Source organism: Jiella marina (genome assembly GCF_024359545.1).
Lineage (GTDB): Bacteria > Pseudomonadota > Alphaproteobacteria > Rhizobiales > Rhizobiaceae > Jiella.
Map to the genome: position 1 here is coordinate 56,232 of NZ_JAKQZG010000006.1, position 115,343 is coordinate 171,574.

98 protein-coding genes and 1 pseudogene (2 of these 99 cut by a window edge) are annotated in these 115,343 nt (G+C 64.5%); 38 read left to right on the forward strand and 61 right to left on the reverse strand.

Features of this window, described 5'->3' with window-relative positions; translation table 11 throughout:
• The 4 genes from MF134_RS12155 to guaA form a co-directional block, all read left to right on the forward strand.
• On the forward strand, positions 1–823 hold the 3' portion of the coding sequence (locus tag MF134_RS12155) for an RsmB/NOP family class I SAM-dependent RNA methyltransferase (RefSeq protein WP_255339732.1). 482 nt of this gene lie to the left of the window's left edge; only the last 823 of its 1,305 coding nucleotides appear in the window; its start codon lies beyond the left edge, outside the window; its stop codon occupies positions 821–823.
• Positions 820–1,269 (forward strand): TspO/MBR family protein, encoded by a 450-nt coding sequence (locus MF134_RS12160; RefSeq protein ID WP_255339733.1) that lies wholly within the window; start codon positions 820–822, stop codon positions 1,267–1,269. The genes MF134_RS12155 and MF134_RS12160 overlap by 4 nt, the downstream gene beginning before the upstream one ends.
• Positions 1,270–1,297: 28 nt before the next feature.
• Complete coding sequence (locus MF134_RS12165) at positions 1,298–1,948, forward strand: 5'-methylthioadenosine/S-adenosylhomocysteine nucleosidase (protein ID WP_255339734.1); 651 nt, start codon at positions 1,298–1,300, stop codon at positions 1,946–1,948.
• Between the two features lie 79 nt (positions 1,949–2,027).
• Positions 2,028–3,584, forward strand: coding sequence for a glutamine-hydrolyzing GMP synthase (gene guaA, locus MF134_RS12170; protein ID WP_255339735.1), 1,557 nt, complete (start codon positions 2,028–2,030; stop codon positions 3,582–3,584).
• A 239-nt stretch (positions 3,585–3,823) separates the two neighbouring features.
• Here guaA and MF134_RS12175 read toward each other — a convergent pair whose 3' ends face one another.
• The 15 genes from MF134_RS12175 to MF134_RS12245 form a co-directional block, all read right to left on the reverse strand.
• Entirely contained in the window at positions 3,824–4,249 is a 426-nt protein-coding gene (locus MF134_RS12175; RefSeq protein WP_255339736.1) for a hypothetical protein, read from the reverse strand.
• Positions 4,250–4,619: 370 nt separating this feature from the next.
• Entirely contained in the window at positions 4,620–6,125 is a 1,506-nt protein-coding gene (locus MF134_RS12180) for an alkaline phosphatase D family protein (RefSeq protein WP_255339737.1), read from the reverse strand.
• A gap of 167 nt (positions 6,126–6,292) precedes the next feature.
• Positions 6,293–7,192 (reverse strand): cell wall hydrolase, encoded by a 900-nt coding sequence (locus tag MF134_RS12185; protein WP_255339738.1) that lies wholly within the window; start codon positions 7,190–7,192, stop codon positions 6,293–6,295.
• 211 nt (positions 7,193–7,403) lie between these two features.
• Complete coding sequence (locus tag MF134_RS12190; RefSeq protein WP_255339739.1) at positions 7,404–8,183, reverse strand: succinate dehydrogenase iron-sulfur subunit; 780 nt, start codon at positions 8,181–8,183, stop codon at positions 7,404–7,406.
• 197 nt (positions 8,184–8,380) lie between these two features.
• Positions 8,381–9,484 (reverse strand): App1 family protein, encoded by a 1,104-nt coding sequence (locus MF134_RS12195; protein ID WP_255339740.1) that lies wholly within the window; start codon positions 9,482–9,484, stop codon positions 8,381–8,383.
• A 28-nt stretch (positions 9,485–9,512) separates the two neighbouring features.
• Positions 9,513–10,247 carry a hypothetical protein gene (locus MF134_RS12200; RefSeq protein WP_255339741.1) on the reverse strand — a complete coding sequence of 245 codons (735 nt, stop codon included), beginning with the start codon at positions 10,245–10,247 and terminating at the stop codon, positions 9,513–9,515.
• Between the two features lie 259 nt (positions 10,248–10,506).
• On the reverse strand, positions 10,507–12,450 hold the full coding sequence (locus MF134_RS12205; RefSeq protein WP_255339742.1) for a methyl-accepting chemotaxis protein: 1,944 nt from the start codon (positions 12,448–12,450) through the stop codon (positions 10,507–10,509).
• A 455-nt stretch (positions 12,451–12,905) separates the two neighbouring features.
• Entirely contained in the window at positions 12,906–14,762 is a 1,857-nt protein-coding gene (sdhA, locus tag MF134_RS12210; protein WP_255339743.1) for a succinate dehydrogenase flavoprotein subunit, read from the reverse strand.
• A 3-nt stretch (positions 14,763–14,765) separates the two neighbouring features.
• On the reverse strand, positions 14,766–15,143 hold the full coding sequence (gene sdhD, locus MF134_RS12215; protein ID WP_255339744.1) for a succinate dehydrogenase, hydrophobic membrane anchor protein: 378 nt from the start codon (positions 15,141–15,143) through the stop codon (positions 14,766–14,768).
• A gap of 12 nt (positions 15,144–15,155) precedes the next feature.
• Complete coding sequence (gene sdhC / locus MF134_RS12220) at positions 15,156–15,548, reverse strand: succinate dehydrogenase, cytochrome b556 subunit (protein ID WP_255339745.1); 393 nt, start codon at positions 15,546–15,548, stop codon at positions 15,156–15,158.
• Between the two features lie 237 nt (positions 15,549–15,785).
• On the reverse strand, positions 15,786–16,280 hold the full coding sequence (locus MF134_RS12225) for a GNAT family N-acetyltransferase (RefSeq protein WP_255339746.1): 495 nt from the start codon (positions 16,278–16,280) through the stop codon (positions 15,786–15,788).
• 120 nt (positions 16,281–16,400) lie between these two features.
• Complete coding sequence (locus tag MF134_RS12230) at positions 16,401–20,021, reverse strand: efflux RND transporter permease subunit (protein WP_255339747.1); 3,621 nt, start codon at positions 20,019–20,021, stop codon at positions 16,401–16,403.
• On the reverse strand, positions 20,018–21,244 hold the full coding sequence (locus MF134_RS12235) for an efflux RND transporter periplasmic adaptor subunit (protein WP_255339748.1): 1,227 nt from the start codon (positions 21,242–21,244) through the stop codon (positions 20,018–20,020). The genes MF134_RS12230 and MF134_RS12235 overlap by 4 nt, the downstream gene beginning before the upstream one ends.
• 40 nt (positions 21,245–21,284) lie before the next feature.
• Entirely contained in the window at positions 21,285–21,914 is a 630-nt protein-coding gene (locus MF134_RS12240; RefSeq protein ID WP_255339749.1) for a TetR/AcrR family transcriptional regulator, read from the reverse strand.
• A 312-nt stretch (positions 21,915–22,226) separates the two neighbouring features.
• Positions 22,227–23,171: a ring-cleaving dioxygenase gene (locus tag MF134_RS12245; protein WP_255339750.1), complete on the reverse strand. Its 945-nt coding sequence runs from the start codon at positions 23,169–23,171 to the stop codon at positions 22,227–22,229.
• Between the two features lie 196 nt (positions 23,172–23,367).
• On the opposite strand from MF134_RS12245, the gene MF134_RS12250 reads away from it, so the two are divergent.
• Positions 23,368–24,000 (forward strand): hypothetical protein, encoded by a 633-nt coding sequence (locus MF134_RS12250; RefSeq protein ID WP_255339751.1) that lies wholly within the window; start codon positions 23,368–23,370, stop codon positions 23,998–24,000.
• On the opposite strand, the gene MF134_RS12255 is transcribed toward MF134_RS12250, so the two are convergent.
• Positions 23,997–26,522 (reverse strand): heavy metal translocating P-type ATPase, encoded by a 2,526-nt coding sequence (locus tag MF134_RS12255; RefSeq protein WP_255339752.1) that lies wholly within the window; start codon positions 26,520–26,522, stop codon positions 23,997–23,999. The genes MF134_RS12250 and MF134_RS12255 overlap by 4 nt on opposite strands.
• 235 nt (positions 26,523–26,757) lie before the next feature.
• Between MF134_RS12255 and MF134_RS12260 the strand changes: the two genes are divergently transcribed.
• A complete protein-coding gene (locus MF134_RS12260) occupies positions 26,758–27,024 on the forward strand; it encodes a heavy-metal-associated domain-containing protein (RefSeq protein WP_255339753.1) in 267 nt (88 codons plus the stop codon).
• 121 nt (positions 27,025–27,145) lie between these two features.
• Entirely contained in the window at positions 27,146–27,958 is an 813-nt protein-coding gene (locus tag MF134_RS12265; protein ID WP_255339754.1) for a PhzF family phenazine biosynthesis protein, read from the forward strand.
• 46 nt (positions 27,959–28,004) lie between these two features.
• Here the strand turns inward: MF134_RS12265 and MF134_RS12270 are convergent, their stop codons facing one another.
• The gene (locus MF134_RS12270) at positions 28,005–28,457 is read right to left on the reverse strand and encodes a DNA polymerase III subunit chi (RefSeq protein ID WP_255339755.1); all 453 of its coding nucleotides are present in this window, start codon (positions 28,455–28,457) and stop codon (positions 28,005–28,007) included.
• A gap of 19 nt (positions 28,458–28,476) precedes the next feature.
• Entirely contained in the window at positions 28,477–29,988 is a 1,512-nt protein-coding gene (locus MF134_RS12275) for a leucyl aminopeptidase (RefSeq protein ID WP_255339756.1), read from the reverse strand.
• Positions 29,989–30,300: 312 nt separating this feature from the next.
• Between MF134_RS12275 and MF134_RS12280 the strand changes: the two genes are divergently transcribed.
• The 6 genes from MF134_RS12280 to rsmA all read left to right on the forward strand — a co-directional run bounded on the left by MF134_RS12280 (position 30,301) and on the right by rsmA (position 38,089).
• Positions 30,301–31,494: an LptF/LptG family permease gene (locus MF134_RS12280; protein WP_255339757.1), complete on the forward strand. Its 1,194-nt coding sequence runs from the start codon at positions 30,301–30,303 to the stop codon at positions 31,492–31,494.
• On the forward strand, positions 31,491–32,576 hold the full coding sequence (gene lptG / locus MF134_RS12285) for an LPS export ABC transporter permease LptG (protein WP_255339758.1): 1,086 nt from the start codon (positions 31,491–31,493) through the stop codon (positions 32,574–32,576). The genes MF134_RS12280 and lptG overlap by 4 nt, the downstream gene beginning before the upstream one ends.
• A gap of 147 nt (positions 32,577–32,723) precedes the next feature.
• Positions 32,724–35,054 (forward strand): LPS-assembly protein LptD, encoded by a 2,331-nt coding sequence (locus MF134_RS12290; RefSeq protein ID WP_255339759.1) that lies wholly within the window; start codon positions 32,724–32,726, stop codon positions 35,052–35,054.
• A 211-nt stretch (positions 35,055–35,265) separates the two neighbouring features.
• Complete coding sequence (locus MF134_RS12295; protein ID WP_255339760.1) at positions 35,266–36,213, forward strand: SurA N-terminal domain-containing protein; 948 nt, start codon at positions 35,266–35,268, stop codon at positions 36,211–36,213.
• Positions 36,210–37,262, forward strand: coding sequence for a 4-hydroxythreonine-4-phosphate dehydrogenase PdxA (gene pdxA / locus MF134_RS12300; RefSeq protein ID WP_255339761.1), 1,053 nt, complete (start codon positions 36,210–36,212; stop codon positions 37,260–37,262). Before MF134_RS12295 ends, pdxA begins: the two co-directional genes overlap by 4 nt.
• On the forward strand, positions 37,259–38,089 hold the full coding sequence (rsmA, locus tag MF134_RS12305) for a 16S rRNA (adenine(1518)-N(6)/adenine(1519)-N(6))-dimethyltransferase RsmA (protein ID WP_255339762.1): 831 nt from the start codon (positions 37,259–37,261) through the stop codon (positions 38,087–38,089). Before pdxA ends, rsmA begins: the two co-directional genes overlap by 4 nt.
• Before the next feature lie 20 nt (positions 38,090–38,109).
• Here the strand turns inward: rsmA and gmk are convergent, their stop codons facing one another.
• The 16 genes from gmk to betB form a co-directional block, all read right to left on the reverse strand.
• The gene (gene gmk / locus MF134_RS12310) at positions 38,110–38,775 is read right to left on the reverse strand and encodes a guanylate kinase (RefSeq protein ID WP_255339763.1); all 666 of its coding nucleotides are present in this window, start codon (positions 38,773–38,775) and stop codon (positions 38,110–38,112) included.
• Positions 38,772–39,659 carry a YicC/YloC family endoribonuclease gene (locus MF134_RS12315; protein WP_255339764.1) on the reverse strand — a complete coding sequence of 296 codons (888 nt, stop codon included), beginning with the start codon at positions 39,657–39,659 and terminating at the stop codon, positions 38,772–38,774. Before MF134_RS12315 ends, gmk begins: the two co-directional genes overlap by 4 nt.
• Positions 39,660–39,789: 130 nt before the next feature.
• Positions 39,790–40,926, reverse strand: a complete 1,137-nt coding sequence (gene mltG, locus MF134_RS12320; protein WP_255339765.1) for an endolytic transglycosylase MltG — start codon at positions 40,924–40,926, stop codon at positions 39,790–39,792.
• 103 nt (positions 40,927–41,029) lie between these two features.
• Complete coding sequence (locus MF134_RS12325) at positions 41,030–41,680, reverse strand: glutathione S-transferase family protein (protein ID WP_255339766.1); 651 nt, start codon at positions 41,678–41,680, stop codon at positions 41,030–41,032.
• A 63-nt stretch (positions 41,681–41,743) separates the two neighbouring features.
• Positions 41,744–43,009 carry a beta-ketoacyl-ACP synthase II gene (fabF, locus tag MF134_RS12330; protein WP_255339767.1) on the reverse strand — a complete coding sequence of 422 codons (1,266 nt, stop codon included), beginning with the start codon at positions 43,007–43,009 and terminating at the stop codon, positions 41,744–41,746.
• A gap of 42 nt (positions 43,010–43,051) precedes the next feature.
• The gene (locus MF134_RS12335; RefSeq protein ID WP_026358398.1) at positions 43,052–43,288 is read right to left on the reverse strand and encodes an acyl carrier protein; all 237 of its coding nucleotides are present in this window, start codon (positions 43,286–43,288) and stop codon (positions 43,052–43,054) included.
• 184 nt (positions 43,289–43,472) lie between these two features.
• Positions 43,473–44,210, reverse strand: coding sequence for a 3-oxoacyl-[acyl-carrier-protein] reductase (fabG, locus tag MF134_RS12340; protein ID WP_255339768.1), 738 nt, complete (start codon positions 44,208–44,210; stop codon positions 43,473–43,475).
• Positions 44,211–44,276: 66 nt separating this feature from the next.
• Positions 44,277–45,218, reverse strand: coding sequence for an ACP S-malonyltransferase (fabD, locus tag MF134_RS12345; protein WP_255339769.1), 942 nt, complete (start codon positions 45,216–45,218; stop codon positions 44,277–44,279).
• Between the two features lie 118 nt (positions 45,219–45,336).
• Complete coding sequence (locus MF134_RS12350; RefSeq protein WP_457589985.1) at positions 45,337–46,182, reverse strand: carbohydrate ABC transporter permease; 846 nt, start codon at positions 46,180–46,182, stop codon at positions 45,337–45,339.
• Between the two features lie 127 nt (positions 46,183–46,309).
• A complete protein-coding gene (locus MF134_RS12355) occupies positions 46,310–47,161 on the reverse strand; it encodes a carbohydrate ABC transporter permease (RefSeq protein ID WP_255339937.1) in 852 nt (283 codons plus the stop codon).
• Positions 47,162–47,474: 313 nt separating this feature from the next.
• Positions 47,475–48,794 carry an ABC transporter substrate-binding protein gene (locus tag MF134_RS12360; RefSeq protein ID WP_255339771.1) on the reverse strand — a complete coding sequence of 440 codons (1,320 nt, stop codon included), beginning with the start codon at positions 48,792–48,794 and terminating at the stop codon, positions 47,475–47,477.
• A gap of 154 nt (positions 48,795–48,948) precedes the next feature.
• A complete protein-coding gene (locus MF134_RS12365; RefSeq protein ID WP_255339772.1) occupies positions 48,949–50,013 on the reverse strand; it encodes an ABC transporter ATP-binding protein in 1,065 nt (354 codons plus the stop codon).
• Between the two features lie 273 nt (positions 50,014–50,286).
• Complete coding sequence (locus tag MF134_RS12370) at positions 50,287–50,445, reverse strand: hypothetical protein (protein WP_255339773.1); 159 nt, start codon at positions 50,443–50,445, stop codon at positions 50,287–50,289.
• Between the two features lie 79 nt (positions 50,446–50,524).
• Positions 50,525–51,280: an anti-sigma factor gene (locus tag MF134_RS12375; protein ID WP_255339774.1), complete on the reverse strand. Its 756-nt coding sequence runs from the start codon at positions 51,278–51,280 to the stop codon at positions 50,525–50,527.
• Positions 51,277–51,834 carry a sigma-70 family RNA polymerase sigma factor gene (locus tag MF134_RS12380; RefSeq protein WP_255339775.1) on the reverse strand — a complete coding sequence of 186 codons (558 nt, stop codon included), beginning with the start codon at positions 51,832–51,834 and terminating at the stop codon, positions 51,277–51,279. The genes MF134_RS12375 and MF134_RS12380 overlap by 4 nt, the downstream gene beginning before the upstream one ends.
• A 186-nt stretch (positions 51,835–52,020) precedes the next feature.
• Complete coding sequence (gene betB, locus MF134_RS12385) at positions 52,021–53,484, reverse strand: betaine-aldehyde dehydrogenase (protein WP_255339776.1); 1,464 nt, start codon at positions 53,482–53,484, stop codon at positions 52,021–52,023.
• 166 nt (positions 53,485–53,650) lie between these two features.
• Here betB and MF134_RS12390 point away from each other — a divergent pair, with 166 nt between their 5' ends.
• On the forward strand, positions 53,651–54,034 hold the full coding sequence (locus MF134_RS12390) for a DUF427 domain-containing protein (protein WP_255339777.1): 384 nt from the start codon (positions 53,651–53,653) through the stop codon (positions 54,032–54,034).
• A 196-nt stretch (positions 54,035–54,230) separates the two neighbouring features.
• Here the strand turns inward: MF134_RS12390 and MF134_RS12395 are convergent, their stop codons facing one another.
• Positions 54,231–54,512 (reverse strand): SelT/SelW/SelH family protein, encoded by a 282-nt coding sequence (locus MF134_RS12395; protein WP_255339778.1) that lies wholly within the window; start codon positions 54,510–54,512, stop codon positions 54,231–54,233.
• A 100-nt stretch (positions 54,513–54,612) separates the two neighbouring features.
• Here MF134_RS12395 and MF134_RS12400 point away from each other — a divergent pair, with 100 nt between their 5' ends.
• Entirely contained in the window at positions 54,613–55,419 is an 807-nt protein-coding gene (locus tag MF134_RS12400; RefSeq protein WP_255339779.1) for a potassium channel family protein, read from the forward strand.
• 28 nt (positions 55,420–55,447) lie between these two features.
• Here MF134_RS12400 and MF134_RS12405 read toward each other — a convergent pair whose 3' ends face one another.
• Both MF134_RS12405 and ileS read right to left on the reverse strand, forming a co-directional pair.
• Positions 55,448–56,131, reverse strand: coding sequence for a hypothetical protein (locus MF134_RS12405; protein WP_255339780.1), 684 nt, complete (start codon positions 56,129–56,131; stop codon positions 55,448–55,450).
• Positions 56,132–56,507: 376 nt separating this feature from the next.
• Positions 56,508–59,567: an isoleucine--tRNA ligase gene (ileS, locus tag MF134_RS12410; RefSeq protein ID WP_255339938.1), complete on the reverse strand. Its 3,060-nt coding sequence runs from the start codon at positions 59,565–59,567 to the stop codon at positions 56,508–56,510.
• 342 nt (positions 59,568–59,909) lie between these two features.
• Here ileS and MF134_RS12415 point away from each other — a divergent pair, with 342 nt between their 5' ends.
• Positions 59,910–60,191 carry a hypothetical protein gene (locus MF134_RS12415; protein ID WP_255339781.1) on the forward strand — a complete coding sequence of 94 codons (282 nt, stop codon included), beginning with the start codon at positions 59,910–59,912 and terminating at the stop codon, positions 60,189–60,191.
• Here MF134_RS12415 and MF134_RS12420 read toward each other — a convergent pair.
• Positions 60,160–61,143 carry a bifunctional riboflavin kinase/FAD synthetase gene (locus MF134_RS12420; RefSeq protein ID WP_255339782.1) on the reverse strand — a complete coding sequence of 328 codons (984 nt, stop codon included), beginning with the start codon at positions 61,141–61,143 and terminating at the stop codon, positions 60,160–60,162. The two genes, MF134_RS12415 and MF134_RS12420, sit on opposite strands and share 32 nt — an antisense overlap.
• Positions 61,140–61,997 (reverse strand): TIGR01459 family HAD-type hydrolase, encoded by an 858-nt coding sequence (locus MF134_RS12425; RefSeq protein ID WP_255339783.1) that lies wholly within the window; start codon positions 61,995–61,997, stop codon positions 61,140–61,142. Before MF134_RS12425 ends, MF134_RS12420 begins: the two co-directional genes overlap by 4 nt.
• Positions 61,998–62,351: 354 nt before the next feature.
• Between MF134_RS12425 and groES the strand changes: the two genes are divergently transcribed.
• The 8 genes from groES to MF134_RS12465 all read left to right on the forward strand — a co-directional run bounded on the left by groES (position 62,352) and on the right by MF134_RS12465 (position 71,483).
• Complete coding sequence (gene groES / locus MF134_RS12430) at positions 62,352–62,648, forward strand: co-chaperone GroES (protein WP_255339784.1); 297 nt, start codon at positions 62,352–62,354, stop codon at positions 62,646–62,648.
• A 93-nt stretch (positions 62,649–62,741) separates the two neighbouring features.
• The gene (groL, locus tag MF134_RS12435) at positions 62,742–64,397 is read left to right on the forward strand and encodes a chaperonin GroEL (RefSeq protein WP_255339785.1); all 1,656 of its coding nucleotides are present in this window, start codon (positions 62,742–62,744) and stop codon (positions 64,395–64,397) included.
• A gap of 168 nt (positions 64,398–64,565) precedes the next feature.
• Positions 64,566–65,120, forward strand: coding sequence for a DUF805 domain-containing protein (locus MF134_RS12440; protein ID WP_255339786.1), 555 nt, complete (start codon positions 64,566–64,568; stop codon positions 65,118–65,120).
• Positions 65,121–65,250: 130 nt separating this feature from the next.
• A complete protein-coding gene (locus MF134_RS12445; RefSeq protein WP_255339787.1) occupies positions 65,251–65,439 on the forward strand; it encodes a CsbD family protein in 189 nt (62 codons plus the stop codon).
• 401 nt (positions 65,440–65,840) lie between these two features.
• Entirely contained in the window at positions 65,841–67,856 is a 2,016-nt protein-coding gene (locus MF134_RS12450) for a sensor histidine kinase (protein WP_255339788.1), read from the forward strand.
• 255 nt (positions 67,857–68,111) lie between these two features.
• The gene (locus MF134_RS12455; RefSeq protein WP_255339789.1) at positions 68,112–68,570 is read left to right on the forward strand and encodes a (2Fe-2S)-binding protein; all 459 of its coding nucleotides are present in this window, start codon (positions 68,112–68,114) and stop codon (positions 68,568–68,570) included.
• Between the two features lie 3 nt (positions 68,571–68,573).
• Entirely contained in the window at positions 68,574–70,733 is a 2,160-nt protein-coding gene (locus MF134_RS12460) for a xanthine dehydrogenase family protein molybdopterin-binding subunit (protein WP_255339790.1), read from the forward strand.
• A 48-nt stretch (positions 70,734–70,781) separates the two neighbouring features.
• Positions 70,782–71,483: an Isoquinoline 1-oxidoreductase subunit gene (locus MF134_RS12465; protein WP_255339791.1), complete on the forward strand. Its 702-nt coding sequence runs from the start codon at positions 70,782–70,784 to the stop codon at positions 71,481–71,483.
• A 255-nt stretch (positions 71,484–71,738) separates the two neighbouring features.
• On the opposite strand, the gene MF134_RS12470 is transcribed toward MF134_RS12465, so the two are convergent.
• From MF134_RS12470 to rfbC, 7 genes are all read right to left on the reverse strand, one after another.
• Positions 71,739–73,058 (reverse strand): HlyD family type I secretion periplasmic adaptor subunit, encoded by a 1,320-nt coding sequence (locus MF134_RS12470; protein ID WP_255339792.1) that lies wholly within the window; start codon positions 73,056–73,058, stop codon positions 71,739–71,741.
• Positions 73,059–73,064: 6 nt separating this feature from the next.
• Positions 73,065–74,858, reverse strand: coding sequence for a type I secretion system permease/ATPase (locus MF134_RS12475; protein ID WP_255339793.1), 1,794 nt, complete (start codon positions 74,856–74,858; stop codon positions 73,065–73,067).
• 257 nt (positions 74,859–75,115) lie between these two features.
• Positions 75,116–78,985: a glycosyltransferase gene (locus MF134_RS12480; protein ID WP_255339794.1), complete on the reverse strand. Its 3,870-nt coding sequence runs from the start codon at positions 78,983–78,985 to the stop codon at positions 75,116–75,118.
• 101 nt (positions 78,986–79,086) lie between these two features.
• Entirely contained in the window at positions 79,087–81,312 is a 2,226-nt protein-coding gene (locus tag MF134_RS12485; protein ID WP_255339795.1) for a tetratricopeptide repeat protein, read from the reverse strand.
• Positions 81,313–81,524: 212 nt separating this feature from the next.
• Entirely contained in the window at positions 81,525–82,424 is a 900-nt protein-coding gene (gene rfbD / locus MF134_RS12490) for a dTDP-4-dehydrorhamnose reductase (RefSeq protein WP_255339796.1), read from the reverse strand.
• A gap of 27 nt (positions 82,425–82,451) precedes the next feature.
• The gene (rfbB, locus tag MF134_RS12495) at positions 82,452–83,504 is read right to left on the reverse strand and encodes a dTDP-glucose 4,6-dehydratase (protein WP_255339797.1); all 1,053 of its coding nucleotides are present in this window, start codon (positions 83,502–83,504) and stop codon (positions 82,452–82,454) included.
• A gap of 9 nt (positions 83,505–83,513) precedes the next feature.
• On the reverse strand, positions 83,514–84,083 hold the full coding sequence (gene rfbC, locus MF134_RS12500) for a dTDP-4-dehydrorhamnose 3,5-epimerase (protein WP_255339798.1): 570 nt from the start codon (positions 84,081–84,083) through the stop codon (positions 83,514–83,516).
• Between the two features lie 136 nt (positions 84,084–84,219).
• Between rfbC and rfbA the strand changes: the two genes are divergently transcribed.
• Both rfbA and MF134_RS12510 read left to right on the forward strand, forming a co-directional pair.
• Positions 84,220–85,092 carry a glucose-1-phosphate thymidylyltransferase RfbA gene (rfbA, locus tag MF134_RS12505; RefSeq protein ID WP_255339799.1) on the forward strand — a complete coding sequence of 291 codons (873 nt, stop codon included), beginning with the start codon at positions 84,220–84,222 and terminating at the stop codon, positions 85,090–85,092.
• A gap of 228 nt (positions 85,093–85,320) precedes the next feature.
• Complete coding sequence (locus MF134_RS12510) at positions 85,321–86,232, forward strand: formate/nitrite transporter family protein (protein WP_255339800.1); 912 nt, start codon at positions 85,321–85,323, stop codon at positions 86,230–86,232.
• Between the two features lie 201 nt (positions 86,233–86,433).
• Here MF134_RS12510 and eno read toward each other — a convergent pair whose 3' ends face one another.
• From eno to MF134_RS12525, 3 genes are all read right to left on the reverse strand, one after another.
• The gene (gene eno, locus MF134_RS12515; protein ID WP_255339801.1) at positions 86,434–87,708 is read right to left on the reverse strand and encodes a phosphopyruvate hydratase; all 1,275 of its coding nucleotides are present in this window, start codon (positions 87,706–87,708) and stop codon (positions 86,434–86,436) included.
• A gap of 207 nt (positions 87,709–87,915) precedes the next feature.
• Positions 87,916–88,746, reverse strand: a complete 831-nt coding sequence (kdsA, locus tag MF134_RS12520; protein WP_255339802.1) for a 3-deoxy-8-phosphooctulonate synthase — start codon at positions 88,744–88,746, stop codon at positions 87,916–87,918.
• Positions 88,743–89,591 carry a VOC family protein gene (locus tag MF134_RS12525; RefSeq protein ID WP_255339803.1) on the reverse strand — a complete coding sequence of 283 codons (849 nt, stop codon included), beginning with the start codon at positions 89,589–89,591 and terminating at the stop codon, positions 88,743–88,745. Before MF134_RS12525 ends, kdsA begins: the two co-directional genes overlap by 4 nt.
• 104 nt (positions 89,592–89,695) lie before the next feature.
• On the opposite strand from MF134_RS12525, the gene MF134_RS12530 reads away from it, so the two are divergent.
• On the forward strand, positions 89,696–90,349 hold the full coding sequence (locus MF134_RS12530) for an N-acetylmuramoyl-L-alanine amidase (protein WP_255339804.1): 654 nt from the start codon (positions 89,696–89,698) through the stop codon (positions 90,347–90,349).
• A 69-nt stretch (positions 90,350–90,418) separates the two neighbouring features.
• On the opposite strand, the gene MF134_RS12535 is transcribed toward MF134_RS12530, so the two are convergent.
• The 3 genes and pseudogenes from MF134_RS12535 to tpiA all read right to left on the reverse strand — a co-directional run bounded on the left by MF134_RS12535 (position 90,419) and on the right by tpiA (position 93,844).
• Positions 90,419–92,047, reverse strand: coding sequence for a CTP synthase (locus tag MF134_RS12535; RefSeq protein WP_255339805.1), 1,629 nt, complete (start codon positions 92,045–92,047; stop codon positions 90,419–90,421).
• A 449-nt stretch (positions 92,048–92,496) separates the two neighbouring features.
• A pseudogene (gene secG / locus MF134_RS12540) lies at positions 92,497–93,000 on the reverse strand (preprotein translocase subunit SecG); the annotation flags it as partial.
• Positions 93,001–93,079: 79 nt separating this feature from the next.
• A complete protein-coding gene (gene tpiA, locus MF134_RS12545) occupies positions 93,080–93,844 on the reverse strand; it encodes a triose-phosphate isomerase (RefSeq protein ID WP_255339806.1) in 765 nt (254 codons plus the stop codon).
• A 198-nt stretch (positions 93,845–94,042) separates the two neighbouring features.
• Here tpiA and MF134_RS12550 point away from each other — a divergent pair, with 198 nt between their 5' ends.
• The 7 genes from MF134_RS12550 (at position 94,043) to sbmA (ending at position 101,822) form a co-directional block, all read left to right on the forward strand.
• Positions 94,043–95,932 (forward strand): SurA N-terminal domain-containing protein, encoded by a 1,890-nt coding sequence (locus MF134_RS12550; protein ID WP_255339807.1) that lies wholly within the window; start codon positions 94,043–94,045, stop codon positions 95,930–95,932.
• A complete protein-coding gene (gene trpD, locus MF134_RS12555) occupies positions 95,929–96,960 on the forward strand; it encodes an anthranilate phosphoribosyltransferase (protein WP_255339808.1) in 1,032 nt (343 codons plus the stop codon). The genes MF134_RS12550 and trpD overlap by 4 nt, the downstream gene beginning before the upstream one ends.
• The gene (gene trpC, locus MF134_RS12560) at positions 96,957–97,778 is read left to right on the forward strand and encodes an indole-3-glycerol phosphate synthase TrpC (RefSeq protein WP_255339809.1); all 822 of its coding nucleotides are present in this window, start codon (positions 96,957–96,959) and stop codon (positions 97,776–97,778) included. Before trpD ends, trpC begins: the two co-directional genes overlap by 4 nt.
• Positions 97,775–98,278 (forward strand): cyclic pyranopterin monophosphate synthase MoaC, encoded by a 504-nt coding sequence (moaC, locus tag MF134_RS12565; RefSeq protein WP_255339810.1) that lies wholly within the window; start codon positions 97,775–97,777, stop codon positions 98,276–98,278. The genes trpC and moaC overlap by 4 nt, the downstream gene beginning before the upstream one ends.
• A complete protein-coding gene (locus MF134_RS12570; protein WP_255339811.1) occupies positions 98,275–99,483 on the forward strand; it encodes a molybdopterin molybdotransferase MoeA in 1,209 nt (402 codons plus the stop codon). The genes moaC and MF134_RS12570 overlap by 4 nt, the downstream gene beginning before the upstream one ends.
• A gap of 81 nt (positions 99,484–99,564) precedes the next feature.
• Positions 99,565–100,338, forward strand: a complete 774-nt coding sequence (gene lexA, locus MF134_RS12575; protein ID WP_255339812.1) for a transcriptional repressor LexA — start codon at positions 99,565–99,567, stop codon at positions 100,336–100,338.
• A gap of 227 nt (positions 100,339–100,565) precedes the next feature.
• Positions 100,566–101,822 carry a peptide antibiotic transporter SbmA gene (gene sbmA / locus MF134_RS12580; RefSeq protein ID WP_255339813.1) on the forward strand — a complete coding sequence of 419 codons (1,257 nt, stop codon included), beginning with the start codon at positions 100,566–100,568 and terminating at the stop codon, positions 101,820–101,822.
• A gap of 18 nt (positions 101,823–101,840) precedes the next feature.
• Here the strand turns inward: sbmA and MF134_RS12585 are convergent, their stop codons facing one another.
• Entirely contained in the window at positions 101,841–102,455 is a 615-nt protein-coding gene (locus MF134_RS12585) for an alpha-ketoglutarate-dependent dioxygenase AlkB family protein (RefSeq protein ID WP_255339814.1), read from the reverse strand.
• The gene (locus MF134_RS12590; protein ID WP_255339815.1) at positions 102,452–103,162 is read right to left on the reverse strand and encodes a helix-turn-helix transcriptional regulator; all 711 of its coding nucleotides are present in this window, start codon (positions 103,160–103,162) and stop codon (positions 102,452–102,454) included. Before MF134_RS12590 ends, MF134_RS12585 begins: the two co-directional genes overlap by 4 nt.
• Before the next feature lie 614 nt (positions 103,163–103,776).
• Between MF134_RS12590 and hslU the strand changes: the two genes are divergently transcribed.
• Positions 103,777–105,081 (forward strand): ATP-dependent protease ATPase subunit HslU, encoded by a 1,305-nt coding sequence (hslU, locus tag MF134_RS12595; protein ID WP_255339816.1) that lies wholly within the window; start codon positions 103,777–103,779, stop codon positions 105,079–105,081.
• Positions 105,082–105,129: 48 nt separating this feature from the next.
• Here hslU and nth read toward each other — a convergent pair whose 3' ends face one another.
• Positions 105,130–105,930 (reverse strand): endonuclease III, encoded by an 801-nt coding sequence (gene nth / locus MF134_RS12600; protein ID WP_457589981.1) that lies wholly within the window; start codon positions 105,928–105,930, stop codon positions 105,130–105,132.
• A 25-nt stretch (positions 105,931–105,955) separates the two neighbouring features.
• Between nth and MF134_RS12605 the strand changes: the two genes are divergently transcribed.
• The gene (locus tag MF134_RS12605; RefSeq protein ID WP_255339818.1) at positions 105,956–106,507 is read left to right on the forward strand and encodes a DUF2244 domain-containing protein; all 552 of its coding nucleotides are present in this window, start codon (positions 105,956–105,958) and stop codon (positions 106,505–106,507) included.
• A gap of 87 nt (positions 106,508–106,594) precedes the next feature.
• A complete protein-coding gene (locus MF134_RS12610) occupies positions 106,595–107,509 on the forward strand; it encodes a methylated-DNA--[protein]-cysteine S-methyltransferase (RefSeq protein WP_457589982.1) in 915 nt (304 codons plus the stop codon).
• A 27-nt stretch (positions 107,510–107,536) separates the two neighbouring features.
• Here MF134_RS12610 and MF134_RS12615 read toward each other — a convergent pair whose 3' ends face one another.
• The 5 genes from MF134_RS12615 to MF134_RS12635 all read right to left on the reverse strand — a co-directional run bounded on the left by MF134_RS12615 (position 107,537) and on the right by MF134_RS12635 (position 112,294).
• Positions 107,537–108,499, reverse strand: a complete 963-nt coding sequence (locus tag MF134_RS12615; protein ID WP_255339819.1) for an aldo/keto reductase — start codon at positions 108,497–108,499, stop codon at positions 107,537–107,539.
• A 14-nt stretch (positions 108,500–108,513) separates the two neighbouring features.
• Positions 108,514–109,353, reverse strand: a complete 840-nt coding sequence (locus MF134_RS12620) for an amidohydrolase family protein (protein ID WP_255339820.1) — start codon at positions 109,351–109,353, stop codon at positions 108,514–108,516.
• Between the two features lie 94 nt (positions 109,354–109,447).
• A complete protein-coding gene (locus tag MF134_RS12625; protein WP_255339821.1) occupies positions 109,448–110,443 on the reverse strand; it encodes a sugar-binding protein in 996 nt (331 codons plus the stop codon).
• Positions 110,444–110,492: 49 nt separating this feature from the next.
• Positions 110,493–111,554 carry an ABC transporter permease gene (locus MF134_RS12630; RefSeq protein ID WP_255339822.1) on the reverse strand — a complete coding sequence of 354 codons (1,062 nt, stop codon included), beginning with the start codon at positions 111,552–111,554 and terminating at the stop codon, positions 110,493–110,495.
• Positions 111,551–112,294: an ATP-binding cassette domain-containing protein gene (locus tag MF134_RS12635; protein WP_255339823.1), complete on the reverse strand. Its 744-nt coding sequence runs from the start codon at positions 112,292–112,294 to the stop codon at positions 111,551–111,553. Before MF134_RS12635 ends, MF134_RS12630 begins: the two co-directional genes overlap by 4 nt.
• Positions 112,295–112,867: 573 nt before the next feature.
• Here MF134_RS12635 and pncB point away from each other — a divergent pair.
• Positions 112,868–114,172 carry a nicotinate phosphoribosyltransferase gene (gene pncB / locus MF134_RS12640; protein WP_255339940.1) on the forward strand — a complete coding sequence of 435 codons (1,305 nt, stop codon included), beginning with the start codon at positions 112,868–112,870 and terminating at the stop codon, positions 114,170–114,172.
• Between the two features lie 22 nt (positions 114,173–114,194).
• Here the strand turns inward: pncB and MF134_RS12645 are convergent, their stop codons facing one another.
• Positions 114,195–115,343, reverse strand: the 3' portion of a protein-coding gene (locus MF134_RS12645) for an MFS transporter (RefSeq protein ID WP_255339824.1). 150 nt of this gene lie beyond the right edge of the window; the window shows 1,149 of its 1,299 coding nt (coding positions 151–1,299); its start codon lies beyond the right edge, outside the window; the stop codon is at positions 114,195–114,197.

The window sequence follows — 115,343 nt, forward strand, 5'->3', positions numbered from 1 at the left end:
CTTGAAGGCCGATCGCGACAAGGTCGCGAGGGCGCTTGCGCCGCACAAGGCACAGGCCTGCGGCCTCTCGCCCGTCGGCTTGCGGATCCCACCCATCCAGGGCGAAGGTCGGCATCCCAACGTGCAGGCGGAGACCGGATTTCAAAAGGGCTGGTTCGAGATCCAGGACGAAGGATCCCAACTCGCGGCGCTTCTCGCGGGGGCGCGCGAAGGCGAACAGGTGCTCGATCTGTGCGCCGGCGGCGGCGGCAAGACGCTGGCGCTCGCGGCCGCCATGAACAACACCGGCCAGATCCACGCCACCGACAGCGATCGTCAGCGCCTCGCCCCGATCCATGACCGGCTGAAGCGCGCCGGCGTCCGCAACGTCCAGATCCACGACCCGCGCGAGGACATCGCCAGCCTCCACGGCAAGATGGACCTCGTGCTGGTCGACGCGCCCTGTACGGGGTCGGGCACATGGCGGCGCCGGCCGGACGCGAAATGGCGGCTCTCCGAGACGGCGCTCGAGAAACGCACGGAAGAGCAGGACCGGGTGCTCGACCGCGCCGCGCCCTTCGTCAAACCCGGCGGGCGCGTCGCCTATATCACCTGCTCGCTGTTTGCCGCCGAGAACCAGAAGCGGGTCGAAGCCTTTCTGACCCGGCGTGCCGCCCAGGGCTTCACTGTCGGCAATGCCGAAACGGAATGGCGGGGGCTCTTGCCCGAAACGACTCAACGATGCCGGGTCACGGCATTCGCCGCCGGAAACGTTCTCACCCTGACGCCGCGTCTCTCCGGCACCGACGGCTTCTTCTTCGCCATTCTGGAGCGAGCATCATGAGCCGCACCCTCGCCCTGCCCGGCTTCCTGCTTCTCACCGTCGGCGGTGGCTCGCTGTTCGGCCAGGCCGTCGAGATCGGTGGCTGGTTCGAAGCGCTGGAAAAGCCGTGGTTCAACCCGCCGGCCTGGCTCTTCGGCCCTGTCTGGGGGACGCTCTACGTGCTCATCGGCTTTGCCGGCTATCGCGTCTGGCGAACCGGCAACCGGCCGGCGCAAATCCTCTGGTGGGCGCAGATGGCGCTCAATTTCGCTTGGTCGCCGATCTTCTTCACGGCCCAGGCTCCCGGCTTCGCCCTCGTGGTCATCCTGGCGCTGCTCCTGACGATCCTGGGCTTCATCCTGCGCAGTTGGTCGATCGAGCGTCTCTCGGCGATCCTCTTCCTGCCCTATCTCGCCTGGGTCGCCTATGCCACCCTTCTCAACGGCGCCCTCTGGTGGTTGAACTGAGGCAAAGGCTCACGCCGCTTCGGAGGACATGATGACCCGATCCACCCATGCGCTCGAAACCTTGGGCAGCCAGCGCGTCCTCTTCGTCATGGCGGCAAGCGCCGAATATGGCAAGAAGCTCAAGGCGCGGATCAAGCCGGTGATGACCGGCGTCGGGCCGATCGAGGCGGCCCTCAATACCGGTCTGGCGCTGGCCGAACTGAATTCCGCCGGAACGATGCCCGATCTCGTCGTCTCGCTGGGTTCGGCCGGCTCGCGATCGCTCGAACAGGCAGAAGTCTATCAGGTGTCCTCGGTCTCCTGGCGCGACATCGACGCCTCACCGCTCGGGTTTCAAAAGGGCGTGACACCGTTTCTCGACCATCCCGTGGAAACCCCGCTGCCGACGCCGATCACGGGGGTACCAAGCGCACGGCTTTCCACCGGGTCCGACATCGTCACGGGCCCGCGTTACGATGCCATCGACGCCGACATGGTGGACATGGAGACCTTTGCCGTCCTGCGCGCCTGCCAGCGTTTCGACCTGCCGCTTCTGGGGCTTCGCGGGATTTCGGACGGCGCGGCCGATCTCCACCACTACGACGACTGGGCGACGCTCCTGCACGTCATCGACGAGAAGCTCGCCGATGCCCTCGATCATCTGGAAGAGTCGATTTCCGCGGGGGCTCTCCGCCGCTAGACCCCCGGTTTTCACACCGCTCTTCGGTGCGCTGCAAAAATCGGTTTTCACCGGCGGTGAATTTCACTATTCCTCCGCCATGACAGCGCACCCCGACACCGTTCTGATCGTCGACTTCGGCTCCCAGGTCACCCAGCTCATCGCGAGGCGGGTGCGCGAGGCCGGGGTCTATTCCGAAATCGTGCCCTTCCAGTCGGCCGAAGAAGGCTTTCATCGCCTCAAGCCGAAAGCGGTGATCCTCTCGGGCTCGCCTGCCTCGACCGGCGATATCGGCGCCCCCCGCGCGCCGCAGGCGATCTTCGACGCAGGGATTCCGGTCCTCGGCATCTGCTACGGCCAGATGACCATGTGCGTCCAGCTCGGTGGCCGCGCCGAGCCCTCGACCCACCGGGAATACGGCCGGGCCTTTCTCGAGATCGAGAAGAACTGCGCCCTGTTCGAAGGCATCTGGCCGGAAGGCACGCGCCATCAGGTCTGGATGAGCCATGGCGACCGGGTGATCGACATGCCGCCCGGCTTCGAGATCTTCGCACGCTCGCCGGGGGCGCCCTATGCCGTCTTCGGCGACGAGAGCCGGCGCGTCTACGGCATCATGTTCCATCCGGAAGTCGTGCACACGCCCGATGGCGGCCGGCTTCTGTCGAACTTCGTGCATCATGTCGCCGGGCTGAAGGGCGACTGGACGATGGCCGCCTTCAAGGATCAGGCGGTTGCCGAGATCCGCGAAAAGGTCGGCGACGGCAAGGTGATCTGCGGGCTCTCTGGCGGCGTCGACTCCTCGGTGGCCGCGGTCCTCATCCATGAGGCGATCGGCGACCAGCTCACCTGCATTTTCGTCGACCACGGGCTCTTACGGATGAACGAGGCCGAGGAAGTGGTCTCGATGTTCCGCGACCATTACAACATCCCGCTCGTCCACGTTCAGGCCCAGGATCTCTTCCTCGACGCGCTGGAAGGCGAGAGCGACCCGGAGGTCAAGCGCAAGACCATCGGGCGCCTCTTCATCGAGACCTTCGAAGCCGAGGCCAAGAAGATCGGCGGCGCGGATTTCCTCGCCCAGGGCACGCTTTATCCGGATGTCATCGAATCGGTCTCCTTCACCGGCGGCCCGTCGGTGACGATCAAGTCGCATCATAATGTCGGCGGTCTGCCCGAGCGCATGAACATGAAGCTCGTGGAACCCTTGCGAGAGCTCTTCAAGGACGAGGTGCGCGTTCTCGGCAAGGAACTCGGGCTGCCGGAGCGCTTTGTCGGCCGCCAGCCCTTCCCCGGCCCAGGTCTCGCCATTCGATGCCCGGGCGGCGTGACGCGCGACAAGCTCGACATCCTGCGCCAGGCCGACGCGATCTATCTGGACGAAATCCGCAAGGCCGGGCTCTACGACGCGATCTGGCAGGCTTTCGCCGTGCTGCTTCCCGTGCAGACGGTCGGTGTCATGGGCGACGGGCGGACATACGAATATGTCTGCGCGCTTCGCGCCGTGACCTCCGTCGACGGCATGACGGCGGATTTCTATCCGTTCGACATGGAATTCCTGGGCACCACCGCGACGCGCATCATCAACGAGGTCAAGGGCATCAACCGCGTCGTCTACGACGTGACTTCGAAGCCGCCCGGCACGATCGAGTGGGAATAGTCACCCTGCGCCCGGCGACTTGATGCCGACATCCACGGCGACGCGCCTCGTCGAAACCGGCCGTTCTCAAGAAAAAGCGCCGGGCGTCTGATCTCGACACCCGACGCCGTCCCGTCCCTGTGTTGCGCCGGTCGCCGGTGGCATGGCCGGCGACCGAAACGTCTCACTGCCACTCCTGCTGACCGACCGCGACGCCAAAGATGGCCCTACGACGATCGGTTTCAGCCTAGGTGGCAGGATCAGTCACAAACCGTGACCGGCCCGATCTGGACACAACCACCGCGCCTGCGCCTGCGGCGACGCCGTCCGCGCACCCCACAATAGCCCGGATTGTTCCGGCGGAACCACCGATCACGACACCGCCCACGACCCCGACGCCGACGCCCACGCCGCCTGCGGCGGCGGCGCCGCCCGCCATGCCGGTGGCGATAACCGGTATAGTGCGCGGTCTCGTAACTCTCGTCGTCCTCGCCATCGATCCTGGAGAGCAGATCGTCCGCCAGATCTCCGGACGCGGCCTCGGCATCGTCCGAAAACAGTGGCGCGCCCACGGCGATGGCGCAGGTCGCCGCACCCAGTCCAAGCAGCATGCGTCGCCTGGCTGGATCAGGCTCCGGCTCGTCACTTGGCCGCCGGTCGGCCCACAAGAATTTCAACCAAGACATGGTAGTCTCCCTTAAGGCCGTCCCTTGCTCAGTTTTTGCGGCGTCGGAATCGAGTTCCGCTTGTTAGTGGTGTGCTGCCGCGTCTTGTCCCTGCCATACTCAGCTAGCGGATCAGATCCGCTTGTCGACAGAAGCTGGGCGACAGGGCATGAAATCGCCTCGTCGTTCTTTCATCTGAAAGTTTCCGTAACGGAATAGCAAAACACGAACCGTTGATCGACTTCATCGCGATCTGTCCACCATGGAGAGTGGCGGTGGCATCCATGGCCCGAATAATCACTTCCGTAAGAGGATATCGCGCGCAAACTTCCCAAGGCCCTTTTGCTTGAACCGGACGGAATACGGTCCAGCCAAATGGGAAGGATGCTCCTCAGATGCTCAAGGCTGAGGTACGGCCGCCCTCTTCGAGCTCCCACTCGGCCAGCCATTGACCGCTCTTTCGCTGAACGACCAGATAGTTTCGCTCGCCGACATATTTCATGCGCTGCCCCGGCAAGCCCTTGATGCGGATCTTGCGCCCCTTGAGCGGGCTTTCGCCAACACGGGCCAGCAGCCCTAACACCGCGGGATAAGCGCCATGGGGCGCAGGATGCGAGATGCCGGAGGCCACGAGCTGATGCATCCGCGAGCCATCGAGCAACCGCATCTCTCCCCGGGTCGCCAGATGAATCTCGCCGGACAGCACGGTCAGTTCGCCTGCCCCGGCCTCCTGCCATTCGGCCATCGCGGCGAGGAACCGCCGCCATTCCTCGCGGTGGGTCCGGCTCTGCCACTGGTCGCGCAGATCATCCTCGAATTGCTGCACACCGGGAAAGATGTCCATGGCGAATTCCAGCCAGCTCATCCGTGGCCCGAGCGCTGGCACGCTGGACAGGACGAACAGCCGCTCGCCCCGTGGCGTCTCGCGAATCGCCGCTTCGAAGAGCGACCAGCCGTTTTCGGCCATCACCCGCTCGGGACGCCTTTCGCTGCGCAAATCCGGCGAGATCAGCGAGATGCCGGGATAGCGCACGACCGTGCCCAGATTGCTGCCCGTCTTGTCGGCGACGATGGCGGGCACCTCTCCTGGCGCAGCCCCGAGCTGAAAGATGCAGAACATCTCGCGGGCGGCCTCGAAGATCGCCCGGCCGACCGGACTGTCGAGATGCGTAGCCGGATGGCTTCCCCAACCGTCGATGATGTCGTGATCGTCCCACATCATGATCGAAGGTACGATCGCCGCCAGCCGGGCGAAGGCCGGCCGGGTCACCGTCGTGACATAGCGCTCGAAATAAAAGCGCCGGAGCGCCTCTTTGATCTCCGGTGTCAGCGGCACAGAGCCGCGGTCTTCCATCGGCAGCGTCTCCCAGCGCTCCACTTCGGGATGACAGAGGAGAACGTCGTCAGCATAGAGCTGATCGCCGCCCTGGAGGAGAAGCGAGAATGGCTTGGCGTCGTTCTCGTCTGCGAGACGCGACCACATCACGTCGCGCTCGGCGAGCGGGCGATCGAGGTCGTGCTCCTCCTGACCATTACACGAAACATAGGCAATGCGCGGATCGGCCGCGTCCGGGGCGACAACGCGGTAGCGCCGATCGCCCACCCTGTAGAATGCTTCCCCGCCCGCAGGAAGCTCGAATTCATAAAGGGAGACGACGCGATCGAAGCCGGAGAATATCGTTCGAGGTTCAGCCGTCCGCGTGTCGGTCGAGAGCATTGGCGCCGATGAACCGGCCGCGTGGACGACAACGGCGCGCAGCCGGTTGACGACACCGTCGCCGCCATAGGCGAAGAGGACGGGGCCGGCGTGGATCACCGCGCCGGCATCCGATCTCTCGGCTGACGAACCTTCCCTGTCGCCCTCGCTCATCGCCATGAAATCGCTCTTCGTCCGCATGGAAGGATCGCGTCACACTCGTGCGAACGCATACGACATGCCGGCCGACAGGATCATCAAGCAATCAGGTCCGCCGCGTCCGCTCTGGACCCCGGCATATAGGCACTCGAACGCGACTTGCAGCCTCGCCCGGGCGAAGAACCCAGGCGCGACTGCGCTGCTGCCGCTCAGCTCTCGTTCGCCTTGCCGGTTTCTGCACCGACCGAGCCCCGCAGGCCTGTCTCGACACCGGCCAGATCGGACGTCTCGGCGTTTGCCGGTTCTCTTGCCCCCTCATGCGCGGAGCGAACGCGGCCGCCTTTGGCGCTCGTCTCAGACGCCGGCTTGTCCGCCTTCCTCTCTCCGAAGAGGCCCAGGAAGGGACTGTCGAGCAGCGGTTCTGGCTTCGCGGCAGCGGCTTCAACCGAGTCGCCGGCGCTCGAGGCATAGCTTGCGACGGCATCCGGAGCAGACGATCCCGCCGGTTGATAGGCGGCCTTGCGCATCACCTCGATCGCACCGGCGGCATTCCGTTGCGCAGCCTTGACGTCGGCCTGGCTCGCGAACTTGAAGTCCGGATTGCGGCGCGGCGAGACCTTCTCGTAGAAGGCGTTGCCGCCGGCGATCACCTTGTAATGCATGTTGCGATAGGGAAAATTCAGGCCGGCGGTGTGGAAGAATTTCGCCTCGGCCACCGATGCATGGCGCTCGCCGGAGAGCACACGCTGGGCCGTCTCCATGGCAAGTTCGCGGCCCGCATTCATCTCACGGGTCATGACCCCGGGAGCGAACTGGTTCCGCTGGGCCACCACCGCACAGACATCATCGGGATAGCTCGGCGACTCCACGCGATTCATCACCACCGTGCCAACGGCGAGCATGCCGTCCGGGCTGGAGCGGTTGGATTCGAAATACATGGCCCGCGCCAGGCATTCCTGGGCGGGACCGAAATCCGTCTGGGCCAGCGCGTCGAAGGCATCGTCGGCCCCGGGCGCGCCGATACAGCCGGCCAGCGCCAGCGGCAGGCAGAATGCGGGGAACGCACGGAGAAGCGTTCGGCGGAGGGAGTGAAAGCGAAGCGTCGTCATGACGCCTTCGTGATCTCAGATCGTGACAGCAAATGGGTCGCGGCCGCCGCAATCACGCGATCATTGCACAATTGTAACGACCTGTTGCCGGGGCGCCGCAGATGGCCCGGAGCCGACGGCCCACCTCTGCGTACGAGGACCTGGAGGCGCCCCTCGCCCAGGCACGCCCCCAGTTCTGCCTTGTTATTTTCGCGCAGGATGTCCCAATGGCTCAGACGCGCCGTTCGACCATCATCTTCTTGATCTCGGCAATCGCCTTGGCCGGATTCAGGCCCTTCGGGCAGGCCTGGGTACAGTTCATGATCGTGTGGCAGCGATAGAGCTTGAAGGGGTCCTCCAGCGCATCGAGCCGCTCGCCCGTTGCCTCGTCGCGCGAATCGATCAGCCAGCGATAGGCCTGGAGCAGGACGGCCGGGCCGAGATAGCGCTCCCCGTTCCACCAATAGGACGGGCACGAGGTCTGGCAGCAGAAGCAGAGAATGCACTCGTAGAGACCGTCGAGCTTCTCGCGATCCTGATGGCTCTGGCGCCATTCCTTTTCGGGTTCGGGCGTCTCGGTCTTCAGCCAGGGCTCGATCGAACGGAGCTGTGCGTAGGGCACGGTGAGGTCGGGCACCAGATCCTTGATCACCGGCATGTGGGGCAGCGGATAGACAGCGATCGCGCCCTTCACCTCGTCCATGCCCTTGGTGCAGGCGAGCGTGTTCGAGCCGTCGATATTCATGGCGCAGGAACCGCAAATGCCTTCGCGGCAGGAACGGCGCAGCGTCAGCGTCGCGTCGACCTTGTTCTTGATCCACAAGAGGGCGTCCAGCACCATCGGCCCGCAATCGGACGTATCGACATGATAGGTGTCGATACGCGGGTTTTCGTCATCGTCCGGCGACCAGCGATAGATGCGGAATTCGCGGGTTTCCTTCGCGCCCTCGGGCTTTTTCCAGACCTTGCCTTCGGTGATCCGGGAATTCTTCGGAAGCGCGAGTTCGACCATGATTTTCGTTCCGGTACCTGTTTGGAATCGTTCGCACCATAGTGTTTGCGGTGCAAAACGGAAGCCTTGATCAGCGGCCGGGCCGGCTCAAATCGATTGAAGCATGCCCGGTAAATCGTCGCATCTTCGGAAAATGTCGGCCTTGAGGGGAAGTACGGCCAAGAATCGGCCGGATCGCACCGACGGGCCCACCTTGGTCACGCTCGCGTGGCGATGGCTTCGCGGATCTCGACGAGTCCCTCAGGCTCGATCAGGCCCGAATTGACGGCGTGCACGGCAGCCTTTTCGAGTGTTTCGGCGTGGGTCAGCGGAATCCCCATCCCCTCCAGGTCGGCAAAGCCTTGGGAAGCGTGGTCGGACAGATTGCCGTCGGTGACGTCTCGGATGTGGACGGCGAGAACCCGCCCTTCATGGCGCCTGGCCGCTTCGGCATAAATGGCCGCGTCCCGCTGTCCGGAATCGCCGATCATGATGAAGGAGAGATCGGGATAGGCGTCCATGATGCGCTCGATCATCTCGAGCTTGTGGCCATCATGCCCGCCCGTCAACCATTTGGTCTTGTCGAGGCCGAAATCCTTGAGCAGGAACGGGCCAGCCGGAATTTCGCGGAACATCAGGAATTTCTCGAAGAGATCGTAGAGATTCCAGGGGCTCGACGACACGTAGAAGATCGGGTTGGTTTCCCGTCCCGCCGCGCCCTTCGCCAGCGCGCGGTAGAATTCCGAAACGCCCGGAAATGCGGTCCGGCTCTTGGCGGAATTGGCGACGACCGTCCGCCAGTGTTTCAGGAAATTGGTGGCGCCGGTCTCGACAATCGTGTCGTCGATGTCGGAAATGATCCCGAAGCGAGCCTTGGGCGAGACGACGCGCACGTACAGTTCCGCGCTGAGCGGCTTCACCTCGTGATACGGCGCGGAGAGAAGCTCCATCTCCACCATGAACCATGGGGCGGCATCGGGGTCGGGCGCGATCGGCAGGACGGCGTCGAAATAGCCTTCCTCGTTGGTGACGAGTTCGCCTTCCTGGCCGAGGGCTCGCCATTTGACCACGGCCCCTGCGACCTCGTCGGTCTCGTAGCGCCAAAGGGTCAGCCAGATATTGCGCAAGGTGGATTCGCTGTGGGGCGCCGAGATCACACCCTGATCTTCCAGCACCCGCCCCCGGACCCAGACCCCGTCGGGACCGCTGAGGCCCCGATAGGGCACCAGCATGGGCGTGCCGAGCAGGCCGACACGCCGCTTGAAACGCTGCCGGGTGCGGTCCCAGAAGCGCTCGCCCTTGTGGACCGTGCGCCGGATCACGGCGCGATCCTGAGTGCGAGATGCACCGTCAATTGGCGCCTTGCCCGTCGCCGGAAGAAGCGTCGCCCTCGTCCGGCATGGCACCCGGAGCCTCGCCATCATCCTCGGCACTGTCCGGTGCGACATAGCGGCCGGTCGCACAGGCATCCGAGGTGCTGTTGAGGAAGGTGAAGATCGTCCTTTGATCCGCCGTACCGACCCGGCCATCGTTCAGCATCCGCTCGGCGACCGGCGGCGCCACGGCGGTGGCGATCAGGTAGTCGCGCTGGGGATCGGAAAGGCCCGTCAGCGTCTGCTCCGCAAGACACTGGCAGGCCAGCGGCGACATCGTCTTCATCTGGACGCCGCAGAGACCGGCGATCAGTTCGACCTGATTCTCTTCGGAGACGCGTGGCAGTTCGAATTGATCGCCAACGGCATTGCGCGGGTTTTCGGGACTGCCTTCCGAACTCGCTGCCGCAGGTTCGCTCGTATCATTCGCATCGCCGGTTTCGCTCGAGCCTGCCGTGGCCTCCGCCGGAGCCGAGCCTAGCGGCGCGCCGCTCTCGGTCGCGTCGCTCGCAGCGCCACCGGCCGCGGCCGGACGCTGCGGCGTTTCGGTCTCGGCCGGCGACATCGGCTTCGGCGCGGCATCCGGCGGCAACGGCGATTCGGTGGCGGTTTCCGCGCCGGCGGCCCCATCGTCCGTCTGGGCGGACACCGCGCCCATCCCAAAGGCCAGTGCCGTCGCGGCCAGAAGCGACATACGTAGAACGGTCTGCATCAAAAAAACTCTCCCACGGCTCGATCGGGCGAGCCGTTTCCTCCCCGGTGCCCGAGGATGAGCATGTAGCGCAACTGATCAGCCTTGGCTAATGCCAGCGCTGCGGCGAAACCGACGATCGAACGCAGCACACTCCGTTACATCGGCCATGCCTGCTAACGAAAGCAGAAGCGACCGGTTGCAATCGATAGGTAAAGACCCGGCCGGACTGCGATGGTCCGGCCGGGTCTTTTCATGACTTCGCGTCGCTGGTGCCGCCTCAGAACTCTTCCCAGCTTTCCTCGGCTGGCGCGGCCGCCCTTTGCGCGGCGCCACCGGATCCGGTCGCGCGCATCTGCGGCACGGGCTTGGCGGACGGCCGGGGGGCCGCACCGGAGCGGTTAGCGGGCTTGGGCGCCGGTCGCGCTGCGGGGGCCGCAGTGCCGCCGGCCTTCGCCGTCTTGAACCGCGCCACCACCTGCGCCAGTTCGTCGGTCTCGCTCTGCAGCGTCTGCGCGGCCGCTGTCGATTCCTCCACCATCGCCGCGTTCTGCTGCGTCACCTTGTCCATCTGGTCGGCCGCTCCCGACACCTCGCGAAGGCTCGTCGCCTGTTCGCGTGCACTGTCGGCGATCTTCGCCACCACATCCGCCATGCCGGAGATTTCCGCCACGATCTCGTCGAGCGACCGGCCGGACGCCGTCACCAGTTCCACACCCTTTTCCACTTGGCCCGACGACGCCGTGATCAGGTCCTTGATCTCCTTGGCGGCTTCCGCCGAGCGCTGAGCGAGCGCCCGCACTTCCTGCGCCACGACCGCAAAGCCCTTGCCGGCTTCGCCCGCGCGGGCCGCTTCGACGCCGGCATTGAGGGCGAGCAGGTTGGTTTGGAAGGCAATCTCGTCGATCACCGAGATGATCTGGGTGATCTGCTGCGAGGATGTCTCGATCTCGTTCATCGCGGTGACCGCCTGGGCGACGATCTGACCACCCTTCTCGGCCTTCGTCCGCGCGGTTTCCGCCGACTTGTGGGCAGCGCCCGCCCCTTCTGCGGTCTGATTCACGGCGCTCGTCACCTCGCCGAGCGCCGCCACGGTCTCCTCAAGGCTCGCCGCCTGTTGCTCGGTGCGATGCGCCAGATCGTTCGAGGCGACGGTGATCTCGCCCAGTCCCGTGCGGATCGTGCCGACCGAGCCCACCACATGGCCGATCGCCCCTTCCAGTTCTTCCACCGAGGCGTTGAACTTCGCGCGGATCGGCTCGAATTCCGGCGCGATCTGGCCTGTCATGCGGACGGTCAGATCGCCGGAGGAGAGCCGGTCGAAGCTCTGGTCGACGACACCCATGAAGGCACGCAGGTCTTCGGCCTTGGCATACTCCAGATCGGCCTGGCGCTGCTTGGCCTCTTCCTGGCTAAGCCGCGCGGCGTTCGCCTCACTCTCCAGACGGTCACGCTCGATCGCCTGGACCTTGAAGGTTTCGACCGCATCGGCCATTTCGCCGATCTCGTTCTGGCGGCCGACCTCAGGCACCGTGATCGACTTGTCGCCACTGGCAAGGCGGCGCATCGCGGTCGTCATCTGCCTGATCGGGCGCGAGATGGATCGAGCGACGGGCCAGGCCACTGCCCCCACGGCGATGAAGACAGCGATCAGCCAGCCGATCGTCCCGTAGACTTCACGCATGAAGAGCGCCTCGAGATCGTCGACGTAGACACCCGTGCCGACAACCCAGCCCCATCCGGGAACCAGAGCGGAGTAGCTCAGCTTTTGGATCGGCTGATCATCACCTTTTCGCGGCCAGAGATAAGGGGTAATTCCGCCACCCTGCTGGGCATTCCGGATGAGATGCTGAAACAGCGGCACGCCTTCCGGATCGGTCCTCTCCCACAGGTTCTTGCCGATGAGATCCGGGTTGGGATGAACCAGCATGTTTGCGGAAGTATCGGTGACGAAGAAATAGTCGCCGTTGCCGTATTCCATGGAAGCGATGATCGCTCCCGCCCGGCGTTTTGCCTCCGCCTCGGACAACTCGCCCGAACTGGCTTGTGCGCGAAAGTGCTCGATGACGCTGACCGCACTCTCGATTTCAGCGGCGAGCATCAATTCGCGCTCTTCCGTGATCAGGGAGCGCACCTTTGACAGCTGAATGGCCGTTAGTGAAAGGTAGGCAACCGCCATTAATGCGATGAGGAAGCCGAGCTTCTTCGCAATGGTGATTTTCATCAATAGCATCCAAAAAAGAGAATCTGGACGCCGAAAAAAGCCGACTTCCCTGAAAAAAATGTAAATTGAACTTAGCAACCAATTGCTTAGCCAGCGAGCGCAGGTACGAGGGCATGGGACCGATTGACCATTCCCTGCGGGCGAGACCGGCACAAAGGCGTCAGACCACAAGGACGGTTCGCGTGATCGCATCCGCTCTCGGGACCGCTGCGATTTTTCGTTTCATCCGCCGATGACAAATGGCGCTTCGTCCAGACCGCCATCGACAAGCATTCCGTGAATTCGATATGCGTCCGGCCCCAAGAGCCGGCTTGGCTACCAATCCCGGACACGCCCGAATCAAGCCGGCGATAGGCGTCAGTCTCTCTCATTCATCGACATCGATCCGCGGACAAAAAAAGGGCCGGATGCCGATTCGCGGCACCCGGCCCTTTGAACTTCCTGAAGGGGCTCGCTCAGTACACCCGCTTCTTCGGCTCGATATACTCGATCTGGTTCGACAATGTGTAGGTGTGAACCGGCCGGTCTTCCAGCGTGACGGTCTTGTCCACCGTGTCGCAGAAGGACAGCGTGTGTTTCATCCAGTTCTGGTCGTCACGGTCCGGGTAGTCCTCACGGGCGTGGGCGCCGCGAGATTCCGTGCGGTTCCTCGCCGAATCCATGGTGACCACCGCCTGAGCGATGAGATTGTCGTATTCGAGCGTCTCGATCAGATCGGTGTTCCAGATCAGCGAGCGGTCCGTCACCCGGATGTCGTCCGAGGACTTCCAGACATCGTGGATCTTGTGGTGGCCCTCTTCCAGGATCTCGCCGGTGCGGAAGACCGCGCAGTTCGACTGCATGGTCGCCTGCATGTTGGCGCGAAGCTCCGCCGTCGGGGTCGAGCCGTTGGCATTGCGGAACCGGTCGAGCCGCGCGAGGGCATTGTCGCCGGCGCCTGCCGGCAGATCCGGCTGATCCTCGCCGGCCGATACGGTCTCGGCACAGCGCAACGCCGCCGCACGACCAAAGACGACGAGGTCGATCAGTGAGTTCGAGCCGAGACGATTGGCGCCGTGGACGGAGACGCAGCCCGCCTCGCCCACCGCCATCAGGCCTGGCACCACCGCATCGGGATTGCCGTCCTTCTTGGTCAGTACTTCGCCGTGAAAGTTCGTCGGGATGCCGCCCATGTTGTAATGGACCGTCGGCAGGACCGGGATCGGCTCCTTGGTCACGTCGACGCCGGAGAAGATGCGGGCCGATTCCGAGATGCCGGGCAGGCGCTCGTGCAGAACCGCCGGATCGAGATGGTCGAGATGCAGGAAGATGTGATCCTTGTTCTTGCCGACGCCGCGGCCCTCGCGGATCTCCATGGTCATAGAGCGTGAGACCACGTCGCGCGAGGCAAGGTCCTTTGCCGAAGGGGCGTAGCGCTCCATGAAGCGCTCGCCCTCGGAATTCGTCAGATAACCGCCCTCGCCGCGCGCGCCTTCGGTGATCAGACAGCCCGCGCCGTAGATGCCGGTCGGATGGAACTGCACGAACTCCATGTCCTGGAGCGGCAGGCCGGCGCGCAGGACCATGCCTCCGCCATCGCCGGTGCAGGTATGGGCGGAGGTCGCCGAGAAATAGGCCCGGCCATAGCCACCGGTTGCCAGAATCGTCTTCTTGGCGCGGAAGCGATGGATCGTGCCGTCATCGAGGCAGATCGCGACGACGCCGCGGCAGGCGCCCTCCTCGTCCATGATCAGGTCGATCGCGAAATATTCGATGTAAAACTCGGTCGCGTGGCGAAGCGACTGGCCGTAGAGCGTATGCAGGATCGCGTGGCCCGTGCGGTCGGCCGCGGCGCAGGTGCGCTGGGCGGCAGGCCCCTGGCCGAATTCGGTGGTCATGCCGCCGAAGGGGCGCTGGTAGATCTTGCCGTCCTCGGTGCGCGAGAAGGGCACGCCGAAATGTTCGAGCTCGTAGACCGCCTGCGGGGCGTTGCGGACGAGATATTCGATCGCATCCTGATCGCCCAGCCAGTCCGACCCCTTGACGGTGTCGTACATGTGCCAGCGCCAATCGTCCTTGCCCATATTGCCGAGCGAGGCGGCGACGCCACCCTGGGCGGCGACCGTGTGCGAGCGGGTCGGGAAGACCTTGGTGACGCAGGCCGTCTTCAGTCCGGCCTGGGCCGCCCCCAGCGTGGCGCGGAGGCCCGCTCCACCGGCTCCGACCACCACCACATCGAAAGTGTGGTCGACGAACTGATAGGCCTTGCCGTTCTGCGCGGGAGCGCTCTTGTGAGGCTGTCCTGTTCCATTGGTCTTTGCGTTTTCAGCCATCGCTCAGACTCCAAAGCTCATCTTGACGATCGCGAACAGGCTCGCCGCGGCGACGGCGATCGCGAAGAAGGTGTTGAGGATGAGAAGCGGCAGCTTGGCGCCACCGTGGATGTAGTCCTCGATGATCACTTGCATGCCCAGCTTCATGTGGATGGTCGCCGAGATGACCATGAGCGCCATGATGATGCCCACAAAGGGATTGGCGAAGGCCGCGCGCACACCCTCGTAGCTCTCGTCCATGAGGGTGAGGAGCAGGATGAGGAAGACGGTGATCAGGACCAGATTGGAGATCGCCGTCAGGCGTTGCTGCCAGAAATGCTCGGTGCCTCCGGCGGCCCCCAGGCCGCGAACCCGGCGAAGCGGCGTTCTGAAATCGCTCATGTCGAATACCCCTTAGCCGAAGATCCAGATACCGAGCCAGAGCAGCACGGTCAGCGTGATGGAGCCGATCAGCGTCGCCTGGGCGAGCTTGGTCGATGTCTCGCGGGAGTCGGCATACCCCATGTCCCATGCGAAGTGACGGATGCCGCCCAGCATGTGATGGATCAACGCCCAGCTGTAGCCGAAGAGGATCAGCTGGCCGAGGAAGGAGCCGAAGAACCACGAAGCCGAAGAGAACGCGTCGGGCCCGCTTGAGGCCGCCACCAGCCACCAGACCAGAAGGATCGTGCCGACATAGAGCGCGCCACCGGTGATGCGATGCACGATCGACATCGCCATGGTCGGGCGGAACTTGTAGATCGAAAGATGCGGCGAGAGGGGCCGCGCGGATTTGACGTCGGACATCGAGGCCTTCCTGTCCATGCTTCGGCGGTTCACACACCCCGCTCAGGGTAGTGCGGCGGGCGATTGCGCCAATGGAGGCTTTCTAAAAGGACGATCGCACATGCGAAAGCAAGCCTTTCGACGCAGGTGCGAAGATCGGATGGCCGCTTAATCGATTAGGGCCGTGCGCGAGACCCTGCGCGTCCCGGATCCACTCTCGCAACGCGCCTGGTCGTTGCGTGGAAAGCGCGCGGCGAATCAGCGCGGATTGGGTTCGCGATCAACGAAACGGATGACGTAGCTCGCCCAGTCGGCCGGTTCCGCGACCTTTTCGTACAGCCGGCGTGCCGTCCCGGGATTTCGCGGCGCATGCAGGACGAGCTTCGACCAGCCACGGCCCTCGGCTTCCTCGGCGAGAACGTCGATCATCGCCTTTGCGATGCCTTTGCGGCGATGGCGGTGGTCCACGTAGATGTGGTCGGCGAGCCCCGACCGCATGCCCGTCCACACATCGGGAATGTCGTAGAACAGGACGAAGCCAACGAGTTCGCCATTCAGCCGGGCACCGAGCGATTCGGCGGTACGGTCCTGCAGAAGCTGTTCGGCATAATAGGTATCGGGCGCGGTCGGCGCGCCGCGAAACAGGGACTGGTTATAGGCGGCGATCAGCGGCGCCAGATCGCGCGCATCGCCGAGCCTGAGCCGTCTGATGTCGATATCAGGAGCCGGGGTATCCGGCGCGAGCGGTTGCATGGATGAGGCCTGTTCCGGGTCATTCGGGGCGCTGAGACAGACCCGGCATGATCACCGGAACGGCGGGACGGTCAAGCCGTCGCCGCCATCCTTGCGGTCACATCCATGCGCGCCGCCAGCTCACTCCGCCGCATGCGGGAAGCGCTGAGGCTCCGGCGGCTGCTCGTCGGCGCCGTCACGGCCCGTCTCTCGGCTTTCGTCGGTGATCCGGTAGATCGCCGGCGGCCCGTAGACAAAGCGTCCTGCCGTATCGCCGGCCATTGGCGTCGGATCGATCAGTTCCGACCAGTTCCCGGCATAGGCTGCACCCGCGCCGGCGGGCACCAGCGCGGTTCCGGTGCCCTCGCTCGGCTTGTTCGGCCGCAGGATCCAGCGGAACACCGTGCCGGTGATTCGGCTGAGATCGTCCATGATCGTGTAGATCGAGGGGATCAGCACGAGGGACAGGACGGTCGAGACCAGAAGGCCGCCGATCACCGCGATCGCCATCGGGGCGCGAAACTCACCGCCCTCGCCGGTCGCCATTGCAGCGGGCACCATGCCGGCCGCCATGGCAAGCGTGGTCATGATGATCGGCCGGGCACGCTTGGAGCCCGCATCGATGATCGACTCCATCTGGCTCTTGCCGTGCTTCTCGTTCTCCACGGCGAAGTCGACCAGCATGATCGTGTTCTTGGTCACGATGCCCATGAGCATCAAAATGCCGATGACGACCGGCATGGAGATCGCCGTATTGGTGATCAGGAGCGCGGCCACGACACCGCCCACCGAAAGCGGCAGGGCGGCAAGGATCGTGATCGGCAGGAAGACGCTGCCGAACAAGAGGATCAGCACGATCAGCACCATGGTGATGCCGGCGACCATCGCCGAGGCGAAGCCGGCGAACACCTCGCCCTGAACCTCCGCATCGCCCACCGCCTGAAGGCGCACGCCTTCCGGCATGTTCGTGACGGCGGGAAGCTCCGCGATCCGCTCCGACCCCTGGCCGATCTCGTAGCCGGGGGCCATGTCGGTCCCGACCTTGACCAGCCGCTCGCGATCGTAGCGGTCGATGGTCGACGGACCCCGTCCGAAGCCGATATCCGCCACGGTTTCAAGAGGCACCGCCGCGCCCGAGGCCGTATTGACCTTCAGATTGCGGATCGTCGCCAGATCCTCGCGCGCGGTCTCCTCCAACTGGACGCGGATCGGGATCTGCCGCGTGCCGATGTTGAACTTGGCAAGATTCGCACCGACGTCGCCGATCGTCGCAACCCGCACGGTCTGCGAGATCTGGTCTGCGGTCACGCCGAGATCGGCCGCCACGTCGAAACGCGGCGTGATCCGGATTTCCGGCCGGGCGAAGGAGGCCATGGCCGAAGGGTTGGAGAAGATCGGATCCTGACGCATCTGGGATTCCAGATCGGCCGCGACTTCCGACACCTTGTCTCCGTCCGAACCGAGGATGCCGACCGACAGCTCGCGCTCGCCGCGTTCATTGACGTAGAAGGCCCTGAGATCGGGAATCGCCGCCAGCTTTTCGGCGATGACCGGTTCAAGAATGGCCTGGCTGCGCTCGCGCTCATGCTTGCGCAGAAGGTTGATGGTCATAGCGGCGCGGCGCACTTCCAGCGTTCCCGTCGGGCTCGACCCGCCGATGATGAGCACGCTCTTCACCTCGGGAATCTCCCGGACGGCCTCGGTCGCCCGGTCGGTGATGCGACGCGTCTGCTCGAGGGTCGAACCCGGCGGCAGTTCCAGCGACACGACGACGCGTGAAGCGTCCTCTTTGGGAATGAAGCCCGTCGGCAGGAACTGGATCGAATAGATCGACGCGGCAAACAGCGCGATGCCGACGCCAAGCGTCACCCAGCGCATGCCGAAGGGAAAGCGGATGAGCCGCCGTTTGCCGTCCGCATGCTTGCGCCAGAAGGGCGTCGGGATCCAGAAGACGTGGAGCGTCCCGCGCAGGAACGCCGTATAGGCGCGGTTCACCGGGCCGACATGACCCTCCTTCGGGTGCGGCATTCCCATATAGGCGAGGAAGGCAGCCAGCCCGAAGAGACCCGCGGCGAGAAGCGCGGCATAGCGCTGCGCCTCGTCGAGCGTCATCGACGGCAAGTCGGCAGCCACGGGCGCCAGTGCCTGGCTCACGGCCGACTCCCGCCCCATGCCGGGAAGCATCGCCAGCGTGTAGAGCGCCGCCGCGCCGATCGCCCAGAGCGGGATGAACCACAGAAGCTTGCGGAGCATCAGGCGGAAGAAGCCCGGACCTTCATGGCGATGCGGCTTGAAGAAATAGGCCGCAAGCATCGGCGTGATGAGACGGGCGACGAGCAGCGAGAAGAACACCGCGATCGCGACCGTCAGGCCGAACTGCTTGAAGTACTGCCCGGCGATACCGCCCATGAACGAGACCGGCGCGAAGACGGCAATGATGGTCGCGGTGATGGCGATGACCGCGAGGCCGATCTCGTCGGCGGCTTCCATCGAAGCCTGATAGGGCGGCTTGCCCATCGCCATGTGCCGTTCGATGTTCTCGATCTCGACGATCGCGTCATCGACCAGAATGCCGGTGACCAGCGTGATGGCGAGCAGGCTGACGAGGTTGAGCGAGAAGCCGATCAACTCCATCAGGCCGAAGGTCGGGATCGCGGCCAATGGCAGCGTGATGGCAGCCACCATCGTGGCACGCCAGTCGCGCAGGAAGAACAGCACCACGATAACCGCCAGGAACGCGCCTTCCATCAGCGTTTCCATGGCGGATTCGTAGTTGCCATAGGTGTAGGTGACGGAATCGTCGATCTTGGCGAAGGAGACGTCGGGATAGTCCCGATCGAGTTCTGCGATCTTCTCGGCCGTGACGTCGGCGACGGTCGTGTCGCTCGCCCCCTTGGACCGGTAGATCGAGAACGCCACCACCGGTTCGCCGTCGAGCCTTGCGAAGGAACGCGGCTCCTCCCAGGAATCCACGACCTCGCCCAGATCAGACAATTGCACCTCGCGGCCGCCGGGCAGCGCGATGCGCGTCGAGGCGAGCCCCTGCACGGTATCAGCGGAAGCGAGTGTGCGGATCGCCTGTTCCTGGCCGCCGAACTCACCCCGGCCGCCGGACAGGTCGACATTGGTCGAGCGCAGCTGCGCGTTGATGGTCGATGCCGTCACGCCGAGCGCCGCGAGCCGGTCCGGATCGATCCGGACCTGGATCTCGCGTTCGACGCCGCCCATGCGCTCGACCCGGCCGACGCCCTTCAGGCCCTGGAGCGCGCGGATCACCGTGTCGTCCACGAACCAGGAGAGCTGTTCCGGCGTCATGCCGGGCGAGGAGGCCGCATAGGTGACGATCGACTGGTTCTCGACCTCGATGCGCTGGATGATCGGCTCGTCGATCGAGCGCGGCAGGTCACCGCGGATCTTGGCGATCTCGTCCTTGACGTCGTTGAGCGCCCGGTCGGTGTCGACCTCCAGGCGGAATTCGGCCGCCGAGGTGGATTTGCCGTCGGTGATCGTCGAGGTGACATGCTTGATGCCGGAGATGCCGGCCATGGCATCCTCGACGCGCTTCGTCACCTGCGTCTCGAGTTCCGACGGCGCCGCACCCGACTGCGTGACGGTGACGGCGATGACCGGCACGTCGATATTGGGAAACCGCGTGATCGGCAGGTTGAAGAAGCTGTAGACGCCCATCCCGATCAGGACGACGAACAGCAGGATCGGCGGAACCGGATTGCGGATCGCCCAGGCGGAGAAATTCCAGTTCATCCCTGCCTCTCGTCTTCCGACATCTCAACGGGGGTCACGGCGTCGCCATCGCGAACGAAGGCACCGGCCACGGCGACCACGTCCTCGCCGGCCGCCACGCCATCGCGGATTTCGACCGAAGCGGCCGTGGTGAGACCAAGGCTCACCTGCCGGCGCTCGACCTTGCCCTCCTTGACCACCTGCACCACCGCATCGTCGCCCTCGAAGACGACGGCCGTGCGCGGCACGATCACACCCTCGCTCTCGGCGACGTCGATGATGCCGCGCGCAAAGGCGCCGACGCGCAGCCCTTCAGCCTCTTTCGGCAGCGCCACCCGCACCGTGCCGAGCCGCGTGGCCTGATCGACCATGGGGGAGATCAGCCGCACGGTTCCCTCGACGGGCTTTGACCGACCGGCAACGTCGACCGCGACCATCTGGCCCTTCCGGAGCCGTCCGAGCATGGTTTCGCTCACCTCGGCCTCGAGTTCGATCAGACCGTCCCGGGCGATCTCGAACAGGCTGCCGGAACCCGCCGACACGATGGCGCCCAGCCGGGCATTGCGCGACAGGACAAGGCCGCCTTGCGGCGCCTTGATCTCGGTCTTGGTCTTGCGGAGCAGCCATTGATCCCGTTCGGCCATGCGCGCCGACTTGTCGGCCTGCGCGACGGCGAGCCCCTGGCGCGCGGAATTCAGCCGGGCCCGGGCGCTGGACGCAGCCGCAACCCGCTGGTCGAGCACGTCCTGGCCGATGATCCCCTTCTGGGCCAGCGGACGGGAGCGCTCCAACGCCGCCTCGGCCTGGGTCGCATTCGCTTCGGCATCGGCGATCTGGCTTTCGGCCTGTGCGATCGCGGCGTCGGCGCGCGCGATCTGGGCCGCGTTCAGTTCGAGGTTCGAATCGACCATGTCGCCATCGAGGCGGGCGAGAACTTCGCCGGCTTCCACCGTGTCGCCCTCATCGGCCAAGAGCTCGATGATCCGCAAACCCTCGACATCGGCGCCGATGGAAATCGTCTCGCGCGGCGTCAGATTGCCGGTCACGTTCACCTTCTCGACGATCTGACCCTGTCGGGCAGGCACGACGGAAATGCTCGGCGGCCGCGGCGAGGTGGACGTGGCCGCGACGGCCTCTCCCTCTTCCTGCGCCACCGCAAGAGCAGGCAGGCACAGGGCAGCGCTCGCAGCCACGGCGAGGCCAAGAAGAAAATTCGAAAAGGGTCTGCGATACGAATAGGGCATCGTCGTCGTCTTTCGGACCTTGAGGTCGCGTCCGCGCCGTTCAGGCATCGGCGCCGGGAGAAAGCAGGCTCTCCGCCACCTTGCGAAGATAAGGTTCAAGGGAATCGACATCGGTTTCGGGCTCGAGCTGGAGCCGCAGGACCAGCCCGTCGCCCATGGCGAAGAGCATGGTCATGACCGCGTCGATATCGATGTCGCGGGCGATCTCGCCGCGCTCTTGAGCATTCAGAAGGGCCGCCCGAAACGCCGCTTGGACAACACGCTCGATTTCGTCGAAGCGTCGACCGACGGCCGTGTTGCGAATGCTTTCCGACCAGATCTCCGCCATGAGTCCACCCGTGGCGGGATCGCGGGTGTGGCGGAGATAATCCATCCCGACAGCGACGAAACGGTCGATGATGTGGCCCTCCTCGAACACGGCCTGCATGCAGGAGGCCGCGTGATATCGCTCCTCCTCGGCGATCGCCTCGATGATCGATTCCTTGGAGGGGAAGTAGCGATAGAGCGCGCCGGGGCTCATCTGTGCCTCGCCGCAGATCTGATGCATCGAGGCGCTGTGGAAGCCCCACCGCGCAAAACAGGTTCGCGCAGCGCTCAAGACATGCTGCCGTCGCAGTTCCTGCGCGGAGAGCGGGGCGTGAGGGTCGGTCAGGGCGGCAGTGCCGGGCATGCGCGATTCTCGGAAACCTGCGGGATGAGATGGCCCGGCCGGAAACCCGGCGCGAGAGCGAACGATCGTTCGCACATTTAGACAGCCAACACCAGAACGTCCAGCGTTCGTTGTGCAACGCAGCGAAAGAATCGGCTCACATTCGCGCGACGAGCTTAAAGTTACGTTTCGCGAGGTTGGGCCGCTGGCTCGTTATCCCCGCCGCCCCATCCGGCGGAGCAACGTGGCGCCGGCCGTGAATACCCCGGTCGAAATGACCGTTCGGGGTCAGGAGTCGGCGCGATAATGCGCCAACAGCCACGCTGGCGCCGGTCACAGCGGCGGCAGGGTCTCCTCGATGCGCGCGCGGATCGGCTCATAGCGATCGGGTAGCATGAGGCCGCTTCCCAGCGCCTCTGGCGCTTCGTCGACCGCAAAGCCCGGCTCGTCGGTGGCGATTTCGAACAGGACATGCCCCGGCTCGCGAAAATACACCGAGCGGAAGTACTTTCTGTCCCTCTGCTCCGTAACCTCGAGATTGAACCGTGCGGTGAGTTTTTCGGCCATCTCGGCCTGAGCGGCGTCGTCCGACGCCCGAAAGGCGATGTGGTGGACGCTACCACGGCCGGGGCGCGGCTTCAGGAAGCCGCCCACGGCGTGAAGATCGACCACCCCGCCAAGCGCAGCCTCCGGGGCCGAAAAACGCTGACGCATGCCCTCCTCGCCGATTTTCCGGAACCCGAAGATGTCGGTGAGGATCTCTGCCGTCGGCCCGGCTTCCTCCAGGAGCAGGCTGACGCCGAAGAGGCCGATGATCGCATGGTCTGCCGGCACCTCGCCGCGACTGGCATTTGCTTCGGCATCGCTGCCCGGCCCGTCACCGGTTTCTCCGGCCACAAGCCCCAGCCGCATGCCGTCGGGATCCTTGAATGGCAGGACGCTCTGGCCGAAACGCTTGTCGATGGCCGAATGCTCGACGCCCTTCTCGATGAAGCGATGAGTCCAGTAGCCGAGGGACGCCGCAGGTATCTGGAGCAGGATCTCCTCGGTCTCGCCAACGCCCACCCTCCCCTCAGCCGCATGCTCCCAGGGGAAGAACGTCACGATCGATCCGGGCCGCCCGGTTTCGTCGCCGAAATAGAGGTGATAGGCGCTCGGATCGTCGAAATTGACCGTCTTCTTGACGAGGCGCAGCCCGAGCACGCGGGAATAGAAGTCCAGATTGCGGGCCGCCGGACCGGCAATCGCGGTGACATGGTGAAGACCGGCACTCATCATGACTTGCTCCCCTGCTCTCGCGCGACGGCTCGCGGATTTTTGGCCGCCTAAGAATAACGCATGTCGCGTCAATCTCCCAATTCTCTCGTCCCGACCGACCTTGCTGCATTGGCGGGGCACCGGCCGCTGGGTGGTGTCAGTGGTCGACGGTGTCCTTTCGACCATTTTAGCTCCGTCAGACGGAAGAGATTGCAGCATGTTCGAATGGATTTCCGAAAACAGTCAGATCCTCAATACCGCCGCGAATTTCCTGATGCTCGCCATCTGGGCGGTCTATCTGCAGCTTCTGTGGTCGAGCTTCCGGCGCGAGCGCCGGCCGCGCCTCCTGATCACCCGCGGCATCCGATCCGACATGGATGCCCGCTGCCTGGTCACGAATATGAGCCGAGACACGGTCTTCATCCGTAGCATCATCGTGCGCCTCGAGACCGCCCAGGGCGAATTGCGCTTTCCCGTCACCGAACTGGAAGACATCCAGTCGTCCGGTGGGGCGAAGGATATCAAGCAGCAGACCCGTCAAGGCCCTCTGGAATCGGGGGCGATGCGCGATATCGGCAGCTTTTCGGCCATCATCACCCACGTCCTCGACTACAAGGGCCCTGACGACCCGCCCGGCCCTCACAACAACTGGGACGGGCTGAAATGCTTCACGATCTACATCATCGGCGTCTACGGCCCGGACGACGTCAGTATCGGCGCCAAACGGACCTATGATGTGGTGCACGAAGAAGACGGCCGACAACTCAGCCCGCGGACGATCGATGCCGAGCAGATCCGCTCCCGTCGCGAGCGCAAGCAAATCGAAGGCATGCTGGAGGAAGACCTTTAGGCATTCGCCAGATTGCCGGCAGCCGCAGGCCCTCTGGTGGACGGGGCACCATGCCCCGCCTCCACCATCGCCGCCTTGACGAAGCGCAGCCTGAGCGCGTTCGACAGCACGAACACCGAGGATAGTGCCATGGCGCCAGCCGCCAGCATGGGCGACAGAAGCATCCCGTAGGCCGGATAGAGGATGCCCGCAGCGACCGGAATCAGCGCAACGTTGTAGCCGAAGGCCCAGAACAGGTTTTCCCGGATATTGGCCATGGTCTTGCGGCTGACCTGAAAGGCATTGACGACGCCGGTCAGGTCGCCCGACATCAGGACCACGTCGGCGCTTTCGATCGCGACATCCGTACCCGTGCCGACCGCGATGCCCGTATCGGCCGCGGCCAGCGCCGGCGCATCGTTGATGCCGTCGCCCACGAAGGCGAGTTTCCTGCCCCCTGCCCGCAGGCTTTCGATTGCGGCGACCTTGCCCTCGGGCATGACCTCGGCGACGACATGGTCGATGCCGAGTCGGGCGGCCACGGCTTCGGCGGTCGCCTTGGCGTCGCCCGAGATCATGGCGACCTCGAAACCTTGGGCATGCAACGCATCAATGACCGTCCGCGTCGAGGCCTTTTCAGGGTCGGACACGGCGATCACCGCCGCCGCCTTGCCGTTGACCGCGGCAAAGAGCGGCGTCTTGCCCTGCTGGCCGAGTTCCCGGCCTGTGGCGGCAAGGTCGCCGAGTTCGATACCTTCACGCTGCAGCAGCCGATCCGCACCGACGAGAACCTGCCGGCCACCGACGGTGGCGCGTACGCCCAATCCGGTCAGCGACTCGAAGCTCTCGGCCTTCGACGCGACCACGCCCGCCTCTTCGGCGCCCGACACGATGGCTTGGGCGATCGGGTGCTCGGAGCGCCCTTCCACCGCCGCCACGAGACCCAGCACGTCGCTCCGATCGAAGCCCGGCGCCAAGGTCAGGTCGGTCAGTTTCGGCCGCCCTTCGGTCAGGGTGCCGGTCTTGTCGAAGGCGACGATGTCGACATCCTGCAGCGCCTGCAACGCATCGCCCTTGCGGAACAAGACGCCCAGCTCCGCCGCGCGGCCCGTGCCGACCATGATCGAGGTGGGCGTCGCCAGCCCCATGGCGCAGGGACAGGCGATGATCAGGACCGCGACGGCGGCGACCAGCGCATGGGTGAGGCTCGGCTCCGGCCCGAAGACCATCCAGACAGCGAAAGTCAGCGCGGCGACGGCCATCACCGCCGGCACGAAGTAGAGCGTCACCGTATTGACGAGGTTCTGGATCGGCAGCTTGGCGCCCTGGGCCTCCTCGACCATGCGGATGATCTGCGAGAGCACGGTATCTGCGCCGACCTTTTCGGCCCGAAAGGCAAAGGCGCCGGTGGAGTTCACCGTCCCACCCACGACCTTCGCCCCCTCGCCCTTCTCCACGGGCAGCGGTTCGCCGGTGATCATCGATTCATCGACGAAGCTGTGGCCCTGGCTGACAACGCCATCGACGGCGATCTTCTCGCCCGGGCGCACATGGACGACATCGCCGACGACGATGTCCTCGATCGCGATCTCTTCGGTCCGGCCGTTCCGCTCCACATGGGCGGTCTTGGCGCGCAGGCCGGCGAGCTTGCGGATCGCCGCCCCGGTGCGACCCTTGGCCCGGGCTTCCATCATGCGACCGAGCAGGATCAAGACGACGATGACGGCGGCCGCCTCGTAATAGACGTTCCGGGCCGATTCCGGCAGGAGCCCAGGAAGGAAAGTGACGACGACCGAGTAGAGATAGGCCGCCGAAGTTCCGAGCGCGACCAGCGAATTCATGTCGGGCGCGCCATGGAACAGCGCGGGATAGCCCTTGAGGTAGAAGCGCCGGCCGGGCCCCACGAGAACCAGCGTCGTCAACACGAATTGTGCGATGAGCAAGGGCTGTTCGCCCAGCGCCTGCATGGTCCACATGTGGAAGGGCGGGAACAGATGGCCGCCCATCTCGACGATGAAGACCGGCGCCGCCAGCAGGGCCGCGATCAGGAGATCGCGCTTCAGCGACGCTTCTTCGTCGGCGCGCCGCTCGTCCTGGGCGACGGACGCCGCCTGATCGTTTGTGCGGGGCTTTGCCGGATAGCCGAGCCTGGTGGAGGCCTCCGCGATCGCGGACGGCGAGGCCGCCCCTTCCAGATAGCGCACGCTTGCGGTCTCGGCGGCGAGATTGACGTCGGCGTCGATCACGCCCGGTACGGCCTTCAGCGCCCGTTCGACACGGCCGACGCAGGAGGCGCAGCTCATACCCTCCACATCGAGGGTCAGCTCGGCCGTTCGGGCCGGGTAGCCGGCCTTGTCCAGGGCCGCCGTCATGGCGGCCATGTCGGCCGGTTCCGAATAGCTGACCCGCGCCGTCTCGTTGGCCAGATTGACGTCGGCTTCCGCGACGCCTTCGAGGCCTTTCAAGGTCCTTTCGACACGTCCCACGCAGGACGCACACGACATGCCGTCCACATGCAGGGTCAGGGTCCGGCTCGCGCTCATCGCATTGCCCTCCAACTGGAATACTTAACTCGGGCCAGAGATGGACCTTCCAGTCACCGGAAGGTCAAGAGGTCGGAAATCCTTTTCCGGTGCCGCAGGCGGTGGTGGCGACGATCACCCAAAACACGCCGCACAAATGCCTTGACCTTCCAGCGGCTGGAAGGACCATCTGATGGTCAAGAGGGCGGAATCTGTTCCGCGTCCCCACCGCATCTATCAAGAATGGAGACCGATCATGTGCCGATGCCAACCCGTCCAGCAGCAGCAATCCAACGCCCAGGGGGCCATGGCTGACGGCGTCAGCTTCCGCGTCCCCGACATGTCCTGCGGCCATTGCGAAAAGGCGATCCGCTCGTCGCTGGGAGACAGACTGCCTGGCGCTTCAGTCGATATCGATTTCGTCGCCAAGCGTGTGACCGTTGCCGTCGGCGACAACGAATCGGCGACAGCCGAAGATGCCATCCGCGAGGCCGGCTATTCGCCGGAGCCGATGGCGACCTGAGGCGAAGCCTAGCCCGGAAGACATCAGGATCGGCAATGACCGGATCAGCAAAATTCGTTGGTCGAACCCGGCCGATCTGGTTTGATGGAGAAAATTTCCGATCAAACCCGAGTGGGGCTGCATGACCAAGCTTCCGATCTACCAGGTCGACGCCTTCACCGACCGTCTCTTCACCGGCAATCCAGCGGCCGTGATGCCGCTGGAGGCATGGCTGTCGGACGAGACACTGCAGGCGATCGCGGCAGAGAACAATCTGTCGGAGACTGCCTATTTCGTGCCGGCCGGCGAGGCACGTTGGGAACTGAGATGGTTCACGCCGACCATGGAAGTTCCGCTGTGCGGCCATGCAACGCTCGCCACCGCCTTCGTGCTGGCGGAAGTTCTCGGCGAACCCGCCGAGACGTTGACCTTCGCAACCCGCATGGTGGGCGACCTCACCGTCACGCGGCAAGACGACAGCTGGTTTGCCATGCGGTTTCCGGTTCGCGAGAGGACGGAAACGATCGCCGTCGAGCCCGTCGCTGCAGCCCTCGGCAAGCGACCGGACGCGGTCGTCGAGTTCGCGACACCGGGCGACACATCCTGGCTCGCCGTCTTCTCCGACGAAGCGGATGTGCGGGGGATCGAGCCGGATTCTCGCGCGATCGCGGCCCTGCCGCCCCTCAACATCATCGCGACAGCGCCGGGCTTTGCCGTCGACTTCGTGTCTCGCATGTTCGCGCCAAAGGCCGGCATCGACGAAGACCCGGTAACGGGCTCGGCCCATTGCTCGCTCGTCCCCTATTGGGCGGAGCGGCTGGGCAAGAGCGAGTTTGTTGCGAAACAGGTCTCTGCACGCGGCGGCGATCTGCGCTGCACGTTGGATGGGGAGACTGTGGTCGTCGCGGGCCAGGCAGTGCTTTATATGACGGGTGAGATTGCCGTCCCGAAGTGATTAAGGCTGAAGCCGATGAGATCACGGATGCACTGCGGAGGGGCTCTCAAGCCTTTTTCACCCACCGCCGATCGTCGGTCTGCTGCCAGTAGGTCACGTCGTGGCCAGCCGATTTCTCTACCTTCCAGCGCTCGCGCGCCGTCTGAAGTTGATCGGCGTCGTGACCATCGAAGAGATACACCGCCCTGACATAGCCATCGAGGGATTCCGGCACCGCACCGTCCACCAAAAAGCGAACATGCGGCTCGTTTGCCCGCTGGGCCGCTTCCACCGTCAGGAGGATCGGCTGCAGCGCGCCGGAACTTTCCTGATCGCTGCCGTGGGGCAGAAACGAGTCCTCGCGATAGGTCCATAGATGATTGTCGAGCGCGTCGCGGCGCTCGTCGCTCGCGCACTGGACGACGACACGCCATCCTCGCGCGAGCGATTTTTCCAGAAGGTCCGGGAGCGCCTGTTCCAGCCGGCTTTCGGTCAGATGGTAGAACAGGACCTCCGTCATCGCGGCCCTCCCGCCGTCATCACTTCGACTGATAGTGGTCCGAAACCAGACGATCGAGCAAGCGCACGCCGAAGCCCGAGGCCCAGGACTGATTGTACTCGTTCGCGGGCGAGCCCATCGCCGTTCCCGCAACGTCGAGATGCGCCCAGGGCAGATCGTTGACGAAGCGCTGCAGGAACTGCGCGGCGGTGATCGAACCGGCCGCGCGGCCGCCGCCGATATTCTTGATATCGGCGAACTTGCCCTCGATCATCTTGTCGTATTCGGGCCCCAACGGCAGGCGCCAGACCTTCTCACCCGTCACCTTGCCGGAATCGGCGAGCCGCGTGGCGAGATCGTCATTGTTGGAGAAGAGCCCGGCGTGGTGATTGCCGAGGGCCACGATGATCGCGCCGGTGAGAGTCGCCAGATTGACCATGAATTGTGGCTTGAACCGGTCCTGGCAGTACCAGAGCGCGTCGGCCAGCACGAGGCGGCCTTCGGCGTCGGTGTTCAACACCTCGATCGTCGTGCCGGACATGGCGGTGACGATGTCGCCGGGGCGCTGGGCATTGCCGTCAACGGCGTTTTCGACGAGGCCGACGATGCCGATGGCGTTCACCTTGGCCGAGCGCTTGGCGAGCGCATACATCAGACCGGTGACGGCGGCAGCCCCGCCCATGTCGCCCTTCATCTCGTCCATGGAGCCGGCCGGCTTGATCGAGATGCCGCCGGTGTCGAAGACGACGCCCTTCCCGACGAAGGCGACGGGCTGGTCGTTATCCTCCGCGCCGTTCCAGCGCATGATCGCCAGACGCGGCGGCCGCGGCGAGCCCTGGGCGACACCCAGGAGCGCATTCATCTTCAGCGCCTTCAATTCCGGCTCGCCGAGGATCTCGACATCGACGCCGACCTTGGAGAGTTCCTTGATGCGGTCGGCGAACTCGACCGGGCCCAGCGTGTTCGCCGGCTCGTTGACGAGATCGCGGGCGAGCATCGTGCCGGCCGCGATCGCCTCTTCGTCGGCATAGACGGCCTTGGCCGCATCGACATCGGCCGTCGCGAAGGTCAGCGTCGCCGGCTCGTCGGCACTCTTGTCCTCCTCGTCCTCGTCCTTCTTGCCCTTCTTCGTCTTGTAGAGGTCGAAATCATAGGCGCGAAGCGTGGCGCCGCTTGCCATCCGGGCGACATCGGCAGCGGAAACTCCGGCCCCGTCCGCCATTTCGCAGCGAATGGTGACCGCAGTCGCACCCTTGGTCTTGGCGAGAACCGTACCGCCGAGCTTCAGCCAGTCCTCCTCGCTCGCCGGCTCCTTGGCATGGGTCCCGACGACGAGCAGGCGCTCGGCCTCGATACCCGAAGGCGCGATCAGATCGAGGGTCGACAGGCTCTTGCCCTTGAACTTGGCGATCTCGGCGGCCTTCGCCACCATGTCGCGCAAGGCCTCCGGCAGCTTCGACGAGACGGCGCTCCCCTCGCCGGCCAGGATCACCATCACGCCGGTTGCAGCACTGTCGAGGGGGGCGAATTCGATCTTCGGAAGCTTTGCCATGATATCTCCTGAGGGGTCTGAGCCGGCAGCGTTGCGCGCGACCCGAAACTGCCGCAAATTTGATCGCCCACGCGCAGTTTGCAAGAGTGCGTTCGCCGAACGCCTCCTTCATCCCTTCTTAACCACGCTGCTTCGCCCTTCTTTAGCCAAGCTGCGGCATAGTTTCTCCCGGCGATGCGAGGGGGCGCCCAGATGCCTCGACAGAGGTAGGCGGCAGCATCGCCTCGACACGGCGACTGCGGGCGGATATGCGGTCGGTCCGCCAGACAACAATCCGGAGAGCCGCTTCTTGCGAACCGAGCGCCGACCATCATGACGCTTCTCGAACGCTATGTCTTCCGGCGCGCGCTTTCCTATTCCCTGGGCACCCTGGCGTCCTTGGTGCTGATCGTCTGGATCGTGCAGGCCCTGTCGCGGATCGACATCGTGAAGTCGACCGCATCGGCCGCGGGCAACGTCTTCTGGATCGCGCTGATGCTTCTGCCCGATCTGGCCGCAGGTGTCGTGCCCTTCGCCATTCTGATTGGCGCCGTTCAGGCCCTGAACGGTCTCAATGCCGATTCCGAGCGCGCCGTGATGGCCGCCTCGGGAGCGTCACCGGGTCTGGTAGCCCGGCCGATCGTGATTCTCGGTCTTCTCGGCGGCATCTTCGTTCTTCTCGTGGCCCATGTCGTCGGTCCGATGTCGGCGCGCGGCTTTCAGAACGGCATTCGCGCGATCAATGCCGACACGATCACGCTGTTCCTGCAGCCGGGCCGCTTCGAGCGCGTGCAGGACGGGCTGCAGCTTTCGATCGGCGAGGCGCGCGGATCCTCGATCGAAAGCCTGTTCATCGCCGACACCCGCGACCCGAAGGCCGAACTCATCTATTTCGCCCGCGAAGCGCGCATCAGCGAAGAGAACGGCCGTTCGCTCCTGCTTCTCGGGGACGGGCAGCTTCATCGGCGCAATCTGAGCGACAACGCCGTCTCGGTGATCGAATTCCAGTCCTACGCCTTCGACCTCGCCGATCTCAGGCCGGCCTCCGGCGGTGACTGGACCCGCTCTTCGGAACGCTCGACCTCCGAACTGATCTCCCCCGATCCGGCGGACAGCCTCTATCGGGACGATCCGTCCTCGTTCACCGAGGAATTGACGGAGCGGATGACGAACTGGCTCTATGTCATCGCCTTCGCGCTATGGGCCGTCGTGGTGGCAGCGCATCCACGAACGAACCGGGAAGCGAGCAGCGCGGCCATGACGCTGGGACTGATCGGCGGACTCGGCCTGAAGGCTGCCGGTTTTGTCGCCATTTCCCAGATCGAATCCAGTGCGATCTGGGTCTTCATTTCCTTCCTCCTGCCGCTGAGCGCGATCGTCCTCGACAGCTATCTCATCTGGTCGAATGCCGATATCACGCACTGGGCGGTGTATCGCTGGTTCGTGGACGGGATCGAGGACGTGACGGTCCGGGTGAAGCGGCTCTTCGTCCCCAGGCGCGCGGCAGCCGGAGGGGCCGGGCAATGATGAAGAACTGGACCCTCAACCGCTATTTCTTTCGCCTCTATCTGGTCAGCTTCCTCTCGACGCTCCTGGCGATCTCGGCACTGATCTATCTGATCGACATGATCGAGCTGAGCCGCCGCGGCCGGGTGGCCGAGCTTGGCTTCGAAAGCGCCGCACTGTTTTCGGCCCTGAGGGTCCCCGCTTTCATCGAGCAGGCCTTCCCCTTCATCGTGCTGTTCGCCTCGATCTTCACGCTGCTCAACCTCAACCGGAAGCTGGAACTGGTCGTCGCCCGGGCGGCAGGTGTTTCGATCTGGCAGATCCTGTTGCCGTTCATCGCCGGCTCCGCCCTTCTCGGTCTCGTGGCGACCTTCGTCTACAATCCGCTCGCCGCCTACGCGAAGGCGCAGGCGGACCTGATCGAAACCGATGTCTTCGGTGGTTCGTCCTCGAATTCGAGGGGAGAGACCATCTGGCTCAGACAGAACAGCGGCGATGTCCGCTCGATCATCGGCGGCGCCTCGGCTGCCATGGGCGGGACCGAGTTGCGCGGCGTCAGCGCCTTCGTCTTCGACGAAAAAGGCTTCATCGCGTTTCGCATCGACGCCAATCGCGCCGTGCTCGACGATCGCCAATGGCGGCTGTTTTCGCCGCGTGTCACGCGGATCGGATATCCGCCCTCCTATCCGCAGGAGTACCGGCTGCCGACGACGCTTCGTCCGGAGTATATCGAACAGCGCGTCACCGATCCGGAGACGATCTCGATCTGGTCGCTCGGCGCGAAAATCGAGGTGGCCGCGAGCCTCGGCCTCAATTCGATGGCCTTCGCCATGCAATACCACTCGCTGCTCGCGCGTCCGGCCCTTTTCATCGCCATGACGCTGGTCGCTGCGACAGTTGCGACACGGTTCTCAAGAACCGGACAATCCGGACGCACGATCGCGGGTGGCGTGCTGGCGGGTTTCATGCTGTACGTGGTAACGTTCCTCGCCAGGGCGCTGGGCAGCAACGACATCGTGCCGCCCGTCCTGGCAGCGTGGTTTCCGGTCGTGGGCGCGGGATTGTTGGGGGTAACGATCCTGCTCCACCAGGAGGATGGGTGAACGATGATAGCGAGGGGGACTTGCGCATGGCTTTCGCGCGCTTGCGGCACTTTGCCGACATCCGTCCCGATTCTGGCCGGATCGGCGTTGTTTCTGGCTTTTACGCCCGGTCTTGCTCAAGCACAGTCGTCGCTTCCTGACAGGGTCGTGGCGTCCCAGCAGGACGCGCAGCTGTTCCTGGAAGCGGACACCGTCACCTATGACACCGGGGGCGGCGTGGTCACGGCTGCCGGTGGCGTGCAGATCGACTATGGCGCCTACAAGCTCGTTGCACAGCAGGTCATCTACAACCAGAGAACGCGGCGTCTCATCGCTGTCGGCGATGTAGAACTGCAACAACCGGACGGGAATCGCGTCTACGCCGATCAGGTCGACATCACTGACGACTTCCGGGACGGCTTCGTCCAGGCACTGCGGATCGAGACGCCCGACAACACACGCTTCGCTGCCGCCCAGGCGACTCGCGAGAACGGCGACACCGTGGTGCTGGAACAGGGCGTCTACACCGCCTGCGAACCCTGCCGCGAGAATCCCGAGCGCGCACCGCTGTGGCAGGTCAAGGCGCGCAAGATCGTCTGGAACCAGAACGAGAAGTTGGTCCGCTATTACGGCGCCCGTTTCGAACTCTTCGGCGCGCCGATCGCCTACCTTCCCTATTTCCAGGCGCCAGACCCAACGGTGAAGCGGAAATCCGGCTTCCTGACGCCGGAATTCAAACAGTCGGACGATCTCGGCTACGGGCTCCGGATCCCGTATTTCATCGCGCTGTCCGACAGCAACGACGTCACGCTCGCCGGCACCTACTACACCCAGCAGGGCTTTCTGGCCGAGGCGGAATATCGCCAGGCCTTCGAGAACGGCATCTTCACCCTGAAGACGGCGGGCATCGTCCAGCAGGATCCGGGCGAGTTCGCCGGCGACAACGTCTACGACAACGGCGTCCTGGAGCGGATCTCGCCCGACTTTGCCAATAAAGAGCGCGGCATGATCGGCTCGACCGGCAAGTTCGCCCTGTCGCCGGACTGGACCTTCGGCTGGGACCTGCTCCTGCAGAGCGACGAGAACTTCTCCTCGACCTACGGTATCGAGGGCTACTCCGACACGATCCACACCTCGGAAGTCTACCTGACCGGACTCAGCAACCAGAGCTTCTTCGATCTTCGGGCCGAGAAGTTCGACTATCAGTCGACCAACCCCGAACTGACGGATCAGCAGCCCTACCTCCTGCCCTCCTTCGACTATGAGCGGATCGAGCAGGAGTCGGCCCTTGGCGGCGAAGTGAAGCTCGATTTGAACGTCGCCTCGCTCTACCGGGACGACGATGCAGTCTCGCGCCTCTGCGCCACCGCCTTCCGAGGCGGCACGGAAGAAGACGATTGCCTCATCCCGACCACCGGCAATCGCTACCGCCCCGACCTCTTGCGCTATGAAGGACTCGAAGGCCGCTATACGCGTGCGACGGCGTCGGCCGAATGGCGCAACAGCTACGTTCTGCCGGTGGGGCTGGTGCTGACACCGATCGCCTCGGTCCGCGGCGACGTCTACACCGCAGACATGTCCAGCGACGGCGCGTTTCTCGAAAACTATCCGGGCCCGGTCCTCACGCGCTTCGGCGCCGTCTCCGTCGACGATGACGGCACCCGCGGCATGGCGACGGCGGCTCTCGAGGCGCGCTATCCCTATCTTATCCAGACGGCCACTTCGAGCCACGTCATCGAGCCCATCGGCCAGATCATCGTTCGCCCCGACGAAACGCAGCTCGGCTTTTTGCCGAACGAGGATTCCAAGACGCTCGCCTTCAACACCGGCAATTTGTTCTCACTCGACAAGTTCACCGGTTACGATCGAATCGAGGGCGGCACGCGCGCCAATGTCGGCCTGCGCTATGCCGGCGCGTTCTACGGCGGCTACTCGATCGATGCGGTTGTCGGCCAGTCGTATCATCTCGCTGGCCTGAACTCCTACGCCCAGCCGGATCTGACCCTGGTTGGCAACGATTCGGGTCTGGAAACCGACCGCTCGGACTATGTCGGTTCCCTGTCGTTCGGCACACCGTCCGGCATCAGCGTGGGCACACAGGGCCGCTTCGACGAGGAGAGCTTCGCGCTTCGTCGCGCCGATCTCTACGGAACCTGGGAAACGGCTCTCACCGAGGGCTTCGTGTCCTATTCCTACATGGCGCCCCAGCCCGACTACGGCTCTGCCGACGATCGCAGCCAGGTGAGTGCCGGCGTCGCGCTGAAATTTGCCGAGAACTGGACCGCCTACGGAACGATCGGATACGACGTCGACGAGAATTCCGTCATCCGGCACGGCGTCGCGGTCGGCTATGCCGACGAGTGCTTCAGCCTGCTCGTTTCGTTCGAGGACGAGAACGATCAGTACAATGTCGACGGCTCCTCGTCCCAGACCTTTCGGTTCAAGATCGGCTTGAGAACGATCACCGAGTTCGGCAAGCCCTACGACATCAACGGCTGATCGCCCGTCGGGCGATCCATGCCGACCGACCACGGTTTCGCCAAAGCTTTCGTGTTAGACACCAAGGCATTGATTTCGGGTGCGTCGCGTAGGCTACCCTTCCCCACAGGGAAGAAGTGACTTACACGCATGAAACAGGTGCCGAGATCGGCTGACGGACCTGACCGCCGGCAAATGCACCGCACGAAAGACGATGGGAGCGAAGTTCTGCATGATGTTGCGCCGATTGATGTACGCAGTGGCGGCCGTGGCTGCCCTGAGCGCCGCAGCACCTGACAGCGTCGGGCTCTGGGCCGCCCCGGCCCGGGCGGCGTCGGAAGTGGCCGTGGTGGTGAATCGGGAGCCGATCACGACCTACCAGATCCGCCAGCGGGCGGCCTTTCTCAAATTGCGCCGCGAGGGTGGCAATCTGACGAAGAAGGCCACGGAAGAGCTGATCGACGAGGCCCTCAAGACGCAGGAGATGCGTCGGCGCCGGATCGACATACCCGATCAGGCCGTCGATGCCGCCTTTGCCAAGTTCGCCGCCGACAACAAGCTGACCCAGGCGCAGCTCACCCAGGTCCTCTCCCAGGCCGGATTCTCGGCCAGCGCCTTCAAGGATTACATCCGCGTCCAGATGGGCTGGGGACAGGCGGTTCAGGCCAGCATGCGCAGCAACGAACGGCTTTCCGAACAGGATGTGGTCCAGCGCATGCTCGCACAGGGCGGCGAGAAACCCTCCACGACCGAATACACGCTCCAGCAGGTGATCTTCGTGATCCCAGACGGGCAGCGCGGCAAGCTCATGTCCCAGCGCAAGCGCGAAGCCCAGGGCATGCGCTCGCGCTTTCAGTCCTGCCCGCAGACCTACGAGACCGCCAAGGCCCTGCGCGACGTGACGGTGCGTGAGCTCGGCCGGGTCGCCCAGCCGCAGCTGCCTCCCCAGTGGAAGGACGACATCCAGAACACCGCCGTCGGCCGCACCACGCCGGTCAAGGAGACAGAGCGGGGCGTCGAGTTCATCGCCGTGTGCGACAGCCGTCAGGTGTCCGACGACGTGGCGGCCGCCATGGTCTTCCAGTCGCGCGACCTCGAGAAGCTCGGCAAGGAGGGATCCGGCCCCGACAAGGAGCTTCTGAAGAAGCTCCGCGAACAGGCCCAGATCATCCGCAAATGACGGTGAAGCCTGCCATGGGCGGCGGGCCGAAGCCGCTTGCGGTGACGCTCGGCGAGCCCTCGGGCGTCGGGCCGGACATCGTCCTCGATATCAAGGCCAGAGCGGGGGCTGATCTGCCTCCGCTCTTCGTCCTTTGCGACCCCGACATGCTCGTGGCTCGAGCCAGGCGGCTGGGCCTTGCCGAGACCGTGCGACTTCACCCCATCACTTCACCCGGAGATCTGGCTTCGGTCGGAGCCGGCGAACTGGCGATCCTGCCGCTCGTGAACCGGCAGGCCGAGACCCCGGGCGTGATCGATCCGGCCAATGGCGCCGGCACGGTCGAGGCGATCGATCGGGCGACCGCCTATGTGCTCGAAGGCGAAGCCTCGGCGATCGTGACTGGACCGATCGACAAGAAGGCGCTCTACGATATCGGTTTCCGGCATCCCGGCCACACCGAATATCTCGCCGATCTCTGCGCCACGAAGACCGGCGCGCCGATCAAGCCCGTCATGCTCCTGACGGGACCGGAGCTTTCCTGCGTTCCGGTCACGATCCACATTCCGCTCGTCGAAGTCCCGCGCCAGTTGACGACGGCGCTCATCGTCGAGACCTGCCGCATCACCGATCACGACTATCGCCGCAGGCTGGGCATCGCGCGCCCGCGGCTCGCGGTCTCCGGGCTCAACCCGCATGCCGGCGAAAAGGGCGCGATCGGCGAAGAGGACGAAGCGGTGATCCGACCGGCCGTGGACCAACTGGTCGCAGAGGGCATCGACGCTTTCGGGCCCCTGCCCGGTGACACCATGTTCCACGCCGAAGCCCGCCGGCGCTATGATGTGGCGATCTGCATGTATCACGACCAGGCGCTGATCCCGGCGAAGACGCTCGCCTTCGACGAGACGGTCAACGTCACCCTCGGCCTGCCGATCATCCGCACCTCGCCCGATCACGGCACCGCCGCCGACATCGCCGGCTCCGGCCACGCACGTCCGGACAGTTTTCGCGCCGCCATCGCGCTTGCGGCCAAGATGGCCGCGATCGAAAGCGGAGTCCGGCCCTCTTGAGCGCAGCCTCCGACGGTCTTCCGCCGCTTCGGGAAGTCATCGATAGGCATGGGCTCGCACCGAAGAAGAGCCTCGGCCAGAACTTCCTTCTCGATCTCAATCTGACCGGCCGGATCGCCCGGCAGGCCCTGCCTCTCGACGCCTGTACGGTCGTGGAGGTCGGTCCCGGCCCCGGCGGACTGACGCGCGCGCTCCTCGCCGAGGGCGCCCGCAAGGTCGTCGCGATCGAAAAGGACGAGCGCTGCCTTGCCGCGCTGGAAGAGATCGCCGCCCACTATCCAGGCCGGCTCGATATCCAAAAGGCAGATGCGCTCAGTGTTGATCTTGCGGCCTTGGCCGAAGGCAAGCCGATCAAGATCGTCGCCAACCTGCCCTACAATGTCGGCACCCAGCTTCTTCTCAACTGGCTGACCTCCGAGACCTGGCCGCCGCTTTGGGAAAGCCTGACGCTGATGTTCCAGAAAGAGGTCGCCCAGCGCATCGTGGCCGCGCCCGGAAGCGACCACTACGGACGGCTCGGCGTTCTTGCCGGCTGGCGGGCGCGCTCGCAGATTCTGTTCGACGTGTCACCATCCGCCTTCACACCGCCGCCCAAGGTCACCTCCTCGATCGTGCAGCTTCGCCCGAACCCCGAGCCGGAGCCTGCCGATCTGAAGGCACTCGAACGCGTGACAGCCGCCGCCTTCGGTCAGCGGCGCAAGATGCTGCGGCAGAGCCTGAAGAGCCTCGGCGGCGAAGCGCTTCTGACGAAGGCCGGGATCGAGCCGACCCGCCGCGCCGAGACGCTGTCGGTCGGCGAGTTCGTGCGGATCGCCAATACGCTGTGACGAGAGGGCGCGCCGCCCTCTCAGCCGATCTCTTCCGCGAGGAGATGATCCGTGAACGCTTCCAGCCCCGGCAAGCGGTCCCTGCGCAGGCGCTCGGCGGTGATGATCGACCGGACGGCGGAGAAGGACCGGTCCAGATCGTCGTTGACCACCACATAGTCGTAGTCGCGCCAGCGCTCGATCTCGACGCGCGCATTGCGCATGCGAACGGCGATCGTATCGCCGGAGTCTTCCGCCCGGCGCAGGAGGCGAGCGCGCAACTCTTCCATCGAGGGCGGCAGGATGAAGATCGAGACGATGTCTTCCTTCATCTGCTCCTGAAGCTGCATGGCGCCCTGATAGTCGATGTCGAAGAGCATGTCGCGGCCTTCCAGCATCGCCTTCTCGGCGGCGGCCCGAGGGGTGCCGTAGAAATTGCCGTGCACCTCCGCCCATTCGAGCAAAGCCCCGCCGGCGCGCATCTGCTCGAACTCCGTGCGGTCGACGAACCGATAGTGCACGCCGTCGATCTCGCTGGTGCGGCGCGGCCGCGTGGTGACGCTGACCGAGAGCGAGAAGCTCTTGTCGAGTTCCAGAAGATTGCGGGCGATGGTCGACTTGCCCGCGCCGGAAGGCGAGGAAAGGATGAGCATCATGCCCCGCCGGGCGATGGCGGGAACGGTGGTAAGCGTGGAGGCGAGTGTCATTCGATGTTCTGTACCTGCTCGCGGAACTGATCGACAATGACCTTCAGTTCGAGGCCGATCGCCGTCAGAGAGGCCGCGTTGGATTTCGAGCAGATCGTATTCGATTCGCGGTGAAATTCCTGCGAAAGAAAATCCAGCCTGCGACCGATCGCGCCGCCCTGGGCGAGAAGTTCGGCCGCAGCGGCCACATGGGCGCGCAGCCGGTCGATCTCCTCGCGGATGTCGGCGCGCGCAGCCAGAAGCGCCGCTTCCTGGTGCAGCCTCGCCTCGTCGAAACGGTCGTCGGTCGCCATCAGTTCGGCGACCTGGTCCTTCAGCCGCTGCCGGATGGCCTGGGTGGAGCGCGCCGGATCGGCGTCGGCCCGGTCGACCAGCTGGCCGATCTCTGCGAGCCGCCCGGACAGGGTTTCGCTCAGCGCCGCCCCCTCGCTCAGCCGCGATTGGACAAGGCGCGAGACGGCCTCGCCAAAACTTTCCACGATCGCGGCGTTGCGGGCTGCGAGTGCGGTCTCGTCGAGATCTTCGTCGGCCAGATCAACGATGCCCTTGATGGCGAGGAGACCATCGGCAGTGGGGGGAGCAGCGTGCCCGTCCGCCACGAGCCGGCCGGACATGGCGAGCACCTGCTGCAGCATCGCTTCGTTCACGGTGAGAGCGGGTGCGCCCGTATCCCGGCGCCACTGAAGGTTCGCCTGGAGGCTCCCGCGGGTGACTTCCGATGCGAGTCGACGGCGCAGTTCCGCTTCCAGCTGTTCGAGCCCCTGGGGCAGCCTGAGCCGGAGGTCCAGACCCTTGCCGTTGACCGAACGGATCTCCCAGACGAAGGACCCGGCGGCGGTCTCGGCCTCGACCCGCGCGAACCCTGTCATGCTTCTGACTGCCATCGATGGGCCTCCGAGTTCCGCCGCATCACGGCATGGCGCGCAGCCATTGCGATCGGCACCAGCGGCTTGAACGATTCCGATCGCCGGATCAAGGCCGCCCCGCCGGGGGAGACGCGGGAGCCCGTGGTCGCTACTCGCTATCGCCCTCGCCGGCCGCTTCGGCCTCGGCCCGGCGCTGCCGCTCGATCTCGCGATATTTGGCGACGTTGTTGTTGTGCTCTCTCAGCGTCTTGGAGAACACGTGGCCGCCCGTGCCGTCAGCAACGAAGAACAGATCGTCCGTCTCCAGAGGATGGGCCACTGCCTCCAGCGCAGCCCGGCCCGGATTGGCGATGGGCCCTGGGGGGAGACCCTTGATCTTGTAGGTGTTGTAGGGCGTCTCGCTGTCCTTGTCGGACTGGGTCACCGGCTGGCCGGAGGGCTTCCCTTCGCCGCCATAGACGCCGTAGAGAAAGGTCGGATCGGAATCGAGCCGCATGCCCTGGCGCAGCCGGTTGATGAAGACCGAGGCGACGTGCGGGCGTTCCCCGCCGATGCCGGTTTCGCGCTCGACGATGGAGGCGAGCGTCAGAAACTGGCCGACATCCTGCAGGGGCAGGTCCTCGTCGCGACCTTCCCAGATCTCTGCCACAAGCTTTTCCTGCGCAGCACGCATCTGCCGGACCACTTCCTTGCGCGGAGTTCCGCGCTGGACCAGGTAGGTGTCCGGCCGCAGCGTGCCCTCCGGCACCATGTCCGGCATGTCACCGGTCAGAACCGGCGAGGCGGCGATACGCTCGTAAGCGCGATGGACGGTCCATCCTTCCGGGATGGTGATCGAGTGCATGATGGAATCGCCGCTTCTGAGCTTCTCCATCACCTGGCGCATCGAGGTCCCGGGCGCGAAGGCAAATTCGCCAGCCTGCAATTCGCCGGCGGTCCCGGCGAGCCGGACGCCGTATTCGAAGACCTCGGCGTTGGAAATGATCCCCTCGCGCTCCAGGCCGCTTGCGATCGCCTGCACACCGGTGCTGCGCGGCACCACGTATGTCGCCTCCTGCTGAAGCGGGCCGGGCGCGTTGAATTGGTAGTGGCCCCAATACAGGACCGCACCAACCGCGAGCATGAGGAACAGCGCCGCGGAAAGGCAGAAATTCAGGAAGATCACGAGCTGGTTGCGGGCGTGGCGCGAACGCTTCGGCGGAGCCGGCGCCGGCGTCGGCTTGAAGGACCGCCCCTTGTATCCCCGCTGCTCCTGGCTTGCGTCTTCCGGGTGATAATCGCTCACCGAAACTCCTCCGTGCCCCTCATGGCGTCTTCGGTTTCTGCCATCATGGCATTGTGGCGAAAGACCGGACGGCTTGGCGAGAGAGGCAACGCAACGCGACCGGTCAGGCGGGGAGCGTCAGGCCTTCGCGCTCAAACACGCGCCTAACCGCCGGACGCCCGGTCATCTGGCGGGCATGGGCCGTCCAGGCGGGGAAATCGGCTGCCATGTCGTAGGCCAAGACCGAACCATTCCCCCAGGTCCAGAACACGAGAAGGTAGGGGTCGACCACCGAATAGTCCCCACCCATCGCCCATTGTCCCGAGCGCGCTTCAAGCTTGCGCTCGACCATCTCCCAGAATTCGCGCGCCGAACGCAGCCCCGTCGCGACGACGTCCTGACGCCCGGCCTCGTCGCTCGCATAGCGCTCGGGACGACGGATGTGGGCATAGGACGGGTGCACGCTCGAGGACAGAAAGGCCAGCCACTCGGCACAGCGGGCATCATCCAGTGCGTCCGAAGGCCACAAACCCGCTTGGGGAAATGCCCGCGCGACATAGCGCAGGATTGCCGGATTCTCGGTGATGACGTCCTCGCCAACCACGAGGGCCGGAACCCGGCCCTTCGGATTGATGGCGAGATAACCGGGCGAACGTTGCTCATTCGCGCGAAAATCGACCCGCACCGCTTCGAAATCGGCGCCAGCTTCTTCCAGCGCAATGTGGGAGGCGAGCGAACATGCGCCAGGCGCATAGAAAAGCTTCAGATCGGCCATGGCCCGCGTTCCCGAACTCATACGTTCCGCCCGCTGCACCATCCGGCGTGGCGGGCGGGACTTCTACTGTGCGTATCGACTCATGACGAGAGAGGCGTTGGTGCCTCCGAAGCCGAAGGAGTTCGACAAGACCGTGTTGATCTCCTTCTCCTTCTTCTTGTGCGGCACCAGGTCGATCTGCGTCTCGACGGAGGGATTGTCGAGATTGAGGGTCGGTGGCGCGACATTGTCGCGGATCGCCAGTGCCGAGAAGATGGCCTCCACGGAGCCGGCGGCTCCGAGCAGATGACCGATCGCCGATTTCGTCGACGACATGGTGATCTTCGACGCGCTGTCGCCCACGAGCCGTTCGAAGGCCCGAAGCTCGATCTCGTCGCCCATCGGCGTCGACGTGCCGTGGGCATTGACGTAGTCGAGATCGGCCGCCGTGATCCCGGCGCGCTTCAGGGCCGCCGACATGCAGCGGAAGGCGCCGTCGCCATCCTCGGCCGGAGCCGTGATGTGGTAGGCGTCGCCCGACAGGCCGTAGCCGATGATCTCGGCATAGATCCGCGCGCCGCGGGCCTTGGCATGCTCGAGTTCTTCGAGGACGACGATCCCGGCACCCTCGCCCATGACGAAGCCGTCGCGATCCCGGTCATAGGGCCGCGAACCGCGCTTGGCGTCCTCGTTGAAATGGGTCGAAAGCGCCTTGCACGCCGCAAAGCCCGCCACGGACAGGCGGCAGACGGGCGACTCGGCGCCACCTGCGACCATCACGTCCGCATCACCCAAAGCGATCAGCCGACTCGCATCGCCAATCGCATGGGCGCCGGTCGAACAGGCGGTCACGACCGAATGGTTCGGTCCCTTCAGCTTGTTGCGGATCGACACGTGCCCGGAGGCGAGATTGATCAGACTGCCGGGGATGAAGAAGGGCGAGACCCGTCGCGGCCCGCGCTCGTTGAGCACCAGCGCCGTCTTCTCGATACCCTGCAGGCCGCCAATGCCGGAACCGATCAGAACACCCGAAGCGATCTGATCCTCGTAGGACTCGGGATGCCAGTCGGCATCGTCGAGCGCCTCCGCGGCGGCAGCGACGGCGTAGACGATGAAATCGTCGACCTTGCGCTGCTCCTTGGGCTCCATCCACTGGTCGGGATTGAAGGTTCCGTCATGGCCGTCGCCACGCGGAATCTGGCAGGCGATCTGGCAGGCGAGATCGGAAACTTCGAAGTTCTCGATCTTCGCCGCCCCGCTTTCACCAGCCAGAAGCCGCTTCCAGGTGACGGGAGCGCCGGCGCCCAGCGGTGTGACCATGCCGACGCCGGTTATGACAACTCGTCTCATATCGGCTCTATGTACCAGACAGATGGACCGCGACGGAGCGGGTCAGGCCTGGTTCTTCTCGATGAACTTCACGGCGTCGCCGACGGTGAGGATCGTCTCCGCCGCGTCGTCGGGGATCTCGACGCCGAACTCTTCCTCGAACGCCATCACCAGCTCGACCGTGTCGAGGCTGTCCGCCCCGAGATCGTCGATGAAGCTGGCGTTCTCGGTGACCTTTTCCTGCTCGACGCCCAAATGCTCGACGACGATCTTCTTCACTCGCTCGGCGGTATCGCTCATTGTCATTCCTCTGCTGCGATGACGTTTGTCGCCTCGTTAGACGTGAGGCGCCGTTTTATCAAGCGGCGAGCGCCGGGGTGGCTGCCGCGTTTTGGCTTACGCCCGAAATTTCTGGTGGCGCCGCGACTATCACGGCCGCGTGCCCCCGCCAATAGTCCGAGCGCGGCGTAATGTTCCCCCAACCTCAGATCATCGCCATTCCGCCGTTGACGTGAATGGTTTGACCCGTGACGTATCCAGCCTCCTCGGACGCCAGAAACACGGCCGTGGCGGCGATATCGGCCGCTTCTCCCATCCGCTTCATGGGGATTGCGCCCATGATCGCGTCCTTCTGCTTGTCGTTCAGCTTATCCGTCATGGCGCTGGAAATGAAGCCGGGCGCGATGCAATTCACGGTCACGCCGCGCAAGGCGATCTCCTGGGCGAGCGACTTGGAAAAACCGATCATGCCGGCCTTGGCGGCGCAATAATTCGCCTGACCCGGGTTGCCCGTCACGCCGACGATGGAGGTGATGTTGATGATTCGCCCGAAACGGCGGCGCATCATAGGATGGGTCAGACCACGGGTGAGACGGAAAGCGGCGGTGAGGTCGATCTCGAGAACGCTATCCCAGTCGGCGTCCGACATGCGCACGAACAGACCGTCCTTGGTGATGCCGGCATTGTTGACGAGGATGTCGACCCCGCCGAGTTCGCCATCGGCCTTTTCCGCAAGCGCCGTCTGGTCATCGCGATCCGAAAGGTTGGCGGGCAGCACGATCGCGCGTTCCCCCAGCGAGGCGGCCAGTTCCTCGAGCTTTTCGCGCCGCGTCCCATGGAGGCCCACCGTGGCGCCCTGCGCATGCAGCGCCTTGGCGATCGCTTCGCCGAGGCCGCCGGTCGCCCCGGTGATCAGAGCCTTGCGGCCGGTCAAGTCGAACATGGTTGCTTCCCCACTGGCACCGTTGCGGGCCTCGTTCTTGTCTTTGCGTTTCGGGTCTGCGGGCGATCAGCCGGCGCGCCCTCCTGCAAACGCCTTGACGGCTTCGGCCGTCCCGATCGCCTGCGCCGACAGACGCTTGTCGATCCGCTTGGCGAGGCCACTCAGGACCTTGCCGCTGCCGACCTCGACGATCTCGGTCACACCGTTCTCGGCAAGATATTCCATGCTCTCGCGCCAGCGCACGACGCCGGTCACCTGATCGATCAGGCGCACGCGGATTTCCGCCGGATCCGTGGTCGGAAGCGCCGTCACGTTCGAAACCACCGGAACCGCCGGCGCCGCGATCCGCGTCATCTGCAGCGCATCTGCCATGCGCTCGGCGGCAGGCGCCATGAGACTGCAATGGAAGGGCGCGGAGACGGTGAGCGGAATCGCGCGCTTGGCCCCGGCCTCCGGCGCCTTGGCGACGGCACGGGCGACAGCCGCGGCGGAGCCGGAAATCACGATCTGACCGCCGCCATTGTCGTTGGCCGGGGAGAGAACCTCACCTTCGGCCGCCTCGGCGCACAGCGCGCCGACGGCCTCGGCGTCGAGACCGAGGATCGCGGCCATCGCGCCCTCGCCCGCCGGCACAGCCGCCTGCATGGCCTGGCCGCGCAGCCGCAGGAGACGGGCGGTCTCGGCCACGCCGAGCGCACCTGCCGCTGCGAGAGCGGAATATTCGCCCAACGAATGGCCGGCGACGAAATCCGCCTCCCTGATCAGAAAGCCTTCCGCCTGCAGCGCACGCATCGCGGCCACGGAGACCGCCATCAGCGCCGGCTGGGCGTTTTCCGTCAGGGTCAGCCGGTCTTCAGGCCCTTCGAAAACCAGGCTCGAGAGCTTCTCGCCCAGCGCTTCGTCGACTTCCTGAAAGACGGCGCGGCTTTCGACGTAGGTGTCGAAAAGCGACCGCCCCATGCCCACGGCCTGGCTGCCTTGCCCTGGAAAGACCAGCGCCATTGCCATTTCATCACTCCGTAATTCTTCCGAAACCATTCGGGTCGCGGGGGAATGAGGGCTGCCGGCGAGCCTGTCAAGCTTGCGCCGCACAATAGAGCCGGGAGCGACGATGTCCCGTCTCGACCTACTCCTTCACCGCGCCCGTCATCGAGGACACGTAGTAGTCGACGAAGAAGGAATAGAGAATCACGACCGGCAGGGAGCCGAGCAGCGCCCCGGACATTAGCGCCCCCCATTCGTAGATGTCGCCGCGCACGAGTTCGGTCAGAACGCCGACTGGGACCGTCTTGTTCTCAGACGACGAGATGAAGGTGAGCGCGTAGATGAACTCGTTCCAGGAGAGGGTGAAGGCGAAGATGCCGGCAGAGATCAGGCCCGGCACCGCCAGCGGCAGGATGACCTTTGTCAGGATCTGCCAGCGCGTCGCCCCGTCGACCAGTGCGGACTCCTCTAGCTCGAACGGAATGGTGCGGAAATAGCCCATCAGCAGCCAGGTGCAGAACGGGATGAGGAATGTCGGATAGGTCAGGATCAGCGCCAGGCGCGAATCGAAGATGCCCACCTGGAAGACGATGAAGGCGAGCGGAATGAACAGGATCGAGGGCGGCACGAGATAGGCGAGGAAGATCATCAGCCCCGTGACCCGGGCGCCTGTGAAGCGGATGCGCTCGATCGCATAGGCGGCAAAGACCGATGCGAAGAGCGAGATGAAGGTCGAGGCAATGGCGACCAGCATCGTGTTCCACAGCCAGCCGGGATAGGAGGTCTCGAACAGAAGATATTCGATATGCTCCAGCGTCGGGCCGACCACCCAGAACGGGCTGTATTCCTCGTAATTCGTCAGCTGGGCGTCCGGCTTAACCGCCGTGATCGCCATCCAGTAGAACGGGAAGAGCAGCACGAAGACGAAGCAGGCGAGCGGCAGATAGACGACGAAGATCCGGCGCGGCAACGTGTTGAACTGGTCCATTCCCTCCGAATCGTCGTGGAGGGCGGCGCGCTTCACCTTGTCGAGGATGGCGCGGTCGGCGACGGTCTTCTCACTCATCGCGTGAAGCTCCGAAAGACTGGTGTGGGCTCGGGAACGGCGACGAGCATCAGTCACCGCCTCCCTGCTGCCATTTGCGCCGCTGCAGGCCGAAGAAGGAGAACAGGATCGCGGCGAGCAGGAACGGGATCATCGCCACCGCAATCGCCGCACCCTCACCGAGCTGCCCCCCCGGGATCGCCCGCTGGAACGACAGCGTTGCCATCAGATGCGTCGCGTTCACGGGACCGCCGCGGGTCAGCACGTAGATAAGCTGGAAGTCGGTGAAGGTGAACAGCACCGAAAAGGTCATCACCACGGCGATGATCGGGGTCAGGAGCGGCAGCGTCACCTTGGTGAAGCGCTGCCAGGAGGTCGCGCCATCGAGCGCCGCCGCCTCGTTCAACGATTGCGGGATGGTCTGAAGCCCGGCGAGCAGCGAGATCGCAACGAAGGGAATGCCGCGCCAGACATTGGCGGCGATCACCGAGGCGCGGGCGGTATTCGGATCGCCGAGGAAGTTGATCGGCTCGTCGATCCAGCCCCATCCCATCAGCACCCAGGAAATGATCGAGAACTGCGAATCATAAATCCACCAGAAGGCGAGCGCCGACAACACCGTCGGCACCACCCAGGGCAACAGGATGATCGCCCGGAAGAAGGTCTTGAACGGCAGATGCTCGTTCAGGATCAGCGCCAGCCAGAGGCCGAGCCCAAACTTCAGGATTGAGGCGACCACCGTATAAAGCAGCGTGTTGTAGACCGACAGCCAGAAGACCGGATCGTCGAACAGCCAGCTGTAGTTCTCGATGCCGATCCATTGGCCGGAACGGCCGATCGAGGCATCGGTAAAGCCGAGCCAGACACCGAGGCCCAGCGGATAGGTCAGGAAGCACAGCAGGAAGACCGCCGCCGGCAGCATGAACAGGAGGCCGAGTCCGTTGCGGCTTTCGACGAAGCGACGGAAGATGTTCGGGCGCGCGGATGCGGCGCCGGCTGCCTGCGATCCTGTCGTGTCGATGGTGGCCATATCTGACCGCTCCTTGCGCGGTGAATCGGGAGGCGCTGGCCCGTCACCCTTGTGATGAGCCCGGGCCGTCACCCTCATGGTGAGCTTGTCGAACCACGAGGGTGACGGCGCCATTGCCGCCATGCGCCCCCTCGTCCTTCGACAGGCTCAGGATGAGGGGGCTAGTTCGGCGCCGCGCCTGATCGGGGCGGCGCCTTTTTTGAGCTCAGCGGTAGTAGCGCGCGATTCGCCTTTCGGCATTGGCGATCGCTTCTTCCGCCGAGCGCTGGCCGGTGACCGCCTCGGCGAACATGTCGACGAGGACGTAGTCGGCCATGACGCCCGCCGATGCCGGTCCCAGCGGGCCGGCATAGCCGTTCGGCCGCAGGCTCGCCGAAGCGTTGGCATAGGCCTCGTGCACGGGATTCGACGTCCAGACCGGATTGTCGGCGAACTGCTTCAGCGGCTGGCAGCAATAGGCGCTGGCGCCTTCGAGCCAGGCGTTGAACTGCTCCGGCTGGAACATGAACGCGATGTAGGCCTTGGCCGCTTCCGGATACTGGGTGTGCTGGAAGACGTTGATCGTCGAGGTCTGGTGCAGTTCGACGGATTCGCCGACAGGCCCGATCGGCATGTTGGTGGTGCGAATGTCTTCGGCGATCTCGGCCATCTCCGGGTCCTTGCGGGCGGCGTAGTAGAGCGAGACGCCGTTCGCGGTCAGCGAGATCTGCTCGGCAAGGAAGGCGCGGTTGTTGTTGATGTCGAGCCAGCTCTCGGTACCGGGAATGAAGGTCGCATAAAGCTGCTTGGCATATTCGATCGCAGCCTTGGTCTCCGGGCTGTTGATCGCGACATTGCCGTTCTCGTCGACGGTCTTGCCGCCATGGCTCCACAGGAGCCAGTGGGCGTAATTGTTGCCGTCGCCGACGGCCTTGCCGTGCGGGAAGCCGGCCGGTGTGCCGTTGGACTGCATCGCCTTGCAGAGTTCCAGAAAGCCGTCGGTGTCCTGCGGAAACTCCGAGAAGCCCGCCGCCTTCATGTGGCTGTCGCGATAGCAGATCGCGTTGCCGATGGCGCAGAGGGGAATGGCGATGAACTTGTCGTCCGTCGTCGTGGCGTAGCCGCGAAGACCGTCGTACCAGCCGCCATAAGCATCGCCCAGCGCCTGGCCCAGATCGCTGACGTCGACGAGCTTGTCAGGATACTGGAACGGATCGTCGAACCAGCTCATGACCATGTCCGGGCCGGAGCCGACATTGGCAGCGACCGCGGCCTTCGGGCGGACGTCTTCCCAGCTTTCCTGGTCGATGCGCACTTCGACGCCGGTCGCCTCGGTGAACGCCTTGGTGTTGGCGTTGAAGGCCTCTTCCTCGCCGCTGACGAACGGCACCCAGCGCAGGAGCCGCAGCGAGGCGCCCGGTTCCGGCGTGAAACTCGGCATCGAGCCCTGGGCGAAGGCCCGTCCGGCTCCGAGCGGCCCGCCAAGGGCGGCGCCGGCGGCGAGCCCGGCCGCCCCTTGCAGAAGCGTTCTGCGGTTGATGGTCATGGTGTTTCCTCCCTGGTCAACACACGGACTGTGTTCTCTCCCGATGAAGGGTCCGCCGAGCGGCGTCCACCTTCGTGACCTCGTCGATACGCCTCGGCCGCGCCGGAGCGTTGCAGCATGGCGGAAATCCGCCCGAGGCCGCCGCAATCCTGACCTAGACCGAGACGCGCTCCCCGCTCTCGGCATCGAACAGATGAACGCTTTCGCGATCGATCGAGACCCGGATCTCCTCCCCCGGCCCCGCAGAGATGCGCTCGCGAAAGACGCAGGTCACCGGTGTTTCACCGAGCTTGGCCACCACATGGGTCTCCGAGCCGGTGGGCTCGACGACCTCAACCGTCATGGGCACGTCGCCGCCAAGGTGAAAGCTCTCGGGCCGAACGCCGTAGATCAGTTCCCGTTCGGCCTCGGCCCGGCCCGGATCGCCCACCGGCAATTCGATGCGATCGCCGGTGACGAAGCGTCCGCGATCCTCCGGGGCGAGCGCGCCGGTCAGGAAATTCATGGCGGGCGATCCGATGAAACCCGCGACGAACAGATTGTTCGGCTTGTCGTAAAGTTCGAGCGGCGAGCCCATCTGCTCGACGATGCCGTCATGCATGACGACGATCTTGTCGGCCATGGTCATCGCCTCGATCTGGTCGTGGGTGACGTAGACGGTGGTGGTGGCGAGGCGCTGATGGAGATTCTTCATCTCCGTGCGCATGGAGACGCGCAGCTTGGCGTCGAGATTGGACAAGGGCTCGTCGAACAGGAAGACCTGCGGCTCGCGCACGATCGCACGCCCCATGGCGACGCGCTGGCGCTGGCCGCCGGACAATTGCCGGGGATAGCGGTCGAGCAGATGGGACAGGCCCAGAATCTCCGCCGCCGGACGCACCCTCTCGGCGATCTCCGCCTTCGACACGCCCTTCAGCATGAGCGAGAAGCCCATGTTCTCGGCGACCGTGATGTGAGGATAGAGCGCGTAGTTCTGGAACACCATCGCGATGTCCCGGTCCTTCGGCGGCAGGGCGTTCACCATCCGGTCGCCGATCCAGATCTCCCCCGCCGTGACATGTTCGAGGCCCGCCAGCATCCGCAGGAGGGTGGACTTGCCGCAGCCCGAAGGCCCGACCAGCACCACGAACTGTCCCTCTTCGATGTCGATCGAGACGCCATGCAAGACCTCCACGGACCCGAACGCTTTGCGGACGTCCTTGAACGTCACCGATGCCATGCGATCCCCCCAACGTATTCGTTGTCCACATATTGGACGGAGATTTCGGGAAGTGCAACAGAGAACTGACCACGAAGCAGACCACTTGCAGCAGACTTTCAAAAACAAGGCTTTAACGATCTGAACTGCGCGTGATCCCGGCGTTTTGCCGTAGCGGAGGCGCCCCGAAATCCCGCCCTCGATCGTCAATGACGTATACGCTGCAGTGCAAGATCGCCCTCGCGCTTCACACGACCAGTTACCGTTGCACATGCCGCAAGGAGAGCGGCTGCGCTACTCGGGCCGGATCAGGATCGTCAGACCGAAGACGATGAAGCCGACGACGGCGATCTTCCAGAAGTCGCCGCGCCGCTTGAGTCCGGGAAGGCCGAAGGGCCGGATGAGATGGGCCACCATCAGGCCGATGAAGAGAAGGGAGAACAGCTTGGTCATGGCGCTGGCCTATCCTTCTCTTGCCAAAAGCGCACGGGAAAAGCGCAAGCGGTCCGATACTCAGGGATGGGCAGTTGGGTCAGATACCATGCAACGGACCCGAAGCCACGACCGGGCCTGTGGGCGAACCGGTGGGAGAGCCGCCGGGCGGCTCCATGGAGACGGCGAGCGCGGTTTCCGGCATGTCGATCCCGGCTTCCACAATGCTCAGCCTGTGGGCGGTCGAAGCGTCGATCACACCGAGAGAGCGCGGTGCGCCGCCGCCTGGTGGCACCATCCACAGTTCCGGCACCCGCCCCTGTCCTGTCGGCGCCCCGACGGGAATCAGTGTCGCGGTTCCGCTCGCCCGGTCGATGGAGATGGTGAACAGCGGTTCGCCCTGCTCGCTGGCCAGCGTCGCGATCAAGGTGCCGCGATCGGCGGCCGGGTCCGGTGTCAGACCGAACTGACCGCCCAGGCCGCCCGCGACCAGAATCAACGCGCCGAGGCTCGCAGCGGCGAGCCCCATGCCGGACAGTCCGATCCATTGCCAGATGCCGGCAACCCGTCGCCCGCCGCGCTGCCGGCCTTCCCTGCCGGTTCCATGGCGAAATCGCCTCATTCGGGCGAGATCCGCGGCAATGCGGGGCCAGAGGGCGGCTGGCGGCGTTTCCTCGGGCATGGCCTCGAAGAACGGGGCGAGCCGCTCGCCCCAGGCGTCGATCTCCGCCGCGAAGGCCGGATCGCGATCGGCTCGGCGCTCGACCGCAAGACGCGCCGAATCGTCCAGCACGCCGAGGACATATTCGGCTGCCAGGACGGCATCCTCGCTGTCGTCATGCGGCTGATCGCTCATCGCGACAGACACCCCTTCAATCTGATCAGGCCCCGCCTGATCCGGCTCTTCATCGTCCCCAGCGGCACGCTCAGCCTCCGGGCCAGTTCCTCATAGGTGATCCCGCCATAGAAGGCAGCGACGATCGCACCTCGCGTCCCCTCGTCCAGTTCCGTCAGACAGGCGGCAAGACGCTGGCCGTCTTCGGAGTGGGCGAGCGCGGCGAAGGCATCCGGTGCCTCGTCGGCCACCCCGGTCGCGGCCTCCACCGGCTGATCATCGCCGCGTCGGCCGATCCGGCGCAAGCGGTCGATCGAGCGATTGCGGGCGATGGTCGCAAGCCAGGTGATCGGGCTCGCCCGCCCCGCATCGAACCGGTCAGCGCGTTGCCAGACGGTCAGATAGACGTCGTGCAGAACGTCCTCGGCCTCTTCGCGATCATGCAAGATACGCAGAGTGACGCCGAACAGCTTCGCGGCGGTGCGCTCGTAGAGCTCGCCGAGCGCCGATTCATCGCCGGCCGCCAGACGATCCATGATGGCGACGAGCGCAACGCGCCCCTGGTCAGCCTGCAACTCCCCCTCCCCTTCGGCCGGGTCGGCCGATCCAGGCCTGATGCCACGTTCTGCGTTCTTCCCCGCAACCCGAAGCACATCTTCTGCGGCCCTGAACGGTCACAGGCGAACAAGGTCGTGATGCATTTGTCAACGCCGTCGCTCGCGACAGGAAGCGGAGGCCGTTCAGAGCATGCATCGCACGGGTCAATAAGGCGCTTCTTCCGGGCCGGTCGCCAGATAGACCGATTTGACCTGGCTGTAGTGCTCCAGCGCTTCGCGGCCGTTCTCGCGACCGATGCCCGACCGCTTGACGCCGCCAAAGGGCATCTCGACCGGCGTGAGATTGTAGGAATTCACCCAGACGGTGCCCGCCGCGACCCGCGCTGCCATGCGATGAGCGCGGGAAAGATCCCTCGTATAGATGCCCGCGGCCAGGCCGAAATCGGTCGCATTGGCGCGCCGGATCGCCTCGTCCTCGCTATCGAAGTCCATGACGCACATGACGGGCCCGAAGATTTCTTCCCTCGCGATCCGCATCGTGTCGTCGACATCGGTGAAGATGGTCGGCTCCACGAAGAGGCCGTTCGGAAGACCCGCCACCTCGGCGGCCTTGCCGCCGCAGGCGAGCGTCGCGCCCTGGCTGCGCCCGAGTTCCATATAGGATAGGACGCGGTCGTATTGCGCCTTGGAGACCAGCGGCCCCAGATGCGTCTCGGGGTCGAGGGGATCGCCAAGCCGGATCGCCTTCGCGCGCTCGGCGAGCTTCTCGACGAAGGCCTGGCGCACGCTGCGCTCGACGAAGACGCGGGTGCCGTTGGAGCAGATCTGGCCGGTGGAATAGAAATTGCCGAGGATCGCGCCGGAGACCGCCGCATCGAGATCGGCATCGGCGAAGACCAGGATCGGCGACTTGCCGCCGAGTTCCAGGGTCACGTGTTTGGTGGTCTCGGCCGCGCCACCCATCACCTTCGCCCCGGTTCCGACCGAGCCCGTGACCGAAACCTTGTCGATGGCGGGGTGCGAGGACAGCATCGCGCCCAGCGCGCCGCCGCCCTGAAGCACGTTGAACACGCCGGCCGGAACGCCGGCCTCGGTGTAGATTTCGGCAAGCTTCAGCGCCGTCAGAGGGGTGACCTCGGAGGGCTTGAAGATCATCGCATTGCCGCAGGCGAGCGCCGGCGCGCTTTTCCACGAGGCGATCTGGATCGGGTAGTTCCAGGCGCCGATGCCGGCACAGATACCCAATGGCTCGCGCCGCGTGTAGGCGAAGCCGTTCGGAAATTCGATGTGCGAGCCGCGAATGTCGGCGGCGAGTGCGCCGAAATATTCGATGCAGTCGGCGCCCGAAGCGGCGTCGGCAACGAGCGTTTCCTGGACCGCCTTGCCGGTGTCGAGGGTCTCGATCTCGGAGATCGCGTCGTTTTTCTCGCGCAGGATTTCCGCCGCCCGGCGCAGGATTCGCCCCCGCTCCGCCCCGCTCTTGGCCGCCCATTCCGCCTGGCCGCGCTTTGCCGCCGCCAGCGCCCGGTCGAACAAGGCGGGTGTCGCCATATGAAGCCGCGCGATCGCCTCCCCGGTGGCAGGATAGATGCTCTCGAAGGCCTCGCCCGCTTCATCCTCGACATAGGCGCCATCGACATAGTGGGAGGCGGGGGGCTGCGCGCGCATCGGGCGTCTCCGGGACGGTTGAATCGTTGCGGCGTAACTAGAGGAGCATCGCGGCGAACGGAAGCATGAGGCGGCGCGCCGGCTGACGAAATTGCGAGCGGCCAAAAGGATCGAAACGGCGCTTCGTCGGTTTCCTCTCCAAGGAAACAACAGCAAGGAGGCAGAGATGAAGAGCCTCGAGGAAACCCGCGACCACATCAAGATCGAGCGGGAGACGCAGCCCGTGACGGTCTATTTCAACGACGTGGTCTTTGCATCGACGAACGAAGCCCTGCGGCTGGACGAAGAAGGCTACGACCCGGTCTATTACATCCCGCGCGACCGGATCGAGATGGCCTATCTCATCGAGACCGACAAGCGGACGACATGCCCCTACAAGGGCGAGGCGCGCTACTGGACGATCTCGGCCATGGGGCGCGCCGCCCAGAACGGGGCGTGGTCCTACGAGAACCCCCATGAAGGGGTGAAGGACATTGCCGGCTACATCGCCTTTGCCAAGGATGCGGTGCGCGTCGAGGTGGATGCGCCTCCGACCGAGCAAAGCTGGTAAGGCGAATCGACGCATTTGAGCCCCGCCGGTCCGCACGGATCGGCGGGGCTTTTTCATGGGCAACTCTCGGCAGAAGTGGCCCTCCGGTCCACGTCAGGCAGCCTCTCCGCCGCCCAGCAAGCCTTGATGGCGAAGCGAAAGTCTTTTCGATCGCACTCCGAGCCCCGCGCGATGCCGAGGTCCTGATCGGCGCGTCCTAGGCCTTGCGGTCGCTGTGTCCGAGGTCGCGTTCAGGATCGAGCAGGTCGCGCACCCGCTGCTTCAGCACTTTCGCCTCGGGAAAGCCGCCGTCGCGTTTGCGCTCCCAGATCAGTTCGTCCTGATAACGGATCTCGAAAATTCCGCCGGTGCCGGGAATCAGCGCGACTTCGCCGAGATCGTCCCGGAAGGTCGAAAGAAGCTCCTGCGCCATCCAGGCGGCCCTGAGCAGCCATTGGCATTGCGTGCAATAGGTGATCGAGATTCGCGGGCGCGTCATGTTTTCCATCCGCGTGGTCGAGAGGCTTTGAAGTGATCGCGGCTTTCTGCGAGGCGATCCTCCCTATATGCGAGCACTGCCGCCAGACGCCAAGGATTGCATGTCGACCACCTCAGCCCGCTCCGTTCCCCGTCGTTACAGGCCCCTGGCACGCCTGCGCCTCAAACTCCGCAGACTCTATCACGGCCATTCGCGCAGGGCGCTGCGCTTTCAGATGGGCGTCCTGATCGTCGATCTGGCGATCATCGCGCTCTTCATTGCCCAGCCCGTCCTGAAGGACATGTCGGCCTACCTCACCATCGACTACATGGTTGCAGGAATTTTGTCCCTCGACATCGGCGCGCGGTTCCTGGCCTCGCGGCGACCGCTCGAGAGGCTCAAGCGTCCGGTGGTCCTTCTGGATCTCGTCATCCTGGCCACGCTCTTGATGCCTTACACCCTTGCCAATTTCGGCTTTCTGCGCATCGTCCGGCTCTGGTCGCTGTCACGAAGCGGAGCGCTCTGGCGCCCCTTGCGCCGCTGGGGCAAGGGCGACTGGGAACCGACCCTGCGGGCCGTCCTCAATCTCGTGACGTTCCTGTTTCTCTCGACCGGATTCGTCTACACCACCTTCTTCCGCAGCGATACCGGTCTCGAAGGCTATCTGGACGCGCTGTACTTCACCGTCGCCTCGGTGACCACGACGGGCTACGGCGACATCACACTCCAGGGATCCTGGGGCAAGGCGACCTCGATCCTGATCATGATCATCGGGATCACGCTGTTCGTGCAACTGGCCCAGGCGGTCTTCCGCCCCCGCAAGGTGGACTTTCCCTGCCCGCAATGCGGATTGCAGCGGCACGACCCGGACGCCGTCCACTGCAAGGCCTGCGGCCATATCCTGAAGATCCCGCACCACAACGACTGAGGGGCGGGCCGGTCTTACCGGGAAAAGATCAGAACGGCAGAAGCTCGCCGACCTTGTCGAGGAAACCGCCGCCATTGCCGCGCAGGCGCCGCGCCTTCACGTCTTCGTCCTCGCCCGGATCGCCGACGGGCGCCGATGCGGCCGGCTTGCGGTAGTCGATCGGCGGCTCGCTCAGATATTTGCGCCGCTCGGGGCTGCCCTGCTGACGCTCCTTCAGCCGCTCGCGCATGAGCGCGGCCCGGCCTTCGAGTTCCTGCGGATTGAGCGGGGTCGCGGAATCTGGAGCGCCGAGCCTGTTGCCGCGGCTGCGGGTCGTGCGGTCGAGATAGCCCTGGGTCACGCCTTCCTTTTGGCTGTTGGCGAAATCCGCAGGCAGAGGTCCCTCGCCCTGGTAAGCGGCGGCGCGAATACGGGCGGATCGCTCCTCGGGGCTTTCCGGCCAATTGGGATCGCCCGTCGTGTTGCGCACGGGCTGAGGCGCCGGCAAGACAGAAGTGTCCTCGGGCTTCACCAGGTCGGGGCGCGGCGTGTAGGCGATAGTTGCCGTCTTGTTCTCGCCGCCGAGCGCGACCATGTTGTTGAGGTCGTCGAACAGCGTTTCACCCTGCGTCTTGCCCGTCCCGTAGGTCGGGCCGAGACAGCCGGCAAGCGTCAGACATCCTGCCGTAAGCGCCGCAGCAGCGACCACCTTGCGCATGGTGTTCGGCATCATGGCGATACGTCCCCCTCAATTCCCTTTTCGCCGTGGCCCGTCATGGCCATAGCGGATCAAACAGACCCCGAAGCAGTGTCCGATGTCGCGAACTCATTTCGCTCCACCGGTCGGATGACGAGCGACGAAACCCAACATTTCGCTCGCGCCGGTCCGCCGAACGCTTCCTTCCCCCTTCGAACGAAGCGTGTCGAGACCGGCTTATGCAGAAGCTCGGCAAAGGCCAAGCCCATTTCTGCAACAAGTCGTCCCTTGGCAGCCGAATCCGGCGAATTCCGGGCATAATCAGCGAGCGCTAACAGATTTCCCCAAAAAACCGCCCTATGGGAAGCTGCGCCGCACCATACATGGCGCGACGCCCTTACCTGGCGGTGGGTCAGGCGGCGACGCCCTCGCCAGCCGCCTTCAATTCGCGGAGCGCCTTGGCATCGCGGGCGGAGACGTCCGGATACTCGGAATCCAAGCCGACATCGTCGGTGATGCGCCAGGACCGGGCGCATTTCCTGCCCTCGGCCTTGCGGAAGACCACAGCCACATCGGGCGTGTCGGCCAGCGTGAAGGCACCTTCAGGCGCAGGCTCGGCGGAGATTTCGACGCCGGAGGTGATGCAGATCTCGGCGAAGTGCGAGTCGTTGACCAGCGCCCAGGTCTCCTCGTCGGCGATGTAGACCGTCGGCCAGGCTTCGAGCGAAGACCCGATCACCTTCTCGCGACGCTTTTCCTCAAGCGCGCCCATGACCACGCGGCGCGCCTTGCGGATCTTCTGCCAGCGATCGGCGAGAGCGGGATCGCGCCAGGCCGGTTCGACGCCGCGGAACTGTTCGAGATGCACCGATTCCGCTTCCGGATAACGCGACAGCCACGCCTCTTCCATGGTGAAGGGCAGCATCGGCGCGAGCCAGGTCACCAGATGGTCGAAGAGGGTGCGAACCACCTGCAGCGCCGCCTTGCGCTTCACCGAGGAGATCGGCTCGCAATAGAGCGCGTCCTTGCGGATGTCGAAATAGAAGGCCGAGAGTTCGACCACGACGAAGTCGAGAAGCGCGCGGGAGATGCGCTTGAAGTCGAAGGAATCGTAGCCCTTGCGCACCTGATCGTCGAGTTCGGCGATCCGATGGAGCATCAGCCGTTCGAGCTCTGGCATCTCGGCGTAAGGAACCGTCTCGCCCTTGTCGTGAGCGAGCGTGCCGAGCATCCAGCGCACCGTGTTCCGGAGTTTGCGGTAGCTGTCGACATTGGTTTGCAGGATCGTCTTGCCGAGTCTGAGATCCTCCGAATAGTCCGAAGACACCACCCAGAGCCGGAGGATGTCCGCACCCGACTGCTTGATGACGTCCTGGGGCGTGACGACGTTGCCGAGCGACTTCGACATCTTGCGCCCCTCCTCGTCCATGACGAAGCCATGGGTAAGGACCGTCTCGTAGGGCGCGCGGCCGCGTGTGCCGCAGGACTCCAGCAGCGAGGAATGGAACCAGCCGCGATGCTGGTCGGAGCCTTCGAGATAGAGATCGGCCGGCCATTTGAGATCGGGCCGGGTCTTGAGGCAGAAGGCATGGGTCGAGCCGGAATCAAACCAGACATCGAGGATGTCGCGGACCATGGTCCAGGGTTCGCCGGCCCGATCGCCGAGGAAGCGCTCGCGCGCGCCGTCCGCGAACCAGGCATCGGCGCCTTCCGCCATGAAGGCGTCGAGAATGCGGGCGTTGACGACGTCGTCCTTCAGGACCTTGCCGTCCTCGTCGATGAAGACGCAGATCGGGACACCCCAGGCGCGCTGGCGCGACAAGACCCAGTCCGGTCGGTCGGCGATCATGCCGCGCAGCCGGTTCTGCCCGGAGGCCGGCACGAAATGCGTCTGGTCGATGGCGTGGAGCGCACGGGAGCGGAGCGTATCGGAGTTGCTGTGCGAGCCGCCTCCCTCGCCCGAAGACATCCCGTAACCGTCCAGCTCGCGGTCCATATGGACGAACCATTGCGGCGTGTTGCGGAAGATGACCGGCTTCTTGGAACGCCAGGAATGCGGATAGGAATGTTTCAGCCGCCCGCGCGCCAAAAGATTTCCGGCGGCGATCAGCGCGTCGATGACGCGCTTGTTGGCATCGCCCTTCTTGCCCTTGTCGTCGATGACGCGGGCCGCCCCACCTTCAGCGTCCGGCCCGAAGCCCGGCGCATCCTTGGTGTAGAAGCCGGCATCGTCGACGGTGAAGGGGATCGTCGTGTCGATGAAGCGGTCTTCCAGATCGCGCCTGGCGTCCATCCAGGCGTCAAAGTCCTCCCGGCCGTGGCCGGGCGCGGTGTGGACGAAGCCGGTACCGGCATCGTCGGTGACGTGATCGCCGGCGAGGAGCGGGACGGCGAATTCGTAGCCGCCGCCGAGGCCTTTGAGGGGATGTGAGCAGACGAGGTCCTTGAGGTCCGAAGCGGAAACGTCGGCCACCCGGATCACGCCGCCCTCGGGCACCCTGGCCTTTGCAAACACGTCCGCCGCCAGCGCATCGGCCAGTACGTAGCGACTGCCCTGCTTCGCCCAACGCGGATTGTCCGTGTCTTCAGGCGCCGTAACCTCATAGAGGCCATAGGCGATGCGCGGCGAGAAAGCGATCGCCCGGTTGCCCGGGATCGTCCAGGGGGTCGTCGTCCAGATGACGATGGAGGCGTTCTTAAGATTCACAGGCTCCGGCACCTGCATCGAGGGGGTAGCCGCTGTGACCAGCGGCACGGCTCCGCCATCCACGACCGGAAACGCCGCCCAGATCGTATCCGATTCATGGTCGTGATACTCGACCTCGGCCTCGGCGAGCGCCGTGCGCTCCACCACCGACCACATCACCGGCTTGGACCCTCGATAGAGCTGGCCGGACATGGCGAATTTCAACAATTCGCCGGCGATGACGGCTTCGGCGTCATAGGCCATGGTGAGATAAGGCGTCTTGAAATCGCCTTCGACGCCAAGGCGCCGGAACTCTTCGGTCTGGACGCCGACCCAATGGGTCGCGAAGTCCCTGCATTCCTTGCGGAACTCGTTGACCGGGATCTCGTCCTTGTTCTTGCCCTTTGCTCGGTACTCCTCCTCGATCTTCCATTCGATCGGCAGGCCGTGGCAGTCCCAGCCGGGCACATAGTTCGCGTCATAGCCGCGCATCTGGAAGGAGCGGTTGATCACGTCCTTCAGGATCTTGTTCAGCGCGTGGCCGATATGGAGATGGCCGTTGGCATAGGGCGGGCCATCGTGAAGGACGTATTTCGGCCGGTCCTTCGAGGTCTCGCGGAGCTTCTCGTAGAGGCCCATCCCGTCCCATTTGGCGATCCATTCGGGCTCGGCCTTGGGCAGGCCCGCGCGCATCGGAAACTCCGTCTGCGGCAGGAACAAGGTCTTGGAATAGTCGACGGTCTCGCCCGTTGGGGCGGTGTCCGTCGTTGAGGTCTTCTCGCTCATGATGCAGTCAGCCAACTCGTCCACCGCGTCGCGGGCGGCGGGAAATTCGTTCAAGCGCGGTTTTGCAACGGCCCGGTCCCTCCCCGGCTCGTGCGCGAGCCGTCAGAAGGCCGGGCGGCTAATTCGTATGCCGAAAAAATGGGCGCGCCTGTCCAACATGGTGGGTCGCTTTAGCAACTCCGGGCGGCGATGAAAAGCATCGGCGGACGCTGGCCGCCGACAAGAGTGGCGGTCTACCAATTCGCCACATTGCCGCGCGCGAATCGGAGGTCTAACTTCCGACGATGAAAAGGCCGCCCTGCGCCCGCTCGTTCGCGGCCCCATCCGTGGAGGGCTGTTGCCATGCTCGAGCTCTTTCGCTTCCTCCTGCGCCACGCCGCCATCGGCTTTTCCGCCGCCGCGGCCCTGACTGCAATCTTCGTCTATGGCGATCTCGCCGGCTTCGGCACGGTGGTGCGCCAATCCGACATGGGTCTCGTGGCCTGCGCCCTGGTCGTCTATTTTCTCGGCCTGACCTTTTCGAGCGTCCAGATCGGTTTTGCGATCATGACCGGCCAGACCAACCCGGACGAAATGGCGCGGGTCAAAGCGCTCAAAAAGCGACCCGGCGGTCGAGCGCGCTGATCGGAGACACGCCGGCTAGAATGTCTCGGGTTTCCGCCGAGTCGCGGTCCATCTGTGCAATCAGCGCTTCTGCGCTGTCGAATTTTTCTTCACCGCGCAGGAAGCCGAACAGCGACACGGTCACCGGCTCGCCGTAGAGCCCCTCTGAAAAGTCGAACAGGAACGTCTCGAACAGGGCCGCGCCATTGTCGAAGGTGGGCCGGCGGCCGAAGCTCGCCACGCCGTCATGAAGCGAGCCGTCGCCACGGCGCAGACGCACGGCGTAGATGCCGAAGCGCAGGATCGTATCCGGCATGAGGAGCAGGTTCGCGGTCGGATAGCCGAGGGTGCGACCGAGCTTCTGACCCTCCTGCACGCTGCCGCCGATCGTCCAGCGATAGCCGAGATATTCGGCCGCTGCGGCGACGTCTCCGGCTTCGAGCATGGTACGAATGCGCGAAGAGGAGACGATCTCGCCATCCTCGCCGCCCAAGGCCGGGACCAGCGTCGTTTCGAACCCATGCTTGTCGCCCGCCGCGGAGAGCGTCTCGGGTGTGCCGGCCCGGCGCCGGCCATAGTGAAAGTCGAAACCCGCCACGACATGCCGCGCCCGGAGCCGATCGACCAGGATCTCGCTCACGAAGGCTTCGGGCTCGATCGTGGCAAAACTCTTGTCGAAGGCCTGCTCCACCACGGCGTCGAAGCCGAGCGCTTCGAGAAGCCGCGCGCGCATTGGTGCCGGAGTCAGCCGCGGCACCGGCTGGTCCGGCCGGAAGACGGTGCGCGGATGCGGCTCGAAGGTGAGGCAGATCAGCGGCAGGCCATCCCGCCGGGCTATGTCGGCCGCCGTGCCCAGAACCGCCTGATGCCCGCGATGAACCCCGTCGAAATTCCCGATCGCGACCACGCCACCCGAGAGGCCAGGCGGCAGAGGGTCCGACCCCTGAAGACGCGCGATGGCTTCCGCCGTCATCTAAGTGCCGCCATGAAATAGTCCGCGGCAAGACCATTCTCGGCCAGCACCCGCGCGATCGCCGCAGGGTTCTCCGGCTCGTCGCCGAAATCCTGGCCGTGGATGCCGCCCGTGATCAGAAGCACGTCGACTCCGGCCTGGTTCGCGCCTTTGATGTCGGTGAAGAGCCCGTCGCCGATCGCCAGGATCGCCGCGTCATCGGCCACTTCGGCGACACGGCGCGCCTCGCGGTAGATCGCGGCGTGCGGCTTGCCCGCCATGGCCACCTCGCCACCGAGTTTCGCATATTCCTGCGCTATGGCGCCGGCGCAGTAGACGAGCTGCTCGCCGCGATGCACGACAATATCCGGATTGGCGCAGATCATCGGCAGTCCGGTGGCCCGGAACCGGCTCAGGAGTTCGGCATAGTCCTCCGGCGTCTCGGTCTCGTCGTCGTACAGCCCCGTGACCACCGCGATCGCCGCGCGATCGGGATCCTCGACGCGCTCCACGCCGAGATCGGCGAAGAGATCGTAATCGCGCTCCGGCCCGATATGGAAAGCCGGTCCGCCGGCCTCTTCGATCAGGGCGCGAGTGGCATCGCCCGAGGTCACGACCGCGTCGTAGGCATCGCGGGAAAAGCCGAAATGGTCGAGTTGGGCGACGATCCCAAGCGACCGCCGGGGCGCGTTGGTGAGGAGGACGACCCTCGCCCCGCCGGCCCGGGCAGCGGTGAGGGCCGCCTCGGCATGGGGGTGCTTGGCAAGCCCGTTGTGCACCACGCCCCAGATGTCGCAGAAAATGACGTCGTAGTCCCCTGAGACATCCGAAAGATGGTCGATCCGGCGCGGTTGCCGCATGGCGTTGTCCTGCATGTCTCGTCCTGGAAAACCGTCGGGAGGTCTTGAATTGCGCTTCGTCGCGATAGAGATGGGTCGCGTGGCGGTCAAGCCAAATGCCCCGGGAGCCGGGACGCGGCCCAGAACGGAATGCCGCCCGTTCTTCAGGATCTCCCGCGGTGCAGCGCCCATGGGCTTCAGACCACCCGAGACGCCGGCCGGACCTGAAAAAATTTTAACCCTGGCCTTGTGCGTCGTCTTGACACCCGACTGACCTCATCCCTATTTCGTCTGCTGTTAGCACTCTCCACAAGCGAGTGCTAAGACACTGTTTCAGCCGGATGCTCGACGAGGTCCGGCATTTTGCTTCAACAAAGGGTTCATACGAACATGGCAGCTGTGAACTTCCGTCCCCTGCATGACCGCGTTGTGGTTCGTCGGGTGGAATCCGAGGAGAAGACCGCCGGCGGCATCATCATCCCGGACACGGCCAAGGAGAAGCCGCAGGAAGGCGAGATCATCGCGGTCGGCTCCGGCGCCCGCGACGACAGCGGCAAGGTCGTCCCGCTGGACGTCAAGGCCGGCGATCGCGTGCTGTTCGGCAAGTGGTCCGGCACCGAGGTCAAGCTCAACGGCGAAGACCTTCTGATCATGAAGGAGTCCGACATCATGGGCGTCGTCGCCTAAGGCCGCGAACCCGTTCGGACCAATCCGTCGAATCTTTTCATCCAGACACGAACGGCGCAGCTTCCTTGAGAGTGCGCCAAGGAGAGTTGGAATATGGCAGCGAAAGACGTCAAGTTCGGCCGCGACGCCCGCGAGCGCATGCTGCGCGGTGTCGACATTCTCGCCGACGCAGTGAAGGTCACCCTCGGCCCCAAGGGCCGCAACGTCGTCATCGACAAGTCCTTCGGCGCTCCGCGCATCACCAAGGACGGTGTCTCGGTCGCGAAAGAGATCGAGCTCGAGGACAAGTTTGAGAACATGGGCGCCCAGATGGTGCGCGAAGTGGCCTCGAAGACCAACGACAAGGCCGGTGACGGCACGACCACGGCGACCGTTCTCGCCCAGTCGATCGTCAAGGAAGGCGCCAAGGCGGTTGCCGCCGGCATGAACCCGATGGACGTCAAGCGCGGCATCGACAAGGCCGTCGCCAAGGTCGTCGACGCGCTCGGCACCGCCGCCCGCTCGATCGACACGTCCGACGAAGTCGCCCAGGTCGGCACCATCTCTGCAAACGGCGAGAAGGAAATCGGCGAGATGATCGCCGGCGCCATGCAGAAGGTCGGCAACGAGGGTGTCATCACCGTCGAGGAAGCCAAGACCGCCGAGACCGAGCTCGAAGTCGTCGAAGGCATGCAGTTCGACCGCGGCTACCTGTCGCCGTACTTCGTGACCAACGCCGAGAAGATGGTCGCCGAGCTCGAGGATCCGTACATCCTCCTGCACGAGAAGAAGCTTTCCAACCTGCAGGCCATGCTGCCGGTTCTGGAAGCCGTCGTTCAGTCTTCGCGCCCGCTCCTCATTATCGCCGAGGACGTCGAGGGCGAGGCTCTGGCCACGCTCGTCGTCAACAAGCTGCGTGGTGGCCTGAAGATCGCCGCCGTCAAGGCTCCGGGCTTCGGTGACCGCCGCAAGGCCATGCTCGAGGACATCGCGATCCTCACCGGCGGTACGGTCATCTCCGAGGACGTCGGCATCAAGCTCGAGAACGTCAATCTCGACATGCTGGGCCGCGCCAAGAAGGTCTCCATCACCAAGGAGAACACCACCATCGTCGATGGTGCCGGCGAAGCCGAGCAGATCAAGGCCCGTGTCGGTCAGATCAAGGCGCAGATCGAGGAGACCACCTCGGACTACGACCGTGAGAAGCTCCAGGAGCGTCTGGCCAAGCTCGCAGGCGGCGTTGCGGTCATCCGCGTCGGCGGTGCGACCGAGGTCGAGGTGAAGGAGAAGAAGGACCGCGTCGACGACGCCCTCAACGCGACCCGTGCGGCCGTCGAGGAAGGCATCGTGGCCGGTGGTGGCGTCGCGCTGCTGCGCGCTTCCAACGCCGTTGACCTCAAGGGCGACAACGCCGATCAGGACGCCGGTATCGCCATCGTCCGTCGCGCGCTGCAGGCTCCGATCCGTCAGATCGTGCAGAACGCCGGTGCGGAAGGCTCGATCGTCGTCGGCAAGATCCTCGAGAACGACTCGCTCTCCTACGGCTACAATGCCGCGACCGGTGAGTATGGCGACATGATCCAGATGGGCATCGTCGATCCGGTCAAGGTCGTGCGTTCGGCGCTCCAGGACGCGGCTTCGGTCGCCGGTCTCCTGGTCACCACCGAGGCCATGATCTCCGAGGCTCCGAAGAAGGAGTCGGCCGGTGCTGGCGGCATGCCCGGCGGTGGCATGGGCGGTATGGGTGGCATGGGCGGTATGGACTTCTAAGAAGTCCGCCGGCTCTTTCCAGCCAAGCATTATGGGGCGGTCCTTCGGGGCCGCCCTTTTTGCTGCGCAAACGATCACCCCGACAGGAGACGCCTTTTAACGCCCGTTTCAAAGTTTTGCTTACGACTGACGCTTACAACTTTCCCTGCGTAAACAGGAGTGTTGTGGGTGTCCCGTTTTTTCAGCTTCAAGGGCCGGATCGGCCGTACGACCTGGTGGTTGGCGTTCCTGCTCAGTTTCCTTCTTCTTTCTTGCGGCTTCTTGATGGTTGGCATGGCGGGCGGAACGGCCGCCAGCGCTCCTGTCGCGATATTCGGGACCGTCCTCATTCTCCTGAATATATGGATCGGCTGGGCGACCCTCGTCACCCGTCTGCACGACATGGACCATTCGGGCTTCTTCGCCCTGCTCATGTTCGTCCCGATCGTGGGCTTCGTCCTCATCGCCCTCTGCGCATTCAAGAGCGGAACCATGGGGATGAACCGCTTCGGCATGCCGGGCGGCTCGGACCGGTCCAGCAGTCTGGGCGAGGCCTTTGACGCCTTCGATGTGGGACAGGACGACCGTTTCGCCGCGAAAATCGTACCTCGGCCCGCGAAGCGTTCTCCTTCGACAAACGGACGCTCGCTTCGCCCTGCTCCGTCATCGTACCAACCGAAATCCTCGACCGGGCGGGGATTGCCGCGCCAAAGCTTCGGGCGACGCGGCTTCTCGGCAAGTTGATCAGCTCGCTGGCGTCTTCCCGTTCGAAGAAGGCCTTGTTTTGTCTTCGAGAACGGAACGCGCGACGAACTTCGACCGTTCTCCTGTTAGACGCGATCGAGGATCGATCGCCCCATCAGGAGGAACGACCATGGTCGACAAGAACGAAGTCAAAGGCGGCGCCAAGGAAGCCGGCGGCAAGGTCAAGGAAGCGGCTGGCAACGTCACCAACGACCGCGACATGCAGGCCGAAGGCAAGGTGGACCAGGCCGAGGGCAAGACCCAGAAGAACTACGGCAAGGTCAAGGATGCCGTGAAGGATCAGAGCGGCTCGCACTGACGAAGTCGCCGACTGCGGCCTCTGGTTCGCGGCCCATTCGAATTCACTCGAGAACCCTCGGCCGTGGCCGGGGGTTCTGTCGTTCCGGGCTCTGCAGAAGCGGCTCGCCTGACCATTGGAAAGCTGCGGTCTCTTTCGCCCCTGACGGGGCGCAGCCACGGGCCCTGGCTCGAAGCTGTCCCACGCTTCGTTCCCCACCGACGCGCGCCCGATGGCACCAGGACCGGATGACGCGCCTGCGGCGACCTGATGGGCTGAGCAATTTTGCTCCGAAAATGAGATTTTCGATGAACTTTCTTGGCTTTTGAGGTGCAAGGACGTTGAACCCTCCTCCGTAGCTGTCTAAGCAGACCTTAGGGAAGGCCTGTTCCGCAAGCGGAACCGGAGAGGTGATTTTTCGAATGCGGTCACTGCGCGTCGTCTTGCCGCTCATGCTGGTGAGCTTGCAGATTGCTGCAATCCTGGCGATCGTCGGCCTGACTTTCTTCACGTCCGAAGAGATGCTTCTCTCTTATGCCGACCGGTTGACCCAGAAAGTCGCCGGCGACACCACCGCCTTTACCGAGAGCTTTCTCGACCCGGCCGACGACGCGGCGGCTCTCTCGCAGCGACTGGCCGAAACCGCCGTCGTCACGGCGAGCGAACCGGATCGGCTGATCCGCTATTTCTACGAGACCTTGCGCTCGAAGCCTGATTTCTCCGGCATCTATTACGGCGCGGCGGACGGCTCGTTCCTTTATGTCAGCCGCGACCACACTGTCCCGGGTGCCTCCTTTCGCGCCAAGAAGATCCGGACCGAACCGGATCGCCGCGTGGAACTCGTCTATTACGATCACCGCTTTCAGGTGAGGGAGCGGCGCCTCGATCCGCGCGACACGTACGATCCGAGGTCCCGGATCTGGTATGAGGAAGCCACCTCCGCCCGGTCGGTGATCTGGACGAAGCCTTACGTGTTCTTCTCCTCGCGCCAGCCGGGCATTACCGTAGCCTCGCCCGTCACCGGCAACGACGAGCAGATCGACGGCGTCGTGGGCATCGATATCGAGATCGACGCCGTCTCAAGCTTCCTGCAGCGCCTCGATATCGGCACGGACGGCTCGGTCGCGGTGATTTCCGAGGACAATCAGATCATCGCCCATCGCGACACGCCCGTGGTGCGGCAGGACGCGGTTGTGGCGGATCCGCGCTTTGCAAAATATGACGAAATCGACGACCCGGCCCTCGCCGCGGTGATCAATACGATCGGCGGCAGCATCACCGACGTCGCGCCGGGAAAGACGCAGCTGGTGCGCGTGACGGTCGACGGGAAATCCTGGCGCGGTGCGGTCGAGCGAATGCGCGGGTCGCGCACGCCGTGGGCGGTCGTCACCTATCTGCCCGAAGAAGAGATCCTGGCGCCGATCCGCCGCGTCCGCAATCTCGGGCTCTGGGTCGCTCTGGCCGTGATCGTGCTGACGGCACTCGTCGGTGCGCTGCTGGCGCGTACGGTCACGCGGCCATTCAAGGCGCTCGCGGCCCAGGCCGACCTCATCGCCGCCGGTCGGTTCGAGGACATTCCGATCCCGACGCTGAAATTCGCCGAACTGGAGCGCACCAAGACCGCCGTGCGACGGGCGACCGACTGGCTGCGGGGCTATCGCAGCCGCAACGAAGCGCTGACGGCCGAATTGCGCGGCGCCAGCGAAGTTCTCGAGCAGCGGGTGAAGGAGCGCACGCAGGAACTGGCCTCCGTCAATCGCGAACTTGAGAAGGCCAATGCAGAATCCAGGCTCCTGGCGCGCGAACTCGACCACCGGGTGAAGAACCTCTTCGCGATGACGAGCGCTCTGGTCACGATTTCCGCTCGCGAGACCGATTCGGCGAAGGAACTGCGGCAGATCGCCTGCGATCGCATCCATGCCCTCGCGCAGGCTCATACGAACTCGCAGGCGCTGACCGAGACCTCGATCGGGGCGATCGTTCGCGGCGTCCTGAAACCCTACCAGCAATCGCCGGGCCTCACTTTGACCGTCGAAGGGCCCGAGATCGCCATCGGCCCGACCCGCGCCGGTTCGCTCAGCCTGATACTCTACGAACTCGCGACGAACGCGGCGAAATATGGCGCGCTCGGCGTCGAAGGCGGCAGCCTCACCGTCACCTGGGAACAGGACGAGGCCGGAGTTGTGACCCTCGACTGGGTCGAACGCAGGGGCCCTGAACCGCTCCCGGCCGGTGGCGGCAACGGCGCGTCGGAAACCCAACCTTCCGGCGGTTTCGGCTCGCAGATGCTGGCGACCATGGCGACGAATCTCTCGGGCACACTGACCCGCGAGCAGACCGCCGACGCCTTGGAACTGCGATTGTCGTTCCCGAATCCCGCACCCTCCCGGCACAGGCCGCCGGGCAGCCCGGATTTGTCGGAAGGTATCGGAGACTGACCGCCCGAGCGGCCCGGTTGCCATTCAGTAAAAAAGATGGGCTGCGACGGTTCACGGACCGTTCACCGCTTTGGGAGCGGCCCGGCAGTTGATGCCGCTTGCCCGCAGAGGCTAGCCGTCTAGTTTAGAACTGGAACAAAGATTCTGCAGCTCCTGATCGGGGGCTGGTACGGCCATGCGGCAATCTGGCCATGATCGCGCGGACGCGATCGAAAAATCCACGAAATCGGTCAGTCACCGACCAGGAGGCGGAACGTGATCAACTTCACCTTGAACGGGCAAGAGAAGAGTTTCGACGGCGATCCGGAAACGCCGCTATTGTGGGTGATCCGTGACGCCGAACGGCTCACTGGAACCAAATATGGTTGCGGCATCGCCCAGTGCGGCGCCTGCACCGTGCATGTCGACGGCATGACCCGCCGCTCCTGCATCACCCCGATCTCCTCGCTCGAAGGATCGAGCGTCACCACCATCGAGGCGGTCGAGGGGCGCGAGGCGGAAGCTGTGCAGGCCGCCTGGACGGCGATCGACGTGCCGCAATGCGGCTACTGCCAGTCCGGGCAGATCATGTCGGCCGTGTCGCTTCTGCAGATGAACCCGGCGCCGAGTGACCAGGACATCGACGACGCCATGGCCGGTAATATCTGCCGCTGTGCCACCTATCAGCGCATTCGCCAGGCGATCCACGACGCCGCCAAGACCCTGGAGGGCTGACCCATGGGTATCCAGAACATTCGTCCCACCCGCCGCTCCTTTCTCGCGGGCTCCGGCCTCGTCATCGGGGTCGCGCTGGCCGGCAAGTCGCGGGCGGCGAGCGCGCTGATCCAGGGCGACCCCGCCGATGTCGAAGGCCCGGCCTCGCCGCTGAACGCGTTCGTTAGAGTCTCGCCCGACGGCACGGTCACGGTGCTCTCCAAGCACATCGAGTTCGGCCAAGGCCCCTATACGGGTCTCACCACCCTTGTCGCCGAAGAGATCGACGCAGACTGGTCGCAGATGCGGGTCGAAGCCGCGCCGGCCAATGACGAGCTCTATGCGAACCTCGCCTTCGGCCTGCAGGGAACCGGCGGATCCACCGCGATCGCCAATTCCTACGAGCAGATGCGCCGGGCAGGCGCGACCGCCAAGGCGATGCTCGTCGCGGCCGCCGCCGAGGCCTGGGGCGTGCCAGCAGGGGAGATCACCGTCTCCAAGGGCCGCATCCGCCATGAGGCATCCGGCAACGAGGCCGGCTTCGGCGAATTTGCCGAAAAGGCCGCCCAGATGGATCCGCCGTCTGACGTGCCGCTCAAGGACCCGAAGGACTTCGTGCTGATCGGCAAGGACCGGCCCAAGCTCGACACGCCGGAAAAGACCAATGGCAAGGCGGTCTTCACCCTCGATGTGCTTGCCGAGGACATGCTGATCGCCGTTGTCGCCCACCCGCATCATTTCGGCGCGACGGTGAAGAGCTTCGACGATACCGAAACCCGCAAGGTGCCGGGCGTCGTCGACGTGCAGCAGATCCCGCAGGGTGTCGCCGTCTATGCCGAGAATACGTTCGCGGCGCTGAAGGGCCGCGCCGCGCTCGAGATCGAATGGGATCTCTCCAAGGCGGAAACCCGTTCCAGCGAGGAAATCTACGACGACTACCGCGCCGAAACGTCAAATCCCGGCCTGGAAGCGGCCAATAATGGCGACGTCGAGGCCGCGCTCTCGTCCGAGGGCATCACCTCGCTCGACACTGAGATCGTGTTCCCCTTCCTTGCCCATGCCCCGATGGAGCCGCTCGACGCGGTGCTGATCAGGGCCGAGGACGGCTCGATCGATTGCTACAACGGCGCGCAGTTCCCGGGTCAGGACAAGGCGGCGATCGCTGATGTCTGCGGCGTCGATCCCCAGAAGGTCCGAGTCAACACCCAGCTCGCGGGTGGCTCCTTCGGCCGGCGCGCGCAGTTCGGCTCGCCTTACATGCGCGAAGCCGCGGCGGTCTTCAAAGCCTCGGGCATGAACCGCCCAGTCAAGCATATGTGGACGCGCGAGGACGACATTCGCGGCGGCTTCTACCGCCCGATCTACGTTCACTCGATCAAGGGCGCGATCGACGGGGATGGCAACATCACCGGCTGGGACCACAAGATCGTCGGCCAGTCGATCATGAACAAGGACGAGCTCGACGAGACGAGCGTCGAAGGCACGTCCGACATGCCCTATGCGATCCCCAATCTGAGGGTCTATTCGCACCAGCCGAAAATTGGCGTGCCGGTTCTGTGGTGGCGCTCGGTCGGCCACACCCACACGGCCTTCGCCGTCGAGACCTTCCTTGACCGTCTGCTGGAACAGGCCGGCAAGGATCCCGTCGAAGGCAGGCTGGCGCTTCTTGAGGGCAGCCCGCGGCATGTCGGCGTGTTGAAGAAGGTCGCGGAGATCGCCGATTGGGGGTCGCCCGTTCCGGAAGGCCGTCAGCGCGGCGTCGCCGTCCACAAGAGCTTCGACACCTATGTGGCCGAGATCGCCGAGGTCTCGATCGGCGACGACGGCATGCCGAAGGTGCACAAGGTCTGGTGTGCGGTCGACTGCGGCGTCGCGGTGAATCCGAACATCATCAAGGCGCAGATGGAAGGCGGCATCGGCTACGGACTCGGGGCGATCCTCTACGATTCGGTCGATCTCGACCGCGGCGGCGCCGTCGTCCAGTCGAACTTCCACGACTACCGGTCCCTGCGGATCAACGAGATGCCGGAGGTCGAGGTCGCGATCATTGAATCGAGCGAGGCGCCGACCGGCGTAGGCGAACCGGGCACGCCGCCGATCGGCCCGGCGGTCGCCAATGCCTGGCGACGCCTGACCGGCCAGCCGGTTCAGCGGCTGCCGCTCTCACGCGGCGCAGTGGCCTGATCACGATTGCCTCTTCGCCAAGACGACACGAAAGAAGGCCGACAGACGATGCACATTAACAAGAAGGCGGCGTGGCCGGTGAGCGTGATCCTGGCCGCGGGTATGGTCTCTGCGGCCATGCTTCCGGGATTGGCGCAGGATCGCGCTCCGGAAGCGCCGGCCCCGTCGACCCCGGACGTTTCCGCCATGGAGACCCGTGAACAGGCCGGGCTCAAGAGCGTGTCCGACTTCGACGATATCGCCGACGAGCGCGAGCGCTCCGTCGCGATCTTCGAGGAGACCGGAAAGGTGCTCCTGCATCCGCGCTGCGTGAACTGCCATCCGGCCGGCGATCGGCCGCTACAGGGCATGGACATGCAGTTGCACCAGCCGCCGGTCAAACGCGGCGCCGCCAATTTCGGCGTGCCGGGCATGATGTGCAACACCTGCCACGGCCCGGAGAACGTTCAGGTCGTGGCCCAGACCGAGGACATCAAGTCAATCCCGGGCAATCCCAACTGGCATCTGGCGCCGATCGAAATGGCCTGGCAGGGCCGCTCGCTCGCCGAGATCTGCCGCCAGATCAAGGACGAGGACCGCAACGGCGGCAAAACGCTGGCCGACCTGGTCGGCCACATGGCGAATGACGATCTGGTCGGCTGGGGCTGGAATCCGGGCGAAGGCCGCGAACCGGTTCCCGGCACGCAGGCGCAGTTCGGCGACCTCTACAAGGCCTGGGCCGCGACCGGCGCGCATTGCCCGGAAAGTTGATCTGCCAAAAGAGCGACGGGCGTCCGATTGGGCGCACGCAGGACATTCCAATTCCTGGAATTCAAGAAGCGGCCCGACCTTCGGGCCGCTTTTTTCTATGGATGACGCCAAAGCCGTGACGTCTGGCTGTGCATCACCGGCTGCGCGGCCCTACTCGCAGCCGGCTCCTTCATCCCGGAACAGTGACCGAGACCTTCCGGTGTGCAGGATGCAGAAACGCGTTGGCACAGACGCCCCCGCCTGCACGCGTGAACATCACTGCTCGCGGAAAGCCTTGTTGAAACTGTCCTCGATCGGCTCGATGAAATATTCGAGCGGGGTGCGTTCGCCGGTGAGCACGAGAACGTCGGCCGGCATGCCGGGATAGAGTTCGAGGCCCTGCAGCATCTTGCGCTGCTCTTCGGTGAAGCGGACCTCGGCCGTGTAGTAGCTGGTACCCGATCGTTCGTCGGTGAGCGCATCGGCCGAAACCGACGTCACCGTCCCCAGAAGGATCGGCAGCGAACGCTGCTTGAAGGCCATCAGCTTGATCTCGGCTTCGAGCCCGGTGTGGACGCTGTCGATGTCGAGTGGCGAAATCCGCGCATCGATGACGAGTTCGACGTCGCTCGGCACGATGTCGAGGATCGGCTCACCCGGTTTGACCACCCCGCCCGTCGTGACCTGCTGGAGTTGGACGATCCGGCCCGAGATCGGCGCGACGATCGCTGTGCGGGTTTCGACGTCGCTCGCCGCCGTCAGCCGATCGGTCAGTTCGCTGATCTTGGTCCGGGTCTGCTGCAATTCGGCGCTCACCTCGTCGCGGCGCGTGTTCTTGAGGTCGACGATCTGCAGCTTCGCCTCGGAGATCGACTGCTCGGCGCTGGCGATCATGCCGACCTGTTCGCCGCGCTCGCCACGGAGCTGGGCGAGTTCCCTCTCCAGGGCAAGCAGCCGCGGGCGCTTCTCGAAGCCGCGCTTGGTCAGGTCGCGAACGGTCTTCAATTCCTCCTGGACGATGAGGATCTGGCGCTCGGCCGAATCGCGCTGCGCGGTATGCGCCTGGATCTGGGATTTGAGCTGCCCGATCTTCTGTTCGAGAAGGTCGGTGCGTCCTTCGAGGCTCAAGCGGCGATTCTCGAAGATGCTGGTCTGACCGCTGATCGCGATCTCGACCCGCGGGTTGTCCCGGGCATTGAGAAGCGACTGCGGAAAGGTGATCTCTTCGGCGCCGCTCCGCTCGGCCATGAGACGCGCCTCGGCGGCCCGCAAGGACTGGAGCTGGCTCTCCAGGAGTTCCGACATCGCGCTTGCCTGCACGTCGTCGAGGCGCAGCAGAACCTGGCCTTCCTCGACGTAGTCGCCCTCCTTGACCATGATCTCGCGGACGATGCCGCCTTCGAGATGCTCCACCGTCTTGCGGCGCCCCTCGACGCGAACCTGGCCGCTGCCATAGGCGGCACTGGCGATCGGCGTCACCACGGCCCAGGCGCCGAAGCCGCCGAAGAACAGGGCGATCGTTGTCACGCCCACGAGCAGCGGGGTGAAGAATTGCGGCCGCTTCGGCGCCGGCGCAGCGTAGTCTTTCTGAGCCATGGTCGATTAGCCTCCGTTCGGCAGCGGAACGATTTTCTGTGGTCTGAGCACGCCCCCGCCGGAGCCCGTGGCGGCGGTCTTTGCCGGCGCCGCCGGCTTGCTCGGCTGTGGCTGCGGTGTCTTTTCCTGGCCCTGCGGCTGCTTGACCAGGCGCGCGATCACTTCCTGGCGCGGACCGAAGGCTTCCACCTGGCCCTCGCGCAACAGCAGCATCTTGTCGACATGCTGGACGAGCGAGGGGCGATGGGTGACGACGAGGACCGTCGCCCCCGCCTTCTTCAGCGCATCCATCGTCGCCATCAGGGCAATCTCGCCATCGCTGTCGAGGTTGGAATTCGGCTCGTCCATGACGAGAAGCCGCGGCTGCCCGTAAACGGCGCGTGCCAGCGCGATGCGCTGCCTCTGGCCGCCGGACAGATGTTGTCCGCCCTCCCCGATCTCGGTCTCGTAGCCATTGGGAAGCCGAACGATGAGATCGTGCACGCGGGCGAGTTTGGCCGCGGCGACGACCTTCTCCGGGTCCACGTCCCCGAGCCGGGCAATGTTTTCGGCGACCGTGCCGGCGAAGAGTTCCACGTCCTGAGGCAGATAGCCGACATATTTGTTCATCTGCTCGCGGTTCCAGGTGAACACGTCGGCGCCGTCGAGGCGGACCAAGCCGCGCGTGGGCGGCAAGGCTCCCACGACGAGGCGGGCGAGCGTCGACTTGCCGGCGCCCGAGGGCCCCACGACGGCCAGCGATTCCCCGGCTTCAAGCGTGAAGTTCACGCCCTTCAGGATCGGCGCGCCGCCCTTCTGAGGCGTCATGACCAGTCCTTCGCAGGCGATATGGCCCTTCGGCTCGGGCAGTTCCATGGCTTCGGTGCGGAAGCGCGGCTCGGCGACGAACTCTTTCAGACGCCGCCATGCGCCACGCACTGTGACGATGTTCTTCCACGATCCGATACACTGCTCGATGGGACCCACGGCCCGGGTCAGAAGAATCGAGGCGGCGATCATCACACCGCCTGTCGCTTCCTGATTGAGCACGAGCCACGCGCCGAGGCCGAGGGTCAGGCTCTGAACGAACATGCGGAAGAACTTGGTGATCGCGGCGATCGTCGTCGTGCGCCCGAAAACCTGGTCCTGAAGTTCCAGCGCTCCGCCGTTCCGCTCGCGCCATTTCCGCGAGATGTTGCCCATCATGCCCATGGCTTCGATGACTTCGACGTTGCGCACGGTGGCGTTCAGCTCGCGCCGGGCCACCATCGCCATCTCGTTGGATTTCGCGATGGCGTCACGCGTGACGAATTCTCCGATCAGGCCGAGCAGGACGAGAATGACCACGGTCCCTAGGGCGAGATAGCCGAAATAGGGATGCAGCAGGAAGCTCGCGCCGAGGAAGATCAGCGTCCATGGCAGATCGAACATCGCCTTCATGCCGGTCGACGGCACGAAATTCCGCAAGGTCGCCAGATCGTTGATCGATTCCGCGCCATAGCTGCGCCCGCGAATGCGGCTTTCGATCGCGCGCTCGAACAGGACCGGCGACAATTTGTGGTCCAGCCATGTGCCGACCGATGCCAGGACACGGCCTCGCGCATATTCCAGCATGGCGAGCGTGATCAGAGCCAATGCCAGGATCAAGGTCAGATAGATCAACGTATCCATGCTGCGGCTCGACAGCACGCGATCGTAGACCTGCAACATGTAGAGAGGGGCGGCGAGGAGCAGAAGGTTTTCGCCGAAGCTGAACACGGCGACCGCAATCATGCCCTTGCGGCTCGCAGAGACAGCTTCCCCCATGCGTTCTGTCGACATGAACGCTCAACTCCAAACAAGCCCCGACGCTAAGTATAGCACGGCGTTAGCATGACTGTCAGTTGATCACTAGAATTTAAGCGGCCGCGTTTCCGGCAAGCTTAAGATGGCGCCGTCGGATGGGGCGCCATCGCGTCACGGCGCATGGGGAGAGCGCCACAGGGCGCCTTCAGACGGAGCCGAAGCGCCGCCCACGCCGATTTCAAACGAGGTTCGCACCTCGGCCTCGGGCTGCAGACCCGAAGCCTTCCTTAGAGTCATCCGTTGATCACGGCTTGGACCCTCTCCGTCTCCACACTGCGCGATTCCAGAAGCTTGTCGGGAATCGTCTTCGCCTTTTGGTCGAGATCGTGCCCTGAACGGGCCGCGGCTTCGCCGATCAGTTCACGATAGATCCCGACGAGTTCGTCTGCCTGATCCCCTGCCGTACGCAGCTCCGGCTTGACGCCTGGCGATCTGAGATACCGTTCCGGGTTCCTGTCGATCTCGCGCAGGGCATTGACGATCCCCTGCGGACTGGAGACGTCGACCTTGAAGCCGTTCTCGCCGACGATCACATCCTCGCCGATCGCCCCGCGATCGGACGCGAGCACCCAGCAGCCACATGTCAGTGCCTCGCGGGTCACGAGCCCGTAAGCCTCCGGCCAGACCGAAGGCGCGACGAGCACGTCGAGTTCGCTGTAGAGCTCCGCCACACGCGCCTGGGGCACCTTGGGCCGGATGTCCAGTTCGGTCGTTCCCAGCATGCCGCGGCGCGTCGAGCCGGCGGGCATGGCGTGGTCGATCAGCACAAAGCGCAGATTCTGAAAATCCTCACTGAGCAGAGCACTCTGGATCAGGTGGAAGCCCTTGTGACGCGCCAAGCCGCCGATGAAGCCGAGCCTGACCTTACCGTCCGGCGAGGGCTTGCGCGGCAGGGGCTCGATCTGGGACGCCCCGTTCGGCACCGAAAGAACATTGGTAAGTCCGACACTGCGATGGATATCCGCAAAGGCGTTCGAAACAGCCAGAACCCGCTCCGCTCCCATGAGGCATTCGCGAAGCTGCATCCGGCCGGCGAATTTCTCGGCCGGGATCTTGCCGAGCTGCGAGGCGGGATTGCCGTGATCGTAGAGGACGATGCGATCGTCCTTTCCAAGCAGAAACTGCTCGTCGGAAATCCACCAACCGTCATGGGCGGTGATCACATAGGGAATGCCGCGCCGCCGCGCCTCCAGCACGATGGCCGTCGTCAGGCGCTGGATGCAGTGGAAGTGAATGATGTCCGGTTGGCAGACGTCGAGATATTCGGAGAAAACCTTCCCCATTTCCTCATCATGGACACGCCGGTCGATATCGGGAAGATCCGGCGTTGTTACGCCGACGACGCGCACACCATCGGACGCGTGGCTTGAAACCTTGTAGCCCTCGCTGGCGCCTTCGATCGAACAGAAGACCTCGAAGCTGAACTCGTCAGAATATTTCTGCTTGAGATGCCGGACATTGTCGTGAACGACACGCGTCGCCCCGCCGATCGCCTGCGGGGGATAAAAGACGTTGACGATCAGCACCCGCTTTCTCTTGTCCGGCTCCGGCAGCGTGACGGCGCGGATGGTTTCGGTGATGCTCTCGGCCATCGCCGGAATGCTGTAGCGGGTAAGCGCCTTCTCTCGCGCCTTTTCGCCGACCCTACGCCGCAGATCGGCGTCCTTGACGAGACGCTCCAGCGCCCTTGTCCAGTCTTCCGGTGTTCGACATAAAAGCCCATCAACGCCATCATCCAGGATGTCGCGATAGAGCGCGGTATCGCTGACGACCGAGGGAATCCCGAGCATGGCCGCTTCCAGCCATTTGATCTCGCTCTTCACATCGGTCGTGGGCGCAGGTTTGAGAACGGCGAGGTTGATGTCCGCCGCCGAGAGCGTCGACCAGTATTGATGAACATCCCAGACCGGCGGCAACAGGATCAGCTGATCCTCGATTTCCTGAAGTTTGGGGCCCGCCGTCATGTAGCCGGCCAGAACGATCGAGATCCTGTCGCCATACTTCCTGGCGAGATGAAGCAGGGCGGGAACGACCAGTTCCTGGAAATCCTGCTTGTGTGCTTTCGTCCCGGAGCCATAGAAGATCGTCACCCTGTCGCCGGAGTGGTTGTTGACGACATGGCCAATATGCTGCGCATGCGGGCTGCTCAGCGCGTTGGGATGGACGAAGGACCGGGTCCCGGGCGCGATCTTGTCGACATAGGGGATCAGCGGCTTGGTGGAAACCAGCGCATGGTCGCAATAGCGTAAGGCCGAACGGAACAGTGGCGCGCCCAGAGCGAGACCATTGTGTTCCTCAATCGTGATCTGATTGTCGAAATTCTCGAGGGGCGGCGGATAGAGGTCGGAATCGAAGATCAGATCGTCGATCTCGTAGAACACCGCGCAGCCGATCTCCCGCGCTTTCTCGATCGAGCGGATGATCTCGTAGTAAGCCGGCACGCGGAAGAAGATGGCGACGTCGAAGCAGTGCACCTTTTCCAGGAACGCATCGACCCCATTGCGGAAATCGAACACCTCCACCGCGAAACCGGCCGCCTTCAGCTGCTCGACCTTCTGGTCGACGCGGTAAAAGCGGCATTGCGGAAGATCGAGATTGGAGACGAGGGCGACGGAACGGGCATAACGGCGCTCAGCGGTGTCTGTGGCGACCACGAGGTCGTGCACCCTGTCACAATCCGCCTCGATGCGCGCCAGCCCCTCATGGAGTTCGCCTTTTTCGGCAGCGGCCCCCGCCAGACGCCAGGATGCCGTGAGAAACCTCGGGCCCATGTCGTGGAACCGGCGACGGATGCCGAGATCGGAAGGAAAGCGCTGCGATCCCTTGCGCAACCACGCGAGCGCTCCATGCAGGTCACCCACCATTTCACGGCAATGGGCCAGGTTGATGAACGTCCAGATATGGGCGTCGTCCTGCTCGGCGAGTTGTTCGTAGATAGCGCCGGCCTGGAGATAACATTGGCGGCGCAGCAGACAGTCTGCATAGTGGCGGAGCGCCGGCGTAAAGTCGGGAACCGCCTGCAGGATCTTCTGGTAGGCCAGAAGGGCCTCGTCATCCCGGCCTTCCAGAACCAGACGATCGGCGATGAGCACCAGCAGTTGGGCGTGCCGCGGTTCGATCACCAGATGGGAAGAGGGGTTGACCAGCACGTCGCGCATCAGGGCATTCATGCGAGAGACGAACGTATTGGCCACCTCTGTTCCGACAAAGGTCGGAAGCTCGATCTCGCCGAGACTGCGCGCCCCTGCGCCGAGCGTGGCTTCCAGCCAGAGGCGTCGGTTGGGCCAATACCCGTCGGCAAGTCCCTTGCTCAGGTAGTGCCGATAGGCATCCGACGGTTGGGCGAAGGTGGTGCCGGGCGTATAAGTCTCGACGTAGAAATCGGCCTCGAATTCGTAGCGCTCCCGAAATACGCAGAGCCGATCGATACCCTTGGAAACGAAGTGCTTCAGGCAGGTATTTCGGTCGGTCGTCTTCAGGTCTGCCCGGGCAAACCGGTTCGCATGATAGTAGTATTCAGGGTCGAAATTGTGGAGCAGGTTGAGACTGATTCCATTATCGAGAAGCAACCTCTCGATTGTATTGGCTTCGAATGAAGGCGTTGGGGATGCAATGGCAGGGTTGCCCTGCGCATCGGACTTTCCGGATAGTGCGGCGCTTGCGGCCTTCTGTCTCTGAAAGGCGGCGATTTCCGCAGCCTCGGGGATCGCGCCGCCAAGGGTCCGCAACTCATTGGTGCTGTAGGGAAGGGCCGGATCGCGGAAATGTGCCTGCCGATAGGCTTCGATCGCCTCGGACGTCTTGCTCTGCAACTTAAGGGCATGGCCAAGCTGCAAGTAGGTATCCGCCGAGTCATCCACGAGGGCAATGGATCGCCGATAGGCCTTCTCGGCCTCGGCATAGAACCCCTGTTCCTTCAGTGCATGCCCATACTGCACCCAGACCGCATGGAGCCGCGGATTCCGGTTCAATGCTTCGGCATAGGCACGTTGCGCGTCCGACCAGCGACGCTCGGCGTTGGCCCTGTCACCCTGCTTGATCAGAGCGCCGGCACTGCGCCACAACGAGGCCGTCTTCGACGGCGCGTTCTTTCCCTGGATCATCGGCTCCGCTTCTTCACGGGAGGCAGATTTCCGATCGAGAAACGCGCGACGGATCTTTCCCAACGACGACGATCCCATGATCCCTTTTGACATCAATTCGTCTACTCACTTCTTGGGGCGGATTTCTTAGTCACGCGACGCGCGTCTGCCGTGCCGCTCACGCGGATGAAGTCGACAGCACGCCTGGCGGCGACAGGTGACATGAGCCGAAAAGGTAACGTTGCGTCAACCCAAATCGGACTGATCGTCGGCTCATGAGAAAACATTTCTCGTCCCCAACGGTTTTCCATGATCCGACGCTCGGCAAGGCTGCGCGCGTTTCGCTCCGGATCCAAGTGATCCATGCCGCGCGACTTGGATTCGTAGTGGTATAGCATCACGTCCGGCGTCCACACCACGGCCAATCCATCCTTTCGCAGGCGCAAAGCCAGATCGATGTCGCTGTAGGCGATCGGGAGGCCAGTGGCATCGAACCCGCCCCGAGTCCTGAAATCGTCGCGGCGCGTTGCGAAAAACGCGCCTGTCACGGCGCTGACCCGACGCATTGTCTGCCATCGCCGCCCCGGCCCCGGCGCGTCGCCCGGCTGATGGAGACCGTCGTGAATGACCGATCCCTTCCAGCCGAAGAGAACGCCGGCATGCTGGATCGTGTCGTCCGGGTACAGGAGCTTCGCCCCTACCGCTCCGACCTCCGGGCGGGAGAGTTGAGAGCGGATGACGTGATCCCAGCCTGCCGAAATCATCTTCATGTCGTCATTGGCAAAAACGATAAACGGTGTCTTCGCCTCCTCGGCGCCGCGATTGTTCAGATACGACCAGTTGAAGGGACCCGGCGCACGCAGGAGTGCAACCCCGTTCCGGCGCTCGAGCGCTTCGAGGCGGGAGAGATCATCGGGACGGTCCGTGCCGTTGTCGACGATCAGGCACGAAAGCCGCGAAGCGTCGTCCGCCTGGGCGAACAGGCTCTCGACCATCGCCTCGCAATCGTGCGCATTGTTCTTCGTCGCGATGATCACGGTGATGCGGCCGTCGGACTCACCGTTCGAAGGGGCCTGCCGCGTGAGCTCGGCTGTCTGCCGAAACCGCGCGACGGCAGCCTGATGGGCGCTACGCCGCTTGTCTTCCTCCGCGCCGTCATCCAAGCCCCGCGATGTGGCAACGAGGGGCAGCGGCACATGAGCGATGGCAATCCGGTTTCGCATGGCGCCAAGCAAGATTTCCGAACGCGCCGATGAAACGCTGTCTGCGTCCTCATCAAGGTCGAGCACCTCAAGGGCCGAACGTCGAACGGCGACCGTTTCGCCAAAAACGTTCGCCTGCATGAATTGATCTGGATCGAAGGCCCCCCGCGCCTCGATCCCCACGACCTCACCATCTGCTCCGTCCGTCCATTCCTCGTCACAGGTGACGACGCCGGCCTCCGAGGTGACGAGGGCCGCGGCGAACCAGGCGACGCATTGCCGATGCATCCGCGCGCCGGGGGCGAGGAACAGGATACCGTCCTCGCCGGCTGCCCGCGCAATCCGTCGTTCGGCTGCGGCAACGCTCTCGCCCTCCCCCCTGCTCTCGAGGGCGATGCGCGAGTCGACAATGGCCAGGCGTTCAATGGCGATCCGCAGGTTCGGATCGACGCCCAGAAAAACCGCCCGCCAAGTTGGAGCGGATTGCTCCACCACGGCGGCGACGAGCTCGTGAAGCTCGGCCGCGTCCGCTCCGTCCGCATTGACGAGGACGAGCAGGCTCGGCTGGGGAACCTCCATTTCCGGTGGAGGCGGGATATCATAAAGCTTGCGGAAGACGGCATAGGCCTCGGCCGGAAAGGCGCTCATGGCGGCGACATCGGGCAGGATACGCGCGATCTCGTCCATGCGCGCGCGCAGGGCGGACATCTCGGCCGCCAGGGTCAGCATCGTTTCCAGCCCGTGACCGACAAGCTGTGAGGCAAAGGCGCGATTCTGCTCGGCCGGGTCGCCGGCCTGGACCAGTTCCCAGCTCGCATCCCGGTGGGCCGGATCGATTTCGAGCACCGTTTCATAGGCACTCATGGCTTCTGCCCGACGTCCCATGAGTTTCAGGGCATGGCCCATCTGCAGATGGGCATCCGCCACCCTCGGATCCTGTGCCAGGACCGAACGATAACAGTCGACCGCCTCAGCGAGCCGCCGGGCATCCTTCAGCATGTTGCCGCATTGAATTCTGATGTCCTGCCGCTCCGGGACGATCTTCGCAGCAGCGGCATAGGCCGCCGCCGCCTCGTCGAAGCGGCCGGCATCGCGGGCCTGATCGGCCCGTCTCAGGATCGCCTTCAGCCACCATTGGACGCGCATCGAGAGCTTCTCGCCGGGTCCTCTCTGCGAAGGCAAGACGAACGCCCAGCGCCCGGCCTGCCCCTCTGCCGACGGATCGGCGGAAAGAAATGCGATCAGTTCCGAGATGCTTGCTGCGCGTCGGCGCTCGGTGAGACGTGAAAGACCACCAGCGATCCCGCGCGAGCGGGCCGACAGGCGTCTTGCCACTTGTGAGACCGGATTCAATTCGTTCAGGCCGCCGATGGAGGAAACGCGGACGTATCGAGTGCGTCGAGGCATCGCCCGATGGCGGTTTCCCATGCAGGCAGACGATGGCCAAAGGTCTCGACGAAGCGTGTCGTGTCGAGCCGGGAGTTGGCCGGCCGACGGGCCGGCGTCGGATAGTCGGCGGTGGTGATCCGGGTTACCTTGGCAGTCAGCCCGCCCCGTTCCTTCGAAGCGGCAAAGATCGCCTCGGCAAAGCCCGCCCAACTCGTCTCGCCCTCGGCGACCATGTGATAGACGCCGCTCCAATGACCATCGGGCTCTGCCGCAATCCGATCGCAGACGGCGAGAACGCCAGCGGCGATGTCGGGAGCATAGGTCGGTGTGCCGCGCTGGTCGTCCACCACACGCAGTTCGTCCCGGTCCTTCGCCACACGCAGCATGGTCTTCAGGAAATTGTTGCCATAGGGGCTGAACACCCAGGCCGTCCTCAGAACCACCGCCCTGGGATTGGCGGCCAGCACCAGTTTCTCACCTTCGAGCTTGGACTGGCCATAGACCCCGGTGGGACCCGTCTCGTCGGTTTCGGCATAGGGCGTCGGCTTGTCGCCGGAAAAGACGTAGTCGGTCGAGATGTGAATCAGCGGAAGCCCGGCTTCGTCGGCCGCGCCCGCCACGTTCTCCGCACCTTCGGCGTTGACGGCGAAGGCGGCGTCCGGCTCGCTTTCGGCCTTGTCGACTGCGGTATAGGCCGCCGGATTGACCACGATATCGGGCTTCATCTCCGCGATCACCGCGGCGATGCTTCCCGCATCGGTGAGATCGAGCTGCGGCCGGCCGACCGTCGCGATCTCGTGTCTGTCGTCCGAAAGGTCGGCGAGACACCGCGTCACCTGCCCGTCCCGTCCGGTCACGAGGATTCGCATGGCTGATCTCCGGTCGTTGAATTCCACTCAGGACTTGCCGAGACGCTCTCCGGCGTAGCGCTCGCGCAGCGGCCGCCACCAGTCTTCGTTTTCGAGAAACCAGCGGATCGTCTTCTCGAGACCGGTGGAAAACGTCTCCCGGGCCTTCCAGCCGAGTTCCGTCTCCAGCCGTGTCGCATCGATCGCATAGCGCAGATCATGGCCCGGCCGATCGGTGACGAAGTTGATCTGCTCGCGGCGGCTGGCTCCATCTTCGCGGGGCGCGATCCGATCGAGCGTGTCGCAGATCGCGTGGACCACGTCGAGATTGGAGCGCTCATTGCGCCCGCCGACATTGTAGGAGCGGCCGGCCTTGCCCTGCGTCGCGACCATTTCCAGCGCGCGGGCATGGTCCTCCACATAGAGCCAGTCGCGGACGTTCTCGCCGCGCCCGTAGACCGGCAGAGGCTTGCCCTCCAGCCCGTTCAGGATCATCAGCGGGATGAGTTTTTCCGGAAAATGGTACGGCCCGTAATTGTTCGAGCAATTGGAGAGGACGACCGGCATCCCGTAGGTGTGGTACCAGGCCATCGCCAGATGATCCGAAGCCGCCTTCGAGGCGGAATAGGGAGAGGACGGCTCGTAAGGGGTCTCTTCGGTGAAAAGTCCGCCCTCGAGCGGCAACTGACCGTAGACCTCGTCGGTCGAGACATGATGGAAGCGGAAGGAGGCTCGCTTGCCTCCGGCAAGCTCCGACCAGTAGCTGCGCACCGCCTCGAGAAGGTCGAAGGTCCCGACGATGTTGGTCTGGATGAACTCGCCCGGCCCGTCGATCGAGCGGTCGACATGGCTTTCGGCGGCAAGGTGCATCACCACGTCGATGTCGTTGTCCCGGAGAACCTTCCCGATCGTCTCGCGGTCACGGATATCACACTTGACGAAGCTGTAGCGCGGATCGTCGGAAACCGGCTTCAGGGAATTCAGATTCGCCGCATAGGTCAGCTTGTCGACATTGACCACCGAGTGATCGGTATTCTCGATCAGATGCCGGCAGACGGCCGAACCGATGAAGCCGGCGCCGCCGGTGACAAGAAACTTCATGCTACTGGCTCACATTGTGTCGGCAGTGAAGACGACCGGTGTGTCGTTGAGCAACGGCGCCACCCTGTCCTTGTCGGACAGGACCGGCTGCGCCCCGCCGAGCGGCCATTCCACCCCGATCTCGGGATCGTCCCACCGAATGCCACGATCATGCTGGCCGGAATATGGCGCCGACACCTTGTAGAAGACCTCGGTGTCCGGTTCGAGGGTCAGGAAGCCATGGGCGAAGCCCTTGGGAACCAGGATCTGGTTGAACTTCGCGGCCGAGACCTCCAGCGCCACCCATTTCCCGAAGGTCGGCGAGCCATGGCGAATGTCGACCGCCACGTCGAGGATCGAACCCTTGAGAACACGCACCAGCTTGTCCTGAGCGAAGGGCGGCGCCTGATAGTGCAGACCGCGCAAAGTGTGTTTGGCTGCGGAGAAAGACTGGTTGTCCTGAACCCAGGGGATCGTCACACCGGCCTCTGCGAAGCGCTCCTGGTTGAACGTCTCGCTGAAAAAACCGCGGTCATCACCGAATTTTCTGGGCTTTATCTCCAGCACCTCGGCGATGGCGAGAGGGGTAACTTCCAGCATATGCAACCTTGGGGAAGAATTGATGGATGTGACGTAGAGGCATGAAGGCGGTAATTTGCCGACCCATGGTGTAGCGTCGCCTGCGGTAACGCTATATGAGGCCATTCGCAACAGCAATCATGAACGGAGAGTCGTGGTGAAGGGCATCATTCTGGCAGGCGGCAGCGGCACGCGCCTCCATCCCATGACGCTGACGGCTTCGAAACAGCTACTGCCGGTCTATGACAAGCCGATGATCTATTACCCGCTGGCGACGCTGATGCTGGCGGGCATCAAGGACATTCTCCTGATCTCGACCCCCCACGACCTGCCGCGCTTCCGCTCGCTTCTGGGAAGCGGCGAGCGGATCGGGATCAATCTCAGCTATGCCGAACAGCCGAGCCCCGATGGTCTCGCCCAGGCCTATCTGATCGGCGAGGAATTCGTCGCCGGCGAGCCTTCGGCCCTGATCCTCGGCGATAACCTGTTTTATGGCCACGGGATGCCGGACCTCCTGCAGCGCAGCATCAAACGCGACGCCGGCGCCACGGTCTTCGCCTACCATGTGAGCGACCCGGAACGTTACGGCGTCGTCTCCTTCGACACGGCAAACCGCGCCACGAGCATCGAAGAGAAACCCGCCGCTCCGCGATCCAACTGGGCCGTCACCGGGCTCTATTTCTACGATGGGCGGGCCTCGGAATTCGCCCGTTCCCTGAAACCCTCGCCGCGCGGCGAGTTGGAGATCACCGATCTCAACCGCATCTATCTCGAAGAAGGCACCCTCGATGTCTCGCGCATGGGCCGCGGCTACGCCTGGCTCGACACGGGGACGCCAGACTCACTGCTGGAAGCCGCCGAGTTCGTGCGAACGCTGGAGCATCGCCAGGGCTTCAAGATCGCCTGTATCGAGGAGATCGCCCATGAGATGGGGCTGATCGACCGTGACCAGCTGATGAAGCTCGGCGAAGAACTCGGCAAGAGCAATTACGGCAAATACATCATGGAGATCGCCCGCAGGTCGGCGTGACCCGCAGGGCGCTTCCTCCGCTCCGGTCCAGGAGGCGGTCCGAGCAAGGTGGATCGATCGCCCGGTTGCCGAGGCCTCGCGGCAGGCTTTCCTCATGATACGCGCCCCTGCGCGACAAAACGCTCGAAGAGGCAGACAACGCCGCCTCCCCGTCTATATCGGAGGGTTCGGCATGCGGGTTGCGGCTCGCATGCGCATCGATTGATCCGGCAAGGACCCTTCAGGCGAATGAACTCACGCAAAAGCGACCAGGCGAGCGGAAAGACCACCAATCTCAAGCGGCACTCGAACGATGTGACGGAAAAGCGCATCGAGCAGGAAGGGTCGACGCTCACCCGAACGGAGCTGAGGGAGATCGAGCGGCGCCTGAGCCTGCGCCCGCTGGCGATCTACGAGCTCGTCCGGCAGGAGGGCGAGGACGAACTGACCCGGCCCGCCTCCAGCCTCTGGTGGTCGGGCTTGGCGGCGGGACTTTCGATCGGCTTTTCAGTGTTCACCCAGGCAACGCTCAGGGCCTATCTTCCCGATGAGCCTTGGCGGCCGCTGGTCGAATGCTGGGGCTACGCCGTCGGCTTTCTGATCGTGATTCTCGGCCGTCAGCAACTCTTCACCGAGATCACCCTGACGGCGACCCTGCCGGTGCTCGCGCGCCGCAAATGGCGAGCGATCAAGGCTCTGCTGCGTCTATGGTCGGTGGTCTTCGTGGCGAACATGATCGGCACCGCGGTCTATGGCGCCGGCATCGCGCTCGATGTCCTGAACACGCCGGAAATCACCGCGGCCGCCCTGCAAATCTCCCGCGAGGCGATGGAGCCCGGCCCCTGGTCGACGCTGCTCAGGGGCATTGCCGCCGGCTGGCTAATCGCGACCGTGGTCTGGGTCCTTCCATCCGCCCAGAATGCCGGCTTTCTCGTGATCGCGCTTCTGACCTATCTGATCGCGCTTTTCCACCTGTCCCACATCATCGCCGGCTCGGTCGAGGCGATGGCCCTGATGTTCTCGGGCGAGATGATGCCGCATCACGCGATCTGGACGTTCTATCTGCCCGCCCTGGTCGGCAACATTCTCGGCGGCTCGGCGCTGTTCGCCCTGATCAGCTACGGCCAAGTGGCGCCGGAGCTGGATACAAGGGGGAATTGACGAGGCTCGAGCCCACCGTTCCGATCGCCATCAGCGGTCGGGACGAGCCAATCAATCCCGTGACCGCGGTCCAGTAGCCCCTCATCCTGAGCCTGTCGAAGGACGAGGGGCGCACGGCGCAAACTGGAACCTTTTCCCCCCATGGCTCGCCCTTCGGCAAAGGCTCAGGAGGCTCACCATGAGGGAGAAGGATGAAGGCGTTCAGCCGCGCAGGATCGACCGCCCGGCAAACACCGCCTGATCGCCGAGCTCCTGCTCGATCCTGAGAAGCTGGTTGTATTTCGCCAGCCGGTCGGAACGCGCCAATGAGCCGGTCTTGATCTGCCCGCAATTGGTGGCGACCGCCAGGTCGGCGATGGTGGAGTCCTCGGTCTCGCCGGAACGATGCGACATCACCGCCGTGTAGCCGGCGCGGTGCGCGACCGAGACCGCGTCCAGCGTTTCCGAAAGCGAGCCGATCTGGTTGACCTTGACCAGGATCGAATTGGCGACGCCCTTGGAAATCCCCTCGCGCAGGCGCTCGGAATTGGTGACGAAGAGATCATCGCCGACGAGCTGGACCTTCGACCCGATCTGATCGGTGAGCGCCTTCCAGCCGTCCCAATCGTCTTCGGCCATGCCGTCCTCGATCGAGATGATCGGATAGGCGGCGGACAGTTCGCCGTAATAAGCGGCCATGTCGGCCGGCGACAGCTTCCGGCCTTCGCCTTCCAGATCGTATTCGCCCTTCTTGAAGAACTCGGTCGAGGCCGGGTCGAGGGCGATATAGATGTTCTCGCCCGGCTTGTAGCCGGCCTTCTCGATCGCCTTGACGACGAAATCGAGAGCTTCCCTAGCCGAGCCAAGGTTGGGGGCGAAACCGCCCTCGTCGCCGACATTGGTGTTGTGGCCGGCGTCCTTCAGCATCTTCTTCAGCGTGTGGAACGTCTCCGCCCCCCAACGCAGCGCCTCGGAAAAGCGGTCGGCGCCGACCGGCATGATCATGAATTCCTGGAAGTCGATCGGATTGTCGGCATGGGCACCGCCATTGATGATGTTCATCATTGGGACCGGCAGCACATGGGCCGAGGCACCGCCGACATAGCGATAGAGCGGCAGGCCGGAGGCCTCGGCCGCTGCCTTGGCGACGGCGAGCGACACGCCGAGGATTGCATTGGCGCCGAGCCGGCCCTTGTTCTTGGTGCCGTCGAGCTGGCGCAGCGTCGTATCGATACGAAGCTGGTCCTCGGCCTCGAAGCCGCCGATCTCCTCCAGGATCTCGCCATTGACCGCCTTCACGGCCTTCTCGACACCCTTGCCCATATAGCGCGAGCCACCGTCGCGCAGCTCCACCGCCTCATGGGCGCCGGTCGAGGCGCCCGACGGCACCGCCGCGCGGCCCATCGATCCGTCTTCGAGAATGACGTCGACCTCGACGGTCGGATTGCCCCGGCTGTCGAGAATCTCGCGGCCGATAATGTCAATGATGGCGGTCATGGAAAGCCCCTGTCGTGACGAGCGGATGGTTCGGGGCGTTCTAGAGCATGTCGATTAGATTGGGTAGGCGGATGCCGCTTCCGCGGCCGTCATCCTCCTCCGGCCCCGACCGACCAGTAGCCCTCATGGTGAGCTTGTCGAACCACGAGGGCGCCCGGCGCGTGGGAAACCCCTCGTGGTTCGACAGGCTCACCATGAGGGGGCGCCTCATCCCTTCGTCAGGGCATCCAGCGCCTTCAGCCGCTTCAACAACTCCGGCATCTGATCCAGCGGCACCATGTTCGGCCCATCCGACGGCGCGTTGTCCGGGTCCTCGTGGGTCTCGATGAAAAGCCCCGCCACGCCGACAGCCACCGCCGCCCGCGCCAGGGTCTCGACGAAGCGGCGCTCGCCGCCCGAGGAACCGCCCTGCCCGCCCGGCTGCTGCACCGAGTGGGTGGCGTCAAAGACAACGGGCAAGCCGGTTTCGGCCATGATCGGCAGCGCGCGGAAGTCCGAGACCAGCGTGTTGTAGCCGAAGGAGACGCCGCGCTCGGTGAGAAGAACGTTGGGATTGCCGCTTTCGGTGACCTTGGCCGCGACGTTCTTCATGTCCCAGGGCGCGAGGAACTGGCCCTTCTTGATGTTGATCACCTTGCCGGTCTTCGCGGCGGCGATCAGGAGGTCGGTCTGGCGGCAGAGGAAGGCCGGGATCTGCAGGATGTCGCAGACGGCGCCGACTTCTCGGCACTGTTCTTCGGTGTGAATGTCCGTCAGCACGGGCAGGTCGAAGGTCTCGGCGACCTCCTGAAACACCGGCAGCGCGCCGGAGAGACCGATGCCGCGCTTGCCCTTCAGGCTCGTGCGGTTCGCCTTGTCGAAGCTCGCCTTGAAGACATAGGGGATGCCGAGATCCTCGGTGATCCGCTTCATCTTTTCCGCGATCGTCATCGCATGGTCGCGGCTTTCCATCTGGCAGGGGCCGGCGATCAGCGCGAAGGGTGCGGTGTTGGAGAAACGCGCAGACCCGGCGGCGACGGTGGCTTGCTGCTGGCTCATGCTCGGTTCTCCTCGATGAATCGGATTTCGCCTGCCCCGTTCGGACAGCCGACCAGGATGCTGCCTTCCTCATCGACGGCCGAAGAAACGCCATTCCTGGCGAAAACGGACGTCAGAGCATCCCGATCGGCGACGACGACGGTCATCGCCGTCAAGGCAAAGGGAGCCGCTCCGTCTCCGCCGACCTCGACGAGTTCGACTTCGCCGTTCGGCAGACGGAAGCTGACCATACCGTCGTCGCGGTCCTGCCCGTCGGCGTTCAGGACGGCGCCGAGATAGGACCGGGCCGACTCGATGTCGGTCGTCGAGAACTCCACCGCCGCGATGCCTCGCGCGGTATTGCCGTGGGTCGTCAGGCGGGAGCGATCGATCGTGACGGCGTGACGCGCCTCGCACAGGAAGACGTTCGGCGCCTCTGGGGCGAAATCCTTCACGAAGACAAGGCGGAACGAGAGTTCGGCCACGTCCCCGTTCGGCAGGGTCAGGCGGCGCTCGAATTCGGTCGTGCGGCTTTCCGCCAGGCCGAAGGCGTCGAGGGCGTTGCGGTCTTCAAGACCGTCGCGGCTCTGCAGGGCAAGCCCGGAAAACGCCGAAGACAAGCTGGAGCGAAACGCCCGATCGCGCAGGACGAAGAGATTGCCTTCCGTGATCGCCGTCTCGCATGCCAGCGGATCGACCACAGACAGCGGCTCGATCATCAGCCCGTCTTCGAGATAGACGCAGGCATTGCCGGTCCCGAACGGATGCTGCGCCTCCGGCGCGACGGTGAAGCCGAGGGTTTCGAACCAGTCGCGCGCATGAGATATCTTCCTAAAAGGCATCACGACATGATCGAGAGATCTCACGAAACAAATTTCCTAAACTTGCGATGGAATAATACTTGCCAATCCCACCATTGACTGCAATACTAACAACGTAGAAGTGCACTATCAAGAAGGTGGAGACAAAGATGAGTAAACCTCGTACTTGGCAATTCGATCTCCCCGACGGAGAGGCACCTGCTGACGGCGATCTGCCAGAACGATGGTATCCCGGAATACGCGATTCCTGGAATAGATGTACATCAACGCGTCTCTATGATCCAATTGAGGGAATTAGAGCTGTAGTGATACACGGCACTGCGGGGTCATCGTCTTCCGGGGCCGCATCTGTTATGCACGCCGGTGTAGCAAGTTTTCATTGGCTCGTTCCTGATGAAAACGAAGAGGCGCACGGGAAGTATGTCTGGGCGTGCGCTCCAGAAACCAAGGCCGCATGGCACGTAAGAAACTCACGATCTCATCCTGATGTCTGGAATGGTGAGAAGAAAATAAATCACTTCTCCCTTGGAATTGAAATAGTCAACTCGCAAGATATGCAAGACCCGTTTTCTGATTGGCAGGTAGAATCCACAGCAAAAATAGTTCGATATTGCTGGCTTAAATATCCAAATCTTAAGCATATCGTGACTCACGCCAAGCTAGATCCAGAGAGACGAAGAGACCCGACAAAACTATTCCCCTGGGACCATTTCAAAGCGCTTGTTTTAAATGGAGATCGTGCACAGGCAGTTGCGATGAACGAGGGCGGTGTCAGCGCCGGAGGATATTCCGTCTACGGCTGAAATGCCGTTATCCAATTTCTAGCTGTAGTGAGGTTTATGGCCCTCTGGATTCGGAGCGCCATTTGCTATTCACACCAGCCGCGAGCGCTCTAGGGCCGCGGCGACGAAGCTCGCAAACAGCGGGTGCGGCTCGAAGGGGCGCGACTTCAGCTCCGGGTGATACTGTACGCCGATGAACCACGGATGGTCTGCAAGCTCGACCGTCTCGGGCAGGAGCCCGTCCGGCGACATGCCGGCGAAGATCATGCCCGCCTCTTCCAGCGCCGCGCGATATTCGCGGTTGACCTCGTAGCGGTGGCGGTGGCGCTCCTCGATTTCGGTGTCGCCGTAGATCCCCGCAATCTTCGAGCCGTCCTTCAAGTGCGCCTTGTAGGCGCCGAGGCGCATGGTGCCGCCGAGATCGCCCTTGGCCGCGCGCTTTTCGAGTTCGTTGCCCTTCAGCCATTCGGTCATCAGGCCGACGACGGGCTCCGACGTCTCGCCGAATTCGGTAGAGCCGGCCTTGTCGATATGGGCGAGCGAGCGCGCCGCCTCGATTACCGCCATCTGCATGCCGAAGCAGATCCCGAAATACGGCACATTGCGCTCGCGGGCGAAGCGGGCCGCGTGGATCTTGCCCTCGGCCCCGCGCTCGCCGAACCCGCCGGGGACGAGAATGCCGTTCACGCGCTCGAGATAGGGCGAAGGATCTTCCTGCTCGAAGACCTCCGATTCGATCCAGTCGAGCCGGACCTTCACCCGATTGGCGATGCCGCCATGCTGCAGCGCCTCGATCAGCGACTTGTAGGCGTCCTTGAGGCCGGTATACTTCCCGACGATCGCAATCGTGACCTCGCCTTCCGGATTGCGAATGCCGTCCACGACCTGATGCCAACGCTGGAGCTGCGGCTTCGGCGCCGGATCGATGCCGAAGGCGGCGAGCACTTCCGTGTCGAGGCCCTCATGGTGGTACGCGATCGGGACGTCGTAGATGGTCGCGACGTCCAGCGCCTGGATGACGGCCGTCTCGCGCACATTGCAGAACAGCGAGAGCTTGCGCCGCTCCTCCTTGGGGACCGGACGGTCGGAGCGCACGAGCAGGATGTCCGGCTGAATGCCGATCGCGCGGAGTTCGCGGACCGAGTGCTGGGTCGGCTTGGTCTTCAGCTCGCCCGCTGTCGGGATGAAGGGCATCAGGGTCAGGTGGACATAGATCGCCCCGCCCCGCGGCAGGTCGTTGCCGAGCTGCCGGATCGCCTCGAAGAATGGCAGGGCTTCGATGTCGCCCACCGTGCCGCCGATTTCGCAGAGCACGAAGTCGTACTCCTCGTTGCCTTCGAGGACGAATTCCTTGATGGCGTCGGTGACATGCGGGATCACCTGGACTGTGGCGCCCAGATAGTCGCCGCGCCGCTCCTTGGCGATGATCTCCTGATAGATCCGCCCTGTGGTGATGTTGTCGTGCTTGTTGGCAGAGCGCCCGGTGAAGCGCTCGTAGTGACCGAGGTCGAGATCGGTCTCCGCCCCGTCGTCGGTGACGAACACCTCGCCGTGCTGGGTCGGGCTCATCGTGCCCGGATCGACGTTGAGATAGGGGTCGAGCTTGCGCAGCCGGACCCGATAGCCCCGCGCCTGCAGCAATGCGCCGAGGGCCGAGGAAGCCACGCCTTTTCCGAGAGAGGAAACCACGCCGCCGGTGATGAAGATATATCGCGCCATGGGCCCTCTCGATAACGCCGCACCGGCGATTCTGCCAGTCACAATTCTGGAGTTACACATCTCAAACGAACGGGGCGCCGCTGGCGCCCCGCAATCGGCCGAAAAAATTTCACCCGCCGCCGTTACTGGCTGGTGGTCGGGTCGGAAGCACCGTCGCCCTCGGACAACGGCTCCAGCGTCGCGTCGGCCGGGGCCTCAGGCGAGGTGGTCGTTTCGTCTGTTGAAGCCGGCTCGTCTGCGGCAGGCGCGTCCACCGTCGTGTCGGTGTTGTCAGGCTGTATCGCACCCTCAGGCGTCGTCTGGGCAGGCTCTGGCGTCGCCGCGTCGCTCGGGGCCGTGTCCGTCGCTGCCGGCGCGGCAGCGTCGCCGGGATCGGCCACGTCCTCGGGCCGCTCGGTCCCGGCCGGCGGCGGTTCGACGGGCGGAACGGTCGCCTCGTCGGCGCCCTGCGGCGTATCGCCGGCGGGGTTGGCCGGAATTTCTTCCACGGCATCCGGCGCGGCCGGTGCCGCTTCGTCCTGCGCCGGGGCCGGTGCGGCCGGCTGCGCGGAACCATCGATCAGGGAATCGCTCGCTGCACCACGGGCCGCGCCACCCGTCGCGTTGCCGGCCGGAGCCGGCTGGCTCTCTTCCTCGGGCAGGCCGCCCAGCTGGTCGAGCAGGCTGCCTTCGCCGCCATTCTCACCCTGGGTCGCCGCCGGCAGCGTGTCGAGAATGTCGGTCGGCTGGGAACCGTAGCGCGCCAGGATGCCGAGCGCGAGCGACGTGGCGAAGAAGCCCACCGCCAGAATGGCCGTCGTGCGCGTCAGGGCATTGGCGGCGCCGCGCGCCGACATCAGGCCACCGCCGCCACCGCCGATGCCGAGCGCTCCACCTTCGGATCGCTGCAGCAGCACGACGATGACGAGCGCCACGACGATCATCAGGTGGATGATGATGAGAACGTTTTCCATCGAACTTTCGTGAGGATCGTTTTATCGAATTGCGGGCCTTCTACAGAACCAGGCGCCGCATTCCAACCGGTTTTCCGCGTCAATCGCCCCGGACGGGACAAGCCTCGCATATCGCGATGAAGTCCGCCGCCTTCAAGCTTGCGCCGCCGATCAGCGCGCCATCGACATTGTCGACGGCCAGAAGCTCGGCCGCATTGCCGGGTTTGACCGAGCCGCCGTACAGCAAACGCACCGCCCCGGCAACCGCCTCGCCGAAGCGGACGACGAGCTTTTCGCGCAGAAAGTCATGCACTTCCTTGACGTCGGCATTGGTCGGCGTGCGCCCGGTGCCGATCGCCCATACCGGCTCATAGGCGACCACCGTGTTTTCCGCGGTCAAGCCGTCGGGGAGCGAACCCGCCAACTGCCCGGCCAGGACGTCCAGCGTGTTGCCGGCGACGCGTTCCTCCTCCGTCTCGCCAATGCACACGATCGCGATCAGGCCGGCACGCCAGGCGGCCTCGGCCTTGGCCTTGACAGTCGCATCGTCCTCGCCGTGATCCGCACGACGCTCCGAATGGCCGACGATGACGTAGCGGGCGCCGACATCGGCGAGCATTTCCGCCGCAATGTCGCCCGTGTGAGCGCCGGAAGTCTCCCAATGGCAATCCTGGCCGCCGACCGCGACCTTGTCGCGCAACAGGCCGGCGCTCGCCGAGACCATCGTCGCGGGCGGGCAGATCAGGAGATCCTTGCCCTGGCCAGCCGGCCCGCTTGCGGCCTGAGCGATCGCGTCGAGCTCGGTCAGGGCCTTCAGAGTGCCGTTCATTTTCCAATTGCCGGCGATCAATGGCTTCGGTGGCATGGTCGCAACACTCCCTTTCGTGCCCGTTCGGGCCGGCGTTCACGGCGCCCGTCTTTTTCGCGGCGGACCATCGTTCATCGATGTTCAGAAATCAATCGCCTGCCTCGCTTGCGCCCCGCCGCCCCTCTTCACTAATAAGGCTTTGCGAACCGAAGTCCGGACAGGCAGGCTCGGCCCTCGCAGGAATGGGAGAAGACGATGCTGAACATGCTCAGACAGAGCGTCTCCGGGTGGACGGCCAAGATCCTGCTCGGCCTTCTGGTTTTGAGCTTCGCGGTCTGGGGGATCGGCAGCGGATTTCAGGGCGGCCTGTCGCGCACGGTAATGACGGCCGGCGAAACGGAAGTCTCGCCCACCGAATACGCTTTTGCCTATTCCCAGGCGGTGAACCGGATCTCCCGCCAGATCGGGCGCCAGATCACCACTCAGGAGGCCGAAACCTTCGGCATCGAACAGGGCGTGGTCAGCCAGCTCGTCTCGGGCGCCGTCCTCGACGAGCAGAGCCGTCAGCTCGGCCTCGGTGTTTCCGACGAACGGCTTGCCCAGACGATTGCCGAGGACCCGACCTTCCGGGATTCCAGCGGCAATTTCTCCCGCCAGGCCTTCTCGAACGCGCTCCGCAACGCGCGGGTCAACGAAAACGACTATATCGAGCAGCAGAACCGCGTCGCGCGGCGCAGCCAGCTGGTCGACGCCGTGGCCAGGGACGCCCAGACGCCGGCGGTCTTCGTCACCGCGCTCGGCCTTTATAATGGCGAGCGCCGCACGGTCGATTACCTCACGCTACAGGCGCCGGAACCCTCGGCCATCGCTGACCCGTCCGAGGAGGAGTTGCAGAGCTATTTCGACGAGCATCAGAGCCGCTACGCGGCCCCCGAGTACCGCTCGATCGCCTATGCCGAACTGACGCCCCAGGCGATCACCGATCCTTCCACGGTGACCGAGGACCAGATCGCGGCCGACTACGAAGCGCGCAAGGCGACCTACACGACGCCGGAGCGCCGGCACGTGCAGCAGATCGTCTTCCAGGATCGCGAGGCGGCCGAGGCTGCCAAGTACGCGCTCGCCTCGGGCACGAGCTTTGAGGAGGTCGCGGCCGATGCCGGGCGCTCCCTCGCCGACATCGACCTCGGCACGGTCGCGAAGTCGGCCATTCCCGGGAGCGAAGTCGCCGACGCCGCCTTCTCGCTGGAGACGAACGAAGTGTCCGACGTCGTCGACGGCATTTTCGGCCCGACCATCGTCCGCGTCCTGCGTGTGGAGCCAGAAGGTGTCCAGCCGCTCGAAGAGGTCCAGGACAATATTCGCAATGAGCTGGCGCTCGCCAATGCCGCCGAGACGGTGAACTCCGCCTATGACGTCTATGAAGACGCGCGCGGGGGCGGGGCGACCTTCCAGGAAGCCGCTGACCGCGCCGGGATCCCGGTCAAGACGGTCGAGGCGATCGACCGGCAGGGCAACGATGCGGAAGGCAACCCGGTCGCCGACATTCCGGCGCAGGACGACCTGCTGCAGGCCGCCTTCGAAAGCGAGCCCGGCCTCGACAATCTGCCCGTGAACGTCAATCCCAACGGCTACGTCTTCTTCGACGTCTTGAGCGTCGATCCGGCGCGCGACCGCACGCTGGACGAGGTGCGCGAAAGGGTCGTGGCGGACTGGAAAGGCGAAAAGGCGCAGGAGCAGCTTACCGCCCGCGCCGAAGAATACGAGCAGGCCATCGTCGGCGGCCAGAGCATGGGCGACATCGCCGCCGAAGCCGGCCTCGAGGTCCAGACCGCCAACGCCATCACCCGCACCTCGGGCGCTTCGGAACTGGGTCGCGAGGGCGTCGAGGCCGCTTTTTCCGGCGGCGTCGGCGCTGTCGCCACCGCACCGGGCCGCGAGGACGGCACGCGCCTCGTCCTGACGGTGAGGGAAGTGGCACCGCCGGCCGATCCCGCCGCCAATGTCAGCCAGGCGGAACGCCAGCAGATGGCCGGCATGCTGGAGAACGATCTCTACCAGACCTACGTTAACGTCCTGCAGAACGAATATCCGGTCAGCATGAACCGCTCCGCCATGGAACAGGCAAGGGCCCTGATCCGATGAGCCAGACGCTGAAGCCCTTCATCGCCAAGGCGGCCGACGGGCAGAGCCTGACGCGGGAGGAAGCCGTCGCCGCCTTCCAGGTAATGATGAGCGGCGAGGCGACGCCTTCCCAGATCGGCGGCCTCCTGATGGCATTGAGGGTGCGCGGCGAAACCGTCGACGAGATCACCGGCGCAGTGACCGTGATGCGCGCCAACATGGCGAAGGTTCGTGCGCCCGTCGGGGCGGTCGACATCGTCGGCACCGGCGGCGATCATGCCGGCACGCTGAACATCTCCACCTGCTCCGCTTTCGTGCTGGCCGGTTGCGGCGAAATCGTCGCCAAGCACGGCAACCGGGCGCTTTCGTCGAAATCCGGCGCGGCCGACGTGTTGATGGCGCTGGGCGTCAATGTCGACCTGAAGCCGGAGCAGATCGGCCCGGTGATCGAGGCGGCGGGCCTCGGCTTCATGTTCGCACCGACCCACCATGCCGCCATGCGCTTCGTCGGTCCGAGCCGGGTCGAACTCGGCACCCGCACGATTTTCAACTTGCTGGGTCCGCTCTCCAATCCGGCCGGGGTCCGCAAGCTCCTGGTCGGCGTGTTCTCGCCCCACTGGCTGCGGCCGATCGCCGAGACGTTGCGGGCGCTCGGCACCGAGGCCGCCTGGGTGGTCCATGGCGATGGGCTCGACGAGATGACCACGACCGGTTCGACCGAAATCGTGGCTCTTGCCGATGGCGAAATTTCCGAATTCTCCGTCACGCCGGAGGAGGTCGGGCTCAAGCGGTGGACGCTCGCCGACCTCAAGGGCGGCGATGCCACGCAGAACGCCCTGGCGCTGAAAGCTGTGCTCAACGGTGAACCCGGCGCCTATCGCGACACAGTCGTCTTGAACAGCGCCGGCGCGCTGGTGATGAGCGGCAGGGCGAAGGACCTCGAAGGCGGGATCGCTCTGGCGAGCGAAGCCGTCGACAGCGGCAAGGCGCTTGCAGCGCTGGAGCGGCTCGCGGCGGTGACCCAGCATTTCGCTGGAGGCGCGAAATGAGCGACATCCTTTCCCGCATCCGCGATTACAAGCTCGAGGAGATCGCGGCGGCGAAGTCTCGCCTCCCGCTCGCCGAACTCGAGGCGCGGATCGCCGACCAGGACGCCCCGCGCGGCTTCGTTCCCGCCATCGAGAGACGACTGGCCGCCGGCGAACACGCGCTGATCGCCGAGGTCAAGAAGGCAAGCCCATCCAAGGGGTTGATCCGCGAGGATTTCGACCCGCCGGAACTCGCCTCCGCCTACGAGGCGGGTGGGGCCACGTGCCTCAGCGTTCTGACCGATGCCCCCTCGTTTCAGGGGAAGCCCGAATACCTGACCGCCGCGCGCGCCACAACGCAGCTTCCGGCATTGCGCAAGGACTTTCTCTACGACACCTATCAGGTGGCTGAAGCAAGGGCCTGGGGTGCGGATGCGATCCTGATCATCATGGCGGCGGTCGAGGATGACGTCGCTGCCGCGCTTGAAGAAGCCGCCGCGCGGTACGGCCTCGACGTGCTCGTGGAAGTTCACGACGAGCCGGAGACCGAACGGGCGCTCAAGCTTTCCTCGCCGCTGATCGGCATCAACAATCGCAATCTCAAGACCTTCGAGACGACGCTGGAAACGGCCGAACGTCTGGCGAGCCAGATTCCCGACGACCGGATCGTAGTCGGCGAAAGCGGCATCTTCACCCATGCCGACTGCCTGCATCTTGCCGACCACGGCATCCGCACCTTCCTCGTCGGCGAAAGCCTTATGCGCCAGAAGGACGTGGCGGCCGCAACGCGGGTCCTGCTCGGTCACAACCGCGAGCCCGGCGCGGAGATCCGCCCATGAGCGGGGCCAAGGCGGATCGGCAGGGTCTCACCCATATCGACGAGACCGGCAAGGCCTCGATGGTGGATGTCGGCGGCAAGGCCGAGACGGTCCGCGTCGCCGAGGCCGAGGGCTGCGTGATCATGCAGGCCGACACACTCGACCTCATCACCCGCCAAGAGACGGCCAAGGGCGACGTCATCGGGACGGCCCGTCTCGCCGGCATCATGGCGGCCAAACGCACCCATGAACTGATCCCGCTCTGCCACGCGCTGCTTCTGTCCAAGATTGCCGTCGACATCGAGCCCGATCCAGCCCTGCCCGGCTTGAGAGTGGAAGCGACGGCGAAGCTCACCGGCCGCACCGGCGTCGAGATGGAAGCGCTGACCGCCGTCTCCGTCGCCTGCCTGACCATCTACGACATGGCCAAGGCGGTCGACCGGTCGATGGAGATCACCGGCATCCGGCTCTTGGCGAAGTCCGGTGGGCGCTCGGGCGACTGGACGGCGGAGCCGAAATGAGCCTGATTTCAGTCGAAGAGGCCTATGCCCGCCTCGTCACGCCCGTTCGCCCGATCGCGCGCACCGAAGAATTGCCCCTGGCAGAAGCCGCGGGTCGGGTGCTGGCCGAGGATATCGTCGCGCGTCGCACCCAGCCGGGTTTCGCAGCCTCCGCCATGGACGGCTATGCGGTCAGGGCGGCCGATACCGAGCAGCCCTTCCAGCCGCTGAGAGTGATCGGCGAGGCGGCCGCGGGTCGCGTCTTCTCCGGCCATGTCGGCGAGGGCGAGGCCGTCCGGATCTTCACCGGCGCGCCGATCCCCGATGGGGCCGATGCCATCCTGATCCAGGAAGATGCCGAGCGGCGTGAGGATGGCAGTCTCCTGCCGACCGAGAGCGTCAGGCCCGACCAGCACGTGCGGCCGGCGGGGGTGGATTTTCGCGACGGCGACAGGCTGCTTTCGAAGGGCACCCATCTTTCGCCCGGCGCCATCGCGCTGGCTGCCTGCGGCGGCTATCCGCGCCTTCAAGTCCTCGCCCGGCCGAAGGTCGCGGTGCTTGCGACAGGAGACGAGCTGGTTCCTCCCGGCGCCGAGGCCGGGCCGGCCCAGATCGTCGCCTCCAACAGCTACGGGGTTGCCGCCCTGATCGAGCAAGCAGGCGGCGAAGCCCTCGATCTGGGCATCGCTCCCGATGACGAAGGTCAGATCGCGGGACATCTCGATGCCGCGCTCGAGGCCGGATGTGACGTGTTCGTGACGATCGGCGGCGCCTCCGTCGGCAATCACGACCTGATCGGCAAGGTGTTCCAGTCGAAGAACGTCGAGCTTGCTTTTCTTAAGGTGGCGATGCGTCCCGGCAAGCCGCTTCTCGCCGGCACGATCGGCGACATGCGTCTCGTCGGGCTGCCCGGCAACCCGGCTTCGGCGATGGTGACGGCGACGCTGTTCCTCGCCCCGCTGGTGCGCGCGCTCTCAGGCCGCGACGCGGGCGTGCCGCGCGAGGCCGGCGTGCTCGGCAGCGACCTCGCTCCGAATGGCGAACGCGCCGATTTCATGCGCGCCACGCGAAGCATCGAGGACGGCCGGAAGATCATCCGTCCGCTGCCCCGTCAGGATTCCTCGCTGCTCTCCATCTATGCCGCCGCCGACGTGCTTCTCGTGCGCGCGCCCCAGGCGCCCGCGGCTCAGGCGGGCGAACCCTGCGCCTTCATTGCGCTCGCATAGTGCACAAAACTCGCGCAGGGCCTTGCGGAACACAACTAGAACAGATAGGTTTGTTCAGGTTTTGTTTTGAGGGCCGTTCCCATGCTGACGCGCAAACAGCACGAGCTTTTGTGGTTCATTCACGATCGGCTGAAGGAAACCGGCGTGCCCCCCTCCTTCGACGAAATGAAGGATGCGCTGGAGCTGAAATCGAAGTCGGGAATCCACCGCCTGATCACCGCTTTGGAAGAGCGCGGCTTCATTCGGCGGCTGCCCAACCGGGCGCGGGCTCTCGAAGTGCTGAAACTGCCCGAATCCTTCCGCGGTGGCCGCCCGGCGGGGCAGGCCAGGACCGGCTTCACCCCCAGCGTCATTGACGGCAGCCGCGGAGCGGAGACCCGCGCCGCAGCGGACAATGCCCAGCCGAGCCTCGCGAGCGCGCCTGCAGCCGCGCCGGGACGCGCACTCCGCAGCGCCGCCCCAGCCCGCTCGGAGGCGGTCTCGGTGCCGGTGATGGGACGAATCGCCGCGGGCGTGCCGATTTCCGCTATCCAGAACAACACCCATTCGATTCAGGTCCCGCCGGAAATGCTGAGCGGCGGAGAGCATTACGCCCTCGACGTGAAGGGCGATTCCATGGTCGAAGCCGGCATTCTCGATGGCGACACGGTGGTGATTCGCCGAGCAGAGACCGCCTCGCCGGGCGACATCGTCGTGGCTCTTGTCGACGACGAAGAGGCGACGCTCAAGCGTTTCCGCCGCCGCGGCGACACGATCGCCCTGGAAGCCGCCAACCCGGCCTACGAAACGCGCATATTCGGCGCCGACCGGGTCAAGGTTCAGGGCCGGCTCGTCGGCCTGATCCGCAAATACTGAGGCGTCTCAGCGAAATGCTGGCGGCCGGGCCTCGCTTCCGGTCTCGCAGACTTTGCCAAAGCTGCACCACCCCGCCGAACCTTGTCGATTTTTCACGCGCCGAGTCCAACGTTTCCCGCTAAGGAAGGCCGAAGGGTCCGATTTGCGTTTGCACGCGCTCCGTCCAGGGCAGGCCGTCCGGACCGAAGAGGCGGGCGCATGCCGCGATCGATGAGGGTGGTCTTCTCTTGTTCGTTTCCTTCTTCCCGAAACCGAAACTCTTCTTCCTCTCGGCCATCGGCTGGACAATCGCGGCCATCGCGCTCTGGTATGGCTTTGCCGGCGATGCGGGGCCCTGGTTCGGCCTGCCCGACCCGCCGATGGGCGAGCCGCCCGTTGTCGGCGTCTCGGTCTTCTGGTCGCCGCCCTTCCTGTGGTTCTACCTCTACTACACTGTCATGGTCGGTCTGTTCGCGGCCTTCTGGATGGTCTACTCACCCCATCGCTGGGCACTCTGGTCGATCCTCGGCTCGGCCCTGATCATCTTCGTCACCTATTTCCAGGTCCAGGTCTCGGTGGCGATCAACGCCTGGTACGGCTCCTTCTACGACCTGATCCAGGCTGCTCTCTCCCAGTCGCGACCGGTGACCACCGGCGAGTTCTATGACGGCGTCTACACCTTCCTGAGCATCGCGCTCGTCGCCGTGACGATCGCCGTTCTCAATTACTTCTTCATTTCGCACTACATCTTCCGCTGGCGCACGGCGATGAATGATTATTACATGCGCTACTGGGGCAAGCTTCGGCATATCGAAGGCGCCTCGCAGCGTGTCCAGGAGGACACGATGCGCTTTTCGACGACCACGGAAAGCCTCGGCGTCCGGTTGATCGACGCAATCATGACCCTGATCGCCTTCCTGCCCGTGCTCCTCGCCCTGTCGCAGAACGTCACCGAACTGCCACTGATCGGCGAAGTGCCCTATGCCCTGGTCTTTGCCGCGCTGATCTGGTCGGCCTTCGGTACGGCCTTCCTGGCAATCATCGGCATCAAGCTCCCGGGCCTGGAATTCAAGAACCAGCGGGTCGAGGCGGCCTACCGCAAGGAGCTCGTTTATGGCGAAGACGATGCCTCTCGCGCCCAGCCGCCGACGGTGGCCGAACTCTTCTCCCACGTCCGTCGCAACTATTTTCGACTGTATTTCCACTACATGTATTTCAACATCGCACGGATCGGCTATCTGCAGACCGACAATGTCTTCGCCCTGATCATCCTGGGCCCCACGATCGTCGCCGGCGCGATCACGCTCGGCGTGATGAACCAGATCGTCAACGCCTTCGACCAGGTCCGCTCGTCCTTCCAGTACCTGATCAACTCCTGGACGACGATCGTCGAACTGATGTCGATCTATAAACGCCTCCGCGGCTTCGAAGCTGCCATCGACGGCGAGCCCCTTCCCGAGATCGACCGGCGCTGGCTGGCGGAAGAGGGCAATCCGGCGGAATAGCGAGCCGCGGCGGAGAGATCACGCCGGCTTCGTCACCCTTCTCAGCGTCAGATTGATCCGGCCGCCGGCCTTCAACAGCGTCGAGGTCTGCGGGTAGATGCGGTCGACACCGTGGTAGCAGAGCCGGGCCGGACCGCCGAGGACGAAGACGTCGCCCGAAGCGAGGCGGATGGAGGCGGTCGATCCGCCGCGTTCGGTGCCGCCGACCCGGAACCGGCAATCGTCGCCGAGGGATACGGAGACGACAGGCGCGCCGAAATCGGCCTCGTCCTTGTCCTGATGGAGCCCCATCTTGGCGCTGTCGTCATAGAAATTGACGAGGCAGGCTTCAGGCGGCGCCGGATAGTCCGCCACCTCCCGCCAGAGCGCCAGCAAGGCGTCGGGGATGGGCGGCCAGGGCTCGTCCGTGACGGGATGGCGCTCCTGATAGCGGTAGCCCGATTTGTCGGCCACCCAGCCAAGCGAGCCGCAATTGGTCATGCGGACCGAAAACGGTCGCCCCCAGCGTGGCATGACGGGAGTGTAGAGCGGCGCCTCGGAGACGACCCCACGGATCGCGTCGACCAGAGCCTCCTGCCCATTTCGATCGAAGTGCTCCGGGAGGTGGCGTGCGCCCTCAGGCAGTACCGTCACGAGAGGTAGCCGAGCTGGGCGGCCATGGCGACGGCGTGTGTGCGGTTCGAGGCGTTCATCTTGCGCTGGGCGGAGGTGAGGTATTGCGAGACCGTGTATTCCGAGAGCGAAAGAATAGTGCCGATCTCGTTGGACGTCTTGCCGAGCATCGCGAATTTCAGACAGTCGCGCTCGCGGACGGATAGCGGGTTGTTGCGGCGGTTTTCCTCGAAACGCGCCGCCGCCAGCATCGAGAAATAACCGAAGGCGAAGAGGTGCAGATCGCGGATCAGCGACTGCGAGAGATCCGGACCGGCTCCCGCAAAGGAGACGGCCCCGTTGAACGAGGTCATGGCATGGACCGGTAGAAGCACCCCGGCCCGATAGCCCTCTTCGGCCAGAAACTGCGCCGCCGGCGAGGGATCGGGGTCGTCAGCGCCGTAGAGCGTTTCGATGTCCCAGACGAAGGGCATCGGATCGGTGCGCAGCGTTCCCAACACGATCTTGAAACGGTGCAGACCGAAATGCTCGTAGCCGCGGGCAAACTCAGCCGACCAGTTCGAATGGATGAGCCGGGTCGCCAGCCCTTCGTCGTCGGTCGAAGGCAGCGAAAACGAGGCGACATGGGAGAAGCCGCAATCGCGTGCCGCAGCATCCAGGACCTCGGCAAGGTCCTCCTCGCTCCATGGCTCCTCAATATGGCGAAGCCGCTCCAATGCCGCGGTCAAGCTACGCCTCCCTTCGTTGTTCTTGGCGGCGTCGCCTCGAGCGCGTCCGCGTCACAGGCGCGAGCGACGATCGAGGACACGGGCAGACGATCAAGGATCGCAGACGCTTACCCAACTCGACCCGTCACCAGGAGGGGCAGCGCCGCACTGCCTCCCCGAACGATCGCCGATCCCACTTCGAACCGACCGCCCGCCGCGACTCACGTGAGCTCCAATCTGACTGCAATCGACAACGAATTGAAGACTTGACATCCGCCCATTCGGCAAGTCGACGGCAAGGGTGGCGGAAAGCTCGTGGCGATCCCATTTAGCCGGCATGAACGCCGCGAGCGAGACAGCCGACCCCGGCGGGTTGACTCAGGCCTCGTCATCACCGGAGGCGCCAGAAATCCCGCGATCGAAAGGCAGGGAACAGACATGACACGAAGCCCGTCCTGCCGACGCACTCGCTGGCGACGCCACGCCATGAGGGCATGTTGCCCCCGTCGCGGCGTGCGAGCCGCGCTGCTTTGACGCGGCCGCCATCGCCCGCTCCAACGGCCCGCTCAGCTTTGCCAGGGCGCCGAAACCGGCACCGACCGTTCTTCCATTCCCACTGACTTAAAAGTGACCCGATGACCGACTTCTCCCCCCGTGAAATCGTCTCCGAACTCGATCGCCACATCATCGGCCAGCGCGATGCCAAGCGCGCGGTTGCCGTCGCTCTACGCAATCGCTGGCGCCGACAGCAGCTCGATTCGAGCCTGCGCGAGGAGGTGATGCCCAAGAATATCCTGATGATCGGCCCGACAGGCGTCGGCAAGACCGAGATTTCCCGCCGTCTCGCCAGGCTCGCCGGCGCGCCCTTCATCAAGATCGAGGCGACGAAGTTCACCGAGGTCGGCTATGTCGGCCGGGACGTCGAACAGATCATCCGCGATCTGGTCGAGATCGGCATCGGGCTGGTGCGCGAGAAGAAGCGCGAGGAGGTCAAGGCCAAGGCTCATCAGGGCGCCGAGGAGCGCGTCCTCGACGCGCTCGTCGGCAAGTCCGCCTCCCCCGCCACCCGCGACAGTTTCCGCAAGAAACTCAGAGCCGGCGAACTCGACGACAAGGAGATCGACATCGAGGTCTCCGATACCTCGAACCCGCTCGGCGGCATGGAAATCCCCGGCATGCCCGGCGCCAATGTCGGTGTCCTGAACCTCTCGGAAATGTTCGGAAAGATGGGCGGCGGCCGCACCAAGCAGCGCCGCACGACGGTGCGCGAATCCTACGATCTTCTGATCGGCGAGGAGTCCGACAAGCTGCTCGATCAGGAGCAGGTGGTACGCGAGGCCGTTTCGGCGGTCGAAAACAACGGCATCGTCTTCCTGGATGAAATCGACAAGGTCGCGACCAAGGACGGCCATTCGGCCGGCGTCTCCCGCGAGGGCGTGCAGCGCGATCTCCTGCCGCTCGTCGAGGGCACCACCGTCGCGACCAAGCATGGGCCGGTGAAGACCGACCACATCCTGTTCATCGCGTCCGGCGCCTTCCACGTCTCCAAGCCCTCCGACCTTCTGCCGGAATTGCAGGGCCGCCTGCCGATTCGTGTGGAACTCAGAGCTCTGACCAAGGAGGATTTCCGCCGCATCCTGACCGAGACAGAGGCGTCGCTCATCAAGCAGTACATTGCCCTGATGAAGACCGAGAACGTCGATCTGGAAATTACCGACGATGCGATCGACGCCATCGCCGACACGGCGGTCTCGCTCAACGGCTCGGTGGAGAACATCGGGGCCCGCCGCTTGCAGACGGTGATGGAACGGGTGCTCGACGACATCTCCTTCGAAGCGCCCGACAAGGCCGGCGAACGCTACACGGTAGACGCCGCCTATGTGCACAAGGCGCTCGACGGGATCGCCGGAAACGTCGACCTGTCGCGCTACATTCTCTAGCGCTGTTCCCCTTCGAGGTGCCGCCCGATCGAAAGACGGGCGGACGTCTCAGCTGGCCGTCTGTGGAGAGGGTGTTCCCGGTGCCAGGGGCACGAGCGGTGCCGGCACGTCGTTGGTCTTCTCGTCGGCCTTGCAGAGATCGGCGATGACGCAGGCAGAGCACTCCGGCTTGCGGGCCTTGCAGACATAGCGGCCGTGCAGGATCAGCCAGTGATGGGCGTGGCGCCGATAGGGCTGCGGGATGATCCTGAGGAGGCTCTCCTCTACCGCGTCCGGCGTCTTGCCGGGCGCGAGCTTCAGCCGGTTGCCGAGCCGGAAGATATGGGTGTCGACCGCCAGCGTCTCCTCGCCGAAGGCGACGTTGAGCACCACGTTCGCGGTCTTGCGGCCGACGCCCGGCAGCGCTTCGAGCGCCGCCCGGTCATGGGGCACTTCGCCGCCATGCCTATCCAGAAGGGCCTCAGAGAGCGCCGCGACGTTCTTCGCCTTGTTGCGATAGAGCCCGATGGTCTTGATGTGCTCTCGGATCTGTTCCTCGCCGAGCGCAGCCATGGCCTTGGGATTGTCGGCAGCGGCAAACAACGCCCGCGTCGCCTTGTTGACGCCGGCATCCGTCGCCTGGGCCGACAGGACCACCGCGACGAGCAGCGTGAACGGGTTGGTGTGTTCGAGTTCCGACTGCGGATCGGGCCTTTGAACGGAGAACCGACGGAAGATCTCGGTGATCTCATCGGGCATATAAGGCACCTTGGCGCGTCTCTTCGCCGCGCCCGAACGCGTGCTCCGTTGCGGCTTCGAGGCCGCCTTGCGCTTGACCCCGGCGGTCGGCTTATCGATCTTTTCCGTCATCGACGCCCTATAACGAGAATTGCCGATGGATGACAATCTGGGTCCGAGGCATCCTCCGCCGCCTCTCGCCGTGGGGGAGGACCACGCCGGGACAGGCGAATCGAAGGCGACTGAGCGGCCGATCTTCCGGGCACTCCTCACGCCCTATCGCTCGCTTGGCCGGACGGGCTTCACCGTCCTGATGATCTTCTTCTGTCTGGTGAGCCTCGTGACCGGCCTTGCCTTCTGGCTGAACGGCGCCTGGCCGGTGATCGGCTTCTTCGGGCTCGACGTGGTGATCCTGTGGTGGGCGTTTGCGGCGAGCTATCGCTCCGGCCGAGCCACGGAGGAAGTCTGCGTCACACGCACCGATCTTGCCATCCGCAAGACATCACCGCGCGGCGAGGTACGCGAAGAGCATCACAACCCCTTCTGGGCCCGCTTCAAGGTCAATCGCCACGAGGAAATCGGCATCACCCGCATGAGCGTCGATTCGCGCGAGCGATCTACCGAAATCGGCAGTTTCCTCAATCCCGACGATCGCGAAAGCTTCGCCGATGCCTTTCGCAAGGCCCTCCTGACGGCGAAGGGACGGTAATTTTTCCCGGAAACATAGCCGGGTCAGAAAACGGGTGGCGGCAATGGCGGACGGGGTGCACATATCGGACAACAAGGAGAGCCGCCCATGTTGTCTTTCGCCCGCGACGATTTCGATCCCGTTCCCCTGCCCGAGGTCATGCCGGCCGGCCGCGGCACGCTGACCGACTACGAGACGGTTCGCCAGATCATCGAGTTCATCTCCACCGAATATCGCCGGCAGCCGAACCTTTCGGAAGTGGCCGAAGCGCTGGGCCGGTCCGAGGAGATGCTCACCTCGCTGTTCAAGCGCTGGGCGGGGCTGACGCCGAAGGCCTTTCTCCAGGCCATCACGCTCGACCACGCCAGACGACTTCTGGACGACGGCGCCTCACTGCTCGATGCGGCTTATGAAGTGGGCTTCTCCGGCCCCTCGCGACTGCATGATCTGTTCATCAAGCACGAAGCGATCTCGCCGGGAATCTACAAGGCGCGCGGCGAAGGCATCGCCCTGTTCTACGGCTTCCACCCGACGCCCTTTGGTCTGTCGATCGTGGTGGTGACCGATCGCGGGCTCGCCGGCATCGGCTTTGCCGAACCCGGCGACGGCGGTGAGGCGGCCGCCCTCGACGACATGCGCCGCCGCTGGCCGCGGGCGAGCTTCACGCCTGATTCCACCCGGACCCGGCCCTATGCGAAGCGCATCTTCGAGCCGACCAATTGGCAGGAAGACCGGCCCTTGCGCGTCGTCCTGATCGGCACCGACTTCGAGGTGCGCGTCTGGGAGACGCTATTGTCGATCCCCCTCGGCCAGGCGACCACCTATGCTTCGGTCGCCGAGAAGATCGGTGCGCCCAAGGCGGCGCGCGCGGTCGGCGCGGCGGTGGGCCGAAACCCGGTCTCCTTCGTGGTGCCCTGCCACCGGGTGCTCGGCAAGAGCGGCGCACTGACCGGCTATCATTGGGGAATTACCCGCAAGCGCGCCATGCTTGGCTGGGAGTGCGGCGTTCTGGCGAGGGACTGATCCGGGTCGCCACCAGGGCCCCTCGGCTCAGCCGGGTTTGTACTGCCGGTTCGCCTCCGGATCGTCGGTCGAAAAGGGGAAGTCCGCGAGTTCGTTCCAGAGGTCCTGGGGTATCGCGGCGTCTGCCCATCCCAGGGTCTGGGTCACCCGTTCGGGCTTCGAAACGCCGACGACCGTCGACGTGATCCGCGGGTCGCGCATCGAGAACTGCAGCGCCGCGGCGCCGGGCGCGACGCCATGCCGGGCGCAGGCGTCCTCGATCCGGCGAACAGGCTCCAGCTCCTTCTCGCCCGCTTCCTGATAGGTCATGCGGGGCATTTCCGCGCTGCCCTTGGCGAGGACGCCGCCAGCGTAAGGGGCGGCGTTGAGGATGGCGATGCCGTTCGCATGGGCGTAGTCGAACATCTCACCAGCGGCGCGATTGACCAGCGTATAGCGATTGTGGCTGATCAGCACGTCGAAGGGCCGCTCCTTCAGAAGCGGGAACATCAGGTCGAGTCGGCCCATGGCGAGGCCGACCGCATCGGCGAGCCCCTCCTCCTTCAGCTTGAAGAGTTCGTCGAAGGCGCCGCCCTCGCGGGTGATCTCGCCGACGTCGCGGGCATATTCGGGGTCGTGGAGGTGCAGGACCTGCACCTTGTCGAGACCGAGCACTTCGAGACTCTGCTCGATCGACTGGCGCACGCGGGCGGCGTCGAAACGGCCCGTCTCCATTTCCCGGTCGAGTTTGGTCGAGAGGACGAAACCGGCGGGCAGGCCTCCGCGCTCGCGGATGGCGGCGCCGAGCCGCTCTTCCGACCGGCCGAAACCGTAATTGCGGGAGGTATCGAGAAAATTCGCCGGACCGTCAAAGATCGCATGAATGGTCGCCCGCGCGCGCTCCTCGTCGACGCCATAGCCATAGGTGTCGGGCATGTCGCCAAGCGCGGAGGTGCCGAAACAGATCTCGGTGACTTCGAGGCCGGTCTGTCCGATCTTGTGCCGTTTCATGGCGATCCTTTCCCTCACATCAATCGGTAGAATTGCGTGGCCGTGCCAGCGAAGACGGCGGCCTTGTCGTCATCATTCAAATGATCCGTCATTGCGACGGCGGCGGTGTGCCACGCCTCGTATTCGCTCGCGAGCCGGCAGACCGGCCAGTCGGATCCCCACATGAGCCGTTTCGGACCGAAGACCTTCAGGACGTGATCGACGTAGGGCTTGAGGTCTGCCTCGCGCCAGTGCGGGCCCGCCTCGGTCACGAGGCCGGAAAGCTTGCAGCAGGCCCGCGTCTCATCGGCGATCCGCGCCATGCCGTCGGCCCATTCCGCGAAGTTCTCGGTCGAATGGTGGGCGATGTCGGGTTTCAGACAATGGTCGAGCACGGCGCGCATGCCCGGATAGCGCGTCAGGATCGTGTGGAAATTGGCAAGGTGGCGGGGGAAGCCCAGAGCGTCGAAGGTGAGGTCGAGATCAACGATCGCCTGAAACGCCCATTGCACGTCCTCGCGCAGCATCCAGTGATCGTCGGGGATGTCCTGAATCATCGGGCGCACGCCGACGAATTTCGGGTGATCGGCAAACCGACGCAGCGTTTCGAGATCGGCGGGTCGCTCGAAATCGATCCAGCCGACCACGGCCGCCACATGCTCGCTCGCATCGGCCAGACCGAGAAGATATTCGGTCTCGGCCACGCTCGGCGCGGCCTGCACGAGCACCGTCCATTTTACACCCGTGGCGGCCAGGGCGGGCGCCAGATCGTGCGGTGCGTAAGGCCGCGACAGCACCGGATGGTCCTGCGGCATCCAGACATAGTCGCCGCGGGCGGGGTGCCAGAAGTGATGGTGGGCGTCGACGAGGTCCAAGGCCGTCTCTCCTTGATAAAGCTCGCGTCAAATGACGCCGGAAACGAAAACGGCGACGCCCGCCAGGGAGCGCCGCCGGCGGATAGGGTCGCGATCAGCCCTGGATGCAGCTGTCCGCATTCTCCTCGGTGCAGACGTCGAGACCGGTGTAGATCGGATCCTCGACCTCCTTGCCCTCGGCAATATCTTTCAGGATCTGCATGGACTTGTAGCCCATCTCGAAGGGCCGCTGGCCGACCTGGCCGTTCGAAAGCCCGTCCTTCAGCTGGTCCATCTGCATGGGCAGCGTATCGGCGACGAAGATCGAGAGCGAGCCGTCGGCGAGCTTGTCCTTGTAGGGGTCGACCGCCTGACGATAGGCATTGTCGAACCACTGGGTGAAGGCGCCGGTGGAGATGAAGGCGGTCAGGTCCGGATTGGCGGCCAGGATGTCCGTCATGCCCTGGACGGCCTTGTTGCCATCGTCATCGGTGATCAGCGGGCAGCCGGACACCTCGGTCCAGCCGTTCTGACCATCGAGCTGCGAGCCCGGGGCCTCGCCCGTGTCTTCGCCGGAGAGCGTATCGCGAATGCCCTTCAGGCGTTCATTGTGGTTGGCCGCCGCAGCACCGCCGGTCTGCAGGCAGACCTTGCCGCCATCGGGATGCTTCTCCATGGCGAGCTTGGCGAGCTCCACGCCGATATTGTAGTTCTTGGTGCCGACGAAGGTGGAACGGATGCCCTTGTCGCTTTCCAGAAGATCGGCGTCCCAGGTCATGACCGGGATTCCGGCGTCGGCGGCGGCCCTGAGCGCCTTCGCCATGGCCGGCGCGTTGGACGGCGACACGGCAATGCCGTCGACACCGCGCGAGATCAGATCCTGCACGATCTGGATCTGTTCCATCTCGGTATGCTCGCCAGGCCCGATATACTCGCAGGTGACGTCGGCCATGTCCTCCTCGGCCTTCTTGCAGCCGTCCCGGGCGAGATCGAAGAACGGATTGTTCATCGCCTTCGGCACCAGGGCGAAGGTGTACTGCTTGTCCTGCGCGCTCGCCGAACCGGCCATGGCGACCGATGCGAAGAGGGTGAGTGCCAGAAGTTTCTTCATTCCCATTTCCTCCCTTGGAATGGTTTGGCTTCCATTCTTGTGGCGGCGGTCAATCCACCCGGCCACGGTTGCGGACCTGCTCCAGAAGCACGGCAAGCACCAGGAACAGACCAACGAAGAACTGCTGCCACAGGGCATCGATACCGGCGAGCAGCAGTGAATTGCGGATGAGCTCCATCAGCGCGGCGCCGATCGGCGCGCCGAAGGCATAGACCACGCCGCCCATCAGATTGGCGCCGCCGATCACCGTCGCGGCGATGACGTTGAGCTCGTAGGTCAGGCCCAGCGCGTTGGTGACCGAACCGAACCAGCCGACCATCAGAAAGGCGGCGAGACCCGCCATCGAGGCCGACAGCATGTAGACGGAGACGACCACTCGCTCGACCGGAATACCGGCGAGTTTCGCCGCCTTGGCATTGCCGCCGATGGCGATCACCCAGCGGCCCCAGATCGTGTAGCGCCAGACGAGCCAGAAGACGATCGTCAGGATCGCCAGAACCCAGACCGGATTCGGAATCCCCAGGACGCTCTGGCCGCCGATCCACTCGAACAGGTCCTGATCCGGTCCGAACTCGTAGACCATCTTGTTGTTGGAAATGACCATCGCGATCGATCGCGCCATGGCGAGACTACCCAACGTCACCACGAAGGGCGCCAGCCGCACATAGGCGATCAGGACGCCATTGATCAGGCCGACCAGGGCGGCCGAGCCGATACAGGCGATGAAGCCGAGTTCGATGCCGTAGCCCGCCTGCATGACGAGGCCGGCGACGATGCCGGTGAGGCCCATCAAGGAGCCGACCGACAGGTCGATGCCGCCGGTGCAGATCACAGCGCCCATGCCGAGCGCCATGATGCCGAAGAAAGCGAAGTTGCGCGACACGTTGTACATGTTGCGCTCGGTCATGAAGACGTCGGAGACGAACATCATGACGATGCCGATCGCGATGATCGCCATCATCACCCAGAAAGGCTGGGTGCGGATCATCGCCTGAAGGCCGGTCATTTCCTGGCGCGAGGTGATGGAATCGTCGATCGCGGCATGATCGACCGGATCGGCGGCGTCCGTCGGCGATATCTGCTGGCTGGTGGTCTGGCCTGTGCTGCTCATAATGCGTGTTCGATCGCCCCCGTGATCAGGCCCGTCACCTCCTCCGGGCTCGTGTCCTTGATGCGCCTGTCGGCGACCTTCGTGCCGCGGCGGAGCACCGCGACCCGATCGCAGACATCGAACACGTCCGGCATGCGGTGCGATACCAGGATGACGGCATGGCCGGTGTCCTTCATCCGCTTGATCAGCGCCAGCACCTCCTTGACCTGACGCACGGAGATGGCCGCGGTCGGCTCGTCCATCAGCACGAGCTTCGGATCGGACAGGCGGGTGCGGGCGATCGCCACGGCCTGGCGCTGGCCACCGGACATCTGCTTGACCAGATCGCGCGGCCGGGTCTCCGACTTCAACTCGCCGAACAGTTCGCCGGCCCGCTGGTACATCGCCTTGTAGTCGAGGATCTTGAACGGCCCGACCGACTTCTTCAGCTCGCGGCCGAGGAAGACGTTGCCGGCTGCCGTGAGATTGTCGCAGAGCGCCAGGTCCTGGTAGACGATCTCGATGCCATGGTGGCGGGCGTCGATCGGCCGGTGGAAATGAACATCCTTGCCCTCGATGCGGATCGCACCGCTGGTGGGCGGAAAATTGCCCGCGATGATCTTCATCAGGGTCGACTTCCCGGCCCCGTTGTCGCCCATCAGCCCGACAGCCTCTCCGGCGGCGATCCTCAGATCGACACCCTGCAGGGCATGAATGGCACCAAAGCTCTTGGTGACCCTTGAGAGTTCCAGCAAACTCAACGCGTCTCCTCCCGGCACCCGGGCGGCGCCAACGCATTTTTGGATGATCTGATCAGAACAAAATCGTCACGGCAAGAGACTTATTATGCCGCAGTGCAAGAGAAACGAAGCCATGCCGAAGCAGCTTTTCGCGCCAATTCGCTAAGAGACTTCGGTGCACGCAATGTTCGGACCAGAACGGCGGACATCAGGAAGATCGCAAGCGCACTCAACCCGAGGTGCAGGTTAGATTTCGCACCAGAGAGATAGGCACCAGTTGTTGCATTGCGGGAGGTGTTACTCATGTCTCCGATGCGGAATGTCACCTGTGTCTCGGGTCAGGCATCTTCCCGACATCGTTGAGATCCAAGCCGTTCGATGCACGCCCCGGGATGGCGTGTGGTGCTCCGCTTCCAGCGGCGGCGACGGTCGCCGCAAGATCCCTGGCGCTTCCAGCTCGTATTTGCCAATTCCAGGCGGGATGGACATAAAGGGAAGCGTCGCAGACCGGCTCGGGTCTGCGGTAAGATCGGGCGATCGGCGGCGCAGGCGGCGGATCGCAGCCGGCCGGAGTGAGATTGGCTGATGAGCGGAATGGTCGCCACGGATATCGCAACGCGGGTGTGGAACCACACCTTCAAGCTCGACCCGATCGTGCGCAGCCTGCTCGACACGGATTTCTACAAGCTTCTGATGCTGCAGATGATCCGTGGGCTCCATCCGGACGTCCATGCGACGTTCTCGCTGATCAACCGTTCCCGCCATGTGCGGCTCGCCGACATCATCGACGAGCAGGAATTGCGCGATCAGCTCGACCATGCGCGCTCGCTCACCTTCTCCAAGCGCGAGATGATCTGGCTCGCCGGCAACAGCTTCTATGGCACCAAGCAGATCTTCCGGCCGGACTTTCTCGAATGGCTCGAGGATTTCCGGCTGCCGGAATATGATCTGCGCCGCGTCGACGGGCAGTTCGAGCTCGATTTCCACGGCCCCTGGACCCACACCATGATGTGGGAGATCCCCGCTCTCGCCATCATCAACGAGTTGCGCTCCCGCGCCGTCCTGAAGACCTTCAAGCGCTTCGAACTGGATGTCCTGTATGCACGGGCCAAAGCGAAGATGTGGGAGAAGGTCGAGCGGCTGCAGGGTCTGCCAAACCTGCGGATTTCCGATTTCGGCACCCGCCGCCGCCATTCCTTCCTCTGGCAGCGCTGGTGTGTCGAGGCTCTGAAGGAGGGGCTGGGCGACCGCTTCATCGGTTCGTCCAACGTGCTTCTCGCCATGGAGACCGATCTCGAGGCGATCGGAACCAACGCCCATGAACTGCCGATGGTGCTGGCCGCTCTCGCCAATTCGGACCAGGAACTCCGAGAAACGCCCTACAAGGTGCTCGAGGAGTGGCAGAGCTATTATGGCGGCAATCTTCTGATCGTGCTGCCTGATACATTCGGCACCGGCGCCTTTCTGTCGAACGCGCCGGCCTGGATTTCGGAATGGACCGGCTTTCGCCCCGATTCCGCGCCGCCGATCCAGGGCGGCGAGGAGATCATCGCCTGGTGGCGGATGATGGGTCAGGATCCCCGCGAAAAGCTGCTGGTCTTTTCCGACGGCATGGATGCCGACACGATCGAGCGGACCTACCGCCATTTCGACGGCCGCGTGCGCATGAGCTTCGGCTGGGGAACGAACCTCACCAACGACTTTCGCGGCGCGGCACCCGAACCGATGGGCGGGCTCGACCCGATCTCGCTCGTCTGCAAGGTCGCGAGCGCCGAGGGCCGGCCAGCCGTCAAGCTCTCCGACAATCCGGCCAAGGCCAGTGGCGACCCGGAAGAGGTCGAGCGCTACAAGCGGGTCTTCGGCAACACCGCTTATGCGGAGCGCAAGCTGGCGGTGTGAGCCCCCGCGCCGCTGAAGCGGATCACCCTTCGCGAGGCTGCGGGTCGAGACGGTCCATCGTGCGGCGGCCACCGGCGGCGGGCGCTGCCGCTTCCGCACTGTCGAACTCTTCGAGCTCCGGGCTCAGCAAGCGCCGCGCAATGAAGACCATCGCGACCGAGACGCCGATGCAGTAAAGGCCCATCACGCCGATCTGCAGCGGATAGGAAACGTCCCAGTCGATGAGCTGCCCGGTGATGCCGGGCCCGACCGCCGAAGCCAGCACCATCATCGCGACCGTGATCGAGCGCACCGAGCCGAGATATCTGGTGCCATAGAGTTCCGGCCACAGAGCCCCGAGCAGCGTCGATGAAAAGCCTTGGGATATCCCGAGGCAGACCATGAAGACGAAAATCGACTCGATTGCCGTGAACTGAGCGACGACGAAACAGGCGATCGCCAAAGGGACCAGGAAGAACGGCAACAGGCGCACCGCCGAGAATCGGTCGATCAACGCCCCGCAGACGAAGGCGAAGATACCGGTCGTGACCGCCATCAGCACGAAGCCGGATGCGAAGACCTCCATCGGCCAGTCGCGCAGTTCGGTCAGATAGACCTGGTGGAACAGCAGCGTCGTGCCGATGAAGGGCGGCGCCAGCACCGCGGCGGAGACGAGATAGAAGGTCGGCGAGCGGACCACCTCCCCCATCGTCCAGTCGCGAACCGCCGTTTTCGGTTTCGGCCCCGCCTCGGACTGCCGATCGCGCTCGCGAATGGTCGTCCAGACCACGATGGGCAGCGCCACCACCAGCAAGGCCACGGCGCAGGCAAACCATGTGCCCCGCCAGCCGAGCGTGGCCGAAGCGACCACGAAGATCAGCGGAAACAGGCCGGTCCCCACATGCAGGCCCATGGCGTTCACCGCCATCGCCCGTCCCCGATTGGCCGCGAACCACCGTCCCGTCGCGGTCATCGCGGTTTCCGTCATCATGCCCTGGCCGAACAGGCGGAGAAAATAAAGTGCGAGGAAGAGGAGAGGCAGGCTTGCCGCCGTCGCCATCACGGTCGTCGCAGCCGCGAGGCAGACGGTCGTCGCGGCCGCCACCATCCAGGCGCGGTAGCGATCGAGCAGCCAGCCGAGCGCCGGAAGCGTCGAGGCGCTCAACAGTGTCGCCACCATGTAGAGCAGGCC

Bases quoted from the DNA above. Each gene is read 5' to 3' on its own strand.
- MF134_RS12160 (WP_255339733.1), top strand. From the start codon at position 820: ATGAGCCGCACCCTCGCCCTGCCCGGCTTCCTGCTTCTCACCGTCGGC.
- MF134_RS12165 (WP_255339734.1), top strand. From the start codon at position 1,298: ATGATGACCCGATCCACCCATGCGCTCGAAACCTTGGGCAGCCAGCGC.
- guaA (WP_255339735.1), top strand. From the start codon at position 2,028: ATGACAGCGCACCCCGACACCGTTCTGATCGTCGACTTCGGCTCCCAG.
- MF134_RS12175 (WP_255339736.1), bottom strand. From the start codon at position 4,249: ATGTCTTGGTTGAAATTCTTGTGGGCCGACCGGCGGCCAAGTGACGAG.
- MF134_RS12180 (WP_255339737.1), bottom strand. From the start codon at position 6,125: ATGCGGACGAAGAGCGATTTCATGGCGATGAGCGAGGGCGACAGGGAA.
- MF134_RS12185 (WP_255339738.1), bottom strand. From the start codon at position 7,192: ATGACGACGCTTCGCTTTCACTCCCTCCGCCGAACGCTTCTCCGTGCG.
- MF134_RS12190 (WP_255339739.1), bottom strand. From the start codon at position 8,183: ATGGTCGAACTCGCGCTTCCGAAGAATTCCCGGATCACCGAAGGCAAG.
- MF134_RS12200 (WP_255339741.1), bottom strand. From the start codon at position 10,247: ATGCAGACCGTTCTACGTATGTCGCTTCTGGCCGCGACGGCACTGGCC.
- MF134_RS12205 (WP_255339742.1), bottom strand. From the start codon at position 12,450: ATGAAAATCACCATTGCGAAGAAGCTCGGCTTCCTCATCGCATTAATG.
- sdhA (WP_255339743.1), bottom strand. From the start codon at position 14,762: ATGGCTGAAAACGCAAAGACCAATGGAACAGGACAGCCTCACAAGAGC.
- sdhD (WP_255339744.1), bottom strand. From the start codon at position 15,143: ATGAGCGATTTCAGAACGCCGCTTCGCCGGGTTCGCGGCCTGGGGGCC.
- sdhC (WP_255339745.1), bottom strand. From the start codon at position 15,548: ATGTCCGACGTCAAATCCGCGCGGCCCCTCTCGCCGCATCTTTCGATC.
- MF134_RS12225 (WP_255339746.1), bottom strand. From the start codon at position 16,280: ATGCAACCGCTCGCGCCGGATACCCCGGCTCCTGATATCGACATCAGA.
- MF134_RS12230 (WP_255339747.1), bottom strand. From the start codon at position 20,021: ATGAACTGGAATTTCTCCGCCTGGGCGATCCGCAATCCGGTTCCGCCG.
- MF134_RS12235 (WP_255339748.1), bottom strand. From the start codon at position 21,244: ATGCCCTATTCGTATCGCAGACCCTTTTCGAATTTTCTTCTTGGCCTC.
- MF134_RS12240 (WP_255339749.1), bottom strand. From the start codon at position 21,914: ATGCCCGGCACTGCCGCCCTGACCGACCCTCACGCCCCGCTCTCCGCG.
- MF134_RS12245 (WP_255339750.1), bottom strand. From the start codon at position 23,171: ATGATGAGTGCCGGTCTTCACCATGTCACCGCGATTGCCGGTCCGGCG.
- MF134_RS12250 (WP_255339751.1), top strand. From the start codon at position 23,368: ATGTTCGAATGGATTTCCGAAAACAGTCAGATCCTCAATACCGCCGCG.
- MF134_RS12255 (WP_255339752.1), bottom strand. From the start codon at position 26,522: ATGAGCGCGAGCCGGACCCTGACCCTGCATGTGGACGGCATGTCGTGT.
- MF134_RS12260 (WP_255339753.1), top strand. From the start codon at position 26,758: ATGTGCCGATGCCAACCCGTCCAGCAGCAGCAATCCAACGCCCAGGGG.
- MF134_RS12265 (WP_255339754.1), top strand. From the start codon at position 27,146: ATGACCAAGCTTCCGATCTACCAGGTCGACGCCTTCACCGACCGTCTC.
- MF134_RS12270 (WP_255339755.1), bottom strand. From the start codon at position 28,457: ATGACGGAGGTCCTGTTCTACCATCTGACCGAAAGCCGGCTGGAACAG.
- MF134_RS12275 (WP_255339756.1), bottom strand. From the start codon at position 29,988: ATGGCAAAGCTTCCGAAGATCGAATTCGCCCCCCTCGACAGTGCTGCA.
- MF134_RS12280 (WP_255339757.1), top strand. From the start codon at position 30,301: ATGACGCTTCTCGAACGCTATGTCTTCCGGCGCGCGCTTTCCTATTCC.
- lptG (WP_255339758.1), top strand. From the start codon at position 31,491: ATGATGAAGAACTGGACCCTCAACCGCTATTTCTTTCGCCTCTATCTG.
- MF134_RS12295 (WP_255339760.1), top strand. From the start codon at position 35,266: ATGATGTTGCGCCGATTGATGTACGCAGTGGCGGCCGTGGCTGCCCTG.
- pdxA (WP_255339761.1), top strand. From the start codon at position 36,210: ATGACGGTGAAGCCTGCCATGGGCGGCGGGCCGAAGCCGCTTGCGGTG.
- gmk (WP_255339763.1), bottom strand. From the start codon at position 38,775: ATGACACTCGCCTCCACGCTTACCACCGTTCCCGCCATCGCCCGGCGG.
- MF134_RS12315 (WP_255339764.1), bottom strand. From the start codon at position 39,659: ATGGCAGTCAGAAGCATGACAGGGTTCGCGCGGGTCGAGGCCGAGACC.
- MF134_RS12325 (WP_255339766.1), bottom strand. From the start codon at position 41,680: ATGGCCGATCTGAAGCTTTTCTATGCGCCTGGCGCATGTTCGCTCGCC.
- fabF (WP_255339767.1), bottom strand. From the start codon at position 43,009: ATGAGACGAGTTGTCATAACCGGCGTCGGCATGGTCACACCGCTGGGC.
- MF134_RS12335 (WP_026358398.1), bottom strand. From the start codon at position 43,288: ATGAGCGATACCGCCGAGCGAGTGAAGAAGATCGTCGTCGAGCATTTG.
- fabG (WP_255339768.1), bottom strand. From the start codon at position 44,210: ATGTTCGACTTGACCGGCCGCAAGGCTCTGATCACCGGGGCGACCGGC.
- fabD (WP_255339769.1), bottom strand. From the start codon at position 45,218: ATGGCAATGGCGCTGGTCTTTCCAGGGCAAGGCAGCCAGGCCGTGGGC.
- MF134_RS12350 (WP_457589985.1), bottom strand. From the start codon at position 46,182: ATGGACCAGTTCAACACGTTGCCGCGCCGGATCTTCGTCGTCTATCTG.
- MF134_RS12355 (WP_255339937.1), bottom strand. From the start codon at position 47,161: ATGCTGCCGGCGGCGGTCTTCCTGCTGTGCTTCCTGACCTATCCGCTG.
- MF134_RS12360 (WP_255339771.1), bottom strand. From the start codon at position 48,794: ATGACCATCAACCGCAGAACGCTTCTGCAAGGGGCGGCCGGGCTCGCC.
- MF134_RS12365 (WP_255339772.1), bottom strand. From the start codon at position 50,013: ATGGCATCGGTGACGTTCAAGGACGTCCGCAAAGCGTTCGGGTCCGTG.
- MF134_RS12370 (WP_255339773.1), bottom strand. From the start codon at position 50,445: ATGACCAAGCTGTTCTCCCTTCTCTTCATCGGCCTGATGGTGGCCCAT.
- MF134_RS12375 (WP_255339774.1), bottom strand. From the start codon at position 51,280: ATGAGCGATCAGCCGCATGACGACAGCGAGGATGCCGTCCTGGCAGCC.
- betB (WP_255339776.1), bottom strand. From the start codon at position 53,484: ATGCGCGCGCAGCCCCCCGCCTCCCACTATGTCGATGGCGCCTATGTC.
- MF134_RS12390 (WP_255339777.1), top strand. From the start codon at position 53,651: ATGAAGAGCCTCGAGGAAACCCGCGACCACATCAAGATCGAGCGGGAG.
- MF134_RS12395 (WP_255339778.1), bottom strand. From the start codon at position 54,512: ATGACGCGCCCGCGAATCTCGATCACCTATTGCACGCAATGCCAATGG.
- MF134_RS12400 (WP_255339779.1), top strand. From the start codon at position 54,613: ATGTCGACCACCTCAGCCCGCTCCGTTCCCCGTCGTTACAGGCCCCTG.
- MF134_RS12405 (WP_255339780.1), bottom strand. From the start codon at position 56,131: ATGATGCCGAACACCATGCGCAAGGTGGTCGCTGCTGCGGCGCTTACG.
- ileS (WP_255339938.1), bottom strand. From the start codon at position 59,567: ATGAGCGAGAAGACCTCAACGACGGACACCGCCCCAACGGGCGAGACC.
- MF134_RS12415 (WP_255339781.1), top strand. From the start codon at position 59,910: ATGCTCGAGCTCTTTCGCTTCCTCCTGCGCCACGCCGCCATCGGCTTT.
- MF134_RS12420 (WP_255339782.1), bottom strand. From the start codon at position 61,143: ATGACGGCGGAAGCCATCGCGCGTCTTCAGGGGTCGGACCCTCTGCCG.
- MF134_RS12425 (WP_255339783.1), bottom strand. From the start codon at position 61,997: ATGCAGGACAACGCCATGCGGCAACCGCGCCGGATCGACCATCTTTCG.
- groES (WP_255339784.1), top strand. From the start codon at position 62,352: ATGGCAGCTGTGAACTTCCGTCCCCTGCATGACCGCGTTGTGGTTCGT.
- groL (WP_255339785.1), top strand. From the start codon at position 62,742: ATGGCAGCGAAAGACGTCAAGTTCGGCCGCGACGCCCGCGAGCGCATG.
- MF134_RS12445 (WP_255339787.1), top strand. From the start codon at position 65,251: ATGGTCGACAAGAACGAAGTCAAAGGCGGCGCCAAGGAAGCCGGCGGC.
- MF134_RS12450 (WP_255339788.1), top strand. From the start codon at position 65,841: ATGCGGTCACTGCGCGTCGTCTTGCCGCTCATGCTGGTGAGCTTGCAG.
- MF134_RS12460 (WP_255339790.1), top strand. From the start codon at position 68,574: ATGGGTATCCAGAACATTCGTCCCACCCGCCGCTCCTTTCTCGCGGGC.
- MF134_RS12465 (WP_255339791.1), top strand. From the start codon at position 70,782: ATGCACATTAACAAGAAGGCGGCGTGGCCGGTGAGCGTGATCCTGGCC.
- MF134_RS12470 (WP_255339792.1), bottom strand. From the start codon at position 73,058: ATGGCTCAGAAAGACTACGCTGCGCCGGCGCCGAAGCGGCCGCAATTC.
- MF134_RS12475 (WP_255339793.1), bottom strand. From the start codon at position 74,858: ATGTCGACAGAACGCATGGGGGAAGCTGTCTCTGCGAGCCGCAAGGGC.
- MF134_RS12480 (WP_255339794.1), bottom strand. From the start codon at position 78,985: ATGATCCAGGGAAAGAACGCGCCGTCGAAGACGGCCTCGTTGTGGCGC.
- MF134_RS12485 (WP_255339795.1), bottom strand. From the start codon at position 81,312: ATGCGCGTCCAATGGTGGCTGAAGGCGATCCTGAGACGGGCCGATCAG.
- rfbD (WP_255339796.1), bottom strand. From the start codon at position 82,424: ATGCGAATCCTCGTGACCGGACGGGACGGGCAGGTGACGCGGTGTCTC.
- rfbB (WP_255339797.1), bottom strand. From the start codon at position 83,504: ATGAAGTTTCTTGTCACCGGCGGCGCCGGCTTCATCGGTTCGGCCGTC.
- rfbC (WP_255339798.1), bottom strand. From the start codon at position 84,083: ATGCTGGAAGTTACCCCTCTCGCCATCGCCGAGGTGCTGGAGATAAAG.
- MF134_RS12510 (WP_255339800.1), top strand. From the start codon at position 85,321: ATGAACTCACGCAAAAGCGACCAGGCGAGCGGAAAGACCACCAATCTC.
- eno (WP_255339801.1), bottom strand. From the start codon at position 87,708: ATGACCGCCATCATTGACATTATCGGCCGCGAGATTCTCGACAGCCGG.
- kdsA (WP_255339802.1), bottom strand. From the start codon at position 88,746: ATGAGCCAGCAGCAAGCCACCGTCGCCGCCGGGTCTGCGCGTTTCTCC.
- MF134_RS12530 (WP_255339804.1), top strand. From the start codon at position 89,696: ATGAGTAAACCTCGTACTTGGCAATTCGATCTCCCCGACGGAGAGGCA.
- MF134_RS12535 (WP_255339805.1), bottom strand. From the start codon at position 92,047: ATGGCGCGATATATCTTCATCACCGGCGGCGTGGTTTCCTCTCTCGGA.
- tpiA (WP_255339806.1), bottom strand. From the start codon at position 93,844: ATGCCACCGAAGCCATTGATCGCCGGCAATTGGAAAATGAACGGCACT.
- MF134_RS12550 (WP_255339807.1), top strand. From the start codon at position 94,043: ATGCTGAACATGCTCAGACAGAGCGTCTCCGGGTGGACGGCCAAGATC.
- trpD (WP_255339808.1), top strand. From the start codon at position 95,929: ATGAGCCAGACGCTGAAGCCCTTCATCGCCAAGGCGGCCGACGGGCAG.
- trpC (WP_255339809.1), top strand. From the start codon at position 96,957: ATGAGCGACATCCTTTCCCGCATCCGCGATTACAAGCTCGAGGAGATC.
- moaC (WP_255339810.1), top strand. From the start codon at position 97,775: ATGAGCGGGGCCAAGGCGGATCGGCAGGGTCTCACCCATATCGACGAG.
- MF134_RS12570 (WP_255339811.1), top strand. From the start codon at position 98,275: ATGAGCCTGATTTCAGTCGAAGAGGCCTATGCCCGCCTCGTCACGCCC.
- lexA (WP_255339812.1), top strand. From the start codon at position 99,565: ATGCTGACGCGCAAACAGCACGAGCTTTTGTGGTTCATTCACGATCGG.
- hslU (WP_255339816.1), top strand. From the start codon at position 103,777: ATGACCGACTTCTCCCCCCGTGAAATCGTCTCCGAACTCGATCGCCAC.
- nth (WP_457589981.1), bottom strand. From the start codon at position 105,930: ATGACGGAAAAGATCGATAAGCCGACCGCCGGGGTCAAGCGCAAGGCG.
- MF134_RS12605 (WP_255339818.1), top strand. From the start codon at position 105,956: ATGGATGACAATCTGGGTCCGAGGCATCCTCCGCCGCCTCTCGCCGTG.
- MF134_RS12610 (WP_457589982.1), top strand. From the start codon at position 106,595: ATGTTGTCTTTCGCCCGCGACGATTTCGATCCCGTTCCCCTGCCCGAG.
- MF134_RS12615 (WP_255339819.1), bottom strand. From the start codon at position 108,499: ATGAAACGGCACAAGATCGGACAGACCGGCCTCGAAGTCACCGAGATC.
- MF134_RS12625 (WP_255339821.1), bottom strand. From the start codon at position 110,443: ATGAAGAAACTTCTGGCACTCACCCTCTTCGCATCGGTCGCCATGGCC.
- MF134_RS12630 (WP_255339822.1), bottom strand. From the start codon at position 111,554: ATGAGCAGCACAGGCCAGACCACCAGCCAGCAGATATCGCCGACGGAC.
- pncB (WP_255339940.1), top strand. From the start codon at position 112,868: ATGGTCGCCACGGATATCGCAACGCGGGTGTGGAACCACACCTTCAAG.